The sequence below is a fragment of the Pseudoalteromonas phenolica genome, assembly GCF_005886345.1.
Classification (GTDB): domain Bacteria; phylum Pseudomonadota; class Gammaproteobacteria; order Enterobacterales; family Alteromonadaceae; genus Pseudoalteromonas; species Pseudoalteromonas phenolica_A.
The window spans coordinates 115,344-224,119 of record NZ_PNEC01000009.1; the positions used below are offsets into that span (position 1 = coordinate 115,344).

Consider the following 108,776-nt stretch of genomic DNA (forward strand, 5'->3'; position numbering starts at 1 on the left):
ATCTAAGAGGTTAGTTCGTGCTTCAAAGGTATGTAGATTGCCATCGACCTGCGTAGTAAATTCAAATTGATTTGTGTCACTGAGAGAATGATTTTGCAAGGTGTTAAGTAATTGATCACAGCTCTGCTGAGGCAGTAGATCGAGTATATGCTTGGGCGGGCTCGAAAAGGTGACATTTGACGCCAATACTTTACCTTCGTTATCAATACGCAAATAGGTATCGGGTAACGCCTGGATCAGGCTAGCTAATTCGGCATGTTTATGTGCGAGCGCATTCTCAGCGGTGAGCCTTTGGGTTGCCATATTTTCAAAATTGCTCGCGATACTTTTAAACTCAGGAGATAAGCCAGTTTGTTGAAAGCAAGTTTTGTTTCCTTTCGCAAAAGCATCTAGTGCATTTTGGAGTGATTTTAAGGGCTGTAGGAGCAACTTATTGAGCTGTTTACGTGCTTGCCAAAACATAAGTAACAGCGCGGCAATAAATAAAGTAAAGATCAGGCTGACTTTGCGATTTGCGGCGTCAATGGCATGCTCAAAGGGAATAGATAAATGCAGCGAGAGCTGACTATTCGAATTGTTTTCGACTATATGTTGTCGTAGATAAATTCTGCGCTCACCTGTTGGGGCTTCAAATTGTAAAACCCCTTGAAAGTGCATATTGGGCCAATGCTCATTTGCAAGTTGGCCGAGTTGCGCATAGTCAAACGGGTAATTGGCAACAATATTGTTATCTGCATCGGTAATAATCGCTTGAGAGTTAGCAGGCAGAGTCAACTGGTTTAGGCTTTGACTCCATTGCTCTAGTAATTTAGCTACAGCAAGTATATGAGTTAAGTTGCCGTGACGATCAAAAACAGGCATCGCAAAATTGACGGTTAAGCGGTTAATTGAACGATCAACCTGAAACTGACCAATCGCGAACTGCTGTGTATTTAAAGCGTTTTGAAAATAACGTCTATCTTTTATGTTTATGCTTTGATTGATGTTTTTTACTGTGCATAACACATCACCATTCTGAACAATCAAACCAATATTGGCAATGTTCGGTGTGATCAAACTGGCATGAGTAAGCAGGCTACTGCATTGGCCATTAATGGCTTTAAGCAGTTCATCATGTTTCGCCAATTGAGAGAGTAATCTTCTGGTTGCGTTGAGATCGGCGCGTTGCAGCTATGAGATCTGTAATGCGAGCGCACGCGCTTGTTGCTCATGCTCTTTTAAAATATCCGTACGCTCTTCGAGTAACAGAAAGAGGATCACGGCTAAGCCTGGCAGGCAAAGCAAAAAGAGTAAGCGATTAAAGCGACGTGGTATTGATAAATTTAAAATAATAACGCTCGGTGATTTACAACAGCAAGACTCTTAATTCTATAAAAAATCCAGCCTAGCGCCAAGTTTAGCGATGAATTTAACTGATTAATCCTTGTACAAGAAGATGAAACACATTTTGTATGTCACAGCCAGTCGAAAAGTCACACTTATAAAATCTTTAAAGTGCGAAAAATAGATGAATTTTTTGTTATAAAAAAGTTTTATTCCTGCCTTTTCAGGTTTTCTCAAGCATTTCATAGGCTTTCAGCAAAGCCGCATTTTATCTGGGTTTTTTGATATTTATGGCTGAGCTTTCGGCTTGACAAAAATACACCTCAAGTCATAGACTGTGAGTTAGTGGGAAAAAGTGGTTTTTTGTGGATCAAATTGGATCTAAAGAGTTAAAAATACGAAGAGGTTGGTCGCTCCATGTTTTCAGGTGCAAGTGCGCTAAATTTGGATGATAAAGGTCGATTTGCGATACCAACTAAGTATCGCCAACCGCTTTTGTCTGAAGAACAGGGGTCGCTGATTTGCACTATTGCGATTAACGAACCATGCCTTTGGTTATACCCTCGCAGCGAGTGGGATGAAATTGCCGCTCGACTTGTAAAGCTCTCCAGTATGAATCCAAGAGCGCGTCGATTGCAGCGCATGCTGGTTGGGCACGCCACTGAGTACCAATTAGATAAGAATGGCCGCATTTTACTTTCTCCGGCATTACGTAACTACGCTGGTTTGGGGAAAAAGATCATGCTAATAGGGCTATTAAATAAATTTGAGATTTGGGATGAGTCGAAATGGCACCAGCAAATGCAGCTTGATACAGAAATTGAGCGTGCAGGTGACTTTGAGATGACGCCTGAATTTGAAAACTTTTCGCTTTAGCAAACAAAAAGGCTTACATATCGCATGACTGCGCAATTTACCCATGTATCAGTTTTGATGAATGAAACGTTAGACGCGTTAGATATCAAAGCCGACGGTACCTATATCGATGGCACATTTGGCCGAGGCGGCCATTCGGGTCAAATTCTAAGTCGTTTGGGCGAACAAGGTCGTTTGCAAGCTATAGATCAGGATCCACAAGCGATCGAAGCCTCTAAGAAATTTGTTGACGATACCCGTTTTAATATCGCACATACGCGTTTCTCAAACATCGAATCGGTGGCAACAGAAGCGGGTATTCTGGGCCAAGTCGATGGCATTTTATTAGATATTGGCGTTTCTTCCCCGCAATTGGACGATGCTGATCGCGGTTTCAGCTTTATGAAAGATGGTCCACTTGATATGCGTATGGATCCAACGTCTGGTCGTAGTGCCGCGCAGTGGTTAGCTGAGGCTGAACTTGAAGACATCGCGTTTGTGATCAAAAAGTATGGTGAAGAAAAGTTTGGCCGTCGCATAGCGCATAAAATTGTTGAAACCCGCGACGAAACACCGATTACCACTACGAAACAGCTGGCTGATCTAGTTGATGAAGCGGTACCTGTGAAAGATAAGCACAAGCACCCAGCAACGCGCACTTTCCAAGCAATTCGTATTTATATCAACAGCGAATTAGAAGAAATTCAAACTGCATTACAAGCGTCGCTTTCGGTATTAAAGCCTGGCGGTCGTTTGGTGGTGATTTCATTCCACTCTTTGGAAGATCGCATCGTTAAGCAGTTCATTAGGAAACAAAGTAAAGGTGAGGCCGTTCCTCGTGGCTTGCCATTAACTGAAGCGCAGTTGAATAAAAACCTGACACTGAAGGCGTTAGGTAAAGCCATAAAACCAACTACTGAGGAAATAGCTGCTAACCCAAGATCACGTAGCTCAGTATTGCGAGTAGCGCAAAAACTATAATGAACAAACCACAAAGCCGACAGCCTAAGCTGTTTAATGAGATATTTGCAGGCCTTTTAGCGAATAAGCTAACGGGCTTTTTGCTTATTTGTATCTTTGCTTCGGCTTTGGGGGTTGTACAAGTCACTTATCTGTCTCGTCAGCAAGTGATCCAGCAGGATAAACTCTTACAAGAGCGTGACGAATTGGACTTGCAATGGCGTTACTTACTGGTTGAAGAAGAGTTCTATTCGCAACATGCACGCATCGAAGAAGTTGCAACCACGCAGCTAGAAATGAAGCGCCCAACCAGTAAAGATGAGCAATTGGTGGTGTTGCCATGAAAAAAGCAAAAGCCAATAGTTCAAAAACACTCATAACTTGGCGCTTTGCACTGGTGTGTACTGTGTTAGTCATGGTGTTTTTAACTTTGATGGCCCGTGCTGCCTATCTACAAGTGATTGAGCCCGATCATGCTCGTGAAGAAAGTACAAAACGTACGGTACGTGTTGAAACTCTAAAAGTGCAACGCGGTATGATTTTTGACAGAAATGGTAAAGAGCTTGCTGTCAGTGTGCCTGTTGTGAGTGTGTATGCTGATCCGCTTGCACTCGATAAAGCGCTGGGTAAAAGAGTAATTCGTGCTGCGCGTATAAACAAAGAAGATCATAAAGCGTTAGCGGAAAATAAAGAAGAAATGACGTACCGCAAGCAAGTGCGGTATGACAATGATATTCGTTGGCGCGAGCTTGCAGACGTATTACAAATTGATCACGAAGAAGTAGATGAACGTTTACGTGACAACCCTGCGCGCCGATTTGTTTACTTAAAGCGTCAAGTTACGCCCGCAGTTGCAAGCTATATCAGTCAATTAAAATTGCCTGGTATTCACTTACTAGACGAATCAAAACGTTACTATCCGAGTGGCGAAGTTACCGCACATGTGTTGGGCTTCACCAATATTGATGGTAAAGGCATCGAAGGCATCGAAAAACTATTTGAGAATGCCCTTACAGGTGCTGAAGGCAAAAGAACCATTCGTAAAGACGCACGTGGTCGTGAGATACAAGTGTTATCGGAGGAACAGCGTGTTGAACCAGAAGATATTCAACTCAGCATTGATTTACGTATTCAAGCGATTGCCTATAAGGCCTTAAAAAGTGCGGTATTGAGCTATCAAGCGACTTCAGGCTCTGCCATGGTGGTGGATGTAACAACCGGTGAAGTACTTGCCATGGTAAACAGTCCAAGCTTCAACCCGAATGATATGCGCGATGCACACCCTTACAAACGTCGAAATCGCGCCATTACTGATTTATTTGAGCCCGGCTCAACCCTTAAACCGCTGGCTGTGTTAGCTGGGCTTGATCATGATGTGATTGAAGCCGATGACACCATAAATACCTTTCCGGGCTGGATGCGCCTAGGTGGCAGCTTAGTTAAAGACGAGCGTAATCACGGTGAAATGACACTCAGAGAAATTCTTAAAGTATCTTCGAACATGGGCGTGGCTAAAATTAGCCAAATGCTGCCTAAGGAATATTTGGTTGGTTTATATCAAAAAGTAGGCTTTGGTGAAGATACCGGCACCTTGATGGTGGGTGAGAGTAGTGGCTTGTTTTACCCAAATCGTCGTTGGTCTGATTTTGAAATTGCAACCTTATCATATGGCTATGCGGTCTCAGTGAGTACCGCGCAAGTAGCGCGTTTATATGCCACATTTGGCGCAGGGGGCATTTCTCGTCCATTAACCATTCTAAAACAAGATACGCCGCCAGAGGGTGAGCGTCTATTCAAAGAAGAAGATGTCAAAGCGGTTGTAGAAATGATGGAGTCCGTATTTGAAAAAGGCGGCACTGCGGCAAATGTCAAAGTCGATGGCTACCGTGCAGCGGGTAAAACCGGTACTTCTGAAAAAGCAGTAGCCGGTGGATATGGTGATGAATATGTTGGTTACTTTGCCGGTGTAGCCCCAGTTTCGAACCCGCGCTTAGCTGTGGTGGTGATGATCAATGAGCCTGGCGGTGATGTTTATTACGGTGGTCAAACAGCAGGCCCTGCATTTGCAGAAATTATGTCGAATGCATTACGCATTTTGAATGTGGCACCAGATAAAGGCCGCGTTGCTTATTTGTCGGAGAAAAAAGATGCACTCTAACTTATCTCACACATTAGCAACATTAAATATTGAGTATTCAGGGGCTGAACTGCCTACTCAAACTGCTGACTTACAGCTCGATAGCCGTGCTGCGAAAGCCGATGATGTATTTATTGCCATTAAAGGCCATGTAAGTAATGGCGAAAACTTTATTGCTGCGGCTTTTAAAAATGGCGCTAGCTGTGTTTTGGTTGACGCAACGAGTTTTGCTGAGCTGGATCAAAGTTTAGGTTTGCTGATCCCTGTTGAGAATTTGGCTGAGCGTATCGCTGAAATTGCCAAAACCTATTATCAAAGTCCGACCGAACGTTTAAAAGTGATTGGTGTAACAGGCACCAATGGTAAGTCAACCACGACAGCCATGATAGCAGCATTGGCAGATGCCATTGATGCGTCGGCTGCGGTTGTAGGTACTTTGGGTTATGGCAAAGAAGATGAATTAACGCCACTGCAAAATACCACGCCGTCGGCTGTGGACTTACAACGTATTTTTGCAACCCTTGCAGAACATAATCAACTTGCGGCGATCGAAGTTTCATCTCATGGTTTAGTTCAAGGCCGTGTAAAAGAAACACAGTTCAGTACGGCGGTCTTTACTAATCTGTCTCGTGATCATTTAGATTATCACGGTGACATGCACAGTTATGCCGAAGCAAAGCGCTTGCTGTTTACAGATTGTATGCCAAAACACTGTGTTTTAAATCATGATGATGCAGTGGCGAAAAGCTGGATCGCACAATCTAGTTTTAGCAATCTAGTGGTGTATGGCAAAAAGCCAACAGCACACAGTTTTTCTCAGTTTGTTTGGTTTGATGAGGTCGAATGTCATCAAGCGGGTATTCGTGCAACGCTCTTCACTTCTTGGGGTGAAGCGACCATTAATGTACCGCTATTTGGTCAATTTAACCTTTATAACTTAGCGGCTGCGATGGCGGCACTCTTGGTTGAAGGCTATGGCTTTAGGGCATTGTGTAATGCGGTTTCTTCTCTTAAACCAGTTGCGGGTCGTATGCAGGCATTTTCGGTCGAAGGTAAGCCGACTTGCGTGGTTGATTATGCGCACACTCCAGATGCGTTGGCTTTGGCGTTACAAGCGCTTCAGCAGCATGTACCAGGTCAAGTGACTTGTGTGTTTGGCTGTGGTGGCGATCGCGATAAAGGCAAGCGCCCTATGATGGCGCAAGCGGCTGAACAAAACGCCGATAAACTGGTGATCACCAGCGACAACCCGCGCAGTGAAAACCCCGACGATATTATCACGGACGTTAAGGCTGGGCTCAGTCAACCTGAGTATGCTTACTGCCAACCTGACCGAGCTAAAGCCATTGCCTATGCGGTTGAGCATACATCTGCTTCAGGCGTGGTACTGGTAGCTGGCAAGGGACATGAAGATTATCAAATTATCGGTGATCAAACGATCACCTTCTGTGACAGAGCATGGGTAATGAAAATTTTAAAAGGGGATAAAGCATGATCACAATGGATTTTGCTTGGCTTACAGCCGTATTAAACACCCCAGTAAGTTGTGGCGAGAATTTATCTGTCAGCAATATCAACACCGACACCAGAACAATAAAAAATGATGAGGTGTTTTTAGCGCTGAAAGGGCCAAACTTTGACGGACATAAGTTCGTCCAGCAAGCGTATGAAAAAGGCGCCATTGCAGCGATTGTCGATAAACCCGTGGAATGCGATATTCCTCAGTTTGTGGTGGCCGATACACGCTTAGCTTTAGGACATATAGGTGCTGCCGTAATTGCACAAGTAGCGCCAAAAACCATTGCCATTACGGGGAGTGTGGGTAAAACCACAGTGAAAGAAATGTGCGCGGCGATTTTGTCGCAAAAAGGCAAAGTGCTGGCAACTAATGGCAATTTTAATAATGACATCGGTGTACCGCTGACGTTAATTCGTTTGTCTGAAGACGACGAGTATGCGGTGATTGAACTTGGTGCTAACCATATTGGCGAGATTGCTTATACCACGCAAATGACTAAGCCAGACGTGGCTGCAATTTGTAATGTTGCACCAGCGCACATTGAAGGTTTTGGTTCAATCGAAGGTGTGGCGCAGGCCAAAGGTGAGATTTTTTCTGGATTAAAAGCAGATGGTTGTGCCGTTTTTAATTGCGATATTAATCCTGAGTTTCGCCAGATGTGGGATAGCAGCATGTTTGATAAGCGCATCAAACGCATTGCCACCCATGAACAGCTCGATATTTGGGCTGAACAAGTGACGCTAAACGACACTGCTCACGCTAGCTTCTTACTTTGTGATGGTGAACAAAAAGTACCTGTGACGCTGGCGTTACCAGGAGAGCACAATGTCACCAACGCTCTAATTGCAGCGGCTCTGACCACTGAGCTAGGTGCTAGCTTAAATGAAGTGGTAGCGGCGCTTGAGAGCATGAGTGCAGTCAAAGGTCGTGTGAACCTTATAAAGGTCAACGAAAATTTAACTGTGATTGACGATACCTACAATGCCAATGTGCGCTCGGTCAAAGCGGCAATTGATTTATTGACTAAAATGCCGGGCTATAAGGTATTTGCATTAGGCGATATGGGCGAGCTTGGTGAACATGCTCGTGAGTATCATCAAGAGGTCGGTGAATATGCCAAGCAGCAAGGTATCGACGCGTTATTTACCTTAGGGGTACTGAGCCGTTATAGCAGTGATGTGTTTGAAATTGCCGATAGACACTTTTCAACGCGTCCGCATTTATTGGCCGCAATTAATCAAACTTTAGCGGCGCAAAATGGTCCATGTACTGTGATAGTGAAAGGCTCTCGCAGTGCGCGTATGGAATTACTAGTAGAAGAATTAATAACAACAAGTGGTGAACAAGCAGCCACAGATGGAGTATCAGCATGTTAGTGTGGTTGGCTGAATATTTAACCCAATATTATAGTGGCTTTAACGTCTTCTCTTACCTAACGCTGCGTGCGATTTTAGGTATTTTAACGGCCTTATTGTTATCGCTTTATTTCGGTCCGATTTTGATCCGCGCACTTCAGCGCATGCAAATTGGTCAAACAGTGCGTGATGATGGCCCTGAGTCACATTTATCTAAGTCTGGTACGCCGACCATGGGTGGGGTGTTGATCTTAGGCGCCATTTTTACCAGCACTTTAATGTGGGGCGACTTAAGCAATAAATACGTGTGGGTGACGCTATTTGTTTTAGGTAGCTTGGGCGTTGTTGGTTTTGTTGATGACTATCGCAAAGTGATCCGCAAAGATTCAAAAGGTTTAATCGCTCGTTGGAAGTACTTCTGGCAGTCGGTGATCGCCATGACTGTGGCGAGCTTCTTATATTTCACTTCACTAGACCCAAATGAAACTGTGCTAGTTGTGCCTTTCTTGAAAGAAGTGATGCCGCAACTTGGTATTTTCTATTTGATCATGAGCTATTTTGTGATTGTTGGTACATCTAATGCGGTAAACTTGACCGATGGTCTTGATGGCTTAGCGATTGTTCCGACTATTTTAGTAGCTTCAGCCCTTGCGATTATTGCCTATCTAACAGGTAACGCGAATTTCTCGGAGTACTTACATTTACCACACCTACCACTGGCTAGTGAGCTGGTCGTAGTGTGTACCGCCATTGTTGGCGCGGGCCTAGGGTTCTTATGGTTTAACACCTATCCTGCACAAGTATTTATGGGTGATGTAGGTTCATTGGCGCTAGGTGGTGCGCTGGGTATTATCGCGATTTTAGTACGTCAAGAGTTGGTGTTATTGATTATGGGTGGCGTGTTTGTGATGGAGGCGCTGTCGGTCATTTTGCAGGTCGGTTCATACAAACTACGTGGTCAGCGCATTTTTAGAATGGCACCGATCCACCACCATTATGAATTAAAGGGTTGGCCGGAGCCGCGTGTGATCGTGCGCTTTTGGATCATTTCGATTGTATTAGTACTCGCTGGATTGGCAACGCTGAAGATCAGATAAATGCAGTATTTAAACGAGTTAAAAAATAAAAACATCACTGTGCTCGGACTGGGAATTACCGGTCTGGGCATTGTGCGTTTTTTACTGTCTCACGGTATTACGCCACGCGTGGTCGACAGCCGTGCTGTGCCGCCGGGTTCGCAATGGCTTGCTGATAATGCGCCTGATTGTGAAGCGGTGTTTGGTTCGCTGGCGCAGGCGAGTTTACCTAGCGCTGATTTAATCATTATCAGCCCTGGTATTGCGTTATTTGAACAAAGTGTTGCTGAGGCGATAGCGCAAGGTGTTGAAGTTATCGGTGATATCGAGTTGTTTGCACGCTTAAACACGAAACCTGTCATCGCGGTAACCGGTTCAAATGGTAAATCGACGGTGGTGAGTCTTGCCACTGAAGTGCTTAAAGAGGCTGGTTATAAAGTGGGGCTAGGCGGTAATATTGGCACCGCTGCGCTAGACCTTCTTGAGCAAGATTTTGATGTATTTGTCTTAGAGTTATCGAGCTTCCAGCTCGAAACCACGCAAAGTCTAGTGTGTACCAGTGCCATGATCTTAAATGTCACTGAAGATCATATGGATCGTTACCCCGATTTCGCCGCCTATTGCCAAGCGAAACAGCGAATTTATCAACATGCCAAGCATGTCGTATTTAACGCCATAGATAACAATACATTTGCCAATGCAGGTGTCGGTGTGAGTGTGGCATTAGCGCAAGCAGATTATTGTCTTCAGACACATGACGGTGATTTGTATTTCGCTGCACATCAGCAGCCAGTTTTGCCTGTCTCTAGTTTGACTATGGTGGGTAAACACAACCAATTTAATGCGTTGGCTGTAATGGCATTGCTTGAGCCTTTTAACATTGATAAAGCGGCATTTGCAGCAGCATTTAAAAACTTCACAGGCCTGGCACATCGTTGTCAGTTAGTGGCTGATGTAGCGGGAGTTAAATACTTCAATGATTCTAAAGCAACCAATGTCGGTGCGACGGTCGCTGCACTAGAAAGCTTAAAAGATGATGTAAACAAAATCGTGCTTATTGCCGGTGGTGATGCTAAAGGGGCTGATTTATCATCTTTACGTGAACCGTTGCAAGCAGCATGCCGCGCTGTGATTTGTTTTGGTCAAGATGGAGCAAAGTTTTTACCACTACATGAGCAAAGCCAGCTCGTTGCTGATTTACAACAAGCCATTGTAAAGGCGCAGTCACTGGCACAAAACGGCGATGCAGTGTTATTAGCGCCGGCCTGTGCCAGCATAGATATGTTCCCGAATTACATGGTGCGCGGCGAAGCGTTTTGTAAAGTCGTAGCGGAGCTTGCGCTATGATGACCTTCGCTGAGCTGAGAATGCAACTTACGCCAAAACAGTCAAATGCACTTTTTGATGTGCCTTTGATGTACGCCATGCTGTGTTTAATCGGTATTGGTTTTGTGATGGTGACAAGTGCTTCTATGCCAGTGGCGGAACGACTTTATAACAACCCCTATGGTATCGCAATGCGTCATGGGGTGTTCTTAGCTTTAGGTTTTATTTGTTTTTGGTTCAGTACCAGCGTGCCCATGGATTGGTGGAAGAAATGTAATCCTTATTTGTTATTCTTTGGGCTATTTCTATTGTGCTTAGTACTGGTAGTAGGCCGAGAGGTGAATGGCTCGAAACGTTGGATCCCAATCGGTCCAATTGGTTTTCAAGTGGCTGAAGCCGCCAAGCTTTACTTTTTTAGTTACATTGCCGGTTACTTGGTTCGTAAGCGCGAAGAAGTGCAAGAAAACTTAAAGGGCTTTGCTAAGCCCATTGCTGTATTTGCGGTTTATGCATTACTGATTTTGAAGCAACCAGATTTAGGCACAGTCGTTGTAATGTTTGTGACGACAGTGGGTCTGCTGTTTTTGGCGGGCGCTAAGTTATGGCAGTTTTTTATGCTGATCTTAACGGGGATCGGTTTGATAGTGGTGCTAATAGTCTTTGAACCCTACCGCTGGCGACGAGTGACTGGCTTTTTAGATCCTTGGGATGACCCATTTGGCGCTGGTTATCAATTAGTACAGTCACTCATGGCTTACAGTCAAGGTGGTTGGTTTGGCCAAGGCCTAGGTAATAGCGTGCAGAAATTGCAGTATTTACCCGAAGCGCACAATGACTTTATTTTTGCAGTTATCGCTGAGGAGCTAGGCTTTGTCGGTGTAACCAGTATCTTACTTTTGCTTGGTGTTTTGGTATTTAGAGCCTTATTAATCGGCCAGAAAGCATTAAAGCATGGTAAAGAATATGAAGGCTATTTTGCTCTGGCCATTGGTATTTGGTTTGCGTTTCAAACTATGGTGAATATTGGTGCAAGCGCCGGTATTTTACCGACTAAAGGCTTAACTTTGCCGTTTGTATCTTACGGCGGTTCAAGCTTCTTAATTATGGTAATTGCAGCGGGTGTGCTGCAGCGCATTGATTTTGAAACCAAGTTATCGAGCCGACAGGCAACGGCGAGGAGTGGGCGACGATGACAGTGAGTAAGCATTTAATGGTGGTCGCCGGTGGTACGGGTGGTCATATTTTCCCAGGTATTGCGGTTGCAGAGCATATGCAGCAACAAGGTTGGACAGTGTCTTGGGTAGGCACTGCCGACAGAATGGAAGCGCAATTAGTACCTAAACATGGTTTTGAGATTGACTTTGTCGAAGTCCAAGGCGTGCGCGGTAACGGGATTACTCGTTTACTCAAAGCGCCATTTATGGTGCTAAAAGCCATTTTGGCGGCGAAGAAAATTATCAAACAGCGCAAGCCTGCGGTGATCTTAGCCATGGGCGGATACGTCACTGGACCTGTTGGCATTGCTGCAAAATTATCTGGTGTGCCTTTGGTTATTCACGAGCAGAATGCCGTGGCTGGATTTAGTAATAAGCTTTTGGCAAAAGTCGCTAATCAAGTATTGGCAGCCTTTCCTAATGCCTTTGAAAATAACGCTGAAGTGGTTGGTAATCCGGTTCGAGTCAGTGTCAGTTCGATTGCTAAAAAACCACAGACAGAACAATTGAATGTGTTAGTTGTTGGCGGTTCGTTGGGCGCGCAAGTATTAAACGAGCGTCTGCCAGAGGTATTTTCGACATTGGCAAAAGACTTTTCGTTGAGTGTACGCCACCAAAGTGGGCGAAATAACCAAGATAAACTCAAAACAGCTTATGTTGGTCGCGAATTTGATGCACAAGTTGATGAATTTATTCACGATATGGATGAAGCTTATGCATGGGCTGATTTAGTGATCTGCCGCGCAGGTGCTTTAACTGTCAGTGAAGTGGCTGCAGCAGGAAAAGCAGCTTTGTTTGTACCATTACCACATGCGGTTGACGACCATCAAACGGCGAATGCCCGTTATTTGGTGGATCAACAAGGCGGCTTACTGATGCCGCAACATGATTTTACGACTGAGAGATTAGTTGAGTTATTAACACCGTATTTTGAACAACCAAGCTCATTGTCTGAGATTGCTGATAAAGCAAAGCAGTTGGCGAAATTTGATGCCACCGAACGCGTCGCGAAGGTGTGTGGTGAGTTGGCAAAATAAATGAATTTAGAGAAAGAGACGCAAGTGAACGAAGCGAATAATCGAAGAGCAATGAGACGCATCAATACCATACATTTTATCGGTATTGGTGGTGCTGGTATGGGCGGTATTGCCGAGGTACTGGCCTATGAAGGTTATCGTATAACAGGCTCAGATATAGCTCAAAATGCGATGACAGAGCGTTTGATTAAAGCGGGCGCAGAAGTCTTCATTGGTCACCACGAAAATAACATTAAAGATGCCAATGTGGTTGTGGTTTCGACAGCGATTGATGTCAATAATCCTGAAATTAAAGCTGCGAAAGCGGCGCGTATTCCAATTGTACGTCGTGCTGAAATGTTGGCTGAGCTCATGCGTTATCGCCATGGTATCGCTATTGCAGGTACACATGGTAAAACCACCACAACCAGTTTGATCGCTAGCATTTTTGCTAAAGCAGAACTCGACCCCACGTTTGTCATCGGCGGCTTGTTAAATAGCGCGGGTACCAATGCTAAGTTAGGCACCAGTGATTATCTAATCGCTGAAGCCGATGAAAGTGATGCTTCTTTCTTACATCTACAGCCAATGGTATCGGTTGTCACCAATATCGAAGCGGATCATATGGATACCTACGAAGGTGACTTCGAGAAGATGAAAGACACCTATGTGGAGTTTATCCATAATTTACCGTTTTATGGCTTGGCTGTGGTCTGTATTGACTCGGACGTTGCTGCTGAACTTATACCTCGTTTTGCACGCCCAACCATTACTTATGGCGAGCATGAAGCGGCAGACTATCGCTTAGTGGACTTCAAGCAAACGGTAAATAGCAGCGAATTCAAAGTGGTGACTAAGTCTGGTGAAGAGATCGCGGTGCATTTAAATATGCCAGGTAAACACAACGCGCTGAACGCGACTGCAGCGATTGCCGTGGCGAAAGATCACAACATCAGCAATGCTGCTATCTTAGCCGCGCTTACTGAATTTGAAGGCATTGGTCGTCGTTTCCAACATTACGGCACATTTGAGAATGAGCAAGGTAATGTGATGCTGGTTGATGATTATGGTCATCATCCATCTGAAGTTGATGTCACTATTGCCGCTGCAAAAGCAGGCTGGTCTGAGCGTCGATTAGTGATGATTTATCAGCCGCATCGTTTTACACGTACGCGTGACTTATATGAAGACTTTGTCAAAGTACTTTCTAAAGTTGATCAACTTATTTTGTTAGATGTATACAGTGCTGGCGAAGCACCTATTGTAGGTGCTGATAGTAAGAGTTTATGCCGTAGCTTACGTCAAAGAGGTGTTGAGCCAATTCATGTTGCAGACAATGAAGAGTTGGGCAAAGTTCTTTCGAATGTTTTACAAGACAGCGACCTTGTGATCACGCAAGGTGCCGGCAACATTGGTCAAATCGTTAAGAAGTTGGCAGCAACAGAAATGTCACTCGCTGCGTTAAAAGGTGAGTCATGAAACAGTTTGGTAAAGTAGCAGTATTACTAGGCGGAACGTCTGCTGAACGTGAAGTGTCATTAAACTCTGGCAATGCCGTGTTGAATGCACTGACTGCAGCTGGCGTTGATGCTTTTGCGTTTGACCCGGCAGAGCGTGCGCTTTCAGAGTTAAAGGCTTTAGGCGTTGATCGTGTATTTATCGCTTTGCATGGTCGTGGTGGCGAAGACGGTACTATTCAAGGCGCACTTGAGTTTATGGGCATTCCTTACACTGGCAGTGGTGTGCTAGGCAGTGCTTTGGCAATGGATAAAATTCGCTGTAAGCAGTTGTTCCAGTCAGCACAATTAAGCACTGCGGCATTTGCGGTTGTTGATGCGAAAGCGGGTTTTGATGCAGCCAACATTATCAATGAGTTTGGCAAAGTCATGGTGAAGCCAAGCCATGAAGGCTCGAGTATTGGTATGGCTGAAGCCGAAACTGCAGAGCAATTAACCGATGCTCTAAATAATGCCTTTAAGTATGACGATCAGGTTTTAGTTGAGCAGTGGATCACCGGCCGTGAGTTTACTGTTGCCATGTTAGGTAACGAAGCATTACCTGTTATTGAAATGGTAACCCCGCGTGGCTTTTATGACTACGAGGCCAAATACAAAGTAAATAGTACTGAATACCACTGCCCTGCGGCATTGAGCGACGCGCATACGCAGCAATTACAAATTATGGCAACGCATGCTTTTGCTTTAGTTGGTGCGCAAGGCTGGGGTCGTGTTGATGCAATGCAAGATGAAAATGGTCAATTTTACTTATTAGAAGTGAATACTGTGCCGGGCATGACAGAGAAATCTTTGGTACCCATGGCAGCCAAAGCCGTTGGCGTAACTTTTGAGCAATTAGTTGTTCGCATTTTGGAGCAAACGCTTTAATATGCGTGCTCTTTTTGAGAAAGCTCAGGTAGTTAATTCACAGCTCAATTGGCAAAAGATATTGAGTGTGGGCTTTTTCGTATTGGTGGCAGGTTTACTGGTTCGCGGTGGCTATTGGGTATCTGATTGGCTGGTTGAAAACCAAGATGCACAAATAAAGAAAATAGTGGTGTTAGGCAAACCTAAATACACCACTGACAAAGAGGTCGTCGCTGCTATTAAGCAGGTTGATTTAAGTAGTTACTTTCAACTGAATGTGAAAGCAGTGCAGCGCTCGGTGCAGGGCTTGCCCTGGGTCGCAACGGTATCGGTAAGAAAACAATGGCCTGACGAATTACAGGTCTACATTGTTGAGCACAAACCAGTGGCTATTTGGAACAGCGACCTGTTGTTAAATGCCAAAGGCCAAGTGTTTCAGGCAGACAACGAAGCCTTACAGGCTTACTTGCCCCAGCTATACGGGCCGGAAGGCAGTGAGCTAGAGGCTTGGCAAGCATTCTTACAGTTTAAAGATATGCTGGCAGTAAACGATTTTAATTTGGTGAGTTTGGCCCTTTCTGAGCGTTTTGCTTGGCAATTATGGCTTGAAGATGGCGTGCGGCTTAACCTCGGGCGTGAAGAAAAAGCCAAACGAGTACAAAGATTTATAGACGTGTATCCGAGTATGCAAATCCCAGAAGGTGGTGTACTTGATACAGTAGATTTAAGGTATGACACCGGCCTTGCGGTGAGCTGGAAGTTTCCAGCACAAACAGAACAACAAAATAAGAGTGAAGCATGACTAAGTCAGTAGAAAGAAACTTAGTAATCGGCCTCGATGTTGGTACTTCAAAAGTGGTAGCAACAGTAGGTGAGATAACAGCAGACAATCAGCTCAGTATCGTTGGCGTGGGGTGTCAGGAATCTCATGGAATGGACAAAGGGGGAGTGAACGATCTCAACCTGGTTTCTGATTCCATTCGCCGCGCAGTCGACGAAGCCGAATTAATGGCTGATTGCCGAATAGGTTCAGTTTATCTTGGTATTTCAGGTAAGCACATTCAGTGTCAAAACGAGAGTGGTGTTGTTGCGATTAATAACGCAGAAGTGACTGAAGACGATATGGACAATGTGATGCATATTGCCCGTTCAGTGCCTATTTCTGCAGAGCGCAAAATGCTTCATTCATTGGCGCAAGAATATAGCATCGATATGCAAGAGGGTATTAAAAACCCACTAGGCATGAGTGGTGTGCGTATGGAAGCGAAAGCTCACATCATCACCTGCTCAAATGATATGGCTAAAAACATTGAGAAGTGTGTTGAGCGTTGCGGCCTTCAGGTCGATCAATTAACGTTTGGTGCATTGGCATCCAGCTATGCGGTTTTAACAGATGATGAGAAAGAGCTAGGCGTCGCAGTACTTGATATTGGTGGCGGTACCATGGACTTGGCCATTTATGTCAATGGTGCATTGCGCCATACCGCAGTTATCCCAGTGGCAGGTAACCAAGTCACGGGCGACATAGCGAAGATTTTTAGGACGCCAATCTCACACGCTGAGTCGCTAAAGGTGCAATATGCATGTGCTAGCAGCCAAATGGCCAGCAGTGAAGAAACCATTGAAGTGCCAAGTGTTGGTGGCCGTCCAGCGCGATTAATGTCGCGCCATACTTTATCTGAAGTGGTTGAGCCAAGATTCAGAGAATTATTTGAACTGGCGCTTGAAGAAATTCGCCGTTCTGGTTTTGAAGATCAAATAGCCGCAGGTTTAGTTGTAACAGGCGGTACTGCAAAGATGGCTGGCGCATTAGAAGTGGCTGAAGATATCTGCCAAATGCCAGTTAGAATAGGTAAACCTGTAAATATCACAGGTTTAACAGATTATGTTGACGATCCTGCATATGCAACAGCCGTAGGTTTGTTACAATACGGTCGTTCTCTGCACTCGGTTAATGCACAAAAGTCGAGAGTAGATGCGGACGTGAGTTGGTGGAGCCGCGTATCAAAGTGGTTCCAAGGTGAGTTTTAAACTCGAGTCGGAGAGTGAATGATGTTTGATATTATGGAACAACACAGCGAAGAAGCTGTGATCAAAGTAATTGGTGTTGGCGGCGGCGGCGGTAACGCTGTTGAGCACATGGTAAAACAAGAAATCGAAGGTGTGCGATTTATTGCTGCTAACACAGACGCGCAGGCGCTACGTAAGTCATCTGCAGATGTAACGGTACAGTTAGGTACGCAAATTACATCTGGTCTAGGTGCGGGTGCAAACCCAGAAGTTGGCCGTAAGTCTGCAGAAGAAGATATTGAAACGATCAAAGAAGCGTTAGATGGCGCAGACATGGTCTTTATCGCAGCCGGTATGGGCGGTGGTACAGGCACGGGTGCAGCACCTGTTGTTGCGCGCGTAGCAAAAGATTTAGGCATTTTGACTGTAGCAGTGGTAACGCGCCCATTTGACCTTGAAGGCAAAAAGCGTATGGCTGCAGCTGATCAAGGTATTTCGGAGTTGTCAGAAATTGTAGATTCACTTATTACAATTCCTAACAACAAATTACTTAAGGTTTTAGGCAAAGGCACTACACTGTTAGACGCATTCGCGAAAGCGAACGACGTACTATACGGTGCGGTACAAGGTATCGCTGAGCTTATTACCCGTTCAGGTCTTATCAACGTGGACTTCGCAGACGTACGTACAGTTATGTCGGCAATGGGCACTGCAATGATGGGTACAGCGTCAGCGTCTGGTCCAGATCGTGCGCAAGAAGCTGCAGAAGCGGCTATCTCAAGCCCACTATTAGAAGATGTAGATTTAACAGGTGCAAAAGGTATTTTGGTTAATATCACAGCGGGTATGGATATCACCATTGAAGAGTTTGAAGTGGTTGGTAATCATGTGAAGGCGTTAGCGTCTGAAAACGCGACTGTGGTAGTAGGCGCAGTAATTGACCCAGAAATGAGTGATGAGCTACGTGTAACTGTTGTTGCAACAGGTTTAGGTGGTGATCGTCGTCCGCAGTTTGGCATTATTGATAACGGTATGCAGCAGGTTTCGGGTAGTGATGCACAAACAGCTGCACCGGCGTCAAGCCAGCCAGGCATGTTTGTACCAAGCTTTACGCAAACGAGCACTGAGCAGCCGACAAGTGCACCGGAGCAAACACAGAGTCAAGCGACTCAAGCTCCTAAAACACCGGTTGCTGAGAGCAAACCAGCAGCACCTGGTGAGACTGAAAAAGGCGATTACTTTGATATTCCTGCCTTTTTACGTAAACAGTCTGACTAACAAACTGGTTACATATTAAACGATTGGCAGCTGGTCGTATCTGTGATACAATCCACGGTCCAAGTGACATGAATAGGCGAAGTTATGATTAGACAACGTACAATTGCTGAAGTTGTTAAAGCGACAGGTGTCGGTCTACATAAAGGTGAAAAGGTTACCATTACTCTCCGACCAGCGAGCGAGAATACCGGTGTTGTATTCCGTCGTGTCGACCTTGATCCTGTTGTTGACTTTGAAACCACACCAGAAGCTGTTGGCGATACACAGTTATGTACATGTTTAACTAACAAAGATGGTGTGCGTTTATCGACCACTGAGCATCTGATTGCTGCTGTTGCTGCACTGGGTATTGATAACCTTGTTGTTGAATTAGATAGTGCTGAAGTACCGATTATGGACGGCAGTGCATTACCGTTCATTTATTTATTACAAAAAGGCGGTATCAAAGAACAACAAGTTGCTAAACGTTTTATTCGTATTAAAGAAACTGTGCGTGTTGAAGACGGCGATAAGTGGGCTGAAATAACCCCTTACGATGGTTTCCACATTGATTTTGAGATTGACTTTGATCACCCAGCAATCAATGACAGCCGTCAGCGTATCGGTCTTGATATTACGGCACAGAGTTTTACTGAAGAAATTAGTCGCGCACGTACGTTTGGTTTTATGAAAGACATCGAATATATGCATGCCAACAACCTAGCACTTGGTGGTAGCATGGATAACGCGGTTGTTTTAGATGAGTACAAAGTACTTAACCCGAACGGCTTACGATACGATGATGAGTTTGTAAAACACAAGATCTTAGATTGTGTGGGTGATATGTTTATGGCTGGCCATAACATTCTAGGTAAGATCACCTGTTACAAGTCAGGTCACGGTTTAAATAACAAACTGTTACGTCAAATTATGGCGACTGAATCAGCGTGGGAGTGGGCAACATTTGAAGAGCCAATTCATATGCCTGCGCCAGGTATGGAGCTTGCGAAAGCTTAGTACAGATTGATTATAAAAAAATGACGCTTTTAGCGTCATTTTTTTTTCTTGTTTTTTGCCGCGTGGGTGGCGAGCTTGAGCAATTTTGCTTGCAAACTCGGCGGTGCATGCGCTGCAAGCTCTGTTAATTGTTCTGCAGTACTTTCGCTCATGGTTCGACAACTTTTTTGTGTCTTGAAGCTAGGTTTGGGCTCACTTAATCTTAACTGTGCATCGGGGTTAGAAGTGACTTTCACTTGCCCGCATTCAGCAAACCCATTTTGTCTAAGATGAGACAAAATATCTAGTTTCAAATAGTTTAGTCGAGTTGCTAATGTGGCAGAAACGGCTTCAATCACTAAAGTGCCATCTCGATAATTTGCCACGCGACACTTTTTACTCAAGATAGGGCCAAGCGCTTTATCAAGCTCTGCTTGTAAAATTTGTAGACTATCGGTTTTTGCACCGAATTGCGTGATCTTGTTTGACCATTTGCCCATCAATTCATCTATGGATTTTGGATCATAGCGATTTTTAGCCATACAGCAGATACCACTTCAAAATTAACTTACCCAAGTATACCAGCATAACGACAGACGAGAAGTGATTCTTGTCAGTGAAAATGCTTGAAATTTATGCCTGTCGTCACCATATAAAGAGAATTACCAGTTGGACCATCTTGCGGAACAAATGAATTGCCAAGGCTTTTTTGCTTGATTGCATTTCAAAGGTTTGCAGACAGCGTGAGTCTGGTATGATAGGGGCAATTTTATATTCGGCATTCAGTAGGGCTTGATTGCTTTTACTGCCAACAGGACGCAGGGTGGCCATTGATATCCAATGCTAAAAGTGGATATGCGGTCAGCCATCACTAGAGTGAAATGGTTTAAACATGATAGCGAACATTTTTACCAAAATTTTTGGTAGTCGTAACGACCGAACGATTAAAAAACTAAGAAAGACGGTCGCATTAATTAATGCATTAGAAGAACAATTTAGCGCACTTTCTGATGAAGAATTAAAAGCAAAAACAGCAGATTTCAGAACGCGTTATGAGCAAGGTACTAGCCTTGACGATTTATTACCTGAAGCATTTGCGACGGTACGTGAAGCTTCAAAACGTGTCTATGGCATGCGTCACTTCGATGTACAGATGATCGGTGGTATGGTGTTGCACCAAGGTCGCATTTCAGAAATGCGCACCGGTGAAGGTAAAACTCTTACTGCGACTCTACCTGCCTACTTGAATGGTTTAACAGGTAAAGGTGTTCACGTCATTACTGTGAATGATTACCTAGCAAAGCGTGATGCCGAAACAAACCGCCCGCTATTTGAATTCCTAAGTCTAACTGTTGGTTGTAATGTACCAGGTATGATGCCAGATGCTAAGAAGCAAGCGTATGCTGCAGACATCACATATGGTACGAACAACGAATTTGGTTTCGACTACCTGCGTGACAATATGGCATTTAGCATTGAAGAGCGTGTGCAGCGTCCACTGCATTTTGCCGTTGTGGATGAGGTTGACTCAATCCTAATCGATGAAGCACGTACGCCACTTATCATCTCGGGTCCTGCCGAAGATAGCTCTGAACTTTACGCTCGTATAAACACCATAGTGCCATCACTGACTCTGCAAGAGAAAGAAGATGAAGAAGGCGTTGAAGGTGACGGTGATTACACCCTTGATGAAAAATCTAAGCAAGTACACCTTACAGAGCGTGGTCAGTTAAAAGTTGAAGAACTTCTTACTGAAAATGGCCTGATTGAAGAAGGTGACTCACTGTACTCTGCAGGTAACATTTCGTTATTAAGCCATGTGTATGCAGCACTTCGTGCACACAAGCTATATCAAAAAGACGTAGACTACGTTGTAAAAGACAATGAAGTTATCATCGTTGATGAGCACACAGGTCGTACAATGGAAGGTCGTCGTTGGTCTGAAGGCTTACACCAAGCTGTTGAAGCGAAAGAAGGTGTGCGCATTCAAAACGAAAACCAGACACTTGCGTCTATTACTTTCCAAAACTACTTCCGTATCTACGAAAAACTATCTGGTATGACAGGTACTGCGGATACAGAAGCGTTCGAATTCCAATCAATTTATGGTCTAGACACTGTTGTTATTCCAACTAACCGCCCGATGATCCGTGATGATCGTGCTGATTTAGTTTACTTAACTCAAGATGAAAAGTTTGAAGCCATTCTTGCAGACATTAAAGACTGTCAAGAGCGCGGTCAGCCAGTACTAGTGGGTACGATTTCAATCGAAAGTTCTGAGTACTTATCTCAGTTCTTGCGTAAAGAAAAAATTGAACACAACGTACTGAACGCGAAATTCCACGCCCAAGAAGCAGACATCGTTGCTGATGCAGGTTTACCGGGTAAAGTGACTATTGCAACTAACATGGCTGGTCGTGGTACCGATATCGTATTAGGTGGTAACTGGCAAAGCGAAGTGGCTAAGCTAGAAAATCCTTCTGAAGAGCAAATCGCTAAAATTAAAGCGAAGTGGCAAGAAACTCACGATGCAGTTATCGCGGCAGGTGGTCTTCATATCATTGGTACAGAGCGTCACGAATCTCGCCGTATCGATAACCAGTTACGTGGTCGTTCTGGTCGTCAAGGTGATGCAGGTTCAAGCCGTTTCTATCTTTCGATGGACGATGCCCTAATGCGTATATTCGCAGGTGAGCGCATGACAAACATGATGCGTAAACTAGGTATGCAACGCGGTGAAGCAATTGAGCACCCTTGGGTTAACCGTGCGATTGAAAATGCACAACGCAAAGTAGAAGCACGTAACTTCGATATTCGTAAGCAGTTACTTGAGTACGATGATGTTGCAAACGACCAGCGTCGAGTTGTGTACGAGCAGCGTAATGAGCTACTTGAAGAAGGCGATATTTCAGAAACAATTACAGCTATCCGCAGCGATGTTGTGAATGGCATGATTGATCAATACATCCCGCCGCAAAGCTTAGCTGAAATGTGGGATATTCCAGCGCTTGAAGAACGCATTAAAGCTGACTTCTTAATTGAATTGCCAATTTCTCAGTGGCTGGCTGATGATGACAAGCTTTACGAAGAGACACTGCGTGAGCGTATCACTGAAGAGATCGACAGCGCATACAAGCAAAAAGAGTTGATGGTAGGCCCAGATGTACTGCGTCATTTCGAAAAAGCCGTGATGCTACAAAGCTTAGATCAACATTGGAAAGATCACCTAGCAGCAATGGACCATCTTCGTCAGGGTATCCACTTACGTGGTTATGCTCAGAAGAATCCAAAGCAAGAATATAAGCGTGAATCTTTCGAACTATTCTCTGCAATGCTTGAAAACCTTAAAACTGACGTAGTGGGTATTCTAGCTAAGGTACAAGTTCGTGCAGAAGAAGATGTTGAGAAAGTTGAAGAGCAACACCGTCGTGCAGAGCAAGCACCGCGTGAATATCAGCATGCTGAAGCAGAGCATGTTGGTGGTGACGTACCTGAAGGTGCAGTTGTGGCTTCACGCACAGAGCCAAAAGTTGGTCGTAATGAGCCATGTCCTTGTGGCTCAGGTAAAAAGTTTAAGCAATGTTGTGGCAAGTTAAAATAATCACACACGCGTAAATTATTAAAAAGCGACTGTATAGTCGCTTTTTTTATCGGAGAAGAAAATGACAAAGAAAGTAGTCGAAGTCGCAGTTGGCGTAATCAAGCGTGATGAGCACATATTTATTACTAAGCGTGATGAGTCTCAACATCAAGGTGGTCTTTGGGAGTTCCCTGGCGGTAAAATTGAAGCAGGCGAATCAGTCACAGAAGCGCTGGCGAGAGAATTAAAAGAAGAAGTGAATATCGACGTGCATAGCTCACAAAGTTTGCTAGATATTGAACATGACTATGGTGATAAGTGTGTGAAGTTGTTTATTCATATCGTTGAAGACTTCTCTGGCGAAGCAACAGGACTCGAAGGGCAGGCATCTCAGTGGGTAGCAATCAATGAGCTACACAATTGGGCGTTTCCTGCTGCAAATGTTGCCATTATTGATGCGTTACAAAAAAACTAACACAGTTGTTAGCTGGTTTGCTAATGTAATCTTAACTTAAGGCATTATGAGATAATACAAATGAAAAAACTGTCTTTAACCGCATTTAGCGTGGCATTTTCGCTTGGTTTGGTTGGCTGTAGTGAAGCGCCAAAACAGGTTGAAAAAGTTGAAGTACAGCCTGAAACAGCGCAAGTCACTTCAGCTACTCCCGAGTTGCTCTCAGGTATTGAGCTGACAAATATTGATAACAATGTGCGTGCGCAAGATGACTTTTATTATCACGTCAACGGTAAGTGGTTAGAGCAAACTCAGATCCCAGCCGATAAGTCGAACTATGGCTCATTTAGTCAGTTATATGATGAATCACAAAAAGCGCTGAAAGGTATTTTGGAAAACTTAGCACAAGCAGGTCATGATCCAAAAAGTGATGAAGGTAAACTTGCAGCTTTTTATCGTAGTTACTTGGATGAGGCAGCTCGCGAAGAGCTAGGACTCAGTGTTATTTATCCATATGTCGATGCAATTAATGGCATAAGAAGTAAAGCTGAACTGCCTCAATTAATGGCTAAAACCTTACAGCAAGGTGGCAATAACCCTTTTGCTTGGTATGTCAATAATGATGCAAAACGCTCGAGTGAGTACGCGCTTTATGTATATCAGTCCGGATTAGGCCTTCCAGACAAAGACTTTTACAGTAAGCAAGGTGATAAGTTTGTCACCATACGAGGGCAGTATAAGGAATACATTGCTCGGCTATTTCTCTCTTTGGGCTACAAAGAAGCTGAAGCTGTAGCGAATAAAGTGATTGAATTAGAAACGCAAATTGCTGAAGCTCAGTGGAGCCGAGTTGAATCTCGTGATGCGAGTAAAACCTATAACAAAATGTCTACAGCTCAGGCAAATCAGTTGTTAGGCAGCTTTGACCTAGCCACTTACTTTGCAGCATCAGAGATTAATATTCCAGAGTTGATTGTCAGTCAGCCTAGTTACCTAGAAAAGCTCGCAGATATCTATCAGCAAACTGATTTGGCAACTTGGCAGCATTATCTGACATTCCACTTTGTAAATGCGCATGCAGATAAGTTAAGTCGAGACATGGTTGACTTGAAGTTCTCTTTTTATGGTCAAACATTAAGAGGGCTAGAAGCGCAGTCACCCACTTGGAAAAAAGCGGTCGATGCCAGTAATTCAGTGTTAGGTGAGTTGCTAGGTAAAATCTACGTAAAAGAATACTTCCCGCCCGAAGCAAAAGCGCGTATGCAAGAGTTAGTTGCCAACTTAATGAGAGGCTTTGAACAATCCATTGATACGCTTGAGTGGATGAGTGCAGATACGAAAGTCGCTGCAAAAGATAAGTTGAGCAAGTTTACCCCTAAAATTGGCTACCCTGATAAATGGAAAGATTATTCTGATTTAGACATTCAGTCGGGAGATTTATTGGGTAACTATGTGCGTTATAACCAATGGGCATATGCTGATATGCGTCATAAACTGGGTAAGCCGGTTGATCGCAGTGAGTGGTTTATGACACCGCAAACGGTCAATGCCTATTACAACCCTGTGAATAATGAGATTGTTTTTCCTGCAGCAATTCTGCAACCACCTTTCTTTAATTTAGCAGCCGATGATGCCGTAAATTATGGGGCAATTGGTGCCGTTATTGGTCATGAACTAGGTCACGGCTTTGACGACCAAGGTGCTAAGTATGATGGCAATGGTAATTTACGCAATTGGTGGAGCGAATCAGATCTGAATCAATTTGAACAACGAGGTGCGCAACTTATTGAGCAATATAACCAATTTAAACCTTTTGAAGATGCATCTGTAAATGGTGAGTTGACATTAGGTGAGAACATTGGAGATTTAGGTGGCTTAACTGTGGCATATAAGGCGTATATGTTGTCTTTAGGTGATCAAGCAGCCCCTATGATTGATGGTTATACTGGTCAGCAACGTTTCTTTATGGGGTGGTCGCAAATTTGGCGACGTAAGTATCGTGATGAAGAGCTGCGAAATCGTCTAATGACTGACAGTCACTCACCAAGTCATTATCGTGTTATTGGTGTGCTGCCAAACATGCCTGAGTTTTATCAAGCCTTTGATGTAAAAGAAGGTGATGGTATGTATCTAGCGCCAGAAAAACGCGTGAAAATTTGGTAAAAATCTATTTATATTACCAATTTAATAAAATTTAATTTATCTAAACCCGCGAAATTGCGGGTTTTTTTATTTTCGTCCCATTTTGAGTAAAATATTTGATAGCGCTGTCATTTTGTCTTTACTATGATGCAATCATCGAACTAAAAGCGTAATTTTGTTTGGTTTTACAGTTTTCATTTGTGAAACGTGCAGTTCGACCTCGGTCGTCCTAAGCTAACTAACAAGGTTAAGTCGATCTCAATTAACGTTTACCAAGGAGCTAAAATGATAAACAAGAAATTTGCTCTAGCGGGTATTATGGCTGCAATGCCATTATTTGCTCAAGCTGGTTTATCTCAACAACAAGTAGATAATTTCGCAAAAGGTACAGAATTGACTTTTGCAGTTGAAGACAACTTTCATAACGGTGCAGCCAGCTTTATCGGCTCTATGCGTTTACAAAACAATTCATCGGTTGCTTTGCCAAAAGGCAAAAGTGATTGGCAAATTTACGTGCATTCGGTGCGTAAAATTTCAAAGGTTAATACGCAAGGTATTGCTATTGAACACATCAATGGTGACTTACACCGATTTGTACCAACAAACGAGTTTAAAGGCCTAAAGGCTGGAGAAAGTTTAGCTGTTGAGTTTGAAGCGGGGGCTTGGGTGGCTTCTTACTCTGACTTTATGCCACGTGCTTTCTTAGTCAGTAACAAACAAAAACCAGCAATTTTTGCTAATACTGACACCGAAGACCTAACTACATTTATTGCGCCATTTGAACGTGATAATCAGCTTTATCGTTACAACGAGCCAAAAGATCAGACAAAGCTTGCCACTCCAGCGCTACGTTTTGAGCGTAATCAAAGCAATATTGAAGTAAGCAAAGAAGATGCACTAAAACGTATTATTCCAAAGCCTCATTCGGTTGATTTCAACCGCGGTACTGCAGAGCTTGATAGCAATTGGCAAATTCGTTTCGCAGGGCGATTAAAGTCAGAAGTGGCCGTTTTCCAAGAAGATCTTGCTGACTATGGGTTGGCCCTTAAAGCTGAAGCCGATCATATTTCAGCAGGCAAAACGCCGACTATCTTCTTGAAAGTGAATGATGCACTAAAAGTCGATGGTAAAGTGGCTTCTGAGAGTTATCACCTAGAAATTGATGATGACAAAGTGGTTATCACAGGTAGCGACAATGCGGGTGTATTTTACGGTATTCAAAGCTTCTTAGCGCTAATTTCTGCAGATGCAAAAAATACAGTCTCAGTGCCTAACGTAGAGATAGAAGATACGCCGCGTTTCGCTTGGCGTGGTATGCATTACGATAATGGCCGTAACTATCATGGTAAAGATGCGCTGTTCAAAATGGTTGAACAGATGGGTCGTTATAAAATGAATAAGTTCCACTGGCACTTCTCTGAAGATGAGGGCTGGCGCTTAGAGATCCCTGGGTTGCCAGAGCTAACAGACATTGGCGGTTATCGTTGTTTCGATTTAGAAGAACGCAGCTGTTTACTAACTCAGCTAGGTACTGGCCCATTTAAGTCGGGCACAGGCAATGGTTATTTAAGCCGTGAGGACTTCGTTGAGTTATTAAAGTTTGCTAAAGCGCGCCATATTGACATCATTCCTGAAATTGAAGGTCCGGGTCACGCACGCGCTTCAATCATCGCGATGGAAGCACGCTATGATCGCTTAATTGCAGAAGGCAAACCTGAAGAGGCTAAAGCGTATCTATTATCTGATCCTAAAGATACTTCTCAGTACTTAACGGTTCAAAACTACACAGACAATTCAATGAATGCGTGTATGGATTCGACTTATGCGTTCATTGAAAAAGTTACTTACGAACTGCAAAACATGTATCGCGAAGCGGGTACGCGTTTAACTAATCTTCACTTTGGTGGTGACGAAGTTGGTGCAGGCTCTTGGGTTGGTTCTCCGGCGTGTCAGGCGATGTTTGCTGATCCGAATAACGGTGTAGCGGGTCCAAATGATTTAAAACCTTATTTCACTCAGCGTGTCGCGACTATGTTTGCCAAACGTGGCATTGCACCAGGTGCGTGGGAAGATGGGTTAATGTACGATAAAATTAACCCGTTCAAGCGTGATGAATTTCCTAATGAGGTATTTACTGCCAACGTATGGGATAACATCTGGGAGTGGGGCGTTGCAGATAGAGCACACCGTCTAGCAAGCAATGGCTATCAGGTTATTTTATCTCATGGTACGCACTTGTACTTCGACCACCCTTATGAAGCACACCCTGAAGAACGCGGCTACTACTGGGCGACGCGTTATACAGACACGAAGAAAACATTTAGCTATATGCCAGATGATGTCTATGCTAATGCCGACTATACCCGAAGCCGTGAGCCAATTGTTAATTTAGAAGCATTAGTAGGTCGTGAGCTACCGAAACTTGAAAAACCAGAAAATATTCTAGGTATTCAAGGTCAGGTATGGAGTGAAACTATCCGTACTGAAGATCAAGTTCTCCGCATGGTATTCCCGCGTATTCTTGCTGTTGCTGAGCGTGCTTGGCACAAAGCAAGCTGGGAAGGCAGTAAGATTGAACCAAAGGCATTTGCTAAAGACTGGCACACTTATGCTGCTGCATTGAGTGTGAAAGAGCTTGCTAAACTTGAGCGTGATGGTGTGAATGTTAATTTACCAGTACCTGGCGCAAAAGTAGTAAATGGTCAGCTAGTGGCTAACTCAGCGTTCCCACATTTGGTGATTCAATACAGCACAGATGGCGGCCAATCTTGGTCTGAGTACACCTCACCTGTTTCTGTAAGTGGTAAAAATTCGGTGCAATTGCGCACAACATTAAACGGCAAAAAGTTTAGCCGTGTTACGCAGTTAACACTTTAGTAAAGACTGAAACTTATCAGCAGGATTGAAAAAAGGGCTTAAAAGGCCCTTTTTTAATCTCTGGTAAGGCTAGTAATAGAACAAATTTTAACGTAAAGTTAAATGTCAGCGCTGTCATTTTTGTTTACATGATGTAAAAAGCTGAAAAGATTTTATGGCATTGTGCCAATCTGACATAATTAAAATCACACAACGAGTAGAAGTTTATGGAAGCAACTGTGTCAAATTCAACGACGACTAAAAGCAATGCCATTCCTTTGGCTATCGTTGCGGCGATGTTCTTTATTCTAGGTTTTGTTACCTGGTTAAATGGTTCATTAATGCCGTATCTGCAGCAACTTTTTGATTTGAGCCCTATTCAGGCGTCTCTAATCTTATTCTCTTTTTATATTGCAGTGACATTTACTGCTATCCCATCGGCGAAGTTTGTTAAGAAAGTGGGATACAAAAACGGTATGGCCATTAGTATCGGTATGATGATGGTAACGGCTCTGTTATATATCCCTGCAGCTAAAACTCAGGTATTTGCGTTGTTCCTAGTAGCGCAGTTTACTATGGGTATCGCGCAAACCATTCTACAAACCGCAGTTAACCCTTACGTAGTGCGTTTAGGCCCTGAAGAGTCGGCAGCGGCGCGTGTCAGTATCATGGGTATTCTTAATAAATTTGCAGGTGTTATTGCACCTCTAGCGTTCACTGCGCTTGTATTAGGTGGCTTCAATGAAGCTGCTGCAACTGGCCCTCTTACACAAGTAGAAAAAGATGCCATGGCTGGTAACTTAGTCATGCCATACTTAGGTCTTGCAGTATTCATTGGTTTATTTGCTGTAGGTATCAAATTTGCGCCACTTCCTGAAATTGAAGAGGAAGATGACAATGATAAGTCTACTGGTACAGTGAGAGAAGCTTTAGCGCATCCTAACTTAGCGCTAGGTGTTGTTGCATTATTCTTATACGTAGCGGCTGAAGTTATTGCGGGTGATACGGTTGGTTCATTTGCACTGTCAATGGGTGTTGCTAACTATAGTGTGATGACCTCTTATACCATGGCATTTATGGTAACAGGTTATGTACTAGGTATTATTTTAATCCCACGTGTCATTTCGCAACAAACAGCTTTAACAATCTCAGGCATTTTGGGCTTAGCTCTAACGCTGGGTATTGCATTTGTAGATAGTGCGGCGACTTTAAACGTCCCTACGTTTGGTGAAATGCCAGTTGCGGTATTCTTCTTAGCATTGTGTGGTTTAGCTAATGCGATCATGTGGCCGGCAATTTGGCCACTAGCTTTGTCTGGACTTGGCAAGCTAACTAGTGTAGCTTCTGGTTTATTAGTTATGGGTATCGCTGGTGGTGCTTTTGGTCCACTTTTCCTAGGTTTAGTTAAAGGTTCTGAAGCAACAGCTGCATCTAGCCAAACAGCATATCTGGTATTATTACCATGTTATCTATTTATCCTCTTCTATGCCCAAAAAGGCCATAAAATGAGAAGTTGGAAGTAAAGCATTTCTATCTAAAAGTAGAAATAATCCCGTGTGTAATGCCACCGCAAGGTGGCATTTTTTTGTCTAAAATTTGTTCTTAATATCTTTCCTATTTTCAATACTCTAGCAGTCAAACGAAAACCAAGCACACTTACATTGGCCGTTTCAGATTCCAGCACGATGCGATATGCGGTATAATCTGCGCCTTTTTTCTATTGGGGCAATTTACATGAACGCGTTAAAAGCGGAACGAGCACTGTTTTCCTATCCCAAATATTGGGCGGAATGTTATGGCAATGCACCTTTTCTTCCGACAACTCGACAAGAGATGGATGAACTAGGCTGGGATAGCTGTGACATTGTGTTAGTAACCGGTGATGCGTATGTAGATCACCCAAGTTTCGGCATGGCCGTCATTGGTCGTGTGCTTGAAGCACAAGGTTTTAGAGTCGGCATTATTGCGCAGCCTGATTGGTCAAATAAAGATGCCTTTATGTCACTGGGCAAACCGAATTTATTCTTTGGTGTAACCGCTGGCAATATGGATTCGATGATCAACCGTTACACCGCCGAAAAGCGTATGCGTCACGATGATGCTTACACGCCGGGTAATGTCGGTGGTAAACGTCCAGATAGGGCGGTTGTGGTATATAGTCAACGCTGTCGCGAAGCTTATAAAGATGTACCTCTGGTAATTGGTGGTATTGAAGCCAGCTTACGTCGTATTGCTCACTACGATTATTGGCAAGAAAAAGTGCGTCGCAGCATTATCTTTGATGCTAAGGCTGACATACTCATTTACGGTAATGCTGAGCGACCGTTAGTTGAAGTGGCTCATCGTATTGCTGCTGGTGATGACATTAGCCAGATCCAGAATATTCGCGGCACTGCAGTTATCCGTAAAGAGCCGTTAGATGGATGGCGCGGTAGTGATTCAACAGCCATCGATAAAGTAGGTAAGATAGACCCAATTCCAAACCCGTACGGTGCCGATGATGTAGGCTGTAGTAAATCTGAGTTTGCCAAAGCAGGCATAGACTTAAAAGCCGAAGTAGCTAAGCCTATCGTAGTTCAACCACCTAAATTAAAACCATGGGAAAAAGCCTACGTAAAGCTGCCTGCTTTTGAGCAAGTAAGCGTGAATAAGCCACTTTACGCTCATGCATCACGTATTTTGCACCAAGAAACCAACCCAGGTTGTGCTCGTGCACTATACCAGCGCCATGGCGACCGTTATGTGTGGGTAAACCCTCCTGCGTTTCCTTTAGAAACTGAAGAAATGGATATGGTGTTTGGTTTGCCATACCAGCGTGTGCCTCATCCTAAATATGGCAATGAAAAGATCCCTGCCTACGACATGATCAAAACTTCAGTAAACATCATGCGAGGCTGTTTTGGTGGTTGTAGCTTCTGCTCTATTACAGAGCATGAAGGACGAATTATTCAAAGCCGTTCAGAAGAGTCGATTTTAGATGAAATCGAACAAATTCGCGACAAAGTCCCGGGCTTTACCGGCGTTATCTCAGATTTAGGTGGCCCAACAGCAAATATGTACAAGCTGCGCTGTAAGAGCAAAAAGGCTGAGAGCACCTGTCGGCGTTTATCCTGCGTATTCCCTGATATTTGTAAGCATATGGATACCGATCACACACCAACGATAAACCTGTATCGAAAAGCACGTAATGTAAAAGGCATCAAAAAAATCCTCATTGCGTCAGGTGTACGTTATGACTTAGCCATTGAAGATCCACGCTATGTGAAAGAGTTAGTATCACACCATGTAGGTGGGTATTTAAAAATAGCTCCAGAGCACACCGAATCGGGCCCACTGTCAAAAATGATGAAACCCGGCATGGGGGCATATGACAAGTTTAAAGAGCTTTTTGATAAGTACTCCAAAGAAGCGGGTAAAAAGCAGTATTTGATCCCGTATTTTATTTCGGCTCACCCGGGCACGACTGACGAAGATATGGTGAACATGGCACTGTGGCTAAAAGCCCATGACTTTAAACTCGACCAAGTACAAAACTTCTATCCATCTCCAATGGCGAACGCGACGACGATTTATCATACTGAGATGAACTCGTTGCGTAATATTAAAAACAACAAAGAAGTGGTGAGCGTACCTAAAGGCGCGAGGCAGCGTCGCTTACATAAAGCGATACTGCGTTACCATGATCCTGCTGGGTGGCCGATGATCCGCGAAGCCTTACGTAAAATGGGTAAGGCGAAACTCATCGGTAATGGACCCCAGTGTTTGGTTCCGGCCGAAACACGTCAAGAAAAAGCACAGCAAAAGGGCGGTAAAGCTCAAGGTAAACAAGGGCTAGTTAATAAGGGTGGCAGACCTGCACTGACGCGTCATACCGGGTTTAACCAGTTTAAAAAGGCAAATACCAAACCCCGTGTAGGTGCGAATAAGAAAAGGTAAAACAGTAGTAAATAGTTTTGTGACTAAAAAGGCCGAATTCTTCGGCCTTTTCTACTTCAATTAGGGCGATTAAAACAGCGCCATAATTTATAGCATCTTTTTGAGTTTTTTTAGTTCGCCTTTGAGGTCATCATCTCTATCTAAGTTGTTGGCGATGTCATTTAATAAAGGTTGAGCCAGCTTAGCTTGTTTGTCGTTTAAGTAAATTCTCGCTAAACGTGCCTTTGCCCAAATTAACCAGCTGCTATCAGACCGCGCGTAATATTGGGTATAGGCTTCTAAGGCTTTAATGCCTGCTTGGCTTTCAACTTTATGAATGGCGCTCAGACGACCTAGCTGATATTGGTACTCGAGTTTATATTTATCTTCTGGCGCTTGTGCTATGGCCTTTTGGATAAGACTCACCGCCTCAGAAAACTGTTCTGCTTCTGCTGCTTGTTTTGCGCGTTCAGCCAAGATTCGGTGATCATTTGGGTACTGTTTTCTTAATTCGTCACGTAACTGCTCGGCCTGCTTATCTTCACCTTGTTTTGTTAATGCTTGTACTAACATTAACCCACCATCGAGTGGTGCACGCGCGTACCACGCTTTTGCGAGTTTAACGGCTTCGTCTTCATCCCCACCGACAAGTCCAGGGGCATTGGCATAAAAGCTGATGAGGCTTGCTAAAGTATCGTCATCATTTTTATCCAGCTCTCTGGCTTTTTTTAATAAAGCCAATCCCTCTTTGGCATAGCCTGGCGCAGAGAAAATGCTACTTTGTTGTGCCAGCATAAACTTGATAGAGGCGCTAATTCTGTGCAGTTTGGCATGATTAGGCTGTGACTCTAGCAGCGTTTCGGAGAGTGTTTCAGCCTCTTCGATTTTATCGGGTGTGCGTGCTAACGCTTTAATGTGTAACAGCTGTTGTTCTGTACTTAATGGCGAGTGCTGCGAAGTCAGTAATTGCACCGCTTTGGTGTATTGTTGTGTATCTAATAAGGTCTGAACTTGTTGATCTAGTGTGTTGGCAAGACAGGGCAGGCTGCTGGTTAGTAGTGCCAGTGCAATAAGCGAGTGCTTCATACTTTATCCTTAACTATGCGGTTAATGTACAGATAGTAACAAGTTTTTAACTTGATTGGATAAGAGAAACTGTAAGAAATTGTGGGGCCTAGGCAGGCCCCGAGCAGCCGCTATTTAAAGGTGGCAAGCAATTGTAATAAATGCTGAAGTTTTAGCACGGCATTTTTTAATTTTTGCTCGTCTAGCTGTTCCATATTGCTTAACGACTCTACATCGCCTGCCACATCGAGTACATAAGGCTTGAAACGTTTAGCTTCAAAGCCAAAGCCTGCTTCTTTGCCAAATAGCGATGTGAATTTTCCATGACCTTGCTGTTGTAATTCGTCTAATTTTTTATCAGCATCAAGTGCTTGACGGTAAACGACTTTTAAATTTTCATTGAGTTTTTCAATAACAGCTTGCATGTTTTTCCTAAAGGTGTTGCTAAATTGGCCGATAGTTTACGAGGATTCAACTAAAAAGTCAGGTATATGCTTATGAATATTTCCGGAAGTAACCTACCTGCTATGTCTGGTGCGGGCGAGAGTGGCGAAGTATACAGCGCTAAACTTGCCAAGTCGCAACAGCAAGCAGATGGTAAAGCTGCGCTTGCTTTGATTGAAGCCGCAGGGTCGAGCGCTGCTGCGCAAAGTCCTGCAAAATCAACCACAGCAACTTTAGGCAATAATATTAACGTGTACGTTTAATCGTATTTTTTGATATTAGCGCAGCTGTAAATCAATCGGTGTCTTACTTGTTTTGCCACCGATTTCTCTTACTAACTTGGGTACCAAAAAGCCAGGTAGCTCAGCCAGCATACCCGCCATCAAAGTAAGCGCAGCTTCTTCAGACATATCAAAATGACTGGCACCTTCTACTTTATCTAACAAATGCAGATAGTAAGGTAATATATCCGCTTCAAATAGTCGTTCGCTCAGTTCGACTTGCGCTTCTACAGTGTCATTAATCCCTTTTAACAAAACCGCTTGATTTAGAAGCGTGACATTCACTTGTTTGAGCATTTGCATAGCGCGTTCAAAGTCATCGTCAATTTCATTGCCGTGATTAATATGATTCACAAATATGATTTTGAGCGGGCTCGCTTTAAAGCGCTCGCATAACTCAGACGTAATACGTGCAGGGATCACCACAGGTAAACGGCTATGAATACGCAGGCGTTTAATTTGTGGCAGTTGCTCTAATTGTTCTAAAAACCAACTAATGGCATTGTCTTTGGCCATTAAAGGATCACCGCCACTTAAAATGACTTCATTCACATGCGTGTGATTTTTTAAGTACTCAATGACTTTAAGTAAAGCCTGCTTATTTACTTGGTTATCTTGATACGGAAAGTGGCGTCTAAAACAATATCGACAGTTCACTGCACAGCCGGTTTTAAACATTACCAGCACACGAGAGTGATATTTATGCAATAAACCCGGTATGGCACTTTGTTGTTCTTCGAGTGGGTCTTTGTTGTAGCCGATTTGAGTAATAAATTCTTGGTGCTGAGGTAGCACTTGCAGTAATAATGGGTCATTCGGATCGCCAAAACGCATCTTCTTTATAAATGGCAGTGGCACACGCATCGGGAATAAACGACGCGCTTCGAGGTCTTTTTCATTGAAATAGCTGTCGATGCCCAGCATTTTTACTAAAGTTTTTGGGCAAGTGACCACATTTGCCAATTCTTTTTGCCAGTTACTATGCAAATTTACTTCATTTGTTTGTATCATTAGCGGGTTTATTACTCGATAAAAGAAGATTAGAGGATACCGATGGCGAATTATAGCACCAACGAGTTCAAGGGCGGCCTAAAAATTATGATCGATGGCGAGCCGTGCACCATCTTAGAAAATGAAATGGTTAAGCCGGGTAAAGGCCAAGCGTTCAACCGCGTTAAGATCCGTAAATTGATCTCAGGTAAAGTACTTGAGAAGACATTTAAGTCTGGTGATTCAGTAGAAGGTGCTGACGTAATGGAAACTGAACTAGCTTACCTATACACAGACGGTGAGTTTTGGCATTTCATGAACAACGATACATTTGAGCAGATCGCGGCTGACGAAAAAGCAATGGGCGACAACGTAAAATGGTTAGTTGAAAACGACGTATGTACAATTACACTTTGGAACGGTAACCCAATCGCGGTAACACCACCAAACTTCGTAGAACTAGAGATCACAGATACTGACCCTGGTCTGAAAGGTGACACAGCGGGTACTGGTGGTAAGCCTGCTACACTCACTACAGGTGCTGTAGTACGTGTGCCACTATTCGTTCAAATTGGTGAAGTAGTGAAAGTAGATACGCGTAGCGGTGAATACGTAGGTCGTGTGAAGTAATTTGTAGTTATTTCTAAGACCAAAAAATCCCAGCTTAGGCTGGGATTTTTTATGGTTAGAATATATTTATAAAAGAGTTAGATAGTATGTCTGAGAACAACTGGGCACCGAGTGCGGATATTCAAACACTCAAACAGCGTGCGGTAATTATCGCGAAAATTCGTAAGTTTTTTGCTGAGCGTGATGTAATGGAAGTTGAAACGCCAAGCTTATCAGCTGCCAGTGTGACAGATGTTCATTTAGCGACCTTTGCGACAGAGTTTGTGGGCCCTGGCAATGCCGAAGGGCTGCCCTTGTACATGCAAACCTCTCCTGAGTTTGCTATGAAACGCTTACTTGCTGCAGGCAGTGGCGCCATTTATCAATTAGCCAAAGCATTTCGTAATGAAGAGTCGGGTCGTCATCACAACCCTGAGTTCACTATGTTGGAATGGTATCGCCCGGGGTTTGATGAATTTGATTTAATGAACGAAATTGATGCGCTGATGCAGCTTATATTGAACTGCAAAAAAGCCACCTCTGTGAGTTATCAACAAGTCTTTATAGATGTATTAGGTCTAGACCCACTTGAAGCAACACTGAGCGAGCTACAGCGACTCGTAACAGAAAAAGGCTATGGTGATATTGCCGCAAACGAAACCCACAAAGACACGCTGTTACAATTGCTTTTCTGTATGGAAGTCGAGCCAATGATAGGCATTGAAGCGCCTTGTTTTGTATATCACTTTCCCGCCTCACAAGCGGCATTGGCGCAATTAAATCCTGACGACACTCGCGTAGCAGGGCGCTTTGAGTTGTATTTTAAAGGTATGGAATTGGCCAATGGCTTTAATGAACTCACTGATAGCAAAGAGCAAGCAGCGCGTTTTGACGAAGATAACCAGCTTCGAGTGCAAATGGGTTTACCAAAAGTGGCTGCAGATGAGCGCTTTTTAGCAGCGCTCGCACATGGTTTGCCACAATGTTCGGGTGTAGCGCTAGGCATTGACAGGTTAGTGATGCTAGCGACGGGCAAGCCGTCAATTAAAGAGGTGATAGCCTTCGATGTCACACGTGCCTAAATCATGTGACATCTGACTTTAATTATCTCACAAAGCGGCGTAATTCGTTTTGCGTCGTTTGAGTAAGCTTTTGAGCTTGCTGACACTGCTCCGAAGCCGCATCAATTTGCTGTTTTGCTTGTTGTGCAAGTTCAACAATATTGAGTACCGTTTGATGGGTGTGGTTTTGCGTCGTTTCAAGTTGATGTACTTCACCGACGATGGCTTCGAGCTGTGTTTGGTTATGCTCAAAGTCACTACACATGCTAGCAAACCCTCCCGACGTCTCACTGATGGCTTTCTCAGCCGAGCTTGAATGACTAATCAACTGTTGTGACTCTTGATGTGTCTCTCCGACTAACACATCCATTTGGTTGATGAAGTCACTGATCTGACGCGTCGCATCGTTTACCTTAACTGATAGATTTCTAACTTCATCGGCAACCACCGCAAAACCTCGACCAGCTTCACCAGCACGTGCAGCTTCAATTGCAGCATTCAGCGCCAGCAAATTAGTTTGGTCCGAAAACTCTTCAACCATCTTCAGGATGCTGCGTATATTGTCGCTGTTCTCTTTTAGCCCTGCGACAGTATTGGCGAAATTACCAAGTAATTGCGTGATGTGCTGAATTTCACCTACTAAGGTAGACAAAGACTGTGATGAACCACGCACAAAGTGTAGGCTTTCGGTATTGGCTTGATATACATGATCGGTATTGCCCACAATACTTTGCAAGCTATGGGTCACTTGGTCGCTGGCGGCAATGATAGAGTCACTGCTCGAAATTTGTTGCGCACCTAACTCAGAGGTTTGCTGCATGGAGCGAGTGACTTCTTGGTTAGAGTTAGCAGCGACTTCAGCACTATGATAGGTGGTGTTGAGCAGTTCACTTAAGCGACTGGTAAAGTGATTATATTGCTCACTGACTTCACGGAATTCATCGTAGGTAAATTGCGGTAGCTCAGCCTCTAGATTGCCATCATCTCTATTTATTTGTTCTAACGTATCGCGCATTGCCTTGATTGGACGCACGATAAGAAAACGCATATAAAATAATGTGAAGATAAACCCGCCAATAGCGCCAAGTGCCATTAACCAAAATAAACCTGTTCCTTGTTTGTCTTCAGTTAATTCTGCATACAGCCAAAATAAAGTGATGAGCTGGAAAGCAAATAAAAAGCTTAAGTTACCGAATATTTTTCTGGAGAGTGTAAAAAAGAAACTCTGCTCAATTTGATTATATAAACTCATGTATAGACTCATATTTTGGCTCGTAAGTTGTCATTTTCTTTTAATTTTCATGGGGTTTCTTGCATTATTACGACAAAATCATTTTTGCGTAGCAGGGGTAATTACTAAAAATACCATCTACGCCTAAGTTCTGCATTTCTTCTATTTCTTGTTGTTTATCGACCGTATAGGCCATTACCTTTAGGCCTCTTTGCTTGGCATCTGCCACAAACTCATGATTAATAAAGTTCTTATCTAAATGCACACTGTAGGCATGTAGGTTTTCTGCAAAGTAGGCGTAGTTAAGCGGGATAGAGGCAGTTAATGCGCCTATTTTAACCCAGGGCAGATTCTGCTTAAGCCATTTTAGCTGGTGGTGATCAAACGAGGAAAGCAAAAGCTGTTCACGCTCTATAATGCCCTCAGCCACATTTTGTTCGAGGATTTGAACCAATTTATCTAAACCAAAGGTGTGTTTGAGTTCTAGGTTGATTTGAGTTTGTGAGCCAATCAGCTCGAGCACTTGCTGTAAATTTAGGACGTGTTGACCATTTCCAGCATCGAGTCTTGCGATTTCTGAAAATGGTGTATCAACCACGCGGCCATTGCCATTGGTTGTTCGGTCTAACCAAGAATCGTGAATGATCACAAAGTTATCGGCGCAACTTTGTACGTCGAGTTCTATGCCATCCACTTGGGCTTGCAAAGCAGCATTAATGGCAGAGGCTGTATTTTCAGGGTAGTTACCGCTTGCACCTCGGTGCGCAAAGATCTGCATTAGGCTTTTTTCCTTGTGATTGACCAAGTTTCAAAACAGGCTGCACTGACGACCAGCAAGCCACCGATTAAGGTCATCATATTTGGCTGTTCTGACAATAGCATAAAAGCCAATACGGTCCCGTACAAGGGTTGTAAACAAGAAATTAACCCTGCTGTTGTTGCAGATAAAAATCTTAAACTGCTTGCAAATAGTGCATGCGGCGCCGCGGTAAAAATAATACCTGCTAATAGCAGCAACCAAATATCTTGCTCGGGTAAGTCTGTCGGCCCAACATCAACGAAAGCACACAGCATTAAACTAGCCACAATAGTTTGATAAAGCATAGTCTGCGGGCCGCCATAAGATGAGAAGTACTGCTTTTGCAGCAAATTTCTTAACGCAAATAACAACCCTGAGAAAATGCCTGTGACTATCCCTAATGTAACGTCATTACCCAGGTTAGCTTCTGGCACTAATAAGTAAATTCCGAATAAAACCGTCACTGCACTAATAATGTCTTTACTTTTAAGTTTCTGTTTACTGAAAAAAGGTTCTAAAAATACTGTGATTACAGGATAAGTAAAGAAAGCGATAATGCCAGTTGCGATGCCTGCTAATTGCATACCAGCAAAATAAGTCACCCAGTGTAAACCAACCACAATGCCCAGAATTATGGCGATGCCGTAATCTTTTTTGTGATTTAGAGCAATGGCTTTGCCTTGAAATTTGAGCAAGCAAACTAGGGCAATAAAGGCGATGGCTGTACGGTATACTGTAATATCAAGCGCTGATAAGGCAATGAGTTTAGAAAATAGCGCAGTACCACCGAACAGCAATACGGCAGTATGGAGTTGAATAAGAGCAGATTTTTCTGAGCGCATGAGCGTGTCGTGTTGTCTTTTTTTTGAGTCTATCATTGATGACACTTGTCACTAAACAAATTATGAATAGCAGTTAGTCTATGCAATTATATGTGCCTATTATGTCTTCGAGCACTAACCCAATAACAGACTGACCCGGAACTGGAATGAACATGCTTAACAAACCCCATAATATGGCATTAGCCCACCCCAACAAGCAATTTTGGAATTGGGGACCACTGTTTTTTTCAAGTTTTTTCTTTTTTCCTCTACTGACTAATTGGCAGTCGTTATCTGTGGGCGATATTACTGCGCAGCTAGCTATCTATGCGTTTTTTGTGTTTCTATATGGTATTGCTTTGTACAAGAAAGGTGAGTCGGTAACACCTAGCTTGGCTGCTATGGCTTTACTCTGTTGCTTAGGTACTTATGTGACCTATGGCACTCACTCTCTATTTGGCTTTATTGGCTTTTTCTGTGGTTTTAATTATCGCCGAAAGCAAAGTTTTATGATGATGGCGGCATTGCTGGTGGTTATTATTATTAGTGCATTTTTATTTGTGCCAGTGAAGTCGCTGTATTTTGTCTCTCCAGCAGCAATTGTCAGTATTGGTTTATTTATTTTTGGCATGATGGAGCAAAGAGAGCGGCTTTATCGTGATCAACAAGTAAAAGACCAACAACAAATTGAGCAGTTGGGGGCGATTGCTGAGAGAGAGCGCATTGCGCGAGACTTACATGATTTACTCGGCCATTCACTGTCATCAATTGCGCTTAAAGCTGAGCTTGCTAGTAAGCTCACGACAGCCGGAGCAAATGAACAAGCTTCACAAGAGTCGGCGCAAGTGGCGCAATTAGCACGCTCGTTGTTGAGTGAAGTACGTCAAGCAGTATCGGGTTTGAAGCAAGTGGGCTTGTATGCGCAGTTAGATGTATTAGTAAAGCGCTTGCAAGATTCAGGTTTTATTGTAGAGCAATCAATTGAGAAAGTATTATTAAGTGCTGAGCAAGAATCAAACCTATGCTTTATTTTTAAAGAGGCTGTCACCAATATTATCCGTCATAGCAAAGGAAAGTATGTTAAGTTGCAGCTTAGTACCCAAAGAGGGTCTGTTAACTTAGATATTCAAGATGATGGTGTTGTTAAAAAATATCAGTCAGGAAATGGAGTCGAGGGTATAAAAGACAGAGCGCTTGCCTTGCAAGGTAAGTGTCACATAAGTACAGACTCTGGTATGGCCATAAACATTCAATTCAAGGAACTTGTAGCATGATAAAAGTATTGATTGTCGAAGATCAGGGCCTAGTTCGCGGTGCGATCAGTGCGTTATTAGGACTTGATATACATATTGAAGTGGTGGCTCAGGCTCAAGATGGTCTAGAGGGGCTAAAAGCGCTTGAAAGTCATGATGTTGATATTGTGCTCACTGATATTGAAATGCCGAACATGACAGGTTTAGAGTTAGCCGAGCAGGTGATAGCCAAGTACCCAAAAAGCAAAGTAGTGATCATGACGACATTTTCAAGAGCGGGCTATATTCGTCGCGCGATGACAATGGGTGTTAAAGGTTTTGTATTAAAAGAAGCGCCCAGCGATTACTTGGTAAATACCTTAAAGAAGGTCATGCAAGGACAAAAAGTGATAGATCCTGAGCTGGCAATGAGTGCACTTGAAGACAGTGATCCATTAACAGAAAAAGAACGTAAGGCTCTGCGTTTAGCGGGTGAAGGGTTAAAAACTGCTGAGATAGCGGGCAAACTTTTCTTGAGTGAAGGCACGATCAGAAATTATTTATCAGAAGCCATTGCTAAGTTAAATGCAACAAATCGGGTTGATGCAGCCCGAATAGCTAAGCAAAAAGGTTGGCTATAATGATGTACACAGTATACTATATTGCAAAATACAGGATAGAGAGGCTGTAGAGTAAGGTTTTCACTCTATTAAATGGCTTTAAAATCATGTTGTTATGTATTAAAATCATCCTAATTTATTAGTTCAAGATAAGTGGATTATGCTAGAGCTACATTTCGCGATGCCAATTATGTCGTTAACTGCGATTATTTCTGCTGGGGTGATGACGTTGAATTGGTTTATGTATCAAACTGCAGACGGCGTCAGGCAATGGATGTTTTCGATGCAGTTGATGGCGCTCACTTGCTTGCTACTAATAGGCATCAGTTATCAGCCTGAAGCCATTACATTTGTCGCGTTAACGTGTTTATTTGCTTCTTTTTATTTCTTTGTGAATGGCACTGAAAAGTTTTTTAAATTACCGCATTCACACACTGTGTGGATTATTATTGCGGTAGTCTATTTTGCATTGGTGAGTTGGTTTAGTTTTGTCGACTCTAATAGGGCCATGCGCTACATCGCTTCGTACTCCCTTGTTACTATTTCTATGGGCCTATCAATCCGTACTTTGATGGTTTGCACACCAAGTCATCATCAACGCCCCAGCTTATCTCGTTGGGGCTTTTTAGTTGCATGTTTGAGTGTTTTTGCCGTTTTATCAATTCATCTATTAACGCTTGATGTGAAACCACAACTTGCAGTTTTAACTAGTCTGACTACGTCGCAGGTATTGGTCATTGCTGCAACCGTATGTTTACCAATTATTTTATGTGTTGCGTTTAGCTTATTATGTGGTGCACAACAACTCGAAAAAATGGCCTTGTTGGCACAAAAAAACAAACAAGCAAGTTTACTTAAAGGGCGCTTCTTGACGATGTTGAGTCATGAGTTACGCACCCCATTAAATGCCATTGTTGGACATGCTGATATGCTTAAGCGCATTCCTCGAGAGCCACAAAAACATGCCCAGCTTTGTGATGTCATTAGTGAAGCTGCACACTCTCTGTCAGATCTAGCTAATCAAGTGCTATTACAAGCAAAAGGTGAGCAAGTCGGTGCGCAATTAAAACCGGTTAATTTACCTGAGCAAGCACGCTCTGTGTTTGAATTGCTATTACCCTTGTCAAAGAATAAAGGGCTAGAGCTCAAGTTGCGAATAGATGAGCGTTTAGAAGAGTTATATTTTTTAACAGATAAAGAATCACTTCTGCTGATTTTAAAAAATTTAATGTCAAATGGCATTAAATACACAGAGCACGGAGAAGTAATTTTGTCTGTGAATTTACAAGAGCCACAGCGAAAAGGTGACAGTTTAGAACGGCGAGTACAATTTTCAGTTTCTGATACGGGAATAGGCTTAAGCCAAAATGCACTCGATTATATCTTCGAACCATTTGCCAGCACTCAGTTAGAGCATAATATAAGTAATAGTGCAGGCTTTGGTTTGAGTTTAAGTAAGCAGTTGGTAGAAAACTTAGGTGGTGAATTGACCGTATGTAGCGAAGTCAAACAAGGCACTGTTTTTTCGTTTTCATTACAACTAAATAGTTGTGATATCCCAGCTACACAAAAAGCTGCAGATGAAAATAAGGCGCAGCAAATAGCACTCTCAACGAGCAGTATATTGGTTGTAGAAGATAACCTATTAAATCAAGAAGTACTTAAACACTATTTACAAGATAACAAAATGTACTGTGAATATGTGAGAAGTCTAGCTGATGCTACAAACGCCATTAAAGCTGAGGCATTTGATGTCATTTTACTAGATATGCATTTGCCTGATGGTCATGGCTTAGAATGGTGGCAGAATTTGCAAGGTCATTTTGAACCCGCTCAAGCACCTACAGTGATAGCCTTAACTGGCGATGCCGATGAAGAAGCTCAGCAAAAATATTTGCAACATGGTATTACTTATTGCTTAGAGAAACCGATTTCTGGCGCAATCTTGCTCTCTGTTTTGGAGCACGTTGGTACTGCTAATACTACGCAGATTAATCCATTACAACTTTTAGATGAACAAGTAGTTGCACATTTAAACAAGCAATTCGATAGTCAATTCCTTAATACCAAGCTGATGTATTTGGCAGACACGTTTGATTACGAATTTGCTCAGTTGCAAGGCTTAGCGGATATACAGGCAATTGAGCAGCTCGAAGTAAAGTTACAGACTTTGATCCAAGAATGTATCGATTTAGGTTTAAAAGCTTTGGCTCAAGCGTTAGTTGAAACTAAAGATGCCGTCAGAGCCAAGCAAGTTATAGATTGGCGCGCACTTCACCATTATGCCAAACAAAATGCTTTAGCGTTGCAGAATTATCAGAAACAATTTTGTGCTGTGCGTAATATTTAGTTCTTAAAGGTCAAATTTATTTATTGTTTATAAAAGCTTCATCTTGATAGTTAGGTCATTATTCAGAAGTGCGTTAGAATAGAGGTAACTTTATTCGAAAATAGCAGTGAATGACAAAACAGGATCCCCATCTCCAACGAGAGCAAGAAAAATACGATAACCCGGTACCAAGCCGCGAGTTTATTTTAGAGCACATCAAAAAAGCCCCAGCGAAAGCCACGACGTTTAGCCATCTTTGTAGCAGTCTTAATGTAATTGAAGAAGACCGCCAAATTGCATTTAAGCGTCGCTTGCGTGCAATGGAGCGTGACGGTCAGCTGCATTTTAATAAATTTAAGCGCTACGTGATCCCAACTGACGATGGGTTAGTGAAAGGTCGTGTGATTGGGCATCGTGATGGTTTTGGCTTTTTAGTCGTTGAAGGTGAGCCAAAAGATTGGTTTATTGCTAAACACCAAATGAACTCGGTATTACACGGTGATATCGTACTTGCAAAAGCGGCCAGTCGCGGCAGTGGCGGTAAAGTCGAAGCGCGTATTGTACGTGTACTTGAAAGTGAGCGCGCGCCGATTATTGGCCGTTATTTCGTGGAGTATGGCTCTGCGGTGGTGGTGCCAGAAGATCCAAGGATCACACAAGATATTATTATTTTGCCAGGCTCCGAAGGCGGTGCACGTCACAATCAAATGGTACAAGTGGAGATCACTCAGCGTCCAAGTCGTCAAATGAATGCAGTAGGTCGTGTGACTGATGTACTGGGTGTCCATATGGCACCGGGCATGGAAATCGAAGTGGCACTTCGTAATCATGATATTCCCCATGAATGGCCAGACAAAGTCGTTGATCAAGTTGCAAAGCACGGCGAATTTGTAGAAGAAGCAGATAAAAAAGGGCGTGTAGATTTACGTCACTTACCGCTAGTGACCATAGACGGTGAAGATGCCCGAGATTTTGATGATGCAGTTTACTGTGAACGTAAGAAGTCAGGTGGCTGGCGTTTATGGGTCGCGATTGCTGATGTCTCACACTATGTACCAAAAGGCAGCCCGCTTGATAAAGAAGCCATAGAGCGTGGTAACTCAGTGTATTTCCCTGAGCAAGTGATCCCTATGCTGCCAAAAGTGTTATCAAATGGCCTGTGTTCACTGAATCCGAAAGTAGACCGCCTATGTATGGTGGCAGAAATAACTGTGTCAGAAGCCGGTAATTTATCCGGTTATCGTTTTTACGAAGCGGTGATGAATTCACATGCACGATTAACTTACACCAAAGTACACAGCATTTTGCAAGGCGATGAAGTGCTACGTGAGCAATATGCAGAGCAAGTGCCGCATCTCACTGATTTGCACCAAATGTATATGGCGCTTAAGTCTTCTCGCCAGCAGCGCGGGGCGATTGAGTTTGAAACGGTTGAAACGCGTTTTGTGTTTAACGCACATCGTAAGATTGAATCAATCGTACCTGTTGTTCGTAACGATGCACACAAACTCATTGAAGAGTGTATGATCTTAGCGAACGTCGCTGCAGCTAAACTGCTTGAAAAGCACGATGCTCCAGCGCTGTATCGTGTGCATGACGAGCCTGATCAAGAAAAATTGAGCCACTTTAGACAGTTTTTAAATGACTTGGGTATTGAAAGTAATCTTGCTAACGATCCATCTCCGTTAGAGTTGACCGAAGCACTCGCACAATTGGGTGAGCGTCCAGAGCAAGAGCTTATTCAAACCATGTTGCTCCGCTCAATGAAACAAGCGGTTTATCAGCCTGATAACATCGGTCACTATGGTTTGGCGTTAAAAGCCTACGCGCATTTTACTTCGCCAATCCGTCGTTATCCTGATCTGGTTGTGCACCGTGCGATCAAAGCTATTTTAGCATCTCAAGGTCAACAAACATCTGGCGAATATGCTTATGAAAATGATGAAGCCGATCAGTTGGGTGAACAGTGTTCAATGACCGAGCGTCGTGCAGACGATGCGACTCGCGAAGTAGCCGACTGGCTGAAATGCGAGTTTATGCAAGATCATGTTGGCAGTGAGTTTAGCGGTGTCGTTTCATCTGTAACTAATTTTGGCTTATTCGTTCGTCTAGATGAGTTACAAATCGATGGCATGATCCATGTGTCGACACTGGGTAATGAGTTCTTCCATTTTGATGGCGCGAAACATTGCCTTGTGGGTGAGCATAGTCATCAGGTTTATCGCTTAGGTGATAAGCTACAAGTACAAGTGTCGTCAGTCAGTTTAGACGAACGCCGTATCAATCTGGTGCTTGCGGGTGAGTTAGTGCAAGACCGCTATGCGCGCCGACGAGCTAAGCCTTCAACAAGTCGCTCGACAGATAAACCGAGTCGTAAACCAAGCGTGCGAGAGCAGCTTAAAGCGGGTAAAATCCCGGGTAAATCGACTAAGTCGGGTGAGCAAGCGAGTGAAACTCGAGGCGAGAGCCGCGATGCCAAGCGCAGCTCAAGTCGTAACGAACAAGGTAAAAAGCCTAAAAAAGGCAAAAAGACGACGCCTAAAGGTAAACTAAAAAAAGCCAAGAAGGCAGCACTTGATAACCCAACGGGTGCTAAAAAGTCTAGAAAGACCAAAGCAAAGAAAACGCGCCCAGGTAAAAATGCCCGCAAGCGTAATAAACCGAGCGCAGGAGAGTAAAGACAGTGAGCAGTGAATTAATTTTTGGTTTTCATTCTATAGAAGCAATTTTAGCGAATGAACCTGAGCGCTTTTTAGAGATCTTTGCATTAAAAGGTCGTGAAGATAAGCGTTTGAACCCTGTAATTAATGAAGCGCGTAAATTTGGCATTTCAGTGCAATTTATGCAGCGTAAAGCGTTAGATAACAAAGCCAATGGTGAACAGCACCAAGGTATCATGGCACGCGTAAAACCCGCGCGTCAGTATAGCGAAAAAGATCTTGATGAAATCATTGCCCGTGAAGCAACACCTTTCTTTCTAGTTTTAGATGGTGTTACTGATCCTCATAATTTAGGTGCATGTTTGCGTAGCGCTGATGCGGCTGGAGTACATGGCGTGATTGTGCCAAAAGACAAGTCTGCAAAGCTTAACGGTACAGCTCGTAAAGTTGCTTGTGGCGCAGCGGAAACCGTACCGCTTATTCAAGTAACTAACCTGGCGCGTACATTACGTGACATTAAAGAAGCCGGTGTATGGGTAGTCGGCACCGCAGGAGAAACCGATACCCATGTATTCGATGCGAATCTAACTGGTCCTATGGCCATTGTGATGGGTGCTGAAGGTGACGGCATGCGCCGCTTAACGCGTGAGCATTGCGACGTGTTAGTTAAAATCCCAATGGTTGGTACGGTATCAAGTTTGAACGTATCAGTAGCAACGGGAATTTGTTTATTTGAAGTGCTACGACAGCGCAGCCTTTAATAAATAAGATAAAGATGTGAAAAAGCACGATTGGTATCGTGCTTTTTTTGTGTTTGCGCGTGGCATAAAGCCAAGCCTACAGACAGTTGTTAGTGAAGGAGTTGTAGGCGCGATTTTATATCGCGCAATGTTTAAATCTTTACCTACGCAGCAATTTTATCAGCTAATAACTCTGCTAATTCATACAAGGAGCTAACCTTATAGGTTGGCTCAATCCCGTCTTTACCTTCAACACACGCGTGTTGTAACCAACAGCTATCAATGCCAAAACGATTTGCACCTAACACATCGCTTTCTAAGGTATCACCCACCATCAGCACCTTACTTTTATCTGGATTACCCAGCTTTGATAATGCCGCGGCGAAAGGTTCAGGTGCCGGCTTTGCCTTGCCTATTTGCTCAGAAATGACCAAAGCCTCAAAGTAATCTGCAAAGCCGGTATGTGCTAAACGTTTTTGCTGCAATTTGGTAAAACCATTGGTGATGATCCCAAGTTTCACTTTGCCATGCAGTGATTCAAGCAGGGCTTTAGCGCCTAGCAATGGCTGACAGATCTCTGCCATGGCATCCAAAAATGCGTCGTTTAAGTCTTGTGGTTTGACGTTGAGCTCTGCCGCTAACTTTGTGAAGCGAGTGACTTGCAACGTTTCAGCATTAATCTCACCATTTTGATACTGCACCCAAAGAGCTGCGTTATCGTCTTTATATCCTTGATAATCTTGCTCACTGAATTCAACACCATAGTTTAATAACATGGTTTTCAAACCTAGATAGGCGTTGAAGCTAAATAGGGTTTCGTCGGCATCAAATAAAATATGTGTGTACTGCATCGTGCTATCACTTATCGTATAGTTCAGGGTGATTAAATGGCGCCATCGCAAGTAATAAAGCCTGCGTATAGCTACTTTCACGGGTTGCTAGATGATTGGTTAGTAAACCAATTGCACCGCATTTTTGTTTGATATTTTCGGTATTGAATAAATCATCCATCACATGGCCCAACTCCTCACCCGCCAGCAATTTATCATAAACCGATTGTGGTAGCGGCAAGTTGCAACTACGACCAATGCTGGTTTGTTTACCATCTGAAATAACCACAAAAGCAAAGGTGGCAGGGCCGTAACTAAACTGATTTGCACCGCCTTCCATTGCACAGTAAAAGTCTGCTTGATAATGTTTTATAAGATGTTTAACGCGGTTTTCAGCACCGATGCGAGTATCGTCTTCTCCTAAAGGCTGATCAGGCACGCCACTTGGGGCATGCATACCTTGGCAATCAAGCGTGTGCTCAGGGAAGTACTGAGTGAAAATTTCTTTGGCAGCGGCCACTTTGACCGGATTTTGTGAGCCAACAAGTATTTTTAAAGAAGGCATTATCCTGTGCTCCTTTTATCAGTTGAGCAACTAGTCTAATGTTTTATGAGCGACTTAACTACGTTTTAAATGTTAGAAATAATAAATAGTTAAACTGATCCCTAGATAGGTAAATCAACCGGTGCCATATTCTCCAGTGCCCGTTTTTTTACCAGCAGATCTTTTATCAGCGGGGTTAATACAAGCTCCATCGCGAGACCCATCTTTCCTCCTGGAACAACCAAAGTATTGACTCGAGACATAAAACTGCCATCAATCATTTGCAAGTAATAAGGAAAGTCTACGTTGTCGATGCCACGAAAGCGGATAACCACAAAGCTTTCATCGAGAGAAGGAATATCTTTCGCGCTAAATGGGTTTGAAGTATCAACGGTTGGTACGCGCTGAAAATTAATGTGTGTTCGAGAAAACTGTGGCGTAATATGGGTAATGTAATCATCCATACTTCGAACAATAGAGGTCATCACAGCTTCACGAGAATGGCCGCGCTCATTGGTATCGCGGATCATTTTTTGGATCCACTCAAGGTTAACAATAGGCACCATGCCGATCAGTAAATCAACATGCTTAGCAACGTCATGTTCATCAGTTACCACACCACCATGTAAGCCTTCGTAAAACAACATGTCAGAGTTAGGCTCTAAATCTTGATAGGGGGTGAAGGTGCCGGGGAGTTGGTTATAAGGCACGGCTTCATCAAAGGTGTGTAAATAGCGTCTTAGTTTACCCGTGCCATGCTCACCATATTCAGCAAATAAGGTTTCAAGACCTGCAAAGTCATTGGCCTCTTGACCAAAGTAACTGATGTGTTTGCCTTCTTGTAAGGCTTCTCGCTTTAGCTTATCCATTTCTGGGCGAGTGAAGCGATGAAAGCTATCACCCTCTACAAAAGCGGCATTCGCCTCAAGGCTGCGGAAAATATGTTTAATCGCATTGGTGGTAGTGGTAGTGCCGGCACCTGAGCTACCTGTTATCGCAATGATCGGGTGTTTTTGAGACATATTAACCTGCTGATATAGTTTTTTATGAGCGCAAATAGGTGATTTACTTGTTTGATGTTACCTGAAGGTTAAGAGATAGCAAGCATTTCAAATTCAGTGTTATTAGAGTGCTTTGGTTGTGTTTTGTTTTTGGTGAAATGCAAAAGCCTCGTTATGATAGAGGCATAACGCCGCTCATTTACTAAAAAGAGCAATAAAAAAGCATGACCAATTAAGGGATTTCCATGTATAAAAAAATGGCTTTAGCTGTCAGTTACAGTTTAGCTTTCGCAAGTTCAGTATTTGCAAATACCTTCCCCAGTAGCCAGATTTATTTGGCGACAGAACTTGAAAATGGCATTAAGGTGAAACCAATCACGGGTGCAAAGGGTTACCACAATCAACCCTTAGTGACAGAAGACGGCATCTATTTTACGCAATCAGTCGGTGACGGTGATAAAAGCCAGATGGACTTATTCTTTTATGATTTTAATCAAGCCAGCGCTGAGAATTTAACGAACTCGCCGGTTTCTGAGTACTCACCGACGTTGTATCCCCATGAGGCGGGTTTATCTAGCATTGTTGTTGAAGCTGATGGTAAACAGAAGCTATGGTTTTATCCATTCGATAAAAGCCAAACACCAAAACGCATTTTCGACCATATTGAGCCGGTTGGTTACCACGCATGGGGTAAGACTGAAGATTTAGTGATGTTTATCCTAGGTGAGCCACATACACTGCAATACACTGATTTAACCGGTCATTTACCAAAAGTAGTTGCGGGTGATATTGGTAGAAGTTTGGCGTATAACGAAAAACGGGAGCTTTATTCATTCACATATCAAGAAGATAAAGAGCATTGGTTTGCGACTTTCTCGCCTAAAACCCAGCAAGTTAAACAACATTTTGTGATGCCACAGCAAGTGCGAGATTACACCTGGATTGATTCAGATACCGTTGCTTATGCCATTGATAACCGCATTTATACACGCAATATTGAGCAGCCAAAGCAGGTGTCTCAGTGGCATAACTTCACTTCGTATTGTGACTCGCAAATTACGCGATTGAGTTACAAACAAGGCAAAATGGCATTTGTTTGTCAAAAATTGTAATTCTCAAAGCAATCTTTTTTGATGTTAGTTACAATTAACCCATTATATTTAGGACAAACAGTTTTTAGGGGCTAGTGATGGCAATTTTAGTAACAGGTGGTGCGGGTTATATTGGCTCACACACGGTTTTAGAACTACTAAATCAAGGCGACGAAGTGATTGTTGTCGATAACTTAAGTAACTCTTCGTCAGAATCATTAAAGCGCGTTGCTGAATTAACTGGTAAAGAAGCTACTTTTTATCAAGGCGATATTCTTGATAAATCATTCTTAGATTCAGTATTCGCACAACATAGTATTGAGCAAGTGATCCACTTTGCAGGTTTAAAAGCGGTCGGTGAGTCGGTTCAAAGGCCAATAGAGTACTACCAAAATAACGTACAAGGTACGCTCAGTTTACTTGATGCTATGCGTGATGCGGGTGTATTTAAGTTGGTATTTAGCTCATCGGCAACCGTTTATGGTGACCCTGCAAGCCTACCTATTCGTGAAGACTTCCCGGTCGGTGGCACAACTAACCCATATGGTACATCTAAACTGATGGTTGAAATGGTACTTCAAGATGTAGCCAAATCTGACCCGCGTTGGGCATTTGCAATTTTACGTTACTTCAACCCGGTCGGCGCACATAAGTCTGGTCGCATTGGTGAAGATCCAAATGGTATTCCAAATAACTTACTACCTTACATTTCACAGGTGGCAGTAGGTAAATTGTCGCAACTAGGTGTTTTTGGTGACGACTACGATACCAAAGACGGCACTGGCGTTCGTGACTATATCCACGTCGTTGATTTAGCCATCGGCCATTTAAAAGCGTTGAATAAAATCAACGCAGAAGCAGGCGCGCATATCTACAACCTAGGTACAGGTAACGGCTATTCGGTATTCGAAATGGTCACCGCTTTTGAGAAAGCAGCCGACAAGCCAGTACCATACGAAGTTAAACCGCGTCGCTCTGGTGACATCGCAGCGTGTTACGCAGCGCCAGAAAAAGCACTAAACGAGCTAGGTTGGCAAGCAGAGCGTGGCATCGATGAAATGATGGAAGATACTTGGCGCTGGCAAAGCAATAATCCGAACGGGTACTAGCAAATAGCATAAAAAAGGCCACACTACAGTGGTCTTTTTTATGTGCCTTAATGAAGCTATTATTAATTTTTCTATTTAATTCAATGGTTTGCTTGCTTTTTGGTCAGTTGTAAATCAACATTTCTTATTAATAAAATAGGAATAAGGATTATGAAATGAAAATTGACAAGAAAAAACCGAAACAGATTAGCAACGCCTAATATTGGTATCTAATATGACATCTCATATTAATGGTGGTGTTGCTGATGGTGGTGCATTGGGCAATTTAGATGTATGAACTCGCGACGGTATTTAGGACGAATATTACCTTTTAAATTCAATAAAATAATCTAACGGCAATAACTTATTGTCGTTAGATTTCGCTTTTGGTATTTCTTATCGAAATGCTTCAGCGACGCTAGTATTACCAACCAAACTGTTTGCATTTATTACTTTACTGTTTGACATGCCTGATGGACCCTCTCCAAATCTGAACCCACGTATATGAGTGCCAGTTGAACCAAGGGGTTGGTCATAACCAATTTCTAATTGGTAATCGAGTACCAACTTTAATCTTTCTTGTGGTGTATAGGTTACCTCTATACGCTCCATATTTGTCAGTGTGGAGCTGGACGCCTTTTCTTTACTAAGTTTAACCTTTTCATTAGCGGCTGACTCTAAATTTTTATTTGCTAATATTTTTAATAATTTCTTAGCTCGGATATAGCCGTACTCAGCTGACAAGTTCAAAAGTTCAGCAGCTTTGTTGGGGTCAACCTCAGTATGGTAGCCTTCAGCATACCAGGTAGCGGCAATAAAATAGGCGGGTGCATAGCGTTTTTTCATAGAGCGTTTTAACCAGCGCCAAGCCCTTTGTGGATCTACCTTACTTAACTCACCAGAACGGTATGATAAAGCCAGTAAAGTTTGTGAGGTTGGAGAGCCTGCTTTTGCGGTTTTCTTTAATTTTCTAGATAAAGTAGCGCATTGTTTTTTGTTACTACATTTTAAAGCGGCAATATCTGGCGAAGACAACACTTGTAGTGGAGCAAATAGCATGCTCAATCCTATGAAGGCTAAGGGTAGCTTATCCATCCGAACTCCTTGTTATAAAAATATACTGGATTGATGGTTATAACCTAAACGAATAATTTGGTGGTGTCTAGTGGTCAAGGTGTCAAAGTTCGGCAGTACCTGTAAGTGGTATTGAGTGGCAGAGTTAGATGAATGCCTATAAAGAAGCCGGTATAAAATTACATCATGACATTGTTATGTTTGCTTGCGTGCTTTGTAGTGGTATAATTCCGCACTAAGTCTATGCTTCCTACCTTATAACGTTTTTGACACCAAGCGTGTTCTCATAAATGAGGCGATGGGAGTTAGCTCCATGTTTAGCTGACTGGGAAACTTTCTTTGTGATGTTGTGCTCGTACACGCTTTTTACTAATTGGATACCTGTACTTTGACTATAAAAAAACTTGATCGCCGCTTTTCTGTTGCACCTATGCTGGATTGGACTGACCGTCATTGCAGAACTCTCCATAGAAAACTGTCTAAACATGCGGTGCTGTATACAGAAATGATCACGACCGGTGCCATTTTATTTGGTAAAGGGGATTATTTGGCGTTTGGTGAGCATGAATTACCAGTGGCGCTGCAACTAGGGGGCTCAGATCCTGAAGCATTGGCAAAGTGTGCGAAGAAAGCCGATGAATATGGATATAGCGAGATTAACTTAAATGTAGGTTGCCCGTCTGATCGTGTGCAAAACGGTCGCTTTGGTGCGTGTTTAATGGCTGAGCCGCAGCTGGTGGCTGAGTGTGTTGCTGCGATGAAAGCGCAAACTAATGTGCCTGTGACGGTAAAAACACGTATTGGAATTGATGAGCAAGATAGCTACGAGTTTTTAACCACGCTGATTGAGGCGGTTAAAGATGTGGGTTGCGATGATTTTATCATCCATGCCCGTAAGGCTTGGTTACAGGGTTTAAGTCCAAAAGAAAACCGTGAGATCCCACCGCTTGATTATCCGCGTGTATATCAGTTGAAAAAAGATTACCCAGATTTACACATCAGTATTAATGGTGGCGTTAAAACCATTGAAGAATGTCAGCACCACTTAACGCATATTGATGGTGTTATGGTCGGTCGTGAAGCTTACAGCAACCCATTTATGTTATCGCAGGTTGATGAACTGTTATACGGTGGTGAAGCGTTTACACAAACGCGCCATGAAGTGGTTCGCAGCATGTATGATTACTTTGAAGCGCAAATGAGTGAAGGTGCAAACTTCTGGCATATTGCTCGCCATATGTTAGGTATTTTCCAAAACCAACCGGGTGCGCGAGGGTATCGACGTCACTTATCAGAGAATGGGCATAAAAAAGGTTCTGGTATTGAGGTAATGGAAAAAGCACTGACGTTTGTGCCGGAACTTTAAGTTTAGATTATAAAAATACTAAAAAAGCCGCTTAAGTAAGCGGCTTTTTTGTTTTTAAATGTATGATTTTATGTCGCGTCAAAATGCGCGGGGTAAACCCGCACCTACATATTCAAAGATTTACAGTTGTTGGATTGTCACCACAAACGATGACCATACTGTCATCCTGACGAAGGTCAGGATCCATTATTGAGAAAATAGACCCTGAAATAAATTCAGGGTGACGAGGGGTTGGTTTATTACTCACAACTCGCAACTACTCCCCCATTAACTAAATTGACTACTTTTTAGTTTTTTTAACGAAATCGTTAAATTTATCTCTCTTATAAAAACACCCAGGAAACTTCAGGTTATTGTTTTTATTTGTTTTTTCTTTTTGGCACAAAGATTGGAATAGCTTTAGTAACCCAATTGCCAAATGCATAGGAGCAGAACATGGCCTTAATCGACAGAATTGAAGATCTTATTAAATCAGAAATTAATGCGTTTTTAGACAAAGCAGAAGATCCACAAAAAATGACTGCGCAGATTGAGAGTGAGTTACAAGATGCCTTGGCTGAGTGTCGTTCAACTGCTGCACAGATCATTGCAGAGCAAAAAGGCTTATCAAGACAGCATGAAGATCTTGCAAAAGGTATTGAGCGTTGGCAGCAGCAAGCTGAACTGGCGGTAAGTAAAGGTCGTGACGATTTAGCAAAAGCGGCACTTATCGAAAAGCAAAAGCTTGTAGATGCTCAGGAAGAAAATCAAAAGCAAGCGGCACAACTAGAAGACGCGCTGCAAAAGCTTAATGAAGATGCCGCCAGGCTCAGTAATAAAATTGCTGAGGTAAAAGTAAAGCAGCAGCAATTTTACAGAGCACAGAATAGTGCGGTAGCAAGATTAAAAGTACGCAGTACGCTAAATAGTGAAGAAGTACAAAATGTTTGCGCACGCTTTTCACAACTTGAACAGAAAGTGGAGCGTATCGAAGCACAAGTTGAAAGCTATGATCTTGGTAAAAATGATGTTTATCAAGAGTTCAAACAAATGGAACAAGACGAAAAGCTGAGTGAAGAGCTGGCTGCACTGAAACAAAAAATGTCAGGCAAGCAGGCTTCAGAAGCATCAGCTTCTGCACAGTAAATAAAACTTTATATCTGTTTAAAAAGCTCGGCGCGATTTAGCGCCTCTTAAATCTTCAGGAGTAGATTATGAATATGCAGCAAACAACGAAAACATGTCGTCGTATTTTATCAAGAAAGAAAATTGCAGGTGTATGTGCTGGGCTGGCAGAGCGTTTTGACTTACCTGTTTGGCTAACACGTGTATTGACTGTATTGGTGTTTTTGAAGTTTCCAGTTATGACCATCATGGCTTACGGATTATGCGCTATGTTATGGCCAAAGCAGTAAATTGAGACGGGTAAGTCTAGCTAGTAAAGGAAGTTTATATGAAAACAGCATTGATTATATTGGCAGCACTTTTAGTAATTAGTGCTTTGAGCTGGGTTCAAACACCTGTGATGTTCTTTGCTATGCCTGAGTTTATATGGCAAATAAGCTGGGTAGGCATGGAGTTGTTTGCACTCTTAGCGGGTAGTATCGCTGTCATTGCGCTAGTGGCTTTAGTCAGTGTAGGTGTAATAGGATTAGTGTTAGTTGTGCTCATTGGGCTAGTGTTAGCATTATTATTTAATTCTATTTTTATTGCATTACCGCTACTTATGCTAGTTGGCTTGGCATGGTTGCTTAAGGAAGAGTCGCTGTCTTACTAGAACTCAGATAGAACGAAGCGGTTTCTTAATTTTTCGTGCTATGATGTTGCAAGTTATACTTTTTCAAAGGAATAGGCATGTTATTTAGAACCCTTTCATTGGCAGCAGCATTATTGTTGTCAGATCTGTCTCAAGCTCATGAAGGCCATAATCATAGTCACCATGAAATGCATAAAGAGTTGATGGTGACAGATGCTAAAATTCGTACCTTTTTACCAACAGCTAAATCAACAGCTGCATATTTTACAATTCATAATCCAACCGACAAATTGGTGTCTTTAAAAAAAGCCACAATAAGAGGCATTGGTAGAGTAGAGATCCATAAACATGTTCACAAAGATGGCATGATGAAAATGCAACAAGTTGACTTAGTTGAAGTGCCGGCTCACCAACAAGTGGTTTTTCAGCCTGGAGGGTTTCACTTAATGGCGTTTGAGCCTGATGCAACTTTAAAAGTCGGAGAAAAGCGCAAGTTAACCTTATATTTTGATAACGGTGACAGACTTTATAGCTTTGTTGAAGTGGTCTCTTTAAAAGACAGCTTTGAGAAGAAAGCACATTCACATCATAACCACCATTAAGGAGTGTTTATGCAACAACACTTAGGAAAAATAGCAGCTGCTTTTGGCGGCTTACTGGTATTGGGTTATTTGCTGGCTGTTTATTGGAGCTTTGAACCTGCACCATTTAATGTTGTAGAGCAAGCAAAGCAAAACGCTGAACAGGCTCAAGAAAGCATGGTGCCTGGCTATGTGACTTCGACAGCACTCATCGAGGTGAGCGAAACCCTTTTGAATAAGTCTGGTGGGTACTTATCAAATGATAAAATGCCACCTAGTGTGTTGATGGATAATATGCCCGCTTGGGAGTATGGTGCACTTGAGATGGTGCGTGATTTAGCATTGTCGATGCGAAAAGACTTTAGCCGTTCGCAATCTCAGTCAACAGAGCACCCCGCACTGAAAAAGGCGCAGCCACAATTTAATATCAGCTCTACAGCTTGGATCTGGCCAAGTGCCGAAGGCGAGTATCAAGTAGGCATTGAACAATTAAAATTATATCGTGCGCAAATAGCTGATCCGCAAGACCGTGAAAGCCAATTTTATGCGCGTGCTGACAACCTACGTAGTTGGTTAAAAGAAGCTGAAAAGCGTTTAGGTAGTCTGAGCCAAAGACTCAGCGCCAGTGTTGGTCAAGATAGAGTAAATACCGATTTAGCAGGAGATGCAGCTGCAAATCAAGCCACTCAAGCACCAAGTCACCACGTTGTGAAAACATCATGGTGGAAAATTGATGATGTATTTTACGAATCACGCGGTGCAACTTGGGCGCTTTTACACTTTTTAAAAGCCGTTGAGCATGATTTTGCCGATGTACTTGAGAAAAAGAATGCTAAAGTTAGTTTACAGCAAATTATTCGTGAGCTTGAAGCAACCCAAGAAACCGTGTGGAGTCCTATGATTTTAAACGGTAGTGGCTTTGGTTTTGTTGCTAATCACTCATTGGTAATGGCAAACTATATATCAAGAGCAAATGCCGCTCTTATTGAACTCAGTGAACTTCTAGCGCAAGGATAAAAAATGAAAAAGTACTGTTTAGCTGCAGCATTATCAATGGCTTTCTTAGCACCGGTTGCAAAAGCAGATATGTTGTTAGGTTTATATGTAGGGGCTGACGGCTGGCAGAGTGAAAACTCAGGTAGTTTTGCCGGTGAAGGTAATGCTCAAGACTTTAACTTTGAAGACAAAACATTCTCTAGCTATTATGCTGCGCTAGAGCACCCAATTCCACTAGTTCCAAATATCAAGTTAAAATATACACAATTAGAGCTGGATGGTTCTGCACTACTTACTGAAACGTTTGAGTTCGATGGTAAAGATTATACGGTTGGCACAACAGCTAACTTGATGACTGATTTTAGTCATATGGATTATACGCTTTATTACGAATTGTTTGATAACGATTTAGTATCGATTGACTTTGGTTTGACGGTTAAGCATTTTGATGGTGATGCAACTGTGCAAGGTAAAGTTGATGGTGTATCTACTACAGAGTCGATTGATTTCTCGGCACCGATTCCACTTGGTTACCTTCGTGGTGAAGTAGGCCTGCCACTTACTGGTTTAAGTGTTTTTGCTGAAGGCAATTTACTTGCAATCGATGATAGTAAAATTCAAGATTATCAAGTGGGTGTTGCATGGGAAGTAATAGATACATTAGCGGTAGATATTGCTATTCGTGCGGGTTATCGCTCATTTATCATCGAATTAGACGATGTTGATGATATCAGTACTGATTTAGATGTGTCAGGTCCGTTTGCTGGCCTTCAGGTTCACTTTTAAGCAAGCTATTTAAGCTTATAAGTTATTCGTAAATAAAAACGCAGGCACGTTTGTACTGCGTTTTTTTATGCCTGATAATTTTAGTTTTGGCATATTTAATGCCACTCGCAGGTAAACTCGTCTTGCATTGCTTGCTCCAGTAGCTGTTTATATTGTTTATTAACTGGTGCTGTGATGAGTCGTTTTAACTCTTCACCAGTTTGTGTGAGCTTATAATAACTCAGGACTAACTCATTACTTTTGGCGGTTAGTGTGAGCTTTTTACTTTGAAAGCTAAGATTAAAGCTTTGCCCTTGTTTTAAACTCAGAGACTCTATTTCTTTTCGATATAGTAAGCCAATATCCATCAAGGTTAAGATATTAGGAAAGCTCAACCCTGCCAATGCCAGATTAATCGATTCTTTATTACCTTTTCTTAGCAAATCGAAAAATGATGGCTTTTTGTAGTAGCCAAGTATGATTAAGTAGCTCCCTTCTTGTTCAACAAAGCCACATAAAGGCGCACACTTTTGCAATGCATTGGCTTCTTTTTGTGTCATTTGCTTGAGAGCTTGCAGGCTTTTAATCGAAAACGTACCGGAAGAGATTGTTTCTCCTACTAAGATTTTTGCCCATAAAGTTTGCATAGCATGATTAGATATATCTTCAGCAAGTCTAATAAAGTGTTCAAGCCAGTCAGGATCAGGTCGACCTTTGCTCACTACATCAGGGCATAAACTGAGTGCCCCAGCCATGATGGTTTCTAAATTGTTTTGCCTTTGAATTTTTTGTAATTGCTGGCGCTTTAGTGCTCGTTTGAGTATCGAATCATTAGATTGAACTGAGCACTCAATCGTGCGCTTACCTTGTGCCGAGTAATCGGTTTGATTTAATGAGTGATTAACTTTGGCTTTTTTCACCAATGGGTAGCCCAGCTTTTCCTCAATGAGTGAAGCTAGTTTTGATTGACTATTTGCCTGCTTTACTGACATTGCATGTCCTTAATGTGCCAGCTTTAGTTGTGTATCAAGGTTGTTAATGCTGACATTAAACATATTATCAACTAATGAATGAATATAAAGCACTATAAAACCGCCGATGATAGGAGAGTGGATTGTTCCCTGAAGTGTATGACTTATTTCAGACCGACTTTTTGTTTGCTTAATGGCAAATTCACCTGACAAGCGGTGTTCTCTGTTAACTAATAAAGAGTATTTCAGAGTGTTGTTAGTTTTCGATGTTATGCTGATCTCTATTTCAGCATAGTCGGATACGATATATGCATTTGAACCTAAAATATTACCAGGTGAAGAGGTTTGAACAGCGAGTGACTCTCCATAAGTCTGCCATGCCATTAAAACTGGCCAATGGGCCAAGTTAAATAATTGCTTGCCGATAGTTGCTGTTTGGTAATTTAATTCAGCACGTTGAGAGACCATGAGCTGGCGCGGTAAAGAAACCGCCACAAGTAAGGCCATAATTAACATAACCAGGCTGGACTTGATAAATTTTGCTCTAACAGAAATATTTACACTCCTCGCGCCTAAAAGTTAGATCTGGTTTTTCTTTTATTTCGATAAGATAGACTATAATAAATTAATGGCCTAGATAAATACGCTATTATTATGTAGTTTTTGTTGTAATCACTGGGTTTACCTCTGCGAGCAATTAAGTTATACCTTAATGTAAATTTACATATCCACTTCATTTATGTTTTATTAAGAATAATAAAACTTTAACTAAAGCGGTAAAAGTTGAAGGACTTTGAATGGCGTCTGAACAAGAGGGCTTTTTGTTTTTAGATCACGATGATGATGCTTCAGAAAATACTCAGCCTCATGGGCACTGGGACATTCTGGTAGTTGATGACGATCCTGAAATTCATTCGGTTACTAAACTTGCTTTATCAGGTGTTGAATTTTGGGGTAAATCGTTACGCTTTCATCATGCATACTCGGGCGAAGAAGCGATTGTACAATTAGTGCAAAACCCGGATATTTGTCTGTTATTACTCGATGTGGTGATGGAAACAGATGATGCTGGCCTTAAAGTTGTTAAAAAAGTCAGAGAAGATTTAGATAACCATAACGTGCGTATTATTCTTCGTACAGGGCAACCTGGTCACGCACCTGAAGAGCAGGTGATCCGTGAATACGATATTAATGACTATAAAATGAAAACAGAGCTTACGCGCAGTAAACTCGTTACTTCATTGATGACTGCGTTACGCTCTTTCCAACAGATCTGTGAGCTCGAGGCTCAAAGTGAAGGGCTGACCAATATCCTAAATGCTTCAAATGCGATTCTAGGCCATAACAATATAAGCGGTTTCAGCCAAGCCGTAGTTATGCAATTAGCCAATATTCTAGCAAATGATGCCAACGGCTTTGTATGCGCGCAGGTAGCAGGCTCTAACTCTCTGGTCTTGCTTGGTGGGACGACCCAATACCATGAGTTTATAGGTCAAGGGGTTGAGCAATTAGACGACGGTCGAGCTATTATGCAGGTAAAAAACTGTATAGATCAAAGGCAACATCAACAGACTGAGCATGACCTGACTTTATTCTTGGAAAAGAACAACGAGCAAGCTGCAATTTATATCGAGCTCTCGCTTTCTCCTATGCCGCGTCAGATCCAATTCGCAGAAATCTTTTTAGCAAATGTGAGTGTTGGTCTCGATAATATAAAATTGTTTAGCCAGATCCGCGAAGTAGCTTATAAAGATCCCCTTACTAAACTGGCCAATCGCACTAGTTTTGTTGAGCAATTACAAAAAATTGAGCGTCATGAAACCTTATCACTTATTTTGCTCGATATTGCTCAGTTCTCAGACATTAATAATGGGTTAGGTCAAGAAGTTGGTAACCAACTCTTAATGGCGGTTATGCAGCGATTAGAGCAAGACATACTAAATGCGAAAAGCTTGGCGCGAATTGGGGCTGACGTGTTTGCATTTTTACTGCCTACAAGCTGTATTCATGAAGAAGCCTTGATTGACGTTTTAACTATTCCTTACCAATTAAAAGAGCACTTATTATCTATTCATTTTCATATAGGTTTTTGTAAGAGCGAAGACTTTAGTGACTCTGGGCTAGAAACACTTAAAAAGGGCTATATTGCGCTTAACCAAGCGAAACAAAGCCATCAAATTTGCGATTGGTATACCTCAGACTTAGAAGAAAAAATGGCTTGGCGACTAGGTTTGATCAGGCAGCTAAGAAGCGATTTTGAGCAACATAAACTAGAAGTTTGGTATCAGCCTCAATTCTCTTTAAAGACACAGCAAATAATTGGTTGTGAGGCGCTATTACGATGGCCTTCAGGCAATGGGCGTTATATCTCGCCAGGTATTTTTGTACCACTTGCCGAAAGTTCGGGGTTAATCGTGGAAATTGGGCAATGGGTTTTAGAGCAAGCCTGTATGCAACAAAAGCGCTTTGCTCAATTAGGCTTGGACATTTGTGTTGCTGTGAATGTCTCTGTGCCACAATTCAAAACTGTTGATTATGCGAAAACTGTTATGGATACCCTTGAGCAGTTTCAAGTGCCCAGTAGTAAAATAGAACTGGAAGTGACAGAAAGTGTCGTTATGGATGAAATAAGCAGTGTTATTGATACTTTAGATGAGCTTAAGCGTTTTGGTATTGAGGTTGCTATTGATGACTTTGGTACTGGTTTTTCTTCTCTGATCTATTTGCAAAAGCTGCCTTTATCACGTTTAAAAATTGATAGAGCCTTTGTTAAGGACATTCCTGAGAATGATTCAGGTGCGATTGCAGAGTTAATCGTTTCTTTAGGCAAGAACCTTGGCTTAAAAACCATTGCTGAGGGCGTGGAAACACAAATACAACTTGAGCGGTTACAACAAATGGGGTGTGATGAAATTCAAGGTTTCTTACTTGCTAAGCCTATGCCAGTCGATGAATTAATGACATTCATCCAAGATAAGATATAAATCTTTCAGCTATAGGTATCGTTTCTTGGAGAACAATGTAATAAAAGAAATTCTATTTTTATATGAATAGTAAAGTAGTAGACTGAAATTATTACAGAAAGTAATAAAAAAGCAGAAAGTAATAAGAAAGAAAATTGGGGCGACTGATGGGGCTCGAACCCACGACAACCGGAATCACAATCCAGGGCTCTACCAACTGAGCTACAGCCGCCGCAAAAACACACCTTGTTTGGTGTGGCGCGCATAATACATAAAATTCCTACCTTTGCAAAGAAAAATTTTTAGTTTATTTATATTTAATAAAAAATACTTCTTATAAAGGTAATGTTCATATTCCCTGTGTATGATGCGTAAAAATCATTCACTATAAAAAATCAGGAGAATGCATGGAAGTTTTACTCAACTGGATCAATGAAAACTCAGACTTGATAATTCACTATATTCTGCAAGGCATATTAGCTATTGCAATACTATTTGTTGGTGTGAAGGTCGCTAAATTTTTTGCCAAGCTAACTGAAAAAACATTTGAAAAGAGAAAAATAGATAAAACGGTCGCAGGTTTTATTTCTAACATTGTTTACGCTTTAGTTTTTGCGGCTACAGTGCTGATGGCGCTTTCTCAGGTTGGTATTGAAACGACTTCTTTTGTAGCGATATTAGGTGCTGCGGGCTTAGCGGTTGGTCTGGCGTTGCAGGGATCATTATCTAATTTTGCTTCTGGCGTGCTGATCATTGTGCTTCGTCCATTTAAATCGGGTGATTACATTGAGGTGGGTGGTCAATCAGGTAGTGTTGAGCGCATAGAGATATTTGCAACTGAACTACGGACTCCTGATAATAAAGTCATCATTATGCCTAACTCAGCCATTATGTCTGGGGCGATAGTGAATTACTCTCGTCAAAAAACTCGTCGTGTAGACTTGGTGATAGGTGTGGGTTACGACGCTGATTTAAAACAAGCTAAAGCTGTATTACAATCTGTATTAGATAAAGATAGTCGTATTTTAAAAGACCCAGAATATACAGTGGCAGTATCAGAGTTAGCTGACTCAAGTGTTAACTTTGTTGTGAGACCTTGGGTTAAAACTGAAGATTACTGGCCAACTTATTTTGATTTAGTAGAAAATATTAAAATTGCTTTAGACGAAGCAAACATTGCAATTCCATATCCTCAAATGGATGTTCACCTTCATAAAGATTAATCATAAGGTTATTGATAAATGAAATTTAAACTTTTATCTCTTTGCGTTTTAGCCGCTACATCAACTCAGAGCTTTGCTGAGCAAGCTGAAGAGCCGAAAACGTGGGATGTAACAAGTGAAGTAGGTGCCATAGTCACAAGTGGTAACACGTCAACGACGACATTGAAAGGTGGCATTAAAGCCAAGCATCATTTAGAAAACTGGCATAACGAATACAAATTCGATGGTATCTACAAAGAAGATGAAATCGAGAACGATGCAGGTGAGCGTGAGAAAGAGCGTACGAATGAGAAGTACTCAGTTTCAGCACAAGGTAACTATCAATTAAATGAAGATAATAGCCATCTATTTGTTTATGGTTCTTATGATTCTGACTATTTTGGTGCTTACCGAAATGAAGCCGTTTTATCTGTGGGTTATGGCTTAAGATTGCTTAATCGTGACAATATGTATTTAAATGCTGAAATCGGTCCGGGTATTAAGCGCTTTGAGCATCAGAAAGAAAGTTCTGATTTAGATGATAATGGTTTACCTCTAGCAGGCGAAACAGAAAGCGAGGCGATCGGTGTTGCTAAGTTAGATTACAATTGGCAGATTTCTGAAAATGCACGCTTCACTCAGCTTGTTGCAATGGAATATGGTGACACTAACACCAAAACAATATCTGAATCGGCTTTAATGACCAAGATAAATGGTTCCTTACAAATGAAGTTTGCTTATAACATTACGCATAACTCTGATGTAAGTGATGAAAAAGAAAATACAGACACTGAAACATCATTAACATTGGTTTACAGCTTTTAACAAATATTAACGGATAAAATTCCAATAAAGCGCTAAAAAGGGACGAAAGTCCCTTTTTCTATGGGCGTCAATTCGTGTAGAATATGCAATCTTTTGGCTATGACTTGTAGGGTATAAGTTTGAGTAAGTTTCTTAGACAGTTTTTTGTGGTTCTGATGGTGCTATTTACTGGTAATGCTTTAGCATTTACGCCAACACAAGAACAATTAGAGCAGTTTAAAAAGCTTCCTAAAGCGCAACAACAGGCTTTAGCCAAGCAGTATGGGATTGACATATCATCGCTCAATAATGTGACAGATAAAAGTCAAAGTACGCAAAGCCTAGATAATACAGTTCAAGCTAGAGAAATAGATTCAGACAGCGAGCTAGAGCAAAAAGATCGGTTTGACCCAACTGAAGAGGCATTAAAACCATTTGGTTATGAGCTTTTTTCCGGTGAACCAACCTCATTTATGCCCACAGAAGTAGCATCTGTTCCAGGTGATTACATTATTGATATCGGCGATTCAATTAATTTGAATTTATATGGTAAAGAAAGTCAATCACTTACTTTGCAAGTCGACGGTGAAGGGCATTTGTCTATCCCTGACTTTTCACCCGTACAAGTCGCTGGTCTTACATATAATGAGTTAAAGCTGTTGCTTAACAAAAAAATCTCACAAGAAGCGATTGGTTTGAGTGTGTTTGTGTCTATGGCTGAGTTGCGCCCTATGCGCGTAATGGTTGTTGGTGAAGCTTATAAACCAGGAAGTTACACGATATCTCCATTATCTAATGTAACCCATGCGTTATACGCGAGTGGTGGTTTAACAGACATTGCTAGCTTAAGAAATATTCAGGTTAAGCGAAGTGGTCAAACGGTTGCGAATTTGGATTTATATGATTTGCTACTCAATGGCTATGCGCAAGGTAATATTAGTTTACGATCTGGTGATGTAGTATTTATTCCTACAGCTGGACCACAAGTCACTGTGACAGGTGCTGTAAAGCGAGAGGGTATTTTTGAACTAAAGGACAATGAGAGTAAAGCTTCTTTAGTTAAAATGTTTGGTGGATTTAAAGAGAATGCATTTACTAAAAGTGTGCAAGTTCGCCGAATAGAAAATGGTTCGAAGAGCCTAGCTATATCTGCTGATTTTACAAGTGACGATGCTTTCTTACCCAAAGGTGGTGATATATACACAGTTCAAGAAGTTGCAGAGCAGGTAGTTGATTCAGTAACTTTAATTGGTGCTGTAGTCAGACCGGGTGTTTATCAGTGGCAGCCAAATTTAACAATCGATAAACTTTTAAGAAACCTTAAATCTGATTTATTACCTCAAGCTGATTATAACTACGCTTTGATTGTGCGTGAAAAGTCTTTATTAGGTGATGTTGAAGTCATTCAGTTCTCGCTTGCAAATGCATTAGAAAATAAAGATGTGCAATTAAGCAAAAACGATGAAGTCTATATTTTTAGCCGTTTTGAATACAAAGAAAATGAAGAACAAGCCCTTGCAAATTTAGCTTTGACTGAAGAGCAAAAGTTTCAACAGCACAAAGTTAAACTATGGCATTTATATGAATATCAAGAGTTTAAGAATAAGGTCCAAACTTTTGATGATGCTGTTCAATTAGAGTTAGAAAAAGCAGCGTTGGAAGAAGATGAGCTGCTCCAAGAAGAGAAAGGTGAGTTTGCTACATTTAGCCGTACTGAATTACTCACATCTCTAATTAAACGTTTGCAATTTCAGGCAACAACAAGTTTGAAAACAGCAACGATTGAAGTACTTGGGCAAGTACGTTTCCCTGGTGTTTACCCTCTTCCTGAAAATGCCACAGTAAGCAAGGCAATATTGGCTGCAGGTGGTTTATTAGAATCAGCGTATGTGAAGCAAGCTGAGCTGACACGTTTGATTAATAAAAGCGACCAACAGTTTGAACACATTCAAATCAATATTGATGATCAAGTTTCTCTAGCATTACCTCTGCAAAGTAAAGATACGTTAAATGTATTAATGCAGCCAAGCTGGCAGCATGGTTATAAAGTGACTTTAGAGGGGGAGGTTCGATTCCCTGGTACCTACACAGTGAGTCGAGGAGAAACGTTAAGCGATGTTATTCAGCGTGCAGGGGGGCTATCACAGTATGCGGAACCTAAAGCCGCCATCTTCACTCGAGAATCCATAAAAGAGCAAGAGCAACTTCAGCTCGCTAAGCTATCTGATGAATTAAGAAAAGATATCGCTTCTAAAAGTTTCCAAAAGTCTATCGGTATGAATAATTCGATCAGCTATGAAGAAATGAACAAGTTGCTTAAAGACCTTGCAAGTGTTAAAGCTGTTGGTCGTTTGGTTATTGATTTACCTGATATCTTAGACAGGCGCGATTCTCTAGTATTGCAAGATGGTGATGCGCTTTACGTTCCAGGTAAACAAGATTCAATTTCTATCATTGGTGAAGTTAATTACGCATCTTCACATTTATTCAAATCTGGCATTTCAATTCATCAATACCTTGAACTAAGTGGTGGCGTAAAAGACAGAGCTAAAGAAGAACAGATTTATGTAATAAAGGCGAATGGCGCTGTATTTATTCCTAAATCATCGGGTTGGTTCTCTGTTAATTATCAGAATGAGTTAGAGCCAGGCGATACAATCGTTGTACCTATGGATGCATCTCATATGGATAATTTAACGCTTTGGAGTACAGCAACCCAGATCTTTTACCAGCTAGGTGTTGGTGTTGCTGCGATAGCGAGGATTTAACTTATGAATCTAATTGATATTTCAAAAGTTATAGAGAAAATACAAGATCAGGAGCAGGAGAAAGACGTGTCCATCGCGGAGCTGCTTAATGTTCTCTTAAGCGTGAAATTGTATATTGCTATTTTTGTGTTTATTGGCTCCTTAGCTTCTGTTGCTCTAGCTTTGTATTTGCCTAACAAGTATGAGGCTACTATCGTTTTAGTGCCACAATCTAATGGTGATAGTGGGGCTATGTCTTCAATTGCTGGTCAGTTAGGCGGACTAGCGAGTGTTGCCGGTTTGCAATTACCATCAGGTGAAAATAACGTAAAGGTGACTTTAGAGACTTTGAAATCTCGAGAGTTTCTTATGAAGTTTATTGAAAAATATGACATTAAACCTGAATTAATGGCCGTTAAGTCTTGGGAGCAAGGTTCTGAGACATATGTATATGATGAAAAGCTTTACAACTTTGAAGATGATGTATGGGTAGTTGATACGACAACAGGTGAGACTGTTGAGCCATCTTTGTTCTATTCATATCAGGAGTTTAGGAAGCTATTAACTATCAATCAGAGTAGTGATCAGCAAATCTTTAAGTTAACACTTACTCACTATTCACCATATGATGCAGCAAAGTGGCTAGACTTATTAGTCGTTGAGTTGAATGAGCATATGAAAATGAAAGAAATGCTCGAGGCTAAAAAATATAAGCAATTTTTAGAAAATGAAGTATCGAATACAGTTGTGAAAGATATGCAGGGCGTATTATACAAGTTAATAGAAGAGCAAGTAAGAACTATTATGTTTGCAAGTGTCAGAGAGGAATTTGCTTTTAAAGTTATAGATCCCGTAATTATACCTGAGGAGAAAAGTTCTCCAAGGCGAGCTTTAATAGTTATTATTGGTGTATTTTTATCTGGTTTTCTAGCGGTTTTTACCGCCTTTGCCCACTACTTTTCCACAGCTTCAACTCGAAGAAAGTCGTAGTTTAAATTTTTGAGTAATATATGAAAAGTTATCCTCATTATAAAGGTTTCAACCTTGAGCCCGCTAAAGTTGCTCATAGATTTCGTTCACGCACACAGGCCAATAAAGAGAAAAGTATATATGTTTATTGTCCTGAAGAGCAGGTGGATTTAATACGCTCATTATTTGAAAGCTATCCATTTGATGTGGTTATAAATGATTATGATCCAGGGGTACTTTCACGAAAAGTTATTTGCCATTACCAATCAAGTAAACTTAAGCCGGAACAAAGACAATTTTTGGTTATGGCTACTGAGTTTGGTGCCTGGGTAGAGCCTTTGGTAAGCTACCTTGATAGTAGGCTAGGTTATACAGAGGTTAAGCTGCTACATAGTGGATACTTTTTGCATCAAAAAGCATTTTCAATCTTATCAAATAAGCGTACCCAAATTGTCAAACGTATTGTTGATCTCGTTTTTGCTTTTGTGTTAATTTTGATTGCTTTGCCTATTGGGTTACTTACAGCTTTGTTGATCAAATTAGACAGTAAGGGTCCTATTTTTTATAAGCAAAGTAGGACTGGTCAATATAACAACGAATTTAAAGTAATTAAGTTTCGTTCGATGAGAACTGATGCTGAGTCAAATGGTGCCCAGTGGGCCACTCAATCAGATTCTCGAGTGACTCGTGTGGGGGCGATAATCAGAAAAACGAGAGTTGATGAGTTACCGCAGATTATTAATATACTTAAAGGTGATATGTCGATAGTTGGACCTAGACCTGAGCGAGATGTGTTTATTTCTGAACTAGAAAAAGAAATACCATACTATAAATTTAGACATGCTGTTAAACCCGGTGTAACTGGCTTAGCTCAGGTTTCATACCCATACGGTGCTTCAGTTGCTGATGCGATATGGAAGCATAAATATGATGTTTATTATATTAAACATCACTCTACATTACTGGACTTAAAAATATTATTTAAAACGGTCAAAGTGGTTCTCTCTGGGGCTGGGCAATAATGGACGTACAAAATTTTTCCGCATTAGCTTCTGTTTATATTAAAGAGAATCCACAGTTTTTAGATCTAGCTCTAAATAGCTTAGTTAACCAATCACTGCAAGCATCAGAGGTCGTACTCGTTCATGATGGGCCTCTTACAAGCGATCTGTATGAAGTAATAGCGAAATATAAAAACAAGCTGCCTTTAAAAGAAGTGGTCTTGAAAGAAAACTTAGGCCTAGGAAAAGCGCTCAATGCAGGGTTAGAGCAGTGTACTCATGATCTTGTCGCAAGGTTTGATACAGACGATATAAATAGAAGTAATCGGTTTGAGCTTCAGATAGAGCAATTTACTAATGACACCGAGTTGGTGGCTTGCTCAAGCTATGTTGAGGAGTTTGACGTAGTGCCTCATGATACTGGTAGCATTAAAAAATTGCCATTATCTAATTCTGATATCTGTAATTATGCTAAGTACCGTAATCCTTTTAATCATATGGCAATGATGTTTCGTAAACAGGCTGTGATTGATTCTGGTTCTTATATGCATTTGCACTTTATGGAAGACTACTACCTCTGGCTTAGATTGATTTCTAGGAAATATAAATGTTTAAACTTAGAGGATGTGTTGGTTGACGCTCGAGTGGGCTCTGGTATGTATGGGAGAAGGAAGGGGTTAAAGTATATACATTCAGAGTATGAGCTCTATAAAATTCATAAAGGTTTAGGTTTATTAAATTATACTCAGAGAATATTTTCATTAATTATACGTATTATACCTAGATTATTATCGACTGGCATGTTGAAGCGAGTTTATTTAACTTTACGTTCAAAAAGAGTTTAGAATGAAAACAGTATTGACATATGGAACTTTTGATCTCTTTCATAGGGGACATGTAAGAATTTTAAAGCGTTTGAGTCAGTTAGGAGATAAGCTAATTGTGGGTTTATCTACAGATGAGTTTAACGCAGGTAAAGGGAAGCGCTCTCTTTTTTCATATGAAGAAAGAAAGGAGATACTCGAAAGTTGCCGGTATGTAGATAAGGTTATTCCTGAATCAGACTGGGCACAAAAAAAATTAGATGTTGTTAAATACAATGTTGACATTTTTGGAATGGGATCTGACTGGGCTGGTAAATTTGACGAGCTTAAAGATTTATGTGAAGTGGTGTACTTAGACAGAACAGAAGATATTTCTACCACTGATATAAAACAGAGTTTAAGTATTTTAGATACAAAGCATTTAGAAGAAATTCATAGTTCATTGGATACTGCAATGATAGTAGTTAATTACCTCAGGGGCGCAACAAAATAGCATGAGCAGAAAGATTGTTGCTAAGAACGTACTTTCAATGGTCTTAGCTCAGGCTATCAATATAATTGCTCCATTTTTAGTTCTCCCTTTTTTAGCGCGAGAACTTTGTGTTGATGAATTTAGTAAAGCCATATTAATGCTAACAATTTGCTCTTTGTGCTATGTTGTATCAGATTATGGCTTTAACGTCTCCAATACCTATCAAATATCAAAAAATAGAAATAATTTTAAATTTATTAACTCTCTTATTAGTAACTCTTATTTTATTAAAGTGCTAATTTTAGCTGGTACTCTAGTAGTATTAGCCACATTAAGTATTTTTGGTGATTATGAAGCCTCGTATATAGCATGGGTTTTTCTTGCTATTGCGGCGATGTCTTTTCAGCCTCTTTGGTTTTTTCAAGGAATAGAAAAAATGCACTGGGCTACGGCAGTTTTTGCAATTAGCAAGGTTGGATATGCATTTCTCGTATTGATATTTGTTTCCGAAAACAGCGATGCAGGTACTGTAGCAATGTTTTTCGCAATTGCAAATATAATTGGTGCTGTGTTAGCTCAGTATGTCATTTACTCTCAAGGTTTTCGTTTCACACCTCCAAATCTTATACAAGTTAAGAAGTTGCTAGTTGATGGCAAAGGTTACTTTTCAACTAAAATGATTGTAGCAATCTATAATTATTCAAATGTGCTCTTTGCAAATATATTTATAGGCGGGAAGAGTGTTGCTTACTATGGTGTGGGTGAAAAATTGTATAATGTTGTTCAGTCTGCTTCTTCACCAATAGCTATGGCGCTGTACCCTTATTTTTCGGTTAAAAGAGATTATAAATTACTATATGTTACTCTGTTTGGGTTATCTCTAGTTGGTATTCCTGCTGTAATAATTGTTTGGGCATATGCAGAAGCAATTATAGGTTTTATCTATGGGGAAAATTATATACATCAAGCAGATGTTATTCGTTATTTTGCTATTGCTGGTTACTTTAGTGTGCTTAATGCTATTAGTGGATATCCTGCTTTTGCATTATTGAATAAGCCCGAGCTTGCGAATAAAAGTGCCTACGTAGGTTTTGTTGTGTATTTATTAGCGATATCAAATCTATTTTTCTTCTCATTCTGGTCTGTATTAAATTTAGTAAAGATCGTTATATTAGTTGAGTTTTCTGTTTTTATTGTTCGTACCCTGCTATTTAGGCGTGAAATAAAAAGTGTGGAAAGATGAAAGTTGCAAAAAAAATTTTAAAGAATGTTTATTATAAAATCCCTTTTTTATATGAATTGAAAAATGGATTAGCTAATTTTTTAGGGGTGAATAATTCACATAGAGATATCTCTGATAAGGCCTTTTTGGTATTTGAGTTGATAAAGAAAACTAATCAACCAATTTTCCCTATGTTTGGCACTCTATTGGCACTGCATCGAGATGGTCAAGTCACAAGAGCTGATGATATGGATTTTGCTGTTATTGGAAGTCAGTCTTTAAGTAAGCAACTTGTTGAGTTTCTGGAACAGCAAGGTGCAAAACTGGTCGGTATTTCAGCGGTCGATAATGGTAATACTCTTGCCGAACTGTCTTTTGAATATGTTGGCGTTAAGGTCGATATTTTCGCGCTTTTTTCAGATAAGGATGGTATTAAGCATGTGTGCCCAAATTTTAGAAAGTCTAAGCCTTCTTGTGAGGAGGTTAATGGCCTTCAGTACATGAGATTTGATAGTCATTTTGAAGTAACTTATCCAGATTTTAACTTAAAAGAGAATGAAAGCGGTTTGTTGCTTCCAGATGATCCAACGCAAATATTTGATCTTCATTATGGCAAGGATTGGATGGTACCAAAGGAAAAAAACTTTATCGATTTTGCGGCATATAGATTTATAAAGAATCCTTCTTTTTCTGTTTATGGAAGCTCGAAGGATCTAAACACTATGCTTAATGATGTTTACTTTAGTGAGTAAAACAATCAAAACGACACAACACCATATGGTGATGTACAATCACCTGTTTTGGTTGGTTGTATCTGCTTCGGCTTTTATTTTTCCAAGTATTATTCCATTTTGTTTGCTTTTGTTCATAGTTTTTCCTATTGAAGTGAACAAAGTTGATATAAAAGCGTTTAGAGTTTTGTTGCCTTTGTTTATGGCGGCAGTTGCATCAGGATACGAAAGGTTAAATGGAACTGGTGATATTTCGAAATATATCATTTCTTTTGATTACATGAATCCTGAGCTGTTTTTTTCTTTAGATCATAGCGTAGCATATTACTATGTATATCCTATATGGTATCTATTGAATGCAGTGGTCAAATCACTAGGATTTAGCTTTGAGGTTGTGACATTTACCTGTATTTATGTAGCTTATTACTGCTTATTTAAAACATTGTCATCTTCTTTTTCAGAAAGAAAAAATATTCTGATTATAATGGCATTTATTTGTTTATTCTTTTCATTTCCTATAGTTTTTTCTTCGTATCGGACAGTTACTTGTTTATCTATTATTGGTCTAGGGTTGGCTAAGGTTATTAATGATAATAGTAGAGGCTGGTTGTTATGTATTATAGGCTTGGGAATACATCCTATAGGACTTGTACCTATAGCAATTTTAATCTTGTCTAAATTTATTGTTCCATCCAAAAAGTTACTTCTGGTATCCATTTTTTTAGGGTTAGTAATGAAGCCCATATTGATTCATGCGACTGCGGGCTTGCAGGCTATCCCAATCATAGGTGGAAAAATCTCGATGTATATTAGTGGGGAGTGGGGAAGTTATCGTTTTCATGAAGCTGGTGAATATTTATTATTTTTACAACTGTTGTTATTTAGTCTGTTCTTAATATTTATGGTTATGTCGAGTAATAAGTTTAATATAAATTTTAATTTCCAGTCTCCATACTTAAAGTTCTGTTTTACCTACTTGTGTATTGTTTTACTGTTTATGTCTTTTAGGACTATTTTTATTCGTTTGCAGTTGAGTGGTATAGTGTTTTTTATACCTTTGCTAATGTACGCATTGAGGCAGAATTTATACTCTAAAAAATTATTGGTTATTTTGTTTTTATTTGTTTGTATCGATATTAGAACCTTTATGTTTTTTAACTACACCAGCTATCAAATTGGCGATGGGTTTCCTGCAAATATTCTTCAACCTTATATAATTGAATTAATCGGTAAAAATATCTCATGAAAAAAGCATTAATCATAAGTGGCATCTTTTGGGATGACACATGGCAAAGGCATCAAAATGTAGCTAAGTTCTTGGCTGAGTCTGGTTTTTCGGTGGATTTCTTGGGTGGCGTGAAAACATCATCGGTTACTTTCAATAAAGTTATTAGCTATCTTGGGAAGTCGAGAAAAGGTCAGACAGTCAAAAATACTGTACCGGATAATTTAAGAGAGCTATCCGTATTTAATTTACCTTATGAGATTTTAAGTCAATTTTCTTTATCGAAGCTGACAACAAGCGGCCTTCATAAATATTACGATCTAGTTATTTGCTATGTACCATCACCTCTTACTAAAAAATTACTTAATCATATTGAGTTTGAACAGCTTATTTATGATTGTGTAAGAAACTTTGAAGGGTGGGAAGGGATCTCAAAAAATGTTGTTGCATATGAGTCTAAACTCGCCCAAGTGGCCTCCAGAATTTGGGTCGATTCATATTTTTTAAAAGATCGATTTGAGCGGTCATATCAAGATAAAGTGACGCAATTATTTCCCACAGTGAATCGTCTATATAACTTCCCTGTAAAGGAAACTCGAAGCATTAAACATGTAGGCTTTTTTGGCTCAGTTTCAAAGCACTTTGATATTATGCTTCTGCCTATGTTTGCAAAACTAGGTATAAAGCTTCACCTTTGGGGGGTTGATGAACTTGGCATCGCTGAAAAGTATGAGCATGTCATTTATCATGGGTATGAGACTGATGAGCGGAAGCTACTCAACTTAGTCTACAAACAATGTGATGCATTGATAATTCCTTACGTAGGTAATATGGATGGTGTAATTCCCGCAAAGCTTTTTCAATCTTTAAGTTTAAATTTACCCGTTTTTATCTCTGATTTTTATGACTCAAGAAAGTTAGATAATGTTTTATATGTTTATGAGTCTGTTTCAACTTTGGCTGTGAAATTACAAGACTTTGATTATAGTGAGTTTGAAACCCGCTTGCCTATGGCTGATGAGTTGCTAGAGAAAAGCACGTTGGAAAGTTTTAAAAATGCTATTATGCAAGATCTACAGATTCGATAAGGGTTCAATATTATGAGAATCGCAATTTTGGTAGCTTGCCATAAACAAGCGGAATTGATAAACAAATTGATCGCCCAATTTGATCCTAGTTTCTTTAAGTTTTTTATTCATGTAGATATAAAATCTGATATTAGTGAACAAATCATCATTCAAGATAATGTCGTTTTAATTACAGATGATGATAGAGTAGATGTCCGCTGGGGTCATATTTCTCAAGTTTATGCTACGTATAACTTATTAAAGCGTGCAGCAAAAGAAGATTTTGATTACCTATGGTTCATGTCAGGGCAGGACTTTCCAATCAAAAGCCAAAAAGATATTTTGGACTTTTTTGTAGAACATAATGGCCGCTCTTTTATAGATATTGAAACAAAAAGTTTTTCAAAGTATAGAGCGCTAGTGCATTATCCTTTTTTCTCAATTGGCCAAAGCTTTACTCAAAGAGTATTTAGGAAGCTATATGCAGCACTGTGTATGAAGTTTGGTTTAACCAAAAATACAAAGTTAGAGTTGATGCATGGCTCTAGTTGGTTCTGCTTTCATAAAAATATCTATTCAAACATTATAAATGACAGGGATTTTGATAAATATCTAGCACGATTTGAAAATGCACTATGCCCTGATGAAATTGTCTTTCAAACTTACATAAAACATAAAGGTTTAGATACTTTGTGTAATGATAATCTTACTTATGTTGATTGGAGTGCTCAGGATGCAAACCCAAAGTTACTGACATTAGATGACTACAACGTTGTAATCAACTCTTCCAAATTAATTGCAAGAAAGTTTGATTTGGACGTTGATAGTGAGATTATACACAAACTTTCGGCTTTAAATGAATAAGCCACTGTGGTTCTGGTTTTCTTTGAGTTGTGTAACTAGTAACCCAAGCCAACTTAAAACCCGTGAATATAAGCTTAAACTCAGCTTGTAAGATAGAACAACGAGCTCTTAAAAGCTCTAGCCGTCTTGTTGCATATTTGAATTAGTCTTGGAAAGACAAATCCTATTAATGTCTATGGAGCTTCAAAGTTAGCTGGTGAAGAAGCGATAAAACAGAATTACCCGCAGAACTCATCAATAGTGTGAACCTCTTGGTTTTTTTCAAGTCATGACAATAACTTTGTAAAAACCATGCTGCGTTTAATGTCAGAAAAAGAAGCATTAAACGTGGTGAGTAATACAAATAGGGTGTCCAACAAGTGCGAGCGGTTTAGCAAAGTACCTATGGCAATTGGCTGAACAAAAACGCCTTGAGCAAGTGTATCACTATAGTGATTTGGGAGTTGCCAGTTGGTATGACTTTGCAGTTGCAATTCAGGGTATCGCGTTTGAAAAAGGCCTATTAGATAAGAAAATCCCGATACAGCTGATACCAGGAAATGCATATCCGACACCAGTAAAGAGGCCTGTTTTTAGTTTGTTATACAAAAAGCAAAACGGAAATGCAGAGAATTGGAAGGAAGCTTTGAAAACAGTCATTACTGAATTGTTGAATGAAGCAGGTTACCTTCAAAGTTCTGACTATATTTGAATTCGAGCTAAGCAGCATTAGGCTCGACTTTGAGCTTTCATGAATTCTATTTACCCATTTCTCCAAAATTCCATTCTGAGAATCAGTGTTATATTAAGTAGATACTAACTATGCGAACACTATAACTAAAAAATTCACACTCCCATTACTTGCTAACAAAATCTACAAGTGGTTTAATTACTCAGCTTTACATAAAGGCTTTAGAAAAAGCTAATAAGAACGATTTTGGGAAGAACGAATGGCGCAACGCTATAAAACTATCATTGCTTCAGCATGTTTTCTGGCAATGAGTGGCTGTACAATCATACCGGGTGGCCATTTTGAAGGATTAAAGCAAGGTGAGCAAACTGAAAACCTTGAGAGGGAACTAGAAAAAGTCAATATCCAACTCATAGATTCAGCACTTATTAATCAACAAAAGTCAGTCTCTAAAACGAAAACCTTCAATACAGCAGCAGGCCTTGATTTATCAAATTATGACTACAAGCTTGGTGTAGGTGACGTATTGACAATCGGGGTATGGGATCACCCAGAGCTAACTATTCCTGCTGCCGTTCAACGTACTGCAGAGTTCGATGGTTTCCGTGTCCAAGCCGATGGCACCATTACATACGCATACGCCCCCAAAGTGCAGGCTGCTGGCAAAACAGTGTCTGAAGTACGAGAAGAGCTCGTTAAGCGCTTAAGCCGTGTTATTGAAGATCCTCAAATTGATGTAAAGGTAGTTGGCTTTAGAAGTCAAAAGGCTTATGTAACGGGTGAAGTTAAAAAGCCAGGTGTATATGCAGTGACTGAGACACCTCTTACTCTTGTCGATGCTCTAAACCAAGCTGGCGGCCTCAATGAGCGTGCAGATTGGAAGACAGTTACATTCACTCGTGGCGCTACAACCGAATTAATTCGCCTTGATGACTTTTATTCAAAAGGTGACATATCGCAAAATCGTTTGTTACAGCATGGTGATATTGTGCATGTAACACGTAACGATCAAAGAAATGTCTATGTACTGGGTGATGTAAAGCGTGCAGGCACAGTCGAAGTTAATCGTTATGGCCTTAACTTAGCCGAAGCCCTCAGTGAAGTGGGTGGTATTGATGAACGTTCGGCAGACGCCAATGGCATTTTTGTTTTTCGTAAACGCGATTTAGAACAAGACGGCGTAATTGCTGATGTTTATCAACTGCATGCAAAAAATGTAGCTGCATTAGTGCTAGCAGAGCAGTTTGAATTAGACCCGCAAGACATTGTTTATGTTACTAGTGCACCACTTGCACGTTGGAACAAAGTCATCAGCTTATTGTTACCAGCATTAACAACCGTTGATAGATTACAAGATATAGATAACCAGTAGTAGGCAAACCAGTATGTTCGATAGTGTTTTAATGGTATGTGCAGGTAACATTTGCCGAAGTCCTACCGCTGAGTATGTTTTAAAAAGTAAACTGGCAGGCAAGAACGTAAAAGTGAGCTCTGCCGGATTAACAGCCCTTGAAGGCAAATCAGCGGATAGCTTTGCTCAAGAATTAGCGCTGCAACATGGCGTTGATATGACAGAGCATAAAGGTCAGCAAATCAGCACAAGCCTTGTAAGTCATAATAGTGTGATCTTGGTGATGGAAAAACGTCATCTCGAAGATTTGTGTTCTCGTTACCCTCAAGCGCGCGGTAAAACATTTCTCCTTGGTAAATGGTTAGGCGACAAAGAAGTACCAGACCCATACCGTCAAAGTCGAGAAGCTTTTGAACATGTTTACGAATTAATCGATAGCGCTTGTAGCGCTTGGCAGAAGTATTTATAAGGATGAAAGAGTCAATGAATGCTCAATCAAACCTATTAAGTGGCTCGCAACAAAAGCAATCCACAGAACAAGCGCAAGAAATCGATTTAATGGCCTTGTTAGGCGCTTTACTTGACCGTAAATGGTTTATTATGGCCGTTACAGCCTTTTTTATGATCGTTGGTGTTGCAGTTGCGGTATTTAGTACGCCGATTTATCAAGCGACAGCGATGATACAGGTTGAAGAAAAAGGGGGCTCGGTCCCTGGTTTTGATGAACTAGGCGGCATGTTTGAAAGCACATCTGCTGCAGTGACTGAAATCGAACTATTAAAATCTCGTAGCATCATTGGTGAAGCGGTTGACAGTTTAAAACTAGACATAATGGCTGAACCAAAGCATTTCCCAATTATTGGTGGCAGAGCATTTCGTAAATTCACACCTATTAAAGAAGGTGATTTAGCCGAGCCAAGTTTTGGTGCATCTAGTTATGCATGGGGCGGCGAGAAGATTGAAATCTTTAAGTTCGAAGTGCCACAAAATGCCATTGGTGCTGATTTTACGTTAGTTACCTTGGCAAATAATCAGTTTGAATTATTAACAGGCAATGGCGATAGCATATTAAAAGGTAAAGTAGGCGAAGAAGTAACAAACGGCGCTTTTTCATTAACATTGAAAACGCTAGTTGCTCGCCCAGATACTGAGTTTACCTTAACTAAGCGAGATCGCTTAAATACTATTCTTGATTTACAAACTGCCATCGGGGCAAGTGAAAAAGGTAAAGACTCAGGTATCATTAACTTAAACCTGCAAAATGCGAATGCTGAATATGCTGAAACAGTATTAAACAAAGTTGCCGGTATATATGTTCGCCGAAATGTTGAGCGTAATAGCGCTGAAGCACAAAAGTCATTAGACTTCTTAGAATATCAACTTCCTCAGGTTAAAAAACAACTTGAGGCTGCTGAGCAACGTTTTAACGATTATCAAGTAAAACAGCAATCAGTTGATATAAGCTTAGAAACAGAAGGCGTATTAAGGCAGCTAGTTAAGCTCGAAACACAATTACAAGAACTTGAACTTAAAAAGTTAGAGCTTGGCCGCAAATTCAAACAAAGTCACCCAAGTTACCAGGCAGCCGTTGAGCAGATACAAGCGGTTGAGAACCAAAAGCGCCGTTTAGCTGCAGAAGTGAAGGTGCTACCAGAAACACAGCAAGAACTACTTCGCTTAACGCGTGATGTTGAAGTGAATAACGAAATTTACACATTGTTATTGGCAAAAACACAAGAACTAGACATTGTTCGTGCGGGCACCGTAGGTAATGTACGTGTGATTGACCTTGCTGAAGTAAACACTTCTAAACCAGTTAAACCTAAAAAAGCCTTAATCGTTGTTATGGCAACCATGTTGGGCGGCATTTTGGCTGTAGCAATTGTGCTTGTTCAAAAAGCAATGCATAAAGGTATTGAAGACCCGAGTGAAATTGAAGCTTTAGGTTTACCTGTTTATGCAAGCGTACCTTATTCAGAATATCAGGTTAAACTAACTGGTTTCGCAAAAGCGCGCAAAGGTAAAACGGCCAAAGCGAAATCGATACTTGCAATGGATAACCCAGCAGACCTCTCCATTGAGGCATTGAGAAGTTTACGTACTAGCTTACACTTTGCCATGATGGAAGCGAAAAACAATGTAATTGCTATCTCAGGTCCGAGCCCTGGCGTTGGTAAATCGTTTATTTCAGTAAACTTAGCTACTGTACTCGCACAAAGCGATAAAAAAGTGCTTATTATCGACGCCGATATGCGTAAAGGTTACTTGCAAACCCAATTTGGTATGCAGTGGGATAATGGATTAAGTGATTACCTTTCTGGCAGAATCGACTTAGACCAAGCTGTTAAACACAGCCAAGTTGAAGGGTTAGATGTAATGACGCGTGGGCAGATACCACCTAACCCGTCAGAACTGCTAATGCACGAAAACTTCTCAAAACTGGTTGAAGAAGTCAGTGCCAAATATGACCTTGTAATTATAGATACTCCACCAATTCTTGCTGTAACAGACCCTGCAATTGTAAGTGCACATGCAGGCAGCACACTACTTGTAACACGCTTTGGTCAAAACCATGTTAAAGAGCTTGAGCTTACTCGTAACCGGTTTGAGCAAAATGGAATTGATGTTAAAGGTGTAGTGTTTAATGGTGTAGTTAAAAAAGCCAGCAATGCCTATGGTTATTATGGTTATTACAATTATGAGTATAAGTCTGATAAATAAATGGAAATTGTAGTGAATACAAAAGGTATAATTTTAGCTGGCGGTAGTGGAACACGTTTATACCCATTAACGAAAGTGGTTAGTAAGCAATTAATGCCAGTTTATGATAAACCGATGGTCTATTACCCGATCGCAACGTTAATGAGCGCAGGCATTAAAGATATTCTTATAATTACAACGCCAATAGAGCAAGCTAGATTTGAAGCGTTGCTAGGTGATGGTAAGGAGTGGGGTATCAATATTGAATATGTTGCACAACCTTCTCCAGACGGTTTAGCTCAAGCCTTTTTGTTAGGTGAGGATTTTATTGGTGACGATAATGTTGCTCTGGTTTTGGGTGATAACCTTTTCTATGGTCATGATTTAATTAAATCTCTTCAGGCAGCAGCTAATCGCCCTGAAGGTGGTACAGTATTTGGTTACCACGTCGCAAACCCAAAAGCCTATGGTGTTGTTGAATTTGACGATAAAGGTAAAGCTATTTCAATTGAAGAGAAGCCTGAAAAACCTAAATCAAACTATGCAGTACCAGGCCTGTACTTCTTTGATAATAAAATTGTTGAGTACGCAAAAAAAGTAAAACCCTCAGCACGTGGTGAATTAGAAATTACCGATGTAATCGAACAGTACCTTGAAGCAGGTACGCTGAATGTTGAAATTATGGGGCGTGGTACAGCGTGGTTAGATACAGGTACGCATGACAGTTTATTACAAGCTGCGCAATTCATTGAGACAATAGAAAAGCGCCAAGGTTTAAAAGTTAACTGCCCAGAAGAGGTTGCTTACCGAATGGGTTATATAACAGAGCAGCAGCTTCGATATATAGCGGAACCTTTAAGAAAAAGTGGCTATGGTGAATACCTACTTGGTTTGCTGGAACAGAAGGTGTTTTCATGAATATATTCGAGACAGCCATCCCAGATGTGAAGATTCTTGAGCCAAAAGTATTTGGCGATGACAGAGGTTTCTTCATGGAAACCTTCAGAGAAGAGTGGTTTAGAGAAAATGTGGCTGATGTCATATTTGTGCAGGATAATCACAGTAAATCTTCACAGGGTATTTTGCGTGGTCTGCATTATCAAACTGAACAGACCCAAGGTAAGTTAGTTCGAGTCACGCAAGGTGAAGTTTACGATGTCGCTGTTGATATGAGAAAAGACAGCCCAACGTTTGGTAAGCATGTTGGTGTGCTATTAAGTGCTGAAAATAAGCGTCAATTATGGGTGCCAGAAGGGTTTGGCCATGGTTTTTACGTTACAACCGAGTCAGCAGAATTTGTATACAAGTGTACAGATTACTATGCCCCACAGTTCGAACAAAGTGTATTGTGGGACGACCCAGTGTTAGATATCCAATGGCCTTTAGTAAATGGTCAAGTTCCACTTTTATCTGAAAAAGATAAAGCGGGCCTTTTGCTGGTTGATGCACCTGTATTTTAAGGGAAGAGAAGTCGTAATGAATAAAACAATTTTTGTCACAGGTGGTGCAGGTTTCATCGGTTCAGCACTGGTGCGCTTTTTAATTAATGAAACAGCTCACACAGTTATTAACTTTGATAAGTTAACTTACGCAGGAAACTTAGAATCGCTGCGTTCGGTTGAAGATAATGAGCGCTATCATTTTACCCAAGGTGATATCTGTGACAGAGCAAAAGTATCAGCTGTTTTAAATCAGTATCAGCCAGATTTTATCATGCACCTTGCAGCTGAAAGCCATGTAGACCGCTCAATTGATGGTCCTGGTGAATTTATTCAAACAAATGTAGTAGGTACATATGAATTACTTGAAGCGGTTCGCAGTTACTACAATGACTTAGATTATGATAAAAAAGCAAGCTTCCGATTCCACCATATTTCGACAGATGAAGTATATGGTGATTTAGGGGAAACAGGCTTATTCACAGAAGAAACTTCTTATGAGCCAAGCTCACCATACTCTGCCTCAAAAGCTGCGTCTGACCACTTAGTCAGAGCATGGCACCGTACTTATGATTTGCCAGTTGTTTTAACTAACTGTTCAAATAATTATGGTCCATACCATTTCCCTGAAAAGCTTATTCCACTAATAATTCTTAATGCTCTAGAAGGTAAGCAATTACCAGTTTATGGTGACGGTAAGCAAGTCAGAGACTGGTTATTTGTTGAAGACCATGCTCGAGCGCTTTATAAAGTAGTCTCAAAAGGTAAATTAGGTGAAACGTATAATATTGGCGGCTTTAATGAAAAACAAAATATTGAAGTTGTCACCACGATTTGTAATCACTTAAATAATTTAATCGAAGATAAGCCAGAGAATTTATCAGACTTCAATGACTTAATTACTTTTGTTGCAGACAGACCTGGTCATGATGTGCGCTATGCGATAGATGCGACGAAAATAAATAAAGAGCTAGGTTGGCGCCCAGAAGAGACCTTTGAAACAGGTATTTTAAAAACCATTCAATGGTACTTAGATAACCAAGAATGGTGTAAAAATGTTCAAGATGGTTCTTATCAACGAGAGCGTTTAGGAAAAAACTAAATGAACGCGCTAATCATTGGTAAAAATGGTCAGGTTGCATGGGAACTTATGCAAACCTGCCCTGAACATATTAACGCTGTGGCACTAGGTCGTGATGATATCGATATTACATCACAAGAGAGTATCGAGAGTGCGATAGAGACTCACAATCCTAGTGTTATCATTAATGCATCGGCTTATACTGCCGTTGATAAAGCAGAGTCTGATCAAGTAAATGCGTATTTAATCAATGCAACAGCTGTAGAGTTTTTAGCTAAAGCTGCTTGCAAGCACAACATACGTTTGTTGCATATCTCAACAGATTTTGTGTTTGATGGTAGTAAAAATACACCTTATCAGGTGGATGATAAGACAAACCCTATAAATGTCTATGGTGCTTCAAAGTTAGCCGGTGAAAAAGCGATAAAACAGCATTACCCGCAGAACTCATCAATAGTGAGAACCTCTTGGGTTTATTCAAGTCACGGTAATAACTTTGTGAAGACCATGCTGCGTCTTATGTCAGAAAAAGAAGCATTGAATGTGGTAAGTGACCAAATAGGGTGCCCAACAAATGCGAACGGACTGGCAAAGTACCTATGGCAATTGACTGAACAAGAAAGCCTTGAGCAAGTATACCATTATTGTGACCTAGGTGTAGCAAGTTGGTATGACTTTGCTGTTGCCATTCAAGATATCGCGTTTGATAAAGGCCTATTAGAAAAGAAAATCCCGATTCAGCCGATACCAGCAAGTGCATTTCCGGCACCTGCAAAGAGACCTTTATTCAGTGTAATGTTCATAGATTGCCACACAAAACAAAATGAGCATTGGGTTCAACGGCTTAGAAATATGTTAATGAGCTGGTTGTAGTTGGTTGTTTCTTTAAGAGTATACTGTAACTTGAAGGACGATCTTAAAGTAAACGTGAGTGCTATAACAATGATAATGAGTTCTCTCATGTTAGGTTATTAAAAATAATATCCCTCAATACACTTTAATAAGAACTTGTAATTAAACGTAAGCTAGCTTTTTTAATACATAAAGCTTGTTAGTTAATGAATGGAAAAATAGGAATACATTATGTTTTTAATAGCAGGACCTTGTGTTATTGAATCTGAACAACTTGTTTTAGACACGTTTGGAGCATTAAGGGATATTACAAGTAAATTAGGTATTGAGTATATTGCTAAATCATCATTTACGAAAGCAAATCGCTCGTCTATCTCATCTTTTAAAGGGCCAGGAATAGAACAAGGTCTAAAAATACTCCAAAAAGCAAGACAGGAGTTGGGTGTTAAGGTGATCACAGATGTTCATGATGATACACCTTTAGATGAGGTCGCTTCTGTTGTTGATGTGTTACAGACTCCAGCTTTTTTAGTGCGTCAGACAAATTTCATTCAGCGCGTAGCCGCAATGGGCAAGCCTGTTAATATAAAAAAAGGGCAGTGGATGCATCCATCGGACATGCAGCCAGTTGTTGAGAAGTGTAAAGCTGTTGGTAATGAAGATATTTGGCTTTGTGAAAGAGGGACAAGCTTCGGTTTTGGGCAACTAATAAATTACATGCCTGGTTTGACCATAATGAAAGAAACAGGCTGCAAGGTAGTAATGGACGCAACTCATAGTGTACAGATGCCCGGAGCTATAAATGGTTCTACAGGTGGTAATCGTTATCATGTGCCAGCTATTGCAAGAGCTGCGGTAGCAGTGGGAATTGATGGGCTATTTATGGAAACGCATCCTGAACCAGATAAAGCACTATGTGATGGCCCAAATATGTTGGCACTTAAACACATGGAAGAGTTACTTGAGACCCTACTTGAAATCGATGAAGTTGTTCATCGCCGACGATTTGTTGAAACTTGTTTTAAATAAAAGTGCAAGAACAATGAATCTATTTTTTATTGTTAATAAAAATATTTATTTAATCAATGAAATAATAAAAGTAATAATGCAATCATAAGTTGGTAATAGTGCATAGTCTCAATTTCTATGCATCTTATATTTAAGCGGGGTGTTGTTGTAAGATGAATTATATTTCAGAAGCAAAATCTGTAATAAAAAATGAGATTGAAGGAATACTGGAAGTAGAGTCTAAGCTAGATCATACGTTTGAAGAGCTTATATCTTGTATTTCTAACTCAACAGGGCGTGTAGTAATGTGTGGAATGGGTAAGTCTGGTCACATAGCAAAAAAAATTTTTGCAACTTTAGTTAGTACAGGTACTCCCTCAATGTATATGCATCCTGCTGAAGCATATCATGGTGATTTAGGAATGATTAAAGAAGAGGATATCTTCTTTGCCATATCAAATTCTGGAGAAACATCTGAGGTTACGCAATTGTTACCATTTATTAAAAGTAATGGTAATACACTTATATCTATGACTGGTAATCCATCATCAACTCTAGCATCACTATCTGATTTTCATTTAGATATAGGAGTTGAAAAAGAAGCATGCCCACTTAACCTCGCTCCAACAACGTCAACTACAGTTTCTCTTGTTTTGGGTGATGCAATTGCTATTTCTCTAATGAAGGCTAAGTCTTTCAAAGAAGAAAACTTTGCAAAATACCATCCTGGTGGAAGTTTAGGCAGGAAACTTTTAATGACAGTTAAAGATTTCGTGCTAACAGGTACTTACGTTCAAAAAGGTGACTCATTTATTGATGTGATCAGTACAATGAGTACTAGTAAAACAGGAGTAGTTTTGGTTGGAGATGCCAATAATTTAGAAGGAATTATAACTGATGGTGATATAAGAAAATATTTAACCACATATGAAATAAGCGGTTATCAAACAGCTAAAGCCATCGATTTGATGACTGCTTCACCTAAAACAGTATCACCCCTGACTAAATGCTCTGACGCTGATTATAAAATGCGAGATGAAGGAATTAACTCACTTATTGTGAAAGACGGTAACAGAGTTCTTGGTATTTATGATAATTTAAATAGGAAATAATTATGAAAGTAGTTGCGTTTTTACCAGCTAAAGGTTCGAGTTCAAGAATTGAAAGCAAAAATATGAAGCTTTTAGATGGTAAGCCACTATTTCTCCATACCCTTGAAAAGCTAGTAAGCTCCGGTTTGTTTGATGAAGTTTATCTTGATACAGAATCTGAGGATGTGATTAATGCAGCTTCGGAGGTAGATTGCAAAATTATGAAACGTGATCCAGAGCTTGCGAGCAATAAAGTGGATGGTAATAAAATGTTTTATAATGAAGTTTTGCATGTAAATGCAGATATATATGTTCAAATACTTTGCACAAGCCCGTTCATTGATATGGAAACAGTTAAATCAGGTATTGAAAAATTAAAATCAGGGAATGAGCATGATTCAGCTGTTCTTGTTAGAAAAGAAAGGTTATACACATGGGATGATAATGGTCCTGAGTATGATATTAACTCAATACCGAATAGTGTCGATTTAGGTGATACTATTATTGAAACTATGGGCCTGTACATTGTAAAAAAAGATGCTGCGACCAAGTTAAAAAGACGAATCGGTAACTCTCCTCTATTACTCGAATCTTCACCCCTTGAAGCAATTGATGTTAATTGGCCTGAAGACTTTCAATTAGCAGAGCTTATAGCCGCAGGAAAAAGGGAAAAAAGTAGAAAGTTATTAGGAAATATAAAGAATCATTTAACAAGTTGCATACTTTCGGATTTGCTTGATGATTTAGGTTACCCTGATCAAGTTGTTAAGGGGTTAACTCCTAATATAAATGGGGTTAAGCTTTTAGGGAGAGCTAAAACCTTAAAGTTAAGAAAATTAGAGGATGGTGAATGTTTTAAGGGAATATATGACGCACTTTATAGTTACGATACGATTATTCCAGATGACATAATACTTGTTGAAAATGAGAGTCCTGAATATGCTTATTTTGGTGAGTTAAATGCGAATTTAGCAATTCGTTCTGGGGCGTCAGGGGTTGTTGTTAATGGAATGACAAGAGATAATGAAGAGGTTATCAGTACTGGGTTACCTGTTTTTGCAAAAGGCTACACTTGTCAAGATGTAAGAAAGAGAGCAACAACAGATTCATTTAATAAAACAATTTTCTTAAACGGTATTAAAGTTGAGCCAGAGTGCTTAGTTTTTGCTGATGCGGAAGGTATTATTATTATTCCAAAACATATTGAAAAAGTTGTAATTAATGAAGTTTATAAAAGAGCTGCAAATGAAAAGAAAATTCTTACTGAAATCTCAGAGGGGGTTGATGTTGACACTTTAACTAAAAAGTATGGATTTTTCTAATTGTTAGTGTATGAATATGAAATACTTACAGTCTTTGTATTAAGCAATTTGGCAGCTTTTGGCTGCCAAATTTGAGTACTGTTGATGAAAAAAGTTAATATAAATATTTTCTTTAATATTGTTTCTACAATGTTCACAGCTTTTTCTCCTTTAATTGTTATTCCAATTATAACGAGTAGCATTGGGCTTGAGTTATATGGTGAGTTTGTAGCCATACTATCTTTATGTGCAGTGTTTGTTGTTTTATGTGATTTAGGATTTGGTATGTATATACCAAAATACATGAATGAAAAAAAATTATATAAAAATGTTAATAAAGATTTGCTGATTATTTTTGTAGTAGTAAAAGTTGTCTTATCGTTATTGCTACTCACTCTTATCACTGCTTTTTCTAATTATAGTGTAACTGTACTCTTTACTATTTCTGCTTTTGTGTCTATTTCGAACTTGAACCCTACTCCAATAGTGACAGGTTTAGAGCGTTATAAGTTGTTGGCTATAACAAGTCTGATTTCTAAAGCTACTTTGGTACTGGTAGCTCTTTTAGCTAGTTATGAAGATTTCCCAGTAGAAGTGGCGATGCTTGTACAAACATCTATGGTTTTAGTCACTAATTTAATTTTGTATACGTTCTTGTTAAGAAATCTTGAAATGAGTAAAGGGCAGATAGTTGGAGCGAAAGAAGTTTATCAATTTGTTAAAGGTGCTTTGGGGTTTTATTTTGCAAGATTAACAGTTAATGTTTTAAATCAAGGTAGCACTTTTTTAGTTTCAAGATTTATTTCTAATGAGGGTACTGCTATTTACTCATTGTTAGTTCAGTTATACAAAGTTGGTCAGGCATTGTTGGGGGCAATATCAAGGGTGCTATACACGAACACACTGAAAACAAAATGCTTTAAATCGCTATACTTTTATAGTGTTTGCACTGTACTTTGTATTCTATTCTTTTCTCCGATTATATACTTGTTCTCTAATGACGTTGCAGCAGTGTTACTTTCTAGTACAAAAGCCGAGATTAATGAGTTTACACTTATTATCCTACTCTCACTTGTATTTGTATCAATCAGTAGTAATTATGGCTACCCTGCTTTAGTGGCGATTGGCAAAGAAAAATATGCCCATTTAGGGATATTTTTACCATCTCTTGTTTATTATTTAGCTTTTGGTCTTGTGATTTTTTTTGCTGAAATGACAATGTTTTATGCATTACTATGTATTCTTCTGACTGATTTATCATCTATGTTGATTAGACTCTTTTTTGCTTCAAAATTTGGTGTAATAAAATGCTTTCAAAATACGAAAAATATAAACTAACAAAAGAAAAAATCTCAAAAATACTTTTTTTTGAGAAATATATTGCAGTAGATGATTCTATTTTAGTTAGCAAAATGGCTGCTCCAGCTTTAGCAAGATTAGTATGGGGCAAAAGTAAGTTAACTAATGCATTTAAAATACTATTCAAAATGCCCCATTTTTCAAGTGAAAAAAGAGAGTTTAATTTTTTAGTAACCTATTCATTTAAAAATAGAAAAGATCATGCTGATAAATTAAAGAAGTTTCTTAGAGAAGAGAACATAGATAACAGCGAATGCGTTTTTCTTAGATCTAGACTCCCTAAAAACTATAAAGAATTCTATTTAATAATTTCAAGTCTTTTAAAAAGTTTATATGTTTGCTTAAATAATAATATAGTTGATATGAAAGTTATAATTTCGTTAGCATACGCAATCAAGTCATATAAATATTACTCATCTTTGGATATTAAGGCTTCAAACTATATTGCATATAATTCTGCAGACATGGATGAGACAATATTGACAATCGTCATGAACGAAAAGGCTAACACATATGGTTTACAACATGGGATTATGTGTAAGTTTAACAATACAGTACCCATAGATATAATAAATTATGAAAACTTTTCTGCAGCCAATGCTATCTTATGGGGCGACTTCACTTTGGCTGAAATTAAAAGTTACCTACCTGAAAATTGCAAGATAATAAAAAAATATCATTTTGGTGAGACTTATACTCATAGCAGGCCGGATAAGCGCGAAATATTAGTTTTGTTACCAAGGTTACAGTATTTAGTTAATTGCATTCAACTGTTAGAAGTGATTTCTTCAATATCTGAAGAGGACTTCTTGATTAGAAGACATCCGAGTTTAGAGGGTAAAAATGAATTAATGAAAATAGTTAATTCGAAAAGTAATATCAAGTTTACTAATGAACCTAGTAATGAACTAATGAAAAATTCAACCTTTAAATGCTGTATTTCATTCAATTCTACGAGCCTTTTTGAAGCTTTATATTTCGGTCAAACACCTCTTCAGTATATATCTGGTAATGACGAATTTATCGTTGATTTGATAAAAAACTTTAGCAACGAAGCTGAATTAAGAGCATCTTTGATGACTCTTGATAAAAATAGTTTGACTAGAAGATATTTTTTTGAGGAAAGTGAGGAAAAAATATTTGGAGTATACGATGAGAGTGTTTGAACTTTTAAAGTTGCGAAGAAAAAAAGTTTTTTTAAGTTTGCTAAGCCGTTTTCGAGGTGCGAGCTTCGAAGGGTCTAACAGTATCAAGAGATATTCTTCTGTGAATTTTTCATCGATTGGGTTTGGTAGTTATATCGGTCAATCCTGTAGGCTAGATTTATGTGTCATTGGTCCCTACTCAAGTATTGCTAATAATGTAATTGTTGTAAGCAACAATCACCCTGTAAGCTCAAATATATCAACTCATCCGGCTTTTCATAGGCCTGAAAATAAACTAATGAAGCGTCTTTCGTTGTCCTCACCAAAAATAAAAACGTACAAAGATGATGAAACTGTTGATGGAAAATATAGGGTCATTATTGGGCCTGATGTTTGGATTGGAGAGGGAGTAAAGATCTTACCAGGCCTTAAAATTGGCGCTGGTTCTATAATTGCTACAGGAGCAGTTGTAACTAAAGATGTAGAGCCTTACTCTATTGTAGCTGGTGTTCCAGCAAAAATAATTAAATATAGGTTTGAGCCTAGTGTTGTTAATTTCTTACTAGAAAAAAAATGGTGGGTCATAAAAGATCATACGATTTTTGATTTAGTCAATGAACTTAATAATGAGCTATTGCAGGTTAAAGAAAATGAGAGTTAAAAAGTTAATTTATGATTTGGGGGTTAAATTCAGAAATCCATCGTATAAAATCGCCCTTTCTGAACTTAAGTCTTCTGAACTTGACTCTAGAAAGACTTTAGAACAAGCTGCTTTTGAAAAAATAAAGAGGTTATTAGTGTTTTCAAAAGTACACAGTGCTTATTATAAAGAAGTTTTTGTAAATTCGAATTTTGACCCTGAGATTGATTTTAATAAAATTGAAGATCTAAATAAAATACCAATAATATCTAAAGAAATATTAATTAATCATAATTCAAGCATTGATACTACGGGTAATTATAAGTTTGCTAAGCTGTTTTTTTCTGAAACATCAGGAACAAGTGGTCAAACGTTAACTTTTTTCAAAAATGAAGAGTGGGACTCTTTTCATAGAGCGTCGATTGCTCGAGGGTTATCTTGGCATAATGTCAATGTCTGGGAACGGAATGGTTATTTTTGGGGTTATTCCTTTTCTATCTTTGCTAAAATTAAAACTAAGCTTTTAGACTTTTTAATGAATAGGTTTAGAGTTTTTTCCTATTCAGAGACTGATCTTGCTGGCTTCATAAGTAAGGCATGTAGTGCAAAATACCTTCATGGGTACAGTTCTATGATCTACGAAGTTGCTCGAGAAGTTAATAAGAAAAATATTAAGTTTGATAATATAAAACTTGTTAAGGCTACTTCCGAGAAGATTTACGATCACTACCAGTCCGAGATAATAAAGGCTTTTGGTAGAAAGGCTATTAGTGAATATGGAGCTGCAGAATCTGGGATAATAGCTTTTGAATGTGAACACGGAAGTATGCATGTAAACGAAGAGACCTGTTATATAGAAATTGTTAACAATAAAATAGTTGTAACTAATCTATACTCATTCTCATTCCCAATTATAAGGTATGAGTTGGGGGATTATGTCAAAGTCTCAAACGTTCAATGTAAGTGTGGTAGAAACCATAAGGTAGTAGAAGAGATCCTGGGCAGAGTCGGTAAAAATATATTAGGTAATGATGGTAAGAAGTTTCCTTCTTTAACACTCTATTATATTTTTAAAATCCTTGGAACAGAGCAAAACCTTGAGCTAAATTACAAAGCTGTTCAAAATGAAATTGGAAAGCTTGATATTTTTATTGAGCAGAAGCTTACTGATAATCAAAAGTATTTAGTTATGGAGACAGGTAATAGGTACTTAGGTGATAGCGTTGATATCATTGTATATGATGGTGAAAGCATTCATTCAAAGAATAAAAAGCTAACTGATTTTGTATCTACGCTGGAGTAGTAAGATATGTTCAACTTCCTTAGGGTTATGCTTTTCTTTCCCTCTGTTAACTTTTCTTTATTAAAAGCTGAGATTTTTCCTTATGCTGGTATTTATTACTTGCTAAAAAGGCCAGTTTTATACAGGGAGCAGTTGTTTTTTATTGTAGTTCTTTTTGTTTCACCTATATACGGTATGTATATTTATAATGATTTTAATTCTGAGGTGTTAAGATCTATCCTTGCCTATTTAAACCCATTTCTAATATTTTTTACAATATATTTCTCATCAAGATTTGATTGTGGTTTGATTGTTAAGATCATAAAGCTCGTCTTTTATTTTTTAGTTTTTCTGTCTTTTTTTCAATATACCGGCTTAGCTAACTTGTTTGGCTTTGATTTAATAATCGATCTACTAATGAGTAGGGGTAATGCGGGTGTAATGGGGCACGGACGAGGTATAAGTCTACTATCTTCTGAACCATCACGTGCAGGTATGGAATTTTTGTTTATTTATGCAGCTTTCCGATTTTGTTATTTAAGTGATGAATCTAAAAGGGTAGTTTATGATTTACTAGTTTTATTTATAATTGTATTTCTAATAAGATCGGCAACAGGGGCAATCTATAGTTTCATTTTCTTTGGTTTAATATACAAGAGATTTTCTATTATAGCTTTTCCTGTTTTTGTTTTTTTTTCAGTTAATTATTTAAGCTTTACAGGTGTCAGGACTTTAGATATAGCTTCAAATATATTTGCTAACGCCAATTTTTCATACTTTATGGAACTATTACTTAATACTTCTGGGTTCAGGGCTATATCTGTTTATTCTGGGTATCTTTCTGGTTTTTATAATCCATTTGGTTTAGGTGTTGGTTTTTGGGAGTATTCATCTTTAGAGGCTCTTATAAACTCTGGTGTTTCTGCTTCTCAAGTTAGTTTCTTTACTACATGGAATAATGGTGAATATTATAGTGTTAGGCCTACTTCTTATGTTGCTTCGATAATGCTAGATATGGGGCTCTTGGGTTTATTAGCTTTCATAATGTCATTTAAGCGTATTTTTAGTAAGATTAGAACAGAAAAAGAATTGTTACCTATTGGTATTGTTTTCTTATTTTATCTTTTTTGTCTTGGGACAATTGGTAACCCTATTCCATGGGTTTGTGTCGCTTTAATTTATAGTTATAGGGGACAATGTGGAAACTAGAACATTTTTAATTTGCATTCATTATAATAATCTAAAAATCAAAAAGTCCGTTAACAAATTTTCGAAAAAGATAGGTTTATCAGAAAGTGATATTATAATAGTTGATACCTCAGAGAGTTTGAAGTTACAAAGTGGTGTTATAGACGGTCGCGATGTTAATCGCTTTTTTGAGTTTTCAGGCTATCAATATGGTTTATTGAAATTAAAGGAGATGTATGAAAGAACTGAGTTTGAAGATGAAATTATTAACGTTATTTTTATAAACGATACTATCTTCAGTAGCCATATTACCGAACTTTTTATCCGTGTATGCAGTAAAGCAATATCTACGTATTCGCATAATAGAGTTACAGGCCTTACTTTACATAAATGGCATGGTGCTATTATACCTACTTGCTGTTTTGTTTTAAGCTCAACCACTAAAGCAATTCTTAGTACAAAGTTGTTACCAGAAGATTTCTTTAAGAGTGATAAATTAGTTGATTTAAAAGATAAGGATATAGAATCTTTGTACGTTGATAACAGGCACCGGTTTACAAACGCTGTTAAAAGCTGGCTTTTACCAAAGTCCTTTTTTTCAGGGTGGTATAAGGCGAGCCCCTGGAACCCTATTCCAGTAGCTGATTACCGTCGCAAATATTTGGCTATTTTTTTAGAACATTCAATGGTTAGAGTATTATCAATCCAAGGTTATTCTCTTGCCGAATCTAATACGGATCCTGTAATAAAAGTTATGAGCTTTTTTGATCGGGTAAACAATAACCTACTAAAGCTAAGATACCGCACTTTAAGCTTTTTCAAGTACAAAATGAATAGTAATGAGTAAAATTTCAATAATAACAGCAACATTCAATTCGCAAGACACAATTTTAGAGACTTACAACTCTCTTTGCGCACAAACCTTTTCCGAATGGGAATGGTTAGTTACTGATGATTGTTCTACAGATTCTACTTGGTCTATTTTAAAAAAAATAGCTGCCAATGACAGTCGTGTAAGTTTATGCAGGAATGAAAACAATAGTGGTGCGGCAATAACACGGAATAATTCTTTATCCCGTATTAATGGTGGCTATGTTGCTTTCATTGACAGCGACGATATTTGGTTACCAGAAAAGTTACAGGAACAACTTTTATTTATGGAGTCAAATAAAAATGTTAATTTTAGCTATACAGCTTATGAGTTAATTGACGAAGATGGTAACTCTCTAAATCGTTTTGTTGATCTTAAAACACCTGAATCTGTCAATTACAAAGATATGCTAATGAAAAAAGCAACATTAGGCTGCTCAACTGTTATGTTAAGGTCTAGTACGTTTAAAGACTTAGTCATGCCTAATTATCGAACTGGTCAAGATTACGCATTTTGGCTTAAGTTGCTGAAGTGCAATCAAAATGCATATTTATTAAGACGTGTTTTAACACAGTACCGTATTTTACCGAATTCAATCTCAAGAAATAAGCTAGGCAAAGCAAAGAGGCAATGGCAAATTTATACAGAGTGCGAAGGTATTAGTTTAATAGAAAGTTGTTGGTATTTTTTGAATTACGCTTTTAGAGCATTATTCCGTAAGTAGTTTTAAGTTTTAGTTATTAAAGGTTGTTGATTTGGATTTTAGATATGACATAAATGGCTTAAGGGCAATCGCTGTAATTGGCGTTGTGTTATTTCATTTTGAGCCAAATTTATTGCCGGGTGGTTTCTCAGGTGTCGACGTGTTTTTTGTGATATCTGGCTATCTAATGACTAAAATAATTGTGCAGGGGTTGGAGAGAGGAAAGTTTAGCCTTTTTAGCTTTTTCATTGCCCGTTTTAATCGTATAGTGCCAGCTTTAAGTTTTCTTTGTCTTATATTGTTGATATTGGGTTGGTTTTATTTAACACCAACTGATTATAAGGCTTTGGGGAAACATGTTGCAAGCAGCGTTGCCTTCCTTTCTAATTACATTTATTGGAGTGAGTCAGGGTATTTTGATGCTTCCTCACATAGTAAGTGGCTTTTGCATACTTGGTCTTTGTCTGTTGAGTGGCAGTTTTACTTTATTTACCCTATTTTACTTTTATGTATATACAATTTTTCTTCTTTAAAAGGGGTTAGATTCTTTGTCCTTGGTGGAACTGTCTTCGGTTTCGTTGTTGGCTATTTAATCAGTTTACAGTCACCAACTTTCGGGTATTACTCGCTTTTAAGTCGCGGCTGGGGGTTGATGCTTGGAGGGGTGGTTTTTCTTTTTCCGCTGCAAATATGTGACAGGCATAAGAAGCTTTTTCAAACTTTTGGTGGAGGCTTAATTCTCTTAACTTATTTTCTTGTATCCAGCTCAACAACTTGGCCAAGCCTTTACACTTTAATACCTGTTATCGGAACACTTCTTATCCTCGCAGCAAATTACCAAAATAGTTTTATTTATAATAATGGTCTATTCCAGTATTTAGGCAAGGTTTCTTACTCGCTTTATTTATGGCACTGGCCTATCGTTGTTTTAGGCTTGAAATTAGAAATTGCTTATTGGTCCTTCGTAGGAATACCACTTTCTCTTATTTTGGCCCATATTAGCTATTCCATAATCGAGACTCGAAGATTTTCTAACCCTAGCAACCTTAAGTTTTTCTATAAAAGCAAACCAGTACAATTATCACTTTTGTTTTTTTGTGTTGGAGTGGCTTTGTTTGCTTTTTCAGGAATCCCTAAGCGAGATGTAATTACCCGATTAGATAATTATCTTATTAATGAGAAAGTATTCAATTCTCTTTCAGATGAACTTCGCTTAATTAAAGAAGATAATTGTCAACTATACTATGATGATGGTGTATTTGGTAAAGGTTGTAAGAAGCTGAGTAAAACTCAGGGTGATGTAAAAGCTGTAATATTAGGTGATAGTCATGCAGGTTCATTGGCACCTTCAATTTTGAATTCGCTTCGAAAGTTTTATCCTAATCATGAAGCTAATTTGATAAATGCAAGGGCTAGTGGTTGCATCCCTATAAAGGGGGTCAAGCATAGACCTGGTTCAATGTTTTCCGGGTGTGGAAATTACAACTCTTATTTATATGAGCAATTATCTTCTGATTCATTACAAAATGTACCTGTCATTTACGTAGCACGTTTTAATCTATATTTATATGGTTTTATAGAAAATGGAGAGATTAATGAGCCTTTTATTTACTTTGACTCTAAAGAACAAGACTTCCTAACCACCTTCAGGCAAAGCTTTATAGATAGTATTTGCGAACTGTCATCTAGTAGAAATGTTTATATTGTTAAGTCAATCCCAGAGTTTTCTTTTAACGTTTTTAATAGTTACCAATCTCAAGAGTTGTTTTATAGACAGCACACCCCGTTTTTTTTAACACTTAAAAAATATAATGACAGAAATAGATTTATTATGGATGCCCTTAACGAAGCTGTTTTGAAGTGCAATGCTAATATTTTGGACCCTTTACCTTACCTAATAAGCAACTCAGGATATGTATCAGAGGTTGAAGGAGTAAGTATTTATGAAGATGCTTCCCATCTAAATGTCAAAGGAGCTCTGTTGTTTTCAGAAATTTTTGATGAGATATGGTGATTTTTCATTAGAAAACCCAACAAATAAGAGGAAATGTTTTCAATTTTGATAAATTATCCAAGCTAGTAATGCAAATACATTATGATATGCTTAAAGCAAGTATGTTTGAATTAATCAAAATCAGGAATTTTGTTATATGGATAGTTTAGTTTTTTTTGAACTGTTATTTGTATGCTTTTTTTCGTTTGCAACACTATTTTTAGTTAGAAAAGTCGCTAGAAGGTTGCATCTGGTCGATAAGCCAAGTTCAAGGAAGTTACATATAGGAAATATCCCTCTTGCTGGTGGTATTTCTATATGTATTACAATATCTTACTTCGTTTTTTCAAATCATTCCTCAATCTCTGAGCCTTTTGTATTTTTGTATTTAATGATAGCGTTAACATTTGTTGGTGCTCTAGATGATAAGTTTGACCTTAGTGTAAAAGTACGATTGTTAATTCAGTGTTTGGTTGCTGTTTTAATGATGTATCACACAGGTAACCAATTACAGTCACTTGGTGACCTTTTTGGGTTTGGTCATATAGATGTTAGCTATGCAAGCTATATTTTGACTATAGTAGCAGTAATTGCATCTATTAATGCCTTCAATATGGTTGATGGTGTTGATGGCTTGTTAGGTAGTCTATCCATTGTGACTTTTTCAAGTATTTTAGTTTTGGCTCTTGCAAACGATAATCACAGCGTAGTTTTGCTAAGTGCTTTCTTAATTGCTGCTATAGTGCCTTACTTATTTATGAATTTGGGGGTGCTAGGCAGGGAGAGGAAAGTATTTATGGGTGATGCAGGTAGTATGCTGATTGGCTTTTCTGTGATTTGGATGTTGGTCAGTATTAGTCAACCTCAGTCTTCAGGTGTTAATAATCTTGGTGTTAGACCTGTGACAGCCTTATGGATTATAGCTATACCCCTAATGGACATGGTTGCAATAATGTTACGTAGGGTGAAAAGGGGGGCGTCACCTTTTGAACCTGACAGGGAGCATTTACATCATATATTCCAAAGGCTTGGGCTAAGCTCAATTCAGACTACTTCTTTTATATTTTTTATCAGTGGTTTATTAGCTACTATTGGAGTGATTTCGGACTATTATAAAGTACCTGACTTTTATATGTTTTATAGCTTTGTTTTTTTATTTACTTGTTATTATCTGTTTTTAAGTAATGTATGGAAAATTTCGGCTTTTTTAAGGGGGAAATTTGGCCTTTTTAGTAGCTTAAAATCTCAACAGTCCGTAGCTCAACTAAATCTGGAAGGTAAAAATACATGCGATGAATCTGCGAAGGTAATCAAAAAAGCATCATAAAAACAAAAATTGCAATTTCATATTCTAGGATACTTTGGTAAATGAAGAACGTATCGTTTTGTAACCGTCTAGTTGTAGGTCTGTGTGTAACTTTCTTTCATCAATCATTTGCAGGTGAGTCTAATAAAAGCTACAAAAACTTTTCAGGTTTTTCTGGAATTATTAATACACCAATAGCGGGTAGTCAACGACCTGGTTTAGTCGACTTTTCATACAATAATCAGCTAGACTATTCAGGTAATGAATATATTAAGGGGCACAACTTTATTTTCTCTGTTGGGTTATTTGACGAATTTGAGGTTAGTGGTTTAATTGCAACAAACTCAATGCATGATAACTTATTTTCTTACGAATCAAATGAGCCTATAAGACAAATAAGGGATTTGTCATTTAATGCTAAGTATACATTACCAGTCATACCAAATAATTGGTTTTCTATTGCGTTAGGCGCTAAAGATATTGGTGGGGCAGCGAATCGTTATGAAACTTATTTCGCTGTAGCCTCAAAAGAATGGTCTGATTTTAGATTCTCATTAGGTGCTTCTAAGAGTGATCATGAAACAGGTATGATGAATGGCGCTTTTGGTGGTATCGAGTGGATGCCGCTAGACTGGTTTGCATTACAGGTAGAGCATGATGCCGAAGCGATAAACGCAGCTGCGCGCTTAACAGTGCCAAAAGAGTGGCTATTTGATATTGGTGAACTTACTTTTACTAGCCGTTTTTATAGCAATACCGACTATTCAGAAAATGATAGCACATATTATGGCGTCAACTTTACTATGCCGTTATCTAGTCAGGCACGTAAAAACTACAAAGAAATAAAACCTGCGCCTGCTATTGTTGTAGCGAAAAATTCAGAGCCTTCTGACTTATCTAAACCAACCGTAATTAACCATAGAGTGTCAGAGTCTCAAAAACCAGTGATTACTAAGGCAGAAAAATCGGAAGCTTATAGAGCTCAGTCTAAGAATAAGCAAAACGTTTCTTTGAGCAGTCAAGTACATCGCTTAAAACTCGCTTTAATTGAAGATGGGTTTGAAAACCTCAGTATTGGTTTTAACGAAACTCCAAGCGTAGTGGTTAAATTTGAAAACAGAGTATTTAATCGTAACGACCTGGATGCATTAGGTCTTGTTATGGGTCGCATTGGTGAGTACATTACCAAAGAACATGCTCGTTTCTTAATTCAGCTAGAAAAAAGTGATATTGGTTTATTGAATATTCAAGGCTCTGTTGATAATTATCGTCAGTTTATTGCTGAAGGGGTAAGCCCAGATCTTGATGTTCGCCAAGGTAGTGTTGCAACGCCATCGGGCATGACATGGGTGGGCAATACTGCAGAGCAAAGCCCGTATTTTTTACCTCGAGTTACTTTCGCTCCCGCATTAGCCGCGACCTATGCAACTGAGTTAGGTGTGTATGACTTTTCACTCGCGCTTCGTGCTGATGTAGAAGTGCCACTTTGGAAAGGTGCTGGTGTAAATGTGACCATGCAAAAAGTGCTTGCGGATACTGAAGATTTTGAAAAGGGTGATTCATTCGATGGACGTCGCCTAAAAGGCGGGCTCGATCAAGCCGTTTTCTATCAGGTGTTAGAGCTACCTTTTAATATACATAATCTGACGCAAGTGGGTATGTTCAGAAACTACCATGAATATTATGGTGTGATTAATGAAACCACTTGGGTAAGCCCTGGCGGTCGCCATCAGTTAAGTGCAAATATCGCTAAATTTGAGTATCAAGATTATGATGCTTCTCGTGATTATTATTTAGCTGAATATCAATATAATTGGTCAGAGCAAGATATTACGCTTCATGCCAGTATGGGTAAATTCTGGGCGCTTGATGAAGGTGTAAAAATAGAAAGCCGTTTCTGGTTTGGTGATAGTTATATTGCCATTTATGCGGCCGACACAGTTGCCCAACAAGTTGGTATTGCGTTTAGTATTCCATTGAGTCCACGTAAAGATATGTCTGTTACACCTTATGGGCAAATTAAAGGCAATGAAGCTTGGCGTCATGGGGTAACAACGCGTGTTGGTGAGTCGCATAATGCATTAGTTAGAGGGCAGGCGTCTAAGATGTATACGCGTATCAATATGGAACGTACATTCTTGAACCAAGGTCGTAACTCTAGTAGTTATGTGTATGCGAATTTAGCAAGATTAAGAGAAGCTTATTTGACTTATAAGTAAGATTCTAAAAGTTATAAGTTGCGAGTTAGCGAGCGTGACGTTTGCTAGCCAACGAGCTTAGTATAAGGCGCGGTTCATGTTTGTGAAGCGCGCTTTTTTGTGCAAAATATACGTTACGAAGCAAGGTTACTTTTTCGCAAGGGCGAAACGCGTCTTGAGGCTTGCGAGTGCGCGCAGCAAGACTAGCGTTGAGCGTGAGGCCTTGGATGGCCGAATCGGGCCCAGGCTACATGGAAGTATTACAACTCAACTCTTATTAAAACCGAAACGAAGTTTCGCAGCACGAGGAGGTGAGGTTATGGATACCCGATGGGCGTAGCTACATGGATGTAAAACAACATAGCATCCAGCACTTTCCATTTACAGTGCGCGCAGCAAGACTAGCGTTGAGCGTGAGGCCTAATCGTGCAAAATATACGTTGCAAAGCAAGGTTATTTTTGCGCAAGGTGAAATGAGTAACCTTAACAAGCTACTATAGAGTACTCAATTTGTAGCTTTGTAGGCCGTTATTTATGGCGGTAGTGTGATGAAACGTACGCTAGCACTGAGTTTATATTGTGCAATTCAGTTTATAACACCAACTTAAAAAATTTGTTTCGCTAAAGCAAAACCTACAGGTGAACGGTTTATTTATTGCCTTGGTCGTTATTTTTGATCAAGGTGAAATGAGCAATCTTAACAGCTACTATAGATTACTCAATTTGTAGCTTTGTAGGCCGTCATTTATGGCGTCAATTTAAAAACTTTTTTGAGCTGTAGGTCAGCTTACAGACGGCTTGTTGAATTTTATTTAAGCCTAAGTTCATGTCGAAAAGCTTGAATGTTATTACTGCCAAATTATTAATAATATAATATGTGGCTTTTCATGTATTAATGAATAGATAGGTGGTTTGAACTCCTCAATTAATACTGTAATATAATTCCGTTTTTGAACTGTAAATATGGAATTTTAATGAAAATAACAATAGTTGGTACAGGCTACGTAGGCCTCTCGAATGCTTTATTGCTTGCTCAAAGTAACAAGGTAGTTGCTTTAGACATTGATGAAAATAAAGTCCAACTATTAAAAGATAAGAAATCCCCGATTGTCGATACTGAAATATCTCACTTTTTAGCGAATGAGCCAGTAAATTTTACAGCAACTACAAATAAAGATTCGGCACTACAAGGTGCTGACTTTGTCGTGATTGCAACACCTACTGACTATGATCCAGAAACAAACTACTTTAATACAAGTAGTGTTGAGTCTGTAATCGCAGATGTTTTAAAAATAAATTCAAGTGCGACTATGGTAATCAAATCGACAGTACCAGTAGGTTATACAAAATCTGTAAACGAAAAGTTTGGTGTTGATAATGTTATTTTTTCACCTGAGTTCTTAAGAGAAGGTAAAGCGCTATACGATAACCTGCACCCGTCAAGAATTATTGTTGGTGAACAAAGTAAAAGAGCTGAGGTATTTGCTAACTTACTAAAGCAAGGTGCCAGAAAAGAAGAGGTTGAAGTATTATTTACCGATTCTACTGAAGCTGAGGCAATTAAGCTGTTTTCAAATACTTACCTTGCTATGCGCGTGGCGTATTTCAATGAACTTGATAGCTATGCTGAAGCTCACGGTCTTGACTCTAAGCAAATTATTCAAGGTGTAGGCTTAGACCCGCGTATTGGCAACCACTATAACAATCCATCTTTCGGTTATGGTGGATATTGTTTACCTAAAGATACTAAGCAGTTGTTGGCAAATTATAAGGATGTGCCAAACAACATGATTAAAGCAATTGTAGATGCAAATACTACACGTAAAGACTTTATTGCTGAATCAGTGTTAAAAAAGAACCCAAAAGTAGTTGGCATTTACAGGCTAGTGATGAAGTCAGGGTCTGATAACTTTAGAGCGTCTGCAATTCAAGGCATCATGAAGCGCATTAAGGCGAAAGGTGTAGAAGTCGTGGTTTATGAGCCTTCTTTTGATGGTGATTCTTTCTTTAACTCGAAAGTGGTTAAATCATTAGAAGAGCTTAAAGCGACAGACGTAATTATTTCTAACCGCATGAATGAAGAGTTGTCTGATGTTGCAGAAAAAGTTTATACCCGAGATTTATTCGGTAGCGATTAGTTGTAAGCGGGCAATATCAGTTCTAAAGAAGCGTTGGTTTATCCAGCGCTTTTTTGTATTAGTGAAAAATATGCGTTGCGAAGCAAGGTTACCTGTGCGTAAGGGCGAAACGCGTCTTGAGGCTTGCGAGTGTGCGCAGCAAGACTAGCGTTGAGCGTGAGGCCTTGGATGGCCGAACCGGACACAAGCTACATGGAAGTATTGCGACTCAATATTAATTAAGTATCGAAACGAAGTTTCGCAGCACGAGGAGGTGAGGGTATGGATACCCGATGGGCGAAGCTACATGGATGTAAAACAACACTGCATCCAGAGCTTTTTATTTACAGTGCGCGAAGCAAGGTTATTTTTGCGCAAGGTGAAATGAGTATCCTAACAGCTGCAATAGAGCACTCAATCTGTAGTTTTGTCGTTATTCATAACGACAAGGTGTTTTACGTTTCGGTAGCACCGACTTTATGTCGGGTAATTCAAATATAGGGGAGTTGTAAAAACCATGTTGCGCTAAAGCACAACCTACAGGTGATTGGTTTAGCTACTATGGAGTACTCAATTATCCAATTTATTTCTTCACCAACCATCGTTTTCTTCACTTTACCCAAGCCTGTAACTTAGATACTGTTGCTCTTGTTTGAAAAAGGAGCACATTATGCCAAACGGAGATGGCGAAATAATTATTAAACACCATGGCGCAACCCAAGGGGTAACTGGTTCTTGTCATGAGTTGGTTATTAATGAGCAATCTAGCTTGCTCATCGATTGTGGCTTGTTTCAAGGAGGAGAATCACGGCAATCTCTAAATATCGAATTTGATATTCAAACCGTCTCAGCACTTATTATCACCCATTGTCATATTGATCATGTAGGCCGTATTCCATATCTGTTGGCAGTCGGGTTTAACAAACCTATTTAATGTAGCCCTGCAACCGCCAAATTATTACCGCTGGTGATAGAAGATTCACTGAAAGTAGGTGTTACACGAGAACAAGCATTAATTAATATCTGCCTCAAGTTGTTACAAAAACTGATTGTACCTTTAGAGTTTAATCAATGGCATAAAGTTAATTTAAGCTGCGAGTCTGAGACAAAAGTACGATTTCAGCGTGCAGGTCATGTATTGGGTTCTGCCTATGTTGAAATTGATATAGGGCAATACCAGAAACAAAGCAAAAGCGCTAAGCGCATTGTTTTTTCAGGTGACTTGGGTGCGCCTTACACGCCCCTTTTACCTACGCCAAAACCTCCTTATAAAGCCGATGTGCTCGTAATGGAATCAACTTATGGTGACAAAAACCATGATGGCAGAAAACAGCGTACTAAAAAGCTAAAACAAGTGATTGAGAAAGCGGTTAGTGATAATGGTGTTGTGCTTATCCCTGCTTTCAGTATTGGTCGAACTCAATAGTTATTGTATGAACTAGAGCAAATTATTCATAGCGTACCTAAAAAGTCAGTATGGCAGGTATCGAAGTCATTATCGACTCACCTATGGCAGCCAATTTCACAGAGTTTTATCTAGAATTTAAAGAACTGTGGGATACCGAAGCCAAACGACGTGTAAAACAAGGGCGACACCCTTTGGACTTTTCTAGTGTTGTCACAATAGGTAGCCACAAAGAGCATGTTGCAGTGGTGAATTATCTAAGAACGCGAAATAAGCCCGCGATTGTGATTGCTGCTGGCGGCATGTGTAATGGCGGGCGTATCGTGAATTACTCAGAAGCATTTTTACCCGACTCTACAGCAGACGTTTTATTTTTGGGTTATCAAGCTAAAGGTACTTTAGGGAGAGATATTCAAAAATATGGTTCGAGAGGTGGGTACGTGTTTATTAATAACCAACATGTAAATATCAAGGCTGCGATTCATACTATCAGCGGCTATTCAGCCCACGCAGATCAAGCAGGCCTAATTCGGTTTGCAACTAAGATGAAAAGCCCGCCAGGCGTGATCAAGCTTGTACATGGCGATACATTTTCAAAACAAGCACTTAAGAATAAGTTAGCGCCTTTATTATCAAAAACAGAAATACAAATTCCAGAGTAGTATTCGTTAAAATACTTTAGGGTTTGTAATTCGCCTCAAAAGCCCGTTAAAATAACAAAAATGCCAAAGAATATGGCGATAAATAATAAATTGGACGAATTATGAAAGCAGTTATCCCAGTAGCGGGCCTTGGTACTCGCATGCTCCCTATGACGAAAGCTATTCCAAAGGAAATGCTACCTTTAGTCGATAAGCCTCTTATTCAATACATTGTGAAAGAGTGCGTTGCTGCTGGTATTAAAGAGATAGTGTTAGTCACACACTCTTCTAAAAATGCCATCGAAAACCACTTTGATACAAGTTTTGAACTTGAAGCTACATTAGAAAAGCGTGTAAAGCGTAAGCTTTTAGATGAAGTTCGCGGTATTTGCCCAGAAGACGTAACCATTATGCATGTACGTCAGGGTGAAGCTAAAGGATTGGGTCATGCGATTATGTGCGCGCGTCCAATCGTCGGTGAAGATGATTTTGTTGTGGTACTACCGGATGTAATTCTAGATGAGTACACGGCAGATCAAAGCTCTGAAAATTTAGCTGCTATGATTGCTCGTTTTAGAGAGTCAAGTGCTAGCCAAATCATGCTTGAGCCTGTAGCACAAGAAGATGTGAGCAAGTACGGTATTGCTGATATCAACGGTGCTGAGCTAAGAGCTGGTGAAAGTGCGCCAATCAAGACAATGGTTGAAAAGCCTGCAGTTGCAGATGCACCTTCAAACCTTGCTGTAGTAGGGCGCTATGTGTTGTCTAAAAACATTTGGCCACTCCTTAAGAAAACACCAATTGGTGCTGGTGGTGAAATTCAGCTAACCGATGCAATCGATATGCTAATGGAGCAAGAGACAGTAGAAGCTTTCCATATGAGCGGTCGAGTACATGATTGTGGTGATAAAATGGGTTACCTAAAAGCCATTGTTGAATATGCAATGCGTGACGAAGCATTAGGTCCTGAGTTCACAAAATTCATAAAAAATATTTAGTGCCTGTAAGCTAATATCTAGATGTAAAAAGCGTGGTTTTGACCACGCTTTTCTATTTTTAAATTCTCCTTACTGTTCACTAACAATAACTTTCTCAACTACAAACTTACCTTAAAAACTCATGTTTTAACGTGTTAATCACTTTCCCCCTCTTTCACTAATAGCGAATATTTTCAGTCTATGCGGCTATTTTAGTATGACTTTATGGCCTAATTTCATCGTATTTTTGTATAAGTGAATTTTATGTAACTTTATGAAATATATAAAAATGATAAAAAATGAAGTATTAAACACATAGAATTAACGGGTCTTGCTTGCTCCATAAAATTAACTTATTTATCACCTAGCATTAACACAGCAGCATAAGCGCTGCTCAATAAATCATAACAATAATCTAGGTAACATTATGACAAGGTCTTTTCAAAAAACCGTGCTAGCCACTTCATTGGCCATGGTCATGGGAAGCACATCAGCAATTGCGATTAAACCAAACGCAGAGCTACAGCCAAGCAAAGTAGTAAATACTCAGAAAGGTTCAACACCAAGAGATATATCAGATCTTTATTTTATTCACTTCGAGCAAGCTCCTTTGGCGAGTTATCAAGCCAGCTTGAAGCGAGTGCGCAAGCTCAGCATTTAAATAAACACCGTAAACTGAATGTGCACTCTAGTGCCAGCCAAACGTATGTAAAACAACTACAACAACGTGCGAGTTTACTTAGCCAAGTACAAAGCGTGCTGAAGCGCAATCTGGTTATTGAAAATGAATACAATTATGTCGCGAATGCGATTACAGCAAGGCTTTCTGAAGAAGAGGTTTCGTTGCTACAAAATCAAGCAGGTGTAAGGTTCGTACACAAGGTACAGCTTAAAGCCTTGCATACAGATACTGGTCCTGCATTTATTAAAGCGCCGGCTGCATGGCATGGTACGTCAGGCACTTTAATGGGGAGTATGGGGGAAGGGATGATTGTGGGCGTACTTGATACAGGGATCAATCCACATGCACCATCATTTGCTGATATAGGGGCTGATGGCTATGACCATACAAACCCATTAGGTGAAGGGAACTATTTAGCGGATTGCATTGAATATGAGCAATATTGTAATGACAAGTTAATCGGGATCTGGTTTCTGGGCAAGAGCAGTCAATGAGCGCATGTTATTACGAGCGCTTTCATCGAGGTTTAGACTGGGCAAAAAGTGGCAAATACTTGGTTATTAGTGATTTTACTGAGCAAAATACGCCTGCATTATTTCGCTTCGAGCCAGACACGAACGCACGTCAGCAAATTTCATTTCTTAAACGCGGTGAAAAAGACACTCAGATCAGTATTCATCCGAATAGCCAAGCAGTTGCCTTTATTCGTACCAAAGACACGTTATCAGATGTGTATCTTATTGATGAACAAGGTAAAGAGTAAAGGCTAACCAAGCTGTCAGTGCCTATATATGGACTCGCGTGGACCGCGGGTGGTGATCACTTACTTATTGATGCCTTACATCAAGAGAGCGCCAGAACATGGCAATTAAACCCTGCGACTCAAGCCATCAAGCCATCATTTAAAGATGGTACTGCTTTTAATTTGGCAACCCACAGCCAAGAAAAGACCGTTTTATATAGCCGCCATAGATCGATTGAGCAGATTGTACAACGCGATAATTTGGGGGCGACTAAAGTAAGCATAAGCTCTGCTGGCCGTGATTTATATGCATCGGTTCAGGGCAACAACATGGCATTTATTTCTAGTCGTAGCGGCACCTTTGATATTTGGCATAAGAATTTAGCCACAGGAGAAAGTACGGCATTAACGAATAGTGAAGGGGTCGTTGGCACATCCGTTATGCTAAGCAATAATATGGTCGTGTACCCACTTAAGCCTAATGCAGAGTCGAACAGTCATGTATATCTGCATGGTGTGACTAAGAACACACGGACCAAATTACTCAATGATAACTTTAACTATAAGCACCTATCGTGGAATGAGTCATTAATTACACTTTTGATGAGTAGTGATCGTTCTGGTGATTGGCAGTTATGGCAATTCGATTTAAATACCAAGCAACTTAAACAAGTAACAGCTAATGGTGCTGGTTTTGGTTATTTAACCTCGCGAGGCGTGTTTTATAGCAAAGAAAATAGCCAAGGTATTTATCAGCTAAACGATCAACAAGAAACACAAGTTATTAGCACATTACAAGGCGAAGATTGGGGTAATTGGCAAGTTACAGAGTCAGGCATATATTATGTACAACGTAACCAGCATACAGACAGTGTATATTTCTATGACTTTGAGAGTCAGGTCAGTAAAGAAGTGTTTGCTTTAAATCGTAATGAAATTAAACGTAATCGCTCTTTGGTTGTGAATTAACAAGGGATCTTTTTAACTTTAGTTGGTGCGCATCAGGCAGACATAGTTAAAATTACAACGCAATCAAAGCTGTAAAGTTGCGCTTTTAGTTCGTGCTTTAACAAGGTACTAGGTAAAGAAAAGATAAATTTTATAATTGGTGGTTTATCTTTTTTTTAAAGCATTTAAACTTAAGCTGTTAAATACTTTACCCATAAGGTTTTGCTTTAGCTTATGAAAGTGCACTTAGGCCGCCGAGCGTTTTCGGCTATGGAGCTACATACTTTGTTTCATGGCTATATTTATGGTGATGAAAAACAGAAGCGCGAGCAACCGAAGCACTGGCATTTTTGGTTACCTCTTATTGCCTACTATACGGGTGCTTATAGCGATGAAATTGGCAATTTAACCCTTGATGATGTGATCAAAGTTGAGGGCGTACATTGCTTTAAATTTGCGACACACCAGAAAATTCAATCCCGAGTAGTACCTATTCATACCTCGTTATGGCAAGCTGGATTAGAACCGTATCTAGAGTTTGTGAAAAGCCAAAACGAACAGCGTTTGCTATTTGACCTGCCAGCCAAAACAGGGCGTTACAGTGAAAAAGTACGCATTTGGTTTTCTGGTGAAGGTAAGCGTTTAGGGTATTTACAAAAGTGCGATATTCCAAGTATTGACCAGCAAGGTCACAAAACATCTGTGAGTAGCTTACGTTTGAACTTCGAACAGCAAATTCGTATTTCAGCCATTCAACACTTAAACAAACCTGCATTTCATTATTTATTAGGTCTAAAAGATCACGACCTATTAAAAGAACCCTCTCCACAGTTATTAAAGAAGATCATTGCACCAGTGCGCGTAATCAATTCATCAGTGTATTGGCAACGTTTTTTAGAAAGGCACTGAGCTTGTTAGATTGATTGCACACTTTAACTTTTAGTCACCCAGAACTTATTTCAGGGTCGAAAAAACTAAGAAATAGATTCCGAAACAAGTTCTGAATGACAAGGTGGAGTCGGAATGACGTAGATGAGGTTGGTGCTTTATCAGTCACCCTGAACTTGTTTCAGGGTCTAAAACTAACAGATAGATTCCGAAACAAGTTCGGAATGACAAGGTGGAGTCGGAATGACGTAGTTGAGATTGGTGTTTTAGCAGTCACCCTAAACTTGTTTCAGGGTCTAAAATTGTTATTTTGAAAGGAATTCAAAATGTCAAAAGCTGTGTATATTCTTGCCTCCAAACCAAAAGGTACTCTATATATTGGTGTTACTAGTAATCTAAAGCAGCGCATCTATCAGCATAAAGCTCATCTAACCGATGGGTTTACTCATCGTTATAATGTGTGTCAATTAGTATATTTTGAACTATTTGAAGATATGTATCATGCAATTACTCGTGAAAAACAGTTAAAGAACTGGCATCGGCAATGGAAGATTAACCTTATTGAAGGAAATAACCCTGAATGGTTAGATTTATATGCAAATTTATAGATTCATTTTAGTGCTATAACAAATGCTTAAATTATTACATTATCTTGAATTTATTTTAGGGTCTACTAACTAAGCAATAGATTCCGAAACAATTTCGGAATGACGAGGTTGAGTCGGAATGACGTAGTTGAGCTTGGTGTTTTAGCAGTCACCCTAAACTTGTTTCAGGGTCTAAAAAACTAAGAAATAGATTCCGAAACAAGTTCGGAATGACGAGGTTG

97 protein-coding genes, 1 tRNA gene and 2 pseudogenes (1 of these 100 only partly in view) are annotated in these 108,776 nt (G+C 40.1%); 84 read left to right on the forward strand and 16 right to left on the reverse strand.

Going from position 1 to position 108,776, the window contains the following annotated elements; translation table 11 throughout:
• Positions 1–1,125 carry the beginning of a bifunctional diguanylate cyclase/phosphodiesterase gene (locus CWB72_RS05100; protein WP_138629663.1) on the reverse strand. It extends 1,722 nt beyond the left edge of the window, so the window shows 1,125 of its 2,847 coding nt (coding positions 1–1,125); it begins with the start codon at positions 1,123–1,125; its stop codon lies beyond the left edge, outside the window.
• Between the two features lie 615 nt (positions 1,126–1,740).
• On the opposite strand from CWB72_RS05100, the gene mraZ reads away from it, so the two are divergent.
• From mraZ to lpxC, 16 genes are all read left to right on the forward strand, one after another.
• Positions 1,741–2,199: a division/cell wall cluster transcriptional repressor MraZ gene (gene mraZ / locus CWB72_RS05105; protein ID WP_058028651.1), complete on the forward strand. Its 459-nt coding sequence runs from the start codon at positions 1,741–1,743 to the stop codon at positions 2,197–2,199.
• 24 nt (positions 2,200–2,223) lie between these two features.
• Positions 2,224–3,159 (forward strand): 16S rRNA (cytosine(1402)-N(4))-methyltransferase RsmH, encoded by a 936-nt coding sequence (gene rsmH / locus CWB72_RS05110; protein WP_138566171.1) that lies wholly within the window; start codon positions 2,224–2,226, stop codon positions 3,157–3,159.
• Positions 3,159–3,482: a cell division protein FtsL gene (ftsL, locus tag CWB72_RS05115; RefSeq protein ID WP_138629665.1), complete on the forward strand. Its 324-nt coding sequence runs from the start codon at positions 3,159–3,161 to the stop codon at positions 3,480–3,482. Before rsmH ends, ftsL begins: the two co-directional genes overlap by 1 nt.
• Entirely contained in the window at positions 3,479–5,296 is a 1,818-nt protein-coding gene (locus CWB72_RS05120; RefSeq protein WP_138629667.1) for a penicillin-binding transpeptidase domain-containing protein, read from the forward strand. Before ftsL ends, CWB72_RS05120 begins: the two co-directional genes overlap by 4 nt.
• Positions 5,286–6,770 (forward strand): UDP-N-acetylmuramoyl-L-alanyl-D-glutamate--2,6-diaminopimelate ligase, encoded by a 1,485-nt coding sequence (locus tag CWB72_RS05125; protein WP_138629669.1) that lies wholly within the window; start codon positions 5,286–5,288, stop codon positions 6,768–6,770. Before CWB72_RS05120 ends, CWB72_RS05125 begins: the two co-directional genes overlap by 11 nt.
• Positions 6,767–8,170 carry a UDP-N-acetylmuramoyl-tripeptide--D-alanyl-D-alanine ligase gene (locus CWB72_RS05130; protein ID WP_138629671.1) on the forward strand — a complete coding sequence of 468 codons (1,404 nt, stop codon included), beginning with the start codon at positions 6,767–6,769 and terminating at the stop codon, positions 8,168–8,170. Before CWB72_RS05125 ends, CWB72_RS05130 begins: the two co-directional genes overlap by 4 nt.
• Entirely contained in the window at positions 8,164–9,246 is a 1,083-nt protein-coding gene (gene mraY / locus CWB72_RS05135; RefSeq protein WP_138629673.1) for a phospho-N-acetylmuramoyl-pentapeptide-transferase, read from the forward strand. Before CWB72_RS05130 ends, mraY begins: the two co-directional genes overlap by 7 nt.
• Positions 9,247–10,572, forward strand: coding sequence for a UDP-N-acetylmuramoyl-L-alanine--D-glutamate ligase (murD, locus tag CWB72_RS05140; RefSeq protein WP_138629675.1), 1,326 nt, complete (start codon positions 9,247–9,249; stop codon positions 10,570–10,572).
• Positions 10,572–11,744 carry a cell division protein FtsW gene (ftsW, locus tag CWB72_RS05145; protein ID WP_436409845.1) on the forward strand — a complete coding sequence of 391 codons (1,173 nt, stop codon included), beginning with the start codon at positions 10,572–10,574 and terminating at the stop codon, positions 11,742–11,744. The genes murD and ftsW overlap by 1 nt, the downstream gene beginning before the upstream one ends.
• A gap of 2 nt (positions 11,745–11,746) precedes the next feature.
• Complete coding sequence (murG, locus tag CWB72_RS05150; protein ID WP_138629826.1) at positions 11,747–12,802, forward strand: undecaprenyldiphospho-muramoylpentapeptide beta-N-acetylglucosaminyltransferase; 1,056 nt, start codon at positions 11,747–11,749, stop codon at positions 12,800–12,802.
• Entirely contained in the window at positions 12,803–14,260 is a 1,458-nt protein-coding gene (murC, locus tag CWB72_RS05155; protein ID WP_138629679.1) for a UDP-N-acetylmuramate--L-alanine ligase, read from the forward strand.
• On the forward strand, positions 14,257–15,165 hold the full coding sequence (locus CWB72_RS05160; RefSeq protein ID WP_138629681.1) for a D-alanine--D-alanine ligase: 909 nt from the start codon (positions 14,257–14,259) through the stop codon (positions 15,163–15,165). Before murC ends, CWB72_RS05160 begins: the two co-directional genes overlap by 4 nt.
• Before the next feature lies 1 nt (position 15,166).
• Positions 15,167–15,946, forward strand: coding sequence for a cell division protein FtsQ/DivIB (locus CWB72_RS05165; RefSeq protein ID WP_138629683.1), 780 nt, complete (start codon positions 15,167–15,169; stop codon positions 15,944–15,946).
• Positions 15,943–17,175 carry a cell division protein FtsA gene (ftsA, locus tag CWB72_RS05170; RefSeq protein ID WP_130255531.1) on the forward strand — a complete coding sequence of 411 codons (1,233 nt, stop codon included), beginning with the start codon at positions 15,943–15,945 and terminating at the stop codon, positions 17,173–17,175. Before CWB72_RS05165 ends, ftsA begins: the two co-directional genes overlap by 4 nt.
• 21 nt (positions 17,176–17,196) lie before the next feature.
• The gene (gene ftsZ, locus CWB72_RS05175) at positions 17,197–18,432 is read left to right on the forward strand and encodes a cell division protein FtsZ (RefSeq protein ID WP_138629828.1); all 1,236 of its coding nucleotides are present in this window, start codon (positions 17,197–17,199) and stop codon (positions 18,430–18,432) included.
• Positions 18,433–18,516: 84 nt separating this feature from the next.
• Positions 18,517–19,428, forward strand: a complete 912-nt coding sequence (gene lpxC / locus CWB72_RS05180; RefSeq protein WP_058028665.1) for a UDP-3-O-acyl-N-acetylglucosamine deacetylase — start codon at positions 18,517–18,519, stop codon at positions 19,426–19,428.
• A 35-nt stretch (positions 19,429–19,463) separates the two neighbouring features.
• On the opposite strand, the gene CWB72_RS05185 is transcribed toward lpxC, so the two are convergent.
• Positions 19,464–19,949, reverse strand: a complete 486-nt coding sequence (locus tag CWB72_RS05185; RefSeq protein ID WP_138629685.1) for a DUF721 domain-containing protein — start codon at positions 19,947–19,949, stop codon at positions 19,464–19,466.
• Positions 19,950–20,299: 350 nt separating this feature from the next.
• Here CWB72_RS05185 and secA point away from each other — a divergent pair, with 350 nt between their 5' ends.
• The 6 genes from secA (at position 20,300) to CWB72_RS05215 (ending at position 32,375) form a co-directional block, all read left to right on the forward strand.
• The gene (gene secA / locus CWB72_RS05190) at positions 20,300–23,008 is read left to right on the forward strand and encodes a preprotein translocase subunit SecA (protein ID WP_138629687.1); all 2,709 of its coding nucleotides are present in this window, start codon (positions 20,300–20,302) and stop codon (positions 23,006–23,008) included.
• Positions 23,009–23,069: 61 nt separating this feature from the next.
• Positions 23,070–23,462, forward strand: coding sequence for an 8-oxo-dGTP diphosphatase MutT (gene mutT / locus CWB72_RS05195; protein ID WP_138629689.1), 393 nt, complete (start codon positions 23,070–23,072; stop codon positions 23,460–23,462).
• Between the two features lie 60 nt (positions 23,463–23,522).
• Positions 23,523–25,604: a M13 family metallopeptidase gene (locus CWB72_RS05200; RefSeq protein ID WP_138629691.1), complete on the forward strand. Its 2,082-nt coding sequence runs from the start codon at positions 23,523–23,525 to the stop codon at positions 25,602–25,604.
• A gap of 264 nt (positions 25,605–25,868) precedes the next feature.
• Complete coding sequence (locus CWB72_RS05205; protein WP_138629693.1) at positions 25,869–28,460, forward strand: family 20 glycosylhydrolase; 2,592 nt, start codon at positions 25,869–25,871, stop codon at positions 28,458–28,460.
• Positions 28,461–28,666: 206 nt separating this feature from the next.
• Positions 28,667–29,962, forward strand: coding sequence for an N-acetylglucosamine MFS transporter NagP (gene nagP, locus CWB72_RS05210; RefSeq protein ID WP_252371496.1), 1,296 nt, complete (start codon positions 28,667–28,669; stop codon positions 29,960–29,962).
• A gap of 211 nt (positions 29,963–30,173) precedes the next feature.
• Complete coding sequence (locus tag CWB72_RS05215; protein ID WP_138629695.1) at positions 30,174–32,375, forward strand: YgiQ family radical SAM protein; 2,202 nt, start codon at positions 30,174–30,176, stop codon at positions 32,373–32,375.
• 87 nt (positions 32,376–32,462) lie between these two features.
• On the opposite strand, the gene CWB72_RS05220 is transcribed toward CWB72_RS05215, so the two are convergent.
• Together CWB72_RS05220 and CWB72_RS05225 are read right to left on the reverse strand one after the other, a co-directional pair.
• Positions 32,463–33,440, reverse strand: coding sequence for a tetratricopeptide repeat protein (locus CWB72_RS05220; RefSeq protein ID WP_138629697.1), 978 nt, complete (start codon positions 33,438–33,440; stop codon positions 32,463–32,465).
• Positions 33,441–33,550: 110 nt separating this feature from the next.
• The gene (locus CWB72_RS05225) at positions 33,551–33,844 is read right to left on the reverse strand and encodes a prephenate dehydrogenase (RefSeq protein WP_130255523.1); all 294 of its coding nucleotides are present in this window, start codon (positions 33,842–33,844) and stop codon (positions 33,551–33,553) included.
• A gap of 72 nt (positions 33,845–33,916) precedes the next feature.
• On the opposite strand from CWB72_RS05225, the gene CWB72_RS05230 reads away from it, so the two are divergent.
• Positions 33,917–34,126 carry a hypothetical protein gene (locus CWB72_RS05230; RefSeq protein ID WP_058028673.1) on the forward strand — a complete coding sequence of 70 codons (210 nt, stop codon included), beginning with the start codon at positions 33,917–33,919 and terminating at the stop codon, positions 34,124–34,126.
• Positions 34,127–34,141: 15 nt separating this feature from the next.
• On the opposite strand, the gene epmB is transcribed toward CWB72_RS05230, so the two are convergent.
• Positions 34,142–35,155 (reverse strand): EF-P beta-lysylation protein EpmB, encoded by a 1,014-nt coding sequence (epmB, locus tag CWB72_RS05235; RefSeq protein WP_138629699.1) that lies wholly within the window; start codon positions 35,153–35,155, stop codon positions 34,142–34,144.
• Positions 35,156–35,197: 42 nt separating this feature from the next.
• On the opposite strand from epmB, the gene efp reads away from it, so the two are divergent.
• Positions 35,198–35,764 carry an elongation factor P gene (gene efp, locus CWB72_RS05240; protein WP_058028675.1) on the forward strand — a complete coding sequence of 189 codons (567 nt, stop codon included), beginning with the start codon at positions 35,198–35,200 and terminating at the stop codon, positions 35,762–35,764.
• Between the two features lie 86 nt (positions 35,765–35,850).
• Positions 35,851–36,825, forward strand: a complete 975-nt coding sequence (gene epmA / locus CWB72_RS05245; RefSeq protein ID WP_138629701.1) for an elongation factor P--(R)-beta-lysine ligase — start codon at positions 35,851–35,853, stop codon at positions 36,823–36,825.
• 22 nt (positions 36,826–36,847) lie between these two features.
• Here epmA and CWB72_RS05250 read toward each other — a convergent pair whose 3' ends face one another.
• The 3 genes from CWB72_RS05250 to CWB72_RS05260 all read right to left on the reverse strand — a co-directional run bounded on the left by CWB72_RS05250 (position 36,848) and on the right by CWB72_RS05260 (position 39,676).
• Complete coding sequence (locus CWB72_RS05250) at positions 36,848–38,056, reverse strand: methyl-accepting chemotaxis protein (protein WP_138629703.1); 1,209 nt, start codon at positions 38,054–38,056, stop codon at positions 36,848–36,850.
• Between the two features lie 67 nt (positions 38,057–38,123).
• Positions 38,124–38,813, reverse strand: coding sequence for a glycerophosphodiester phosphodiesterase (locus CWB72_RS05255; protein WP_138629705.1), 690 nt, complete (start codon positions 38,811–38,813; stop codon positions 38,124–38,126).
• Positions 38,813–39,676 carry a DMT family transporter gene (locus tag CWB72_RS05260; protein ID WP_138629832.1) on the reverse strand — a complete coding sequence of 288 codons (864 nt, stop codon included), beginning with the start codon at positions 39,674–39,676 and terminating at the stop codon, positions 38,813–38,815. The genes CWB72_RS05255 and CWB72_RS05260 overlap by 1 nt, the downstream gene beginning before the upstream one ends.
• A 152-nt stretch (positions 39,677–39,828) precedes the next feature.
• Here CWB72_RS05260 and CWB72_RS05265 point away from each other — a divergent pair, with 152 nt between their 5' ends.
• The 5 genes from CWB72_RS05265 (at position 39,829) to rlmB (ending at position 47,257) form a co-directional block, all read left to right on the forward strand.
• Positions 39,829–40,929 (forward strand): sensor histidine kinase, encoded by a 1,101-nt coding sequence (locus CWB72_RS05265; protein WP_171037224.1) that lies wholly within the window; start codon positions 39,829–39,831, stop codon positions 40,927–40,929.
• Positions 40,926–41,528, forward strand: coding sequence for a response regulator transcription factor (locus CWB72_RS05270; RefSeq protein WP_130255517.1), 603 nt, complete (start codon positions 40,926–40,928; stop codon positions 41,526–41,528). The genes CWB72_RS05265 and CWB72_RS05270 overlap by 4 nt, the downstream gene beginning before the upstream one ends.
• A 139-nt stretch (positions 41,529–41,667) precedes the next feature.
• The gene (locus CWB72_RS05275; RefSeq protein ID WP_138629709.1) at positions 41,668–43,857 is read left to right on the forward strand and encodes a hybrid sensor histidine kinase/response regulator; all 2,190 of its coding nucleotides are present in this window, start codon (positions 41,668–41,670) and stop codon (positions 43,855–43,857) included.
• 110 nt (positions 43,858–43,967) lie between these two features.
• Positions 43,968–46,514, forward strand: coding sequence for a ribonuclease R (rnr, locus tag CWB72_RS05280; protein ID WP_138629711.1), 2,547 nt, complete (start codon positions 43,968–43,970; stop codon positions 46,512–46,514).
• A gap of 5 nt (positions 46,515–46,519) precedes the next feature.
• Entirely contained in the window at positions 46,520–47,257 is a 738-nt protein-coding gene (rlmB, locus tag CWB72_RS05285; RefSeq protein ID WP_058028683.1) for a 23S rRNA (guanosine(2251)-2'-O)-methyltransferase RlmB, read from the forward strand.
• 143 nt (positions 47,258–47,400) lie between these two features.
• On the opposite strand, the gene yjjG is transcribed toward rlmB, so the two are convergent.
• The 3 genes from yjjG to CWB72_RS05300 all read right to left on the reverse strand — a co-directional run bounded on the left by yjjG (position 47,401) and on the right by CWB72_RS05300 (position 49,632).
• Positions 47,401–48,087 (reverse strand): pyrimidine 5'-nucleotidase, encoded by a 687-nt coding sequence (gene yjjG, locus CWB72_RS05290; protein ID WP_130255513.1) that lies wholly within the window; start codon positions 48,085–48,087, stop codon positions 47,401–47,403.
• 7 nt (positions 48,088–48,094) lie between these two features.
• Complete coding sequence (gene yjjX / locus CWB72_RS05295; protein WP_138629713.1) at positions 48,095–48,631, reverse strand: inosine/xanthosine triphosphatase; 537 nt, start codon at positions 48,629–48,631, stop codon at positions 48,095–48,097.
• Between the two features lie 101 nt (positions 48,632–48,732).
• Complete coding sequence (locus CWB72_RS05300; protein WP_130255511.1) at positions 48,733–49,632, reverse strand: phosphoribulokinase; 900 nt, start codon at positions 49,630–49,632, stop codon at positions 48,733–48,735.
• 224 nt (positions 49,633–49,856) lie between these two features.
• On the opposite strand from CWB72_RS05300, the gene CWB72_RS05305 reads away from it, so the two are divergent.
• Both CWB72_RS05305 and galE read left to right on the forward strand, forming a co-directional pair.
• Positions 49,857–50,723, forward strand: coding sequence for a hypothetical protein (locus CWB72_RS05305; RefSeq protein WP_138629715.1), 867 nt, complete (start codon positions 49,857–49,859; stop codon positions 50,721–50,723).
• Positions 50,724–50,800: 77 nt separating this feature from the next.
• On the forward strand, positions 50,801–51,811 hold the full coding sequence (gene galE, locus CWB72_RS05310; protein ID WP_138629717.1) for a UDP-glucose 4-epimerase GalE: 1,011 nt from the start codon (positions 50,801–50,803) through the stop codon (positions 51,809–51,811).
• A gap of 375 nt (positions 51,812–52,186) precedes the next feature.
• Here the strand turns inward: galE and CWB72_RS05315 are convergent, their stop codons facing one another.
• Positions 52,187–52,885 carry a tetratricopeptide repeat protein gene (locus CWB72_RS05315; RefSeq protein WP_138629720.1) on the reverse strand — a complete coding sequence of 233 codons (699 nt, stop codon included), beginning with the start codon at positions 52,883–52,885 and terminating at the stop codon, positions 52,187–52,189.
• Positions 52,886–53,252: 367 nt separating this feature from the next.
• On the opposite strand from CWB72_RS05315, the gene dusA reads away from it, so the two are divergent.
• A complete protein-coding gene (gene dusA, locus CWB72_RS05320; RefSeq protein WP_138629722.1) occupies positions 53,253–54,230 on the forward strand; it encodes a tRNA dihydrouridine(20/20a) synthase DusA in 978 nt (325 codons plus the stop codon).
• Between the two features lie 112 nt (positions 54,231–54,342).
• Here the strand turns inward: dusA and CWB72_RS21000 are convergent, their stop codons facing one another.
• On the reverse strand, positions 54,343–54,477 hold the full coding sequence (locus tag CWB72_RS21000; RefSeq protein WP_289508438.1) for a hypothetical protein: 135 nt from the start codon (positions 54,475–54,477) through the stop codon (positions 54,343–54,345).
• Positions 54,478–54,665: 188 nt separating this feature from the next.
• Here CWB72_RS21000 and CWB72_RS05325 point away from each other — a divergent pair, with 188 nt between their 5' ends.
• The 6 genes from CWB72_RS05325 to CWB72_RS05350 all read left to right on the forward strand — a co-directional run bounded on the left by CWB72_RS05325 (position 54,666) and on the right by CWB72_RS05350 (position 58,328).
• Positions 54,666–55,355: a PspA/IM30 family protein gene (locus tag CWB72_RS05325; RefSeq protein WP_138629724.1), complete on the forward strand. Its 690-nt coding sequence runs from the start codon at positions 54,666–54,668 to the stop codon at positions 55,353–55,355.
• A gap of 68 nt (positions 55,356–55,423) precedes the next feature.
• Positions 55,424–55,624, forward strand: coding sequence for a PspC domain-containing protein (locus CWB72_RS05330; RefSeq protein WP_130253821.1), 201 nt, complete (start codon positions 55,424–55,426; stop codon positions 55,622–55,624).
• A 38-nt stretch (positions 55,625–55,662) separates the two neighbouring features.
• Positions 55,663–55,986, forward strand: coding sequence for a hypothetical protein (locus CWB72_RS05335; RefSeq protein ID WP_138629726.1), 324 nt, complete (start codon positions 55,663–55,665; stop codon positions 55,984–55,986).
• 77 nt (positions 55,987–56,063) lie between these two features.
• Positions 56,064–56,567, forward strand: a complete 504-nt coding sequence (locus tag CWB72_RS05340; RefSeq protein WP_138629728.1) for a copper chaperone PCu(A)C — start codon at positions 56,064–56,066, stop codon at positions 56,565–56,567.
• A 9-nt stretch (positions 56,568–56,576) separates the two neighbouring features.
• Positions 56,577–57,563 (forward strand): DUF2333 family protein, encoded by a 987-nt coding sequence (locus CWB72_RS05345; RefSeq protein WP_138629730.1) that lies wholly within the window; start codon positions 56,577–56,579, stop codon positions 57,561–57,563.
• A gap of 3 nt (positions 57,564–57,566) precedes the next feature.
• Positions 57,567–58,328 (forward strand): TIGR04219 family outer membrane beta-barrel protein, encoded by a 762-nt coding sequence (locus CWB72_RS05350; RefSeq protein ID WP_138629732.1) that lies wholly within the window; start codon positions 57,567–57,569, stop codon positions 58,326–58,328.
• Positions 58,329–58,423: 95 nt separating this feature from the next.
• On the opposite strand, the gene CWB72_RS05355 is transcribed toward CWB72_RS05350, so the two are convergent.
• Together CWB72_RS05355 and CWB72_RS05360 are read right to left on the reverse strand one after the other, a co-directional pair.
• Positions 58,424–59,299: a TIGR03899 family protein gene (locus tag CWB72_RS05355; protein ID WP_138629734.1), complete on the reverse strand. Its 876-nt coding sequence runs from the start codon at positions 59,297–59,299 to the stop codon at positions 58,424–58,426.
• A gap of 9 nt (positions 59,300–59,308) precedes the next feature.
• Positions 59,309–59,785 carry a hypothetical protein gene (locus CWB72_RS05360; protein WP_138566211.1) on the reverse strand — a complete coding sequence of 159 codons (477 nt, stop codon included), beginning with the start codon at positions 59,783–59,785 and terminating at the stop codon, positions 59,309–59,311.
• Positions 59,786–60,075: 290 nt separating this feature from the next.
• On the opposite strand from CWB72_RS05360, the gene CWB72_RS05365 reads away from it, so the two are divergent.
• The gene (locus tag CWB72_RS05365) at positions 60,076–62,262 is read left to right on the forward strand and encodes a bifunctional diguanylate cyclase/phosphodiesterase (protein ID WP_138629736.1); all 2,187 of its coding nucleotides are present in this window, start codon (positions 60,076–60,078) and stop codon (positions 62,260–62,262) included.
• A gap of 135 nt (positions 62,263–62,397) precedes the next feature.
• Here CWB72_RS05365 and CWB72_RS05370 read toward each other — a convergent pair.
• A tRNA-His gene (locus CWB72_RS05370) sits at positions 62,398–62,473 on the reverse strand.
• A 175-nt stretch (positions 62,474–62,648) separates the two neighbouring features.
• Here CWB72_RS05370 and CWB72_RS05375 point away from each other — a divergent pair.
• The 44 genes and pseudogenes from CWB72_RS05375 (at position 62,649) to CWB72_RS05595 (ending at position 108,555) form a co-directional block, all read left to right on the forward strand.
• A complete protein-coding gene (locus tag CWB72_RS05375; RefSeq protein WP_138629738.1) occupies positions 62,649–63,464 on the forward strand; it encodes a mechanosensitive ion channel family protein in 816 nt (271 codons plus the stop codon).
• A gap of 18 nt (positions 63,465–63,482) precedes the next feature.
• The gene (locus CWB72_RS05380) at positions 63,483–64,268 is read left to right on the forward strand and encodes a DUF481 domain-containing protein (RefSeq protein WP_138566214.1); all 786 of its coding nucleotides are present in this window, start codon (positions 63,483–63,485) and stop codon (positions 64,266–64,268) included.
• A gap of 155 nt (positions 64,269–64,423) precedes the next feature.
• Positions 64,424–67,015 (forward strand): SLBB domain-containing protein, encoded by a 2,592-nt coding sequence (locus tag CWB72_RS05385; RefSeq protein WP_171037227.1) that lies wholly within the window; start codon positions 64,424–64,426, stop codon positions 67,013–67,015.
• A gap of 3 nt (positions 67,016–67,018) precedes the next feature.
• The gene (locus CWB72_RS05390) at positions 67,019–67,984 is read left to right on the forward strand and encodes a Wzz/FepE/Etk N-terminal domain-containing protein (RefSeq protein ID WP_138629742.1); all 966 of its coding nucleotides are present in this window, start codon (positions 67,019–67,021) and stop codon (positions 67,982–67,984) included.
• A gap of 20 nt (positions 67,985–68,004) precedes the next feature.
• The gene (locus tag CWB72_RS05395) at positions 68,005–68,985 is read left to right on the forward strand and encodes a sugar transferase (RefSeq protein WP_138629744.1); all 981 of its coding nucleotides are present in this window, start codon (positions 68,005–68,007) and stop codon (positions 68,983–68,985) included.
• A complete protein-coding gene (locus tag CWB72_RS05400; RefSeq protein ID WP_138629746.1) occupies positions 68,985–69,809 on the forward strand; it encodes a glycosyltransferase in 825 nt (274 codons plus the stop codon). Before CWB72_RS05395 ends, CWB72_RS05400 begins: the two co-directional genes overlap by 1 nt.
• A 1-nt stretch (position 69,810) precedes the next feature.
• Positions 69,811–70,281: a glycerol-3-phosphate cytidylyltransferase gene (gene tagD / locus CWB72_RS05405; RefSeq protein ID WP_138629748.1), complete on the forward strand. Its 471-nt coding sequence runs from the start codon at positions 69,811–69,813 to the stop codon at positions 70,279–70,281.
• 1 nt (position 70,282) lies between these two features.
• Positions 70,283–71,503 (forward strand): oligosaccharide flippase family protein, encoded by a 1,221-nt coding sequence (locus CWB72_RS05410; RefSeq protein WP_138629750.1) that lies wholly within the window; start codon positions 70,283–70,285, stop codon positions 71,501–71,503.
• The gene (locus CWB72_RS05415) at positions 71,500–72,234 is read left to right on the forward strand and encodes a hypothetical protein (RefSeq protein WP_138629752.1); all 735 of its coding nucleotides are present in this window, start codon (positions 71,500–71,502) and stop codon (positions 72,232–72,234) included. The genes CWB72_RS05410 and CWB72_RS05415 overlap by 4 nt, the downstream gene beginning before the upstream one ends.
• Positions 72,227–73,459, forward strand: a complete 1,233-nt coding sequence (locus CWB72_RS05420) for an EpsG family protein (RefSeq protein WP_171037225.1) — start codon at positions 72,227–72,229, stop codon at positions 73,457–73,459. The genes CWB72_RS05415 and CWB72_RS05420 overlap by 8 nt, the downstream gene beginning before the upstream one ends.
• The gene (locus CWB72_RS05425) at positions 73,456–74,526 is read left to right on the forward strand and encodes a hypothetical protein (RefSeq protein WP_138629756.1); all 1,071 of its coding nucleotides are present in this window, start codon (positions 73,456–73,458) and stop codon (positions 74,524–74,526) included. Before CWB72_RS05420 ends, CWB72_RS05425 begins: the two co-directional genes overlap by 4 nt.
• A gap of 12 nt (positions 74,527–74,538) precedes the next feature.
• Positions 74,539–75,369 carry a beta-1,6-N-acetylglucosaminyltransferase gene (locus tag CWB72_RS05430; RefSeq protein WP_138629757.1) on the forward strand — a complete coding sequence of 277 codons (831 nt, stop codon included), beginning with the start codon at positions 74,539–74,541 and terminating at the stop codon, positions 75,367–75,369.
• Positions 75,370–75,627: 258 nt separating this feature from the next.
• A pseudogene (locus tag CWB72_RS21100) lies at positions 75,628–75,768 on the forward strand (hypothetical protein); the annotation flags it as partial.
• The gene (locus CWB72_RS05445) at positions 75,713–76,060 is read left to right on the forward strand and encodes a sugar nucleotide-binding protein (RefSeq protein ID WP_289508439.1); all 348 of its coding nucleotides are present in this window, start codon (positions 75,713–75,715) and stop codon (positions 76,058–76,060) included. The pseudogene CWB72_RS21100 and the gene CWB72_RS05445, both read left to right, overlap by 56 nt.
• A 238-nt stretch (positions 76,061–76,298) precedes the next feature.
• The gene (locus CWB72_RS05450; protein WP_138629761.1) at positions 76,299–77,411 is read left to right on the forward strand and encodes a polysaccharide export protein; all 1,113 of its coding nucleotides are present in this window, start codon (positions 76,299–76,301) and stop codon (positions 77,409–77,411) included.
• A 13-nt stretch (positions 77,412–77,424) separates the two neighbouring features.
• A complete protein-coding gene (locus tag CWB72_RS05455; protein ID WP_138629763.1) occupies positions 77,425–77,859 on the forward strand; it encodes a low molecular weight protein-tyrosine-phosphatase in 435 nt (144 codons plus the stop codon).
• A gap of 14 nt (positions 77,860–77,873) precedes the next feature.
• Entirely contained in the window at positions 77,874–80,111 is a 2,238-nt protein-coding gene (locus CWB72_RS05460; protein ID WP_138629765.1) for a polysaccharide biosynthesis tyrosine autokinase, read from the forward strand.
• Positions 80,112–81,008, forward strand: coding sequence for a glucose-1-phosphate thymidylyltransferase RfbA (rfbA, locus tag CWB72_RS05465; RefSeq protein WP_138629767.1), 897 nt, complete (start codon positions 80,112–80,114; stop codon positions 81,006–81,008).
• The gene (gene rfbC, locus CWB72_RS05470; protein WP_138629769.1) at positions 81,005–81,550 is read left to right on the forward strand and encodes a dTDP-4-dehydrorhamnose 3,5-epimerase; all 546 of its coding nucleotides are present in this window, start codon (positions 81,005–81,007) and stop codon (positions 81,548–81,550) included. The genes rfbA and rfbC overlap by 4 nt, the downstream gene beginning before the upstream one ends.
• Before the next feature lie 16 nt (positions 81,551–81,566).
• On the forward strand, positions 81,567–82,631 hold the full coding sequence (gene rfbB, locus CWB72_RS05475) for a dTDP-glucose 4,6-dehydratase (protein WP_138629771.1): 1,065 nt from the start codon (positions 81,567–81,569) through the stop codon (positions 82,629–82,631).
• On the forward strand, positions 82,632–83,483 hold the full coding sequence (rfbD, locus tag CWB72_RS05480; protein ID WP_138629773.1) for a dTDP-4-dehydrorhamnose reductase: 852 nt from the start codon (positions 82,632–82,634) through the stop codon (positions 83,481–83,483).
• A 210-nt stretch (positions 83,484–83,693) separates the two neighbouring features.
• Positions 83,694–84,491: a 3-deoxy-8-phosphooctulonate synthase gene (gene kdsA / locus CWB72_RS05485; protein WP_138629775.1), complete on the forward strand. Its 798-nt coding sequence runs from the start codon at positions 83,694–83,696 to the stop codon at positions 84,489–84,491.
• A gap of 152 nt (positions 84,492–84,643) precedes the next feature.
• Positions 84,644–85,582 (forward strand): KpsF/GutQ family sugar-phosphate isomerase, encoded by a 939-nt coding sequence (locus tag CWB72_RS05490; RefSeq protein ID WP_138629777.1) that lies wholly within the window; start codon positions 84,644–84,646, stop codon positions 85,580–85,582.
• Between the two features lie 2 nt (positions 85,583–85,584).
• On the forward strand, positions 85,585–86,883 hold the full coding sequence (locus CWB72_RS05495; RefSeq protein ID WP_138629779.1) for a cytidylyltransferase domain-containing protein: 1,299 nt from the start codon (positions 85,585–85,587) through the stop codon (positions 86,881–86,883).
• An 84-nt stretch (positions 86,884–86,967) separates the two neighbouring features.
• The gene (locus CWB72_RS05500) at positions 86,968–88,200 is read left to right on the forward strand and encodes an oligosaccharide flippase family protein (protein ID WP_138629781.1); all 1,233 of its coding nucleotides are present in this window, start codon (positions 86,968–86,970) and stop codon (positions 88,198–88,200) included.
• A complete protein-coding gene (locus CWB72_RS05505; protein WP_138629783.1) occupies positions 88,170–89,387 on the forward strand; it encodes a hypothetical protein in 1,218 nt (405 codons plus the stop codon). The genes CWB72_RS05500 and CWB72_RS05505 overlap by 31 nt, the downstream gene beginning before the upstream one ends.
• The gene (locus tag CWB72_RS05510) at positions 89,374–90,027 is read left to right on the forward strand and encodes a CatB-related O-acetyltransferase (protein ID WP_138629785.1); all 654 of its coding nucleotides are present in this window, start codon (positions 89,374–89,376) and stop codon (positions 90,025–90,027) included. Before CWB72_RS05505 ends, CWB72_RS05510 begins: the two co-directional genes overlap by 14 nt.
• Positions 90,017–91,309 carry a phenylacetate--CoA ligase family protein gene (locus CWB72_RS05515; RefSeq protein ID WP_138629787.1) on the forward strand — a complete coding sequence of 431 codons (1,293 nt, stop codon included), beginning with the start codon at positions 90,017–90,019 and terminating at the stop codon, positions 91,307–91,309. The genes CWB72_RS05510 and CWB72_RS05515 overlap by 11 nt, the downstream gene beginning before the upstream one ends.
• 6 nt (positions 91,310–91,315) lie before the next feature.
• Complete coding sequence (locus tag CWB72_RS05520; RefSeq protein ID WP_138629789.1) at positions 91,316–92,497, forward strand: hypothetical protein; 1,182 nt, start codon at positions 91,316–91,318, stop codon at positions 92,495–92,497.
• Positions 92,487–93,323, forward strand: coding sequence for a hypothetical protein (locus tag CWB72_RS05525; RefSeq protein WP_138629791.1), 837 nt, complete (start codon positions 92,487–92,489; stop codon positions 93,321–93,323). The genes CWB72_RS05520 and CWB72_RS05525 overlap by 11 nt, the downstream gene beginning before the upstream one ends.
• Positions 93,316–94,071, forward strand: coding sequence for a glycosyltransferase family 2 protein (locus CWB72_RS05530; RefSeq protein ID WP_138629793.1), 756 nt, complete (start codon positions 93,316–93,318; stop codon positions 94,069–94,071). Before CWB72_RS05525 ends, CWB72_RS05530 begins: the two co-directional genes overlap by 8 nt.
• A gap of 31 nt (positions 94,072–94,102) precedes the next feature.
• The gene (locus tag CWB72_RS05535) at positions 94,103–96,064 is read left to right on the forward strand and encodes an acyltransferase family protein (RefSeq protein WP_138629795.1); all 1,962 of its coding nucleotides are present in this window, start codon (positions 94,103–94,105) and stop codon (positions 96,062–96,064) included.
• 136 nt (positions 96,065–96,200) lie between these two features.
• Positions 96,201–97,370 carry a UDP-N-acetylglucosamine--undecaprenyl-phosphate N-acetylglucosaminephosphotransferase gene (gene wecA, locus CWB72_RS05540; protein ID WP_138629797.1) on the forward strand — a complete coding sequence of 390 codons (1,170 nt, stop codon included), beginning with the start codon at positions 96,201–96,203 and terminating at the stop codon, positions 97,368–97,370.
• Between the two features lie 41 nt (positions 97,371–97,411).
• On the forward strand, positions 97,412–99,568 hold the full coding sequence (locus CWB72_RS05545) for a YjbH domain-containing protein (RefSeq protein ID WP_138629799.1): 2,157 nt from the start codon (positions 97,412–97,414) through the stop codon (positions 99,566–99,568).
• 953 nt (positions 99,569–100,521) lie between these two features.
• Positions 100,522–101,685 (forward strand): nucleotide sugar dehydrogenase, encoded by a 1,164-nt coding sequence (locus CWB72_RS05550; protein ID WP_138629801.1) that lies wholly within the window; start codon positions 100,522–100,524, stop codon positions 101,683–101,685.
• A gap of 261 nt (positions 101,686–101,946) precedes the next feature.
• Positions 101,947–102,165: a hypothetical protein gene (locus CWB72_RS05555; RefSeq protein WP_138629803.1), complete on the forward strand. Its 219-nt coding sequence runs from the start codon at positions 101,947–101,949 to the stop codon at positions 102,163–102,165.
• A gap of 190 nt (positions 102,166–102,355) precedes the next feature.
• Positions 102,356–103,731 (forward strand): annotated as a pseudogene (locus CWB72_RS05560) (MBL fold metallo-hydrolase RNA specificity domain-containing protein).
• A 101-nt stretch (positions 103,732–103,832) separates the two neighbouring features.
• The gene (galU, locus tag CWB72_RS05565; RefSeq protein WP_138629805.1) at positions 103,833–104,708 is read left to right on the forward strand and encodes a UTP--glucose-1-phosphate uridylyltransferase GalU; all 876 of its coding nucleotides are present in this window, start codon (positions 103,833–103,835) and stop codon (positions 104,706–104,708) included.
• A 406-nt stretch (positions 104,709–105,114) separates the two neighbouring features.
• Positions 105,115–105,348 carry a hypothetical protein gene (locus CWB72_RS05570; protein ID WP_138629807.1) on the forward strand — a complete coding sequence of 78 codons (234 nt, stop codon included), beginning with the start codon at positions 105,115–105,117 and terminating at the stop codon, positions 105,346–105,348.
• Between the two features lie 20 nt (positions 105,349–105,368).
• Positions 105,369–105,863: a protease inhibitor I9 family protein gene (locus CWB72_RS05575; protein WP_138629809.1), complete on the forward strand. Its 495-nt coding sequence runs from the start codon at positions 105,369–105,371 to the stop codon at positions 105,861–105,863.
• Positions 105,860–106,132, forward strand: coding sequence for a hypothetical protein (locus tag CWB72_RS05580; protein ID WP_138629811.1), 273 nt, complete (start codon positions 105,860–105,862; stop codon positions 106,130–106,132). Before CWB72_RS05575 ends, CWB72_RS05580 begins: the two co-directional genes overlap by 4 nt.
• An 18-nt stretch (positions 106,133–106,150) precedes the next feature.
• Positions 106,151–107,080 carry a PD40 domain-containing protein gene (locus tag CWB72_RS05585; RefSeq protein ID WP_138629812.1) on the forward strand — a complete coding sequence of 310 codons (930 nt, stop codon included), beginning with the start codon at positions 106,151–106,153 and terminating at the stop codon, positions 107,078–107,080.
• A gap of 213 nt (positions 107,081–107,293) precedes the next feature.
• A complete protein-coding gene (locus tag CWB72_RS05590; RefSeq protein WP_171037226.1) occupies positions 107,294–107,968 on the forward strand; it encodes a hypothetical protein in 675 nt (224 codons plus the stop codon).
• A 305-nt stretch (positions 107,969–108,273) separates the two neighbouring features.
• Positions 108,274–108,555, forward strand: coding sequence for a GIY-YIG nuclease family protein (locus CWB72_RS05595; RefSeq protein ID WP_138629814.1), 282 nt, complete (start codon positions 108,274–108,276; stop codon positions 108,553–108,555).
• Positions 108,556–108,776: the final 221 nt, after the last annotated feature.

Excerpts from the sequence above, each read along its gene's own strand:
- CWB72_RS05265 (WP_171037224.1), top strand. The coding sequence starts at position 39,829 with ATGCTTAACAAACCCCATAATATGGCATTAGCCCACCCCAACAAGCAA.
- nagP (WP_252371496.1), top strand. The coding sequence starts at position 28,667 with ATGGAAGCAACTGTGTCAAATTCAACGACGACTAAAAGCAATGCCATT.
- mraY (WP_138629673.1), top strand. The coding sequence starts at position 8,164 with ATGTTAGTGTGGTTGGCTGAATATTTAACCCAATATTATAGTGGCTTT.
- CWB72_RS05315 (WP_138629720.1), bottom strand. The coding sequence starts at position 52,885 with ATGGATAAGCTACCCTTAGCCTTCATAGGATTGAGCATGCTATTTGCT.
- epmB (WP_138629699.1), bottom strand. The coding sequence starts at position 35,155 with ATGATACAAACAAATGAAGTAAATTTGCATAGTAACTGGCAAAAAGAA.
- ftsL (WP_138629665.1), top strand. The coding sequence starts at position 3,159 with ATGAACAAACCACAAAGCCGACAGCCTAAGCTGTTTAATGAGATATTT.
- CWB72_RS05225 (WP_130255523.1), bottom strand. The coding sequence starts at position 33,844 with ATGCAAGCTGTTATTGAAAAACTCAATGAAAATTTAAAAGTCGTTTAC.
- galE (WP_138629717.1), top strand. The coding sequence starts at position 50,801 with ATGGCAATTTTAGTAACAGGTGGTGCGGGTTATATTGGCTCACACACG.
- CWB72_RS05495 (WP_138629779.1), top strand. The coding sequence starts at position 85,585 with ATGAAAGTAGTTGCGTTTTTACCAGCTAAAGGTTCGAGTTCAAGAATT.
- rfbB (WP_138629771.1), top strand. The coding sequence starts at position 81,567 with ATGAATAAAACAATTTTTGTCACAGGTGGTGCAGGTTTCATCGGTTCA.
- galU (WP_138629805.1), top strand. The coding sequence starts at position 103,833 with ATGAAAGCAGTTATCCCAGTAGCGGGCCTTGGTACTCGCATGCTCCCT.
- CWB72_RS05230 (WP_058028673.1), top strand. The coding sequence starts at position 33,917 with ATGAATATTTCCGGAAGTAACCTACCTGCTATGTCTGGTGCGGGCGAG.
- rfbC (WP_138629769.1), top strand. The coding sequence starts at position 81,005 with ATGAATATATTCGAGACAGCCATCCCAGATGTGAAGATTCTTGAGCCA.
- kdsA (WP_138629775.1), top strand. The coding sequence starts at position 83,694 with ATGTTTTTAATAGCAGGACCTTGTGTTATTGAATCTGAACAACTTGTT.
- CWB72_RS05570 (WP_138629807.1), top strand. The coding sequence starts at position 105,115 with ATGACAAGGTCTTTTCAAAAAACCGTGCTAGCCACTTCATTGGCCATG.
- CWB72_RS05555 (WP_138629803.1), top strand. The coding sequence starts at position 101,947 with ATGGATACCCGATGGGCGAAGCTACATGGATGTAAAACAACACTGCAT.
- CWB72_RS05550 (WP_138629801.1), top strand. The coding sequence starts at position 100,522 with ATGAAAATAACAATAGTTGGTACAGGCTACGTAGGCCTCTCGAATGCT.
- ftsA (WP_130255531.1), top strand. The coding sequence starts at position 15,943 with ATGACTAAGTCAGTAGAAAGAAACTTAGTAATCGGCCTCGATGTTGGT.
- CWB72_RS05425 (WP_138629756.1), top strand. The coding sequence starts at position 73,456 with ATGAAAAAAGCATTAATCATAAGTGGCATCTTTTGGGATGACACATGG.
- CWB72_RS05385 (WP_171037227.1), top strand. The coding sequence starts at position 64,424 with ATGGTGCTATTTACTGGTAATGCTTTAGCATTTACGCCAACACAAGAA.
- CWB72_RS05215 (WP_138629695.1), top strand. The coding sequence starts at position 30,174 with ATGAACGCGTTAAAAGCGGAACGAGCACTGTTTTCCTATCCCAAATAT.
- efp (WP_058028675.1), top strand. The coding sequence starts at position 35,198 with ATGGCGAATTATAGCACCAACGAGTTCAAGGGCGGCCTAAAAATTATG.
- CWB72_RS05415 (WP_138629752.1), top strand. The coding sequence starts at position 71,500 with ATGAAAGTTGCAAAAAAAATTTTAAAGAATGTTTATTATAAAATCCCT.
- CWB72_RS05490 (WP_138629777.1), top strand. The coding sequence starts at position 84,644 with ATGAATTATATTTCAGAAGCAAAATCTGTAATAAAAAATGAGATTGAA.
- CWB72_RS05335 (WP_138629726.1), top strand. The coding sequence starts at position 55,663 with ATGAAAACAGCATTGATTATATTGGCAGCACTTTTAGTAATTAGTGCT.
- mutT (WP_138629689.1), top strand. The coding sequence starts at position 23,070 with ATGACAAAGAAAGTAGTCGAAGTCGCAGTTGGCGTAATCAAGCGTGAT.
- CWB72_RS05355 (WP_138629734.1), bottom strand. The coding sequence starts at position 59,299 with ATGTCAGTAAAGCAGGCAAATAGTCAATCAAAACTAGCTTCACTCATT.
- CWB72_RS05255 (WP_138629705.1), bottom strand. The coding sequence starts at position 38,813 with ATGCAGATCTTTGCGCACCGAGGTGCAAGCGGTAACTACCCTGAAAAT.
- CWB72_RS05360 (WP_138566211.1), bottom strand. The coding sequence starts at position 59,785 with ATGGCCTTACTTGTGGCGGTTTCTTTACCGCGCCAGCTCATGGTCTCT.
- CWB72_RS05395 (WP_138629744.1), top strand. The coding sequence starts at position 68,005 with ATGAAAAGTTATCCTCATTATAAAGGTTTCAACCTTGAGCCCGCTAAA.
- CWB72_RS05375 (WP_138629738.1), top strand. The coding sequence starts at position 62,649 with ATGGAAGTTTTACTCAACTGGATCAATGAAAACTCAGACTTGATAATT.
- mraZ (WP_058028651.1), top strand. The coding sequence starts at position 1,741 with ATGTTTTCAGGTGCAAGTGCGCTAAATTTGGATGATAAAGGTCGATTT.
- rfbD (WP_138629773.1), top strand. The coding sequence starts at position 82,632 with ATGAACGCGCTAATCATTGGTAAAAATGGTCAGGTTGCATGGGAACTT.
- CWB72_RS05430 (WP_138629757.1), top strand. The coding sequence starts at position 74,539 with ATGAGAATCGCAATTTTGGTAGCTTGCCATAAACAAGCGGAATTGATA.
- CWB72_RS05505 (WP_138629783.1), top strand. The coding sequence starts at position 88,170 with ATGCTTTCAAAATACGAAAAATATAAACTAACAAAAGAAAAAATCTCA.
- CWB72_RS05345 (WP_138629730.1), top strand. The coding sequence starts at position 56,577 with ATGCAACAACACTTAGGAAAAATAGCAGCTGCTTTTGGCGGCTTACTG.
- CWB72_RS05580 (WP_138629811.1), top strand. The coding sequence starts at position 105,860 with ATGAGCGCATGTTATTACGAGCGCTTTCATCGAGGTTTAGACTGGGCA.
- CWB72_RS05390 (WP_138629742.1), top strand. The coding sequence starts at position 67,019 with ATGAATCTAATTGATATTTCAAAAGTTATAGAGAAAATACAAGATCAG.
- CWB72_RS05205 (WP_138629693.1), top strand. The coding sequence starts at position 25,869 with ATGATAAACAAGAAATTTGCTCTAGCGGGTATTATGGCTGCAATGCCA.
- CWB72_RS05515 (WP_138629787.1), top strand. The coding sequence starts at position 90,017 with ATGAGAGTTAAAAAGTTAATTTATGATTTGGGGGTTAAATTCAGAAAT.
- yjjX (WP_138629713.1), bottom strand. The coding sequence starts at position 48,631 with ATGCCTTCTTTAAAAATACTTGTTGGCTCACAAAATCCGGTCAAAGTG.
- wecA (WP_138629797.1), top strand. The coding sequence starts at position 96,201 with ATGGATAGTTTAGTTTTTTTTGAACTGTTATTTGTATGCTTTTTTTCG.
- CWB72_RS05455 (WP_138629763.1), top strand. The coding sequence starts at position 77,425 with ATGTTCGATAGTGTTTTAATGGTATGTGCAGGTAACATTTGCCGAAGT.
- CWB72_RS05300 (WP_130255511.1), bottom strand. The coding sequence starts at position 49,632 with ATGTCTCAAAAACACCCGATCATTGCGATAACAGGTAGCTCAGGTGCC.
- CWB72_RS05325 (WP_138629724.1), top strand. The coding sequence starts at position 54,666 with ATGGCCTTAATCGACAGAATTGAAGATCTTATTAAATCAGAAATTAAT.
- CWB72_RS05275 (WP_138629709.1), top strand. The coding sequence starts at position 41,668 with ATGCTAGAGCTACATTTCGCGATGCCAATTATGTCGTTAACTGCGATT.
- murD (WP_138629675.1), top strand. The coding sequence starts at position 9,247 with ATGCAGTATTTAAACGAGTTAAAAAATAAAAACATCACTGTGCTCGGA.
- CWB72_RS05500 (WP_138629781.1), top strand. The coding sequence starts at position 86,968 with ATGAAAAAAGTTAATATAAATATTTTCTTTAATATTGTTTCTACAATG.
- CWB72_RS05220 (WP_138629697.1), bottom strand. The coding sequence starts at position 33,440 with ATGAAGCACTCGCTTATTGCACTGGCACTACTAACCAGCAGCCTGCCC.
- ftsW (WP_436409845.1), top strand. The coding sequence starts at position 10,572 with ATGACCTTCGCTGAGCTGAGAATGCAACTTACGCCAAAACAGTCAAAT.
- rfbA (WP_138629767.1), top strand. The coding sequence starts at position 80,112 with ATGGAAATTGTAGTGAATACAAAAGGTATAATTTTAGCTGGCGGTAGT.
- epmA (WP_138629701.1), top strand. The coding sequence starts at position 35,851 with ATGTCTGAGAACAACTGGGCACCGAGTGCGGATATTCAAACACTCAAA.
- tagD (WP_138629748.1), top strand. The coding sequence starts at position 69,811 with ATGAAAACAGTATTGACATATGGAACTTTTGATCTCTTTCATAGGGGA.
- CWB72_RS05250 (WP_138629703.1), bottom strand. The coding sequence starts at position 38,056 with ATGAGTTTATATAATCAAATTGAGCAGAGTTTCTTTTTTACACTCTCC.
- CWB72_RS05120 (WP_138629667.1), top strand. The coding sequence starts at position 3,479 with ATGAAAAAAGCAAAAGCCAATAGTTCAAAAACACTCATAACTTGGCGC.
- murC (WP_138629679.1), top strand. The coding sequence starts at position 12,803 with ATGAATTTAGAGAAAGAGACGCAAGTGAACGAAGCGAATAATCGAAGA.
- CWB72_RS05330 (WP_130253821.1), top strand. The coding sequence starts at position 55,424 with ATGAATATGCAGCAAACAACGAAAACATGTCGTCGTATTTTATCAAGA.
- CWB72_RS05590 (WP_171037226.1), top strand. The coding sequence starts at position 107,294 with ATGAAAGTGCACTTAGGCCGCCGAGCGTTTTCGGCTATGGAGCTACAT.
- CWB72_RS05530 (WP_138629793.1), top strand. The coding sequence starts at position 93,316 with ATGAGTAAAATTTCAATAATAACAGCAACATTCAATTCGCAAGACACA.
- lpxC (WP_058028665.1), top strand. The coding sequence starts at position 18,517 with ATGATTAGACAACGTACAATTGCTGAAGTTGTTAAAGCGACAGGTGTC.
- CWB72_RS05510 (WP_138629785.1), top strand. The coding sequence starts at position 89,374 with ATGAGAGTGTTTGAACTTTTAAAGTTGCGAAGAAAAAAAGTTTTTTTA.
- CWB72_RS05200 (WP_138629691.1), top strand. The coding sequence starts at position 23,523 with ATGAAAAAACTGTCTTTAACCGCATTTAGCGTGGCATTTTCGCTTGGT.
- CWB72_RS05130 (WP_138629671.1), top strand. The coding sequence starts at position 6,767 with ATGATCACAATGGATTTTGCTTGGCTTACAGCCGTATTAAACACCCCA.
- CWB72_RS05520 (WP_138629789.1), top strand. The coding sequence starts at position 91,316 with ATGTTCAACTTCCTTAGGGTTATGCTTTTCTTTCCCTCTGTTAACTTT.
- CWB72_RS05450 (WP_138629761.1), top strand. The coding sequence starts at position 76,299 with ATGGCGCAACGCTATAAAACTATCATTGCTTCAGCATGTTTTCTGGCA.
- yjjG (WP_130255513.1), bottom strand. The coding sequence starts at position 48,087 with ATGCAGTACACACATATTTTATTTGATGCCGACGAAACCCTATTTAGC.
- CWB72_RS05410 (WP_138629750.1), top strand. The coding sequence starts at position 70,283 with ATGAGCAGAAAGATTGTTGCTAAGAACGTACTTTCAATGGTCTTAGCT.
- CWB72_RS05125 (WP_138629669.1), top strand. The coding sequence starts at position 5,286 with ATGCACTCTAACTTATCTCACACATTAGCAACATTAAATATTGAGTAT.
- CWB72_RS05460 (WP_138629765.1), top strand. The coding sequence starts at position 77,874 with ATGAATGCTCAATCAAACCTATTAAGTGGCTCGCAACAAAAGCAATCC.
- CWB72_RS05340 (WP_138629728.1), top strand. The coding sequence starts at position 56,064 with ATGTTATTTAGAACCCTTTCATTGGCAGCAGCATTATTGTTGTCAGAT.
- ftsZ (WP_138629828.1), top strand. The coding sequence starts at position 17,197 with ATGTTTGATATTATGGAACAACACAGCGAAGAAGCTGTGATCAAAGTA.
- CWB72_RS05270 (WP_130255517.1), top strand. The coding sequence starts at position 40,926 with ATGATAAAAGTATTGATTGTCGAAGATCAGGGCCTAGTTCGCGGTGCG.
- CWB72_RS05305 (WP_138629715.1), top strand. The coding sequence starts at position 49,857 with ATGTATAAAAAAATGGCTTTAGCTGTCAGTTACAGTTTAGCTTTCGCA.
- CWB72_RS05160 (WP_138629681.1), top strand. The coding sequence starts at position 14,257 with ATGAAACAGTTTGGTAAAGTAGCAGTATTACTAGGCGGAACGTCTGCT.
- CWB72_RS05350 (WP_138629732.1), top strand. The coding sequence starts at position 57,567 with ATGAAAAAGTACTGTTTAGCTGCAGCATTATCAATGGCTTTCTTAGCA.
- CWB72_RS05545 (WP_138629799.1), top strand. The coding sequence starts at position 97,412 with ATGAAGAACGTATCGTTTTGTAACCGTCTAGTTGTAGGTCTGTGTGTA.
- CWB72_RS05260 (WP_138629832.1), bottom strand. The coding sequence starts at position 39,676 with ATGCGCTCAGAAAAATCTGCTCTTATTCAACTCCATACTGCCGTATTG.
- rnr (WP_138629711.1), top strand. The coding sequence starts at position 43,968 with ATGACAAAACAGGATCCCCATCTCCAACGAGAGCAAGAAAAATACGAT.
- secA (WP_138629687.1), top strand. The coding sequence starts at position 20,300 with ATGATAGCGAACATTTTTACCAAAATTTTTGGTAGTCGTAACGACCGA.
- CWB72_RS05185 (WP_138629685.1), bottom strand. The coding sequence starts at position 19,949 with ATGGCTAAAAATCGCTATGATCCAAAATCCATAGATGAATTGATGGGC.
- CWB72_RS05365 (WP_138629736.1), top strand. The coding sequence starts at position 60,076 with ATGGCGTCTGAACAAGAGGGCTTTTTGTTTTTAGATCACGATGATGAT.
- CWB72_RS05400 (WP_138629746.1), top strand. The coding sequence starts at position 68,985 with ATGGACGTACAAAATTTTTCCGCATTAGCTTCTGTTTATATTAAAGAG.
- CWB72_RS05595 (WP_138629814.1), top strand. The coding sequence starts at position 108,274 with ATGTCAAAAGCTGTGTATATTCTTGCCTCCAAACCAAAAGGTACTCTA.
- CWB72_RS05380 (WP_138566214.1), top strand. The coding sequence starts at position 63,483 with ATGAAATTTAAACTTTTATCTCTTTGCGTTTTAGCCGCTACATCAACT.
- CWB72_RS05165 (WP_138629683.1), top strand. The coding sequence starts at position 15,167 with ATGCGTGCTCTTTTTGAGAAAGCTCAGGTAGTTAATTCACAGCTCAAT.
- rsmH (WP_138566171.1), top strand. The coding sequence starts at position 2,224 with ATGACTGCGCAATTTACCCATGTATCAGTTTTGATGAATGAAACGTTA.